Annotated in this window: 98 protein-coding genes and 1 pseudogene (1 of these 99 only partly in view); 46 read left to right on the forward strand and 53 right to left on the reverse strand. The window is 73.0% G+C overall.

Annotated features, from left to right (window positions below):
• Positions 1 to 119 precede the first annotated feature (119 nt).
• From ACGF3A_RS13550 to ald, 3 genes are read right to left on the reverse strand one after another with little or no spacing between them, the layout of a single operon-like run.
• On the reverse strand, positions 120 to 1,592 hold the full coding sequence (locus ACGF3A_RS13550; protein WP_393729148.1) for an amino acid permease: 1,473 nt from the start codon (positions 1,590 to 1,592) through the stop codon (positions 120 to 122).
• 19 nt (positions 1,593 to 1,611) lie between these two features.
• Positions 1,612 to 3,003, reverse strand: a complete 1,392-nt coding sequence (locus tag ACGF3A_RS13555) for an aspartate aminotransferase family protein (RefSeq protein WP_393730651.1) — start codon at positions 3,001 to 3,003, stop codon at positions 1,612 to 1,614.
• Between the two features lie 58 nt (positions 3,004 to 3,061).
• On the reverse strand, positions 3,062 to 4,177 hold the full coding sequence (ald, locus tag ACGF3A_RS13560; RefSeq protein WP_393729150.1) for an alanine dehydrogenase: 1,116 nt from the start codon (positions 4,175 to 4,177) through the stop codon (positions 3,062 to 3,064).
• 149 nt (positions 4,178 to 4,326) lie between these two features.
• Between ald and ACGF3A_RS13565 the strand changes: the two genes are divergently transcribed.
• Together ACGF3A_RS13565 and ACGF3A_RS13570 are read left to right on the forward strand one after the other, a co-directional pair.
• Positions 4,327 to 5,823, forward strand: a complete 1,497-nt coding sequence (locus ACGF3A_RS13565) for a PLP-dependent aminotransferase family protein (protein ID WP_393729152.1) — start codon at positions 4,327 to 4,329, stop codon at positions 5,821 to 5,823.
• Between the two features lie 72 nt (positions 5,824 to 5,895).
• Complete coding sequence (locus tag ACGF3A_RS13570; protein ID WP_393729154.1) at positions 5,896 to 6,816, forward strand: erythromycin esterase family protein; 921 nt, start codon at positions 5,896 to 5,898, stop codon at positions 6,814 to 6,816.
• Here the strand turns inward: ACGF3A_RS13570 and ACGF3A_RS13575 are convergent.
• The 3 genes from ACGF3A_RS13575 to ACGF3A_RS13585 are packed head-to-tail and all read right to left on the reverse strand — an operon-like array spanning position 6,761 to position 10,184.
• Positions 6,761 to 8,452: a cobalt chelatase gene (locus ACGF3A_RS13575; protein ID WP_393729156.1), complete on the reverse strand. Its 1,692-nt coding sequence runs from the start codon at positions 8,450 to 8,452 to the stop codon at positions 6,761 to 6,763. The genes ACGF3A_RS13570 and ACGF3A_RS13575 overlap by 56 nt on opposite strands.
• A 26-nt stretch (positions 8,453 to 8,478) precedes the next feature.
• Positions 8,479 to 9,414: an AAA family ATPase gene (locus tag ACGF3A_RS13580; protein ID WP_393729158.1), complete on the reverse strand. Its 936-nt coding sequence runs from the start codon at positions 9,412 to 9,414 to the stop codon at positions 8,479 to 8,481.
• Positions 9,411 to 10,184: an IclR family transcriptional regulator gene (locus ACGF3A_RS13585; RefSeq protein WP_393729160.1), complete on the reverse strand. Its 774-nt coding sequence runs from the start codon at positions 10,182 to 10,184 to the stop codon at positions 9,411 to 9,413. The genes ACGF3A_RS13580 and ACGF3A_RS13585 overlap by 4 nt, the downstream gene beginning before the upstream one ends.
• Before the next feature lie 180 nt (positions 10,185 to 10,364).
• Between ACGF3A_RS13585 and xsc the strand changes: the two genes are divergently transcribed.
• From xsc to ACGF3A_RS13600, 3 genes are all read left to right on the forward strand, one after another.
• Entirely contained in the window at positions 10,365 to 12,137 is a 1,773-nt protein-coding gene (xsc, locus tag ACGF3A_RS13590) for a sulfoacetaldehyde acetyltransferase (protein ID WP_393729162.1), read from the forward strand.
• Between the two features lie 444 nt (positions 12,138 to 12,581).
• A complete protein-coding gene (locus tag ACGF3A_RS13595; protein WP_393729164.1) occupies positions 12,582 to 13,628 on the forward strand; it encodes a phosphate acyltransferase in 1,047 nt (348 codons plus the stop codon).
• A complete protein-coding gene (locus ACGF3A_RS13600; RefSeq protein WP_393729166.1) occupies positions 13,625 to 14,317 on the forward strand; it encodes a phosphonatase-like hydrolase in 693 nt (230 codons plus the stop codon). Before ACGF3A_RS13595 ends, ACGF3A_RS13600 begins: the two co-directional genes overlap by 4 nt.
• On the opposite strand, the gene ACGF3A_RS13605 is transcribed toward ACGF3A_RS13600, so the two are convergent.
• The gene (locus tag ACGF3A_RS13605) at positions 14,314 to 14,712 is read right to left on the reverse strand and encodes a VOC family protein (protein WP_393729168.1); all 399 of its coding nucleotides are present in this window, start codon (positions 14,710 to 14,712) and stop codon (positions 14,314 to 14,316) included. The genes ACGF3A_RS13600 and ACGF3A_RS13605 overlap by 4 nt on opposite strands.
• A gap of 105 nt (positions 14,713 to 14,817) precedes the next feature.
• Between ACGF3A_RS13605 and ACGF3A_RS13610 the strand changes: the two genes are divergently transcribed.
• Both ACGF3A_RS13610 and ACGF3A_RS13615 read left to right on the forward strand, forming a co-directional pair.
• A complete protein-coding gene (locus ACGF3A_RS13610; RefSeq protein ID WP_393729170.1) occupies positions 14,818 to 15,810 on the forward strand; it encodes a helix-turn-helix transcriptional regulator in 993 nt (330 codons plus the stop codon).
• A gap of 122 nt (positions 15,811 to 15,932) precedes the next feature.
• Positions 15,933 to 17,534 carry a BCCT family transporter gene (locus tag ACGF3A_RS13615; protein ID WP_393729172.1) on the forward strand — a complete coding sequence of 534 codons (1,602 nt, stop codon included), beginning with the start codon at positions 15,933 to 15,935 and terminating at the stop codon, positions 17,532 to 17,534.
• 25 nt (positions 17,535 to 17,559) lie between these two features.
• Here ACGF3A_RS13615 and ACGF3A_RS13620 read toward each other — a convergent pair whose 3' ends face one another.
• From ACGF3A_RS13620 to ACGF3A_RS13640, 5 genes are all read right to left on the reverse strand, one after another.
• Entirely contained in the window at positions 17,560 to 18,681 is a 1,122-nt protein-coding gene (locus ACGF3A_RS13620) for an aromatic ring-hydroxylating dioxygenase subunit alpha (protein ID WP_393729174.1), read from the reverse strand.
• Positions 18,678 to 19,829, reverse strand: a complete 1,152-nt coding sequence (gene solA / locus ACGF3A_RS13625) for an N-methyl-L-tryptophan oxidase (protein ID WP_393729176.1) — start codon at positions 19,827 to 19,829, stop codon at positions 18,678 to 18,680. The genes ACGF3A_RS13620 and solA overlap by 4 nt, the downstream gene beginning before the upstream one ends.
• A gap of 14 nt (positions 19,830 to 19,843) precedes the next feature.
• On the reverse strand, positions 19,844 to 22,309 hold the full coding sequence (locus tag ACGF3A_RS13630; RefSeq protein WP_393729178.1) for an FAD-dependent oxidoreductase: 2,466 nt from the start codon (positions 22,307 to 22,309) through the stop codon (positions 19,844 to 19,846).
• Positions 22,306 to 23,391 (reverse strand): S-(hydroxymethyl)mycothiol dehydrogenase, encoded by a 1,086-nt coding sequence (locus ACGF3A_RS13635; protein WP_393729180.1) that lies wholly within the window; start codon positions 23,389 to 23,391, stop codon positions 22,306 to 22,308. The genes ACGF3A_RS13630 and ACGF3A_RS13635 overlap by 4 nt, the downstream gene beginning before the upstream one ends.
• A gap of 272 nt (positions 23,392 to 23,663) precedes the next feature.
• Positions 23,664 to 24,488 carry an IclR family transcriptional regulator gene (locus tag ACGF3A_RS13640; protein WP_393730653.1) on the reverse strand — a complete coding sequence of 275 codons (825 nt, stop codon included), beginning with the start codon at positions 24,486 to 24,488 and terminating at the stop codon, positions 23,664 to 23,666.
• Positions 24,489 to 24,701: 213 nt separating this feature from the next.
• Here ACGF3A_RS13640 and ACGF3A_RS13645 point away from each other — a divergent pair, with 213 nt between their 5' ends.
• The 6 genes from ACGF3A_RS13645 to ACGF3A_RS13670 all read left to right on the forward strand — a co-directional run bounded on the left by ACGF3A_RS13645 (position 24,702) and on the right by ACGF3A_RS13670 (position 30,606).
• Positions 24,702 to 25,040 (forward strand): bifunctional 3-phenylpropionate/cinnamic acid dioxygenase ferredoxin subunit, encoded by a 339-nt coding sequence (locus ACGF3A_RS13645; protein WP_393729182.1) that lies wholly within the window; start codon positions 24,702 to 24,704, stop codon positions 25,038 to 25,040.
• An 8-nt stretch (positions 25,041 to 25,048) separates the two neighbouring features.
• Positions 25,049 to 26,227, forward strand: a complete 1,179-nt coding sequence (locus ACGF3A_RS13650) for an NAD(P)/FAD-dependent oxidoreductase (RefSeq protein ID WP_393730655.1) — start codon at positions 25,049 to 25,051, stop codon at positions 26,225 to 26,227.
• A gap of 305 nt (positions 26,228 to 26,532) precedes the next feature.
• Entirely contained in the window at positions 26,533 to 27,384 is an 852-nt protein-coding gene (locus tag ACGF3A_RS13655) for an FAD binding domain-containing protein (protein WP_393729184.1), read from the forward strand.
• On the forward strand, positions 27,381 to 27,872 hold the full coding sequence (locus ACGF3A_RS13660) for a (2Fe-2S)-binding protein (protein WP_393729186.1): 492 nt from the start codon (positions 27,381 to 27,383) through the stop codon (positions 27,870 to 27,872). Before ACGF3A_RS13655 ends, ACGF3A_RS13660 begins: the two co-directional genes overlap by 4 nt.
• Entirely contained in the window at positions 27,862 to 30,327 is a 2,466-nt protein-coding gene (locus tag ACGF3A_RS13665; RefSeq protein WP_393729188.1) for a xanthine dehydrogenase family protein molybdopterin-binding subunit, read from the forward strand. Before ACGF3A_RS13660 ends, ACGF3A_RS13665 begins: the two co-directional genes overlap by 11 nt.
• A gap of 9 nt (positions 30,328 to 30,336) precedes the next feature.
• Positions 30,337 to 30,606, forward strand: coding sequence for a hypothetical protein (locus tag ACGF3A_RS13670; RefSeq protein WP_393729190.1), 270 nt, complete (start codon positions 30,337 to 30,339; stop codon positions 30,604 to 30,606).
• Here the strand turns inward: ACGF3A_RS13670 and ACGF3A_RS13675 are convergent.
• Positions 30,567 to 31,472: a hypothetical protein gene (locus ACGF3A_RS13675; protein WP_393729192.1), complete on the reverse strand. Its 906-nt coding sequence runs from the start codon at positions 31,470 to 31,472 to the stop codon at positions 30,567 to 30,569. The two genes, ACGF3A_RS13670 and ACGF3A_RS13675, sit on opposite strands and share 40 nt — an antisense overlap.
• Before the next feature lie 5 nt (positions 31,473 to 31,477).
• Positions 31,478 to 32,257 carry a MerR family transcriptional regulator gene (locus ACGF3A_RS13680; protein ID WP_393729194.1) on the reverse strand — a complete coding sequence of 260 codons (780 nt, stop codon included), beginning with the start codon at positions 32,255 to 32,257 and terminating at the stop codon, positions 31,478 to 31,480.
• An 81-nt stretch (positions 32,258 to 32,338) separates the two neighbouring features.
• Here ACGF3A_RS13680 and ACGF3A_RS13685 point away from each other — a divergent pair, with 81 nt between their 5' ends.
• Positions 32,339 to 34,066, forward strand: coding sequence for a pentapeptide repeat-containing protein (locus tag ACGF3A_RS13685; protein WP_393729196.1), 1,728 nt, complete (start codon positions 32,339 to 32,341; stop codon positions 34,064 to 34,066).
• 103 nt (positions 34,067 to 34,169) lie between these two features.
• Here the strand turns inward: ACGF3A_RS13685 and tnpA are convergent.
• Positions 34,170 to 34,580, reverse strand: a pseudogene (gene tnpA / locus ACGF3A_RS13690) (IS200/IS605 family transposase); the annotation flags it as partial.
• Between the two features lie 26 nt (positions 34,581 to 34,606).
• Here tnpA and ACGF3A_RS13695 point away from each other — a divergent pair.
• A complete protein-coding gene (locus tag ACGF3A_RS13695) occupies positions 34,607 to 35,824 on the forward strand; it encodes an RNA-guided endonuclease InsQ/TnpB family protein (protein WP_393730657.1) in 1,218 nt (405 codons plus the stop codon).
• 15 nt (positions 35,825 to 35,839) lie between these two features.
• Here the strand turns inward: ACGF3A_RS13695 and ACGF3A_RS13700 are convergent, their stop codons facing one another.
• The gene (locus ACGF3A_RS13700; RefSeq protein ID WP_393729198.1) at positions 35,840 to 36,481 is read right to left on the reverse strand and encodes a LysE family translocator; all 642 of its coding nucleotides are present in this window, start codon (positions 36,479 to 36,481) and stop codon (positions 35,840 to 35,842) included.
• Positions 36,482 to 36,778: 297 nt separating this feature from the next.
• Between ACGF3A_RS13700 and ACGF3A_RS13705 the strand changes: the two genes are divergently transcribed.
• The 3 genes from ACGF3A_RS13705 to ACGF3A_RS13715 are packed head-to-tail and all read left to right on the forward strand — an operon-like array spanning position 36,779 to position 40,916.
• Positions 36,779 to 37,795 carry a Dyp-type peroxidase gene (locus ACGF3A_RS13705; protein ID WP_393729199.1) on the forward strand — a complete coding sequence of 339 codons (1,017 nt, stop codon included), beginning with the start codon at positions 36,779 to 36,781 and terminating at the stop codon, positions 37,793 to 37,795.
• 20 nt (positions 37,796 to 37,815) lie between these two features.
• The gene (locus ACGF3A_RS13710; RefSeq protein WP_393730659.1) at positions 37,816 to 38,628 is read left to right on the forward strand and encodes a family 1 encapsulin nanocompartment shell protein; all 813 of its coding nucleotides are present in this window, start codon (positions 37,816 to 37,818) and stop codon (positions 38,626 to 38,628) included.
• Complete coding sequence (locus ACGF3A_RS13715; protein WP_393729201.1) at positions 38,625 to 40,916, forward strand: FdhF/YdeP family oxidoreductase; 2,292 nt, start codon at positions 38,625 to 38,627, stop codon at positions 40,914 to 40,916. The genes ACGF3A_RS13710 and ACGF3A_RS13715 overlap by 4 nt, the downstream gene beginning before the upstream one ends.
• Here the strand turns inward: ACGF3A_RS13715 and ACGF3A_RS13720 are convergent.
• Complete coding sequence (locus ACGF3A_RS13720; RefSeq protein WP_393729203.1) at positions 40,888 to 41,535, reverse strand: TetR/AcrR family transcriptional regulator; 648 nt, start codon at positions 41,533 to 41,535, stop codon at positions 40,888 to 40,890. The genes ACGF3A_RS13715 and ACGF3A_RS13720 overlap by 29 nt on opposite strands.
• Before the next feature lie 48 nt (positions 41,536 to 41,583).
• Between ACGF3A_RS13720 and ACGF3A_RS13725 the strand changes: the two genes are divergently transcribed.
• Both ACGF3A_RS13725 and ACGF3A_RS13730 read left to right on the forward strand, forming a co-directional pair.
• Positions 41,584 to 43,128: an FAD-dependent oxidoreductase gene (locus ACGF3A_RS13725; RefSeq protein ID WP_393729205.1), complete on the forward strand. Its 1,545-nt coding sequence runs from the start codon at positions 41,584 to 41,586 to the stop codon at positions 43,126 to 43,128.
• Positions 43,129 to 43,183: 55 nt separating this feature from the next.
• Complete coding sequence (locus ACGF3A_RS13730) at positions 43,184 to 44,167, forward strand: NAD(P)-dependent oxidoreductase (protein ID WP_393729207.1); 984 nt, start codon at positions 43,184 to 43,186, stop codon at positions 44,165 to 44,167.
• Positions 44,168 to 44,173: 6 nt separating this feature from the next.
• On the opposite strand, the gene ACGF3A_RS13735 is transcribed toward ACGF3A_RS13730, so the two are convergent.
• From ACGF3A_RS13735 to ACGF3A_RS13745, 3 genes are all read right to left on the reverse strand, one after another.
• Positions 44,174 to 44,491 carry a hypothetical protein gene (locus ACGF3A_RS13735; RefSeq protein WP_393729209.1) on the reverse strand — a complete coding sequence of 106 codons (318 nt, stop codon included), beginning with the start codon at positions 44,489 to 44,491 and terminating at the stop codon, positions 44,174 to 44,176.
• A gap of 20 nt (positions 44,492 to 44,511) precedes the next feature.
• Positions 44,512 to 45,573: a M64 family metallopeptidase gene (locus ACGF3A_RS13740; protein ID WP_393729211.1), complete on the reverse strand. Its 1,062-nt coding sequence runs from the start codon at positions 45,571 to 45,573 to the stop codon at positions 44,512 to 44,514.
• Between the two features lie 117 nt (positions 45,574 to 45,690).
• Positions 45,691 to 46,554, reverse strand: coding sequence for a PaaX family transcriptional regulator C-terminal domain-containing protein (locus tag ACGF3A_RS13745; RefSeq protein ID WP_393729213.1), 864 nt, complete (start codon positions 46,552 to 46,554; stop codon positions 45,691 to 45,693).
• Between the two features lie 116 nt (positions 46,555 to 46,670).
• On the opposite strand from ACGF3A_RS13745, the gene ACGF3A_RS13750 reads away from it, so the two are divergent.
• The 3 genes from ACGF3A_RS13750 to ACGF3A_RS13760 all read left to right on the forward strand — a co-directional run bounded on the left by ACGF3A_RS13750 (position 46,671) and on the right by ACGF3A_RS13760 (position 50,255).
• The gene (locus tag ACGF3A_RS13750; RefSeq protein ID WP_393729215.1) at positions 46,671 to 48,869 is read left to right on the forward strand and encodes a DUF6351 family protein; all 2,199 of its coding nucleotides are present in this window, start codon (positions 46,671 to 46,673) and stop codon (positions 48,867 to 48,869) included.
• A 91-nt stretch (positions 48,870 to 48,960) separates the two neighbouring features.
• Positions 48,961 to 49,677: a hypothetical protein gene (locus ACGF3A_RS13755; RefSeq protein WP_393729217.1), complete on the forward strand. Its 717-nt coding sequence runs from the start codon at positions 48,961 to 48,963 to the stop codon at positions 49,675 to 49,677.
• On the forward strand, positions 49,674 to 50,255 hold the full coding sequence (locus ACGF3A_RS13760; protein ID WP_393729219.1) for a hypothetical protein: 582 nt from the start codon (positions 49,674 to 49,676) through the stop codon (positions 50,253 to 50,255). Before ACGF3A_RS13755 ends, ACGF3A_RS13760 begins: the two co-directional genes overlap by 4 nt.
• On the opposite strand, the gene ACGF3A_RS13765 is transcribed toward ACGF3A_RS13760, so the two are convergent.
• On the reverse strand, positions 50,247 to 51,368 hold the full coding sequence (locus ACGF3A_RS13765; protein WP_393729221.1) for an alpha/beta hydrolase family protein: 1,122 nt from the start codon (positions 51,366 to 51,368) through the stop codon (positions 50,247 to 50,249). The genes ACGF3A_RS13760 and ACGF3A_RS13765 overlap by 9 nt on opposite strands.
• On the opposite strand from ACGF3A_RS13765, the gene ACGF3A_RS13770 reads away from it, so the two are divergent.
• Positions 51,350 to 52,474 (forward strand): winged helix-turn-helix domain-containing protein, encoded by a 1,125-nt coding sequence (locus ACGF3A_RS13770; RefSeq protein ID WP_393729223.1) that lies wholly within the window; start codon positions 51,350 to 51,352, stop codon positions 52,472 to 52,474. The genes ACGF3A_RS13765 and ACGF3A_RS13770 overlap by 19 nt on opposite strands.
• A gap of 135 nt (positions 52,475 to 52,609) precedes the next feature.
• Entirely contained in the window at positions 52,610 to 54,523 is a 1,914-nt protein-coding gene (locus tag ACGF3A_RS13775; protein ID WP_393729225.1) for a hypothetical protein, read from the forward strand.
• Between the two features lie 37 nt (positions 54,524 to 54,560).
• On the opposite strand, the gene ACGF3A_RS13780 is transcribed toward ACGF3A_RS13775, so the two are convergent.
• From ACGF3A_RS13780 to ACGF3A_RS13825, 10 genes are all read right to left on the reverse strand, one after another.
• Complete coding sequence (locus ACGF3A_RS13780) at positions 54,561 to 55,709, reverse strand: alcohol dehydrogenase catalytic domain-containing protein (protein ID WP_393729227.1); 1,149 nt, start codon at positions 55,707 to 55,709, stop codon at positions 54,561 to 54,563.
• Positions 55,706 to 56,005 (reverse strand): putative quinol monooxygenase, encoded by a 300-nt coding sequence (locus ACGF3A_RS13785; protein WP_393729229.1) that lies wholly within the window; start codon positions 56,003 to 56,005, stop codon positions 55,706 to 55,708. Before ACGF3A_RS13785 ends, ACGF3A_RS13780 begins: the two co-directional genes overlap by 4 nt.
• Before the next feature lie 7 nt (positions 56,006 to 56,012).
• Positions 56,013 to 56,642, reverse strand: coding sequence for a glycerol-3-phosphate responsive antiterminator (locus tag ACGF3A_RS13790; protein ID WP_393729230.1), 630 nt, complete (start codon positions 56,640 to 56,642; stop codon positions 56,013 to 56,015).
• Positions 56,643 to 56,660: 18 nt separating this feature from the next.
• Entirely contained in the window at positions 56,661 to 58,214 is a 1,554-nt protein-coding gene (locus ACGF3A_RS13795; protein ID WP_393729232.1) for an FAD-binding oxidoreductase, read from the reverse strand.
• On the reverse strand, positions 58,211 to 59,908 hold the full coding sequence (locus ACGF3A_RS13800) for an FAD-dependent oxidoreductase (RefSeq protein ID WP_393729234.1): 1,698 nt from the start codon (positions 59,906 to 59,908) through the stop codon (positions 58,211 to 58,213). The genes ACGF3A_RS13795 and ACGF3A_RS13800 overlap by 4 nt, the downstream gene beginning before the upstream one ends.
• 276 nt (positions 59,909 to 60,184) lie before the next feature.
• Positions 60,185 to 61,690 carry an FGGY family carbohydrate kinase gene (locus ACGF3A_RS13805; RefSeq protein ID WP_393729236.1) on the reverse strand — a complete coding sequence of 502 codons (1,506 nt, stop codon included), beginning with the start codon at positions 61,688 to 61,690 and terminating at the stop codon, positions 60,185 to 60,187.
• Positions 61,668 to 63,122, reverse strand: a complete 1,455-nt coding sequence (locus ACGF3A_RS13810) for an MFS transporter (protein WP_393729238.1) — start codon at positions 63,120 to 63,122, stop codon at positions 61,668 to 61,670. The genes ACGF3A_RS13805 and ACGF3A_RS13810 overlap by 23 nt, the downstream gene beginning before the upstream one ends.
• 207 nt (positions 63,123 to 63,329) lie before the next feature.
• The gene (locus tag ACGF3A_RS13815; protein WP_393729239.1) at positions 63,330 to 63,620 is read right to left on the reverse strand and encodes a hypothetical protein; all 291 of its coding nucleotides are present in this window, start codon (positions 63,618 to 63,620) and stop codon (positions 63,330 to 63,332) included.
• Positions 63,617 to 64,087, reverse strand: a complete 471-nt coding sequence (locus ACGF3A_RS13820; RefSeq protein ID WP_393729241.1) for a hypothetical protein — start codon at positions 64,085 to 64,087, stop codon at positions 63,617 to 63,619. Before ACGF3A_RS13820 ends, ACGF3A_RS13815 begins: the two co-directional genes overlap by 4 nt.
• A 106-nt stretch (positions 64,088 to 64,193) precedes the next feature.
• On the reverse strand, positions 64,194 to 65,504 hold the full coding sequence (locus tag ACGF3A_RS13825) for a M48 family metalloprotease (RefSeq protein ID WP_393729243.1): 1,311 nt from the start codon (positions 65,502 to 65,504) through the stop codon (positions 64,194 to 64,196).
• 321 nt (positions 65,505 to 65,825) lie between these two features.
• Between ACGF3A_RS13825 and ACGF3A_RS13830 the strand changes: the two genes are divergently transcribed.
• Both ACGF3A_RS13830 and ACGF3A_RS13835 read left to right on the forward strand, forming a co-directional pair.
• Positions 65,826 to 66,383: a sugar O-acetyltransferase gene (locus tag ACGF3A_RS13830; protein ID WP_393729245.1), complete on the forward strand. Its 558-nt coding sequence runs from the start codon at positions 65,826 to 65,828 to the stop codon at positions 66,381 to 66,383.
• A 371-nt stretch (positions 66,384 to 66,754) separates the two neighbouring features.
• Positions 66,755 to 67,378, forward strand: coding sequence for a hypothetical protein (locus tag ACGF3A_RS13835; protein WP_393729247.1), 624 nt, complete (start codon positions 66,755 to 66,757; stop codon positions 67,376 to 67,378).
• Between the two features lie 9 nt (positions 67,379 to 67,387).
• On the opposite strand, the gene ACGF3A_RS13840 is transcribed toward ACGF3A_RS13835, so the two are convergent.
• A complete protein-coding gene (locus ACGF3A_RS13840) occupies positions 67,388 to 67,993 on the reverse strand; it encodes a TetR/AcrR family transcriptional regulator (RefSeq protein ID WP_393729249.1) in 606 nt (201 codons plus the stop codon).
• Positions 67,994 to 68,101: 108 nt separating this feature from the next.
• On the opposite strand from ACGF3A_RS13840, the gene ACGF3A_RS13845 reads away from it, so the two are divergent.
• Together ACGF3A_RS13845 and ACGF3A_RS13850 are read left to right on the forward strand one after the other, a co-directional pair.
• Positions 68,102 to 69,199 (forward strand): saccharopine dehydrogenase NADP-binding domain-containing protein, encoded by a 1,098-nt coding sequence (locus ACGF3A_RS13845; protein WP_393729251.1) that lies wholly within the window; start codon positions 68,102 to 68,104, stop codon positions 69,197 to 69,199.
• Between the two features lie 5 nt (positions 69,200 to 69,204).
• The gene (locus tag ACGF3A_RS13850; RefSeq protein WP_393729252.1) at positions 69,205 to 70,131 is read left to right on the forward strand and encodes an NAD(P)H-binding protein; all 927 of its coding nucleotides are present in this window, start codon (positions 69,205 to 69,207) and stop codon (positions 70,129 to 70,131) included.
• Here the strand turns inward: ACGF3A_RS13850 and ACGF3A_RS13855 are convergent.
• Positions 70,094 to 71,398, reverse strand: a complete 1,305-nt coding sequence (locus tag ACGF3A_RS13855; protein WP_393729254.1) for a GDSL-type esterase/lipase family protein — start codon at positions 71,396 to 71,398, stop codon at positions 70,094 to 70,096. The genes ACGF3A_RS13850 and ACGF3A_RS13855 overlap by 38 nt on opposite strands.
• A gap of 173 nt (positions 71,399 to 71,571) precedes the next feature.
• Between ACGF3A_RS13855 and ACGF3A_RS13860 the strand changes: the two genes are divergently transcribed.
• Positions 71,572 to 72,066 (forward strand): DUF1772 domain-containing protein, encoded by a 495-nt coding sequence (locus tag ACGF3A_RS13860; RefSeq protein ID WP_393729256.1) that lies wholly within the window; start codon positions 71,572 to 71,574, stop codon positions 72,064 to 72,066.
• A gap of 28 nt (positions 72,067 to 72,094) precedes the next feature.
• Here the strand turns inward: ACGF3A_RS13860 and ACGF3A_RS13865 are convergent, their stop codons facing one another.
• From ACGF3A_RS13865 to ACGF3A_RS13895, 7 genes are all read right to left on the reverse strand, one after another.
• The gene (locus ACGF3A_RS13865; protein ID WP_393729258.1) at positions 72,095 to 73,873 is read right to left on the reverse strand and encodes an alpha-amylase family glycosyl hydrolase; all 1,779 of its coding nucleotides are present in this window, start codon (positions 73,871 to 73,873) and stop codon (positions 72,095 to 72,097) included.
• A 6-nt stretch (positions 73,874 to 73,879) separates the two neighbouring features.
• Positions 73,880 to 75,487 carry a hypothetical protein gene (locus tag ACGF3A_RS13870; RefSeq protein ID WP_393729261.1) on the reverse strand — a complete coding sequence of 536 codons (1,608 nt, stop codon included), beginning with the start codon at positions 75,485 to 75,487 and terminating at the stop codon, positions 73,880 to 73,882.
• Between the two features lie 172 nt (positions 75,488 to 75,659).
• Positions 75,660 to 76,532: an SAM-dependent methyltransferase gene (locus tag ACGF3A_RS13875; RefSeq protein WP_393729263.1), complete on the reverse strand. Its 873-nt coding sequence runs from the start codon at positions 76,530 to 76,532 to the stop codon at positions 75,660 to 75,662.
• 41 nt (positions 76,533 to 76,573) lie between these two features.
• Complete coding sequence (locus tag ACGF3A_RS13880; RefSeq protein ID WP_393729265.1) at positions 76,574 to 77,788, reverse strand: CaiB/BaiF CoA transferase family protein; 1,215 nt, start codon at positions 77,786 to 77,788, stop codon at positions 76,574 to 76,576.
• A complete protein-coding gene (locus tag ACGF3A_RS13885) occupies positions 77,788 to 77,970 on the reverse strand; it encodes an acyl-CoA dehydrogenase family protein (RefSeq protein WP_393730661.1) in 183 nt (60 codons plus the stop codon). The genes ACGF3A_RS13880 and ACGF3A_RS13885 overlap by 1 nt, the downstream gene beginning before the upstream one ends.
• A gap of 39 nt (positions 77,971 to 78,009) precedes the next feature.
• Positions 78,010 to 78,651 (reverse strand): histidine phosphatase family protein, encoded by a 642-nt coding sequence (locus ACGF3A_RS13890; RefSeq protein ID WP_393729266.1) that lies wholly within the window; start codon positions 78,649 to 78,651, stop codon positions 78,010 to 78,012.
• 49 nt (positions 78,652 to 78,700) lie between these two features.
• On the reverse strand, positions 78,701 to 78,952 hold the full coding sequence (locus ACGF3A_RS13895; protein WP_393729268.1) for a hypothetical protein: 252 nt from the start codon (positions 78,950 to 78,952) through the stop codon (positions 78,701 to 78,703).
• Positions 78,953 to 79,125: 173 nt separating this feature from the next.
• Here ACGF3A_RS13895 and ACGF3A_RS13900 point away from each other — a divergent pair, with 173 nt between their 5' ends.
• A complete protein-coding gene (locus ACGF3A_RS13900; protein ID WP_393729270.1) occupies positions 79,126 to 79,803 on the forward strand; it encodes a LuxR C-terminal-related transcriptional regulator in 678 nt (225 codons plus the stop codon).
• A 36-nt stretch (positions 79,804 to 79,839) separates the two neighbouring features.
• On the opposite strand, the gene ACGF3A_RS13905 is transcribed toward ACGF3A_RS13900, so the two are convergent.
• Genes ACGF3A_RS13905 through ACGF3A_RS13920 form a run of 4 tightly spaced genes read right to left on the reverse strand, consistent with a single transcriptional unit; the run spans position 79,840 to position 84,760 of the window.
• The gene (locus ACGF3A_RS13905; protein ID WP_393729272.1) at positions 79,840 to 80,607 is read right to left on the reverse strand and encodes an SDR family NAD(P)-dependent oxidoreductase; all 768 of its coding nucleotides are present in this window, start codon (positions 80,605 to 80,607) and stop codon (positions 79,840 to 79,842) included.
• 14 nt (positions 80,608 to 80,621) lie between these two features.
• On the reverse strand, positions 80,622 to 81,761 hold the full coding sequence (locus ACGF3A_RS13910) for a mandelate racemase/muconate lactonizing enzyme family protein (protein WP_393729274.1): 1,140 nt from the start codon (positions 81,759 to 81,761) through the stop codon (positions 80,622 to 80,624).
• A gap of 30 nt (positions 81,762 to 81,791) precedes the next feature.
• Positions 81,792 to 83,408, reverse strand: coding sequence for an amidohydrolase family protein (locus ACGF3A_RS13915; RefSeq protein WP_393729276.1), 1,617 nt, complete (start codon positions 83,406 to 83,408; stop codon positions 81,792 to 81,794).
• Entirely contained in the window at positions 83,408 to 84,760 is a 1,353-nt protein-coding gene (locus ACGF3A_RS13920; protein ID WP_393729278.1) for an MFS transporter, read from the reverse strand. The genes ACGF3A_RS13915 and ACGF3A_RS13920 overlap by 1 nt, the downstream gene beginning before the upstream one ends.
• A 121-nt stretch (positions 84,761 to 84,881) precedes the next feature.
• Here ACGF3A_RS13920 and ACGF3A_RS13925 point away from each other — a divergent pair, with 121 nt between their 5' ends.
• The 8 genes from ACGF3A_RS13925 (at position 84,882) to ACGF3A_RS13960 (ending at position 93,029) form a co-directional block, all read left to right on the forward strand.
• Entirely contained in the window at positions 84,882 to 85,526 is a 645-nt protein-coding gene (locus tag ACGF3A_RS13925) for a GntR family transcriptional regulator (RefSeq protein WP_393729280.1), read from the forward strand.
• Positions 85,527 to 85,965: 439 nt separating this feature from the next.
• The gene (locus ACGF3A_RS13930) at positions 85,966 to 87,156 is read left to right on the forward strand and encodes a galactosyltransferase-related protein (RefSeq protein WP_393729282.1); all 1,191 of its coding nucleotides are present in this window, start codon (positions 85,966 to 85,968) and stop codon (positions 87,154 to 87,156) included.
• Positions 87,157 to 87,173: 17 nt separating this feature from the next.
• The gene (locus ACGF3A_RS13935; protein ID WP_393729284.1) at positions 87,174 to 88,352 is read left to right on the forward strand and encodes a class II D-tagatose-bisphosphate aldolase non-catalytic subunit; all 1,179 of its coding nucleotides are present in this window, start codon (positions 87,174 to 87,176) and stop codon (positions 88,350 to 88,352) included.
• On the forward strand, positions 88,349 to 89,269 hold the full coding sequence (locus ACGF3A_RS13940) for a hypothetical protein (protein ID WP_393729286.1): 921 nt from the start codon (positions 88,349 to 88,351) through the stop codon (positions 89,267 to 89,269). The genes ACGF3A_RS13935 and ACGF3A_RS13940 overlap by 4 nt, the downstream gene beginning before the upstream one ends.
• 27 nt (positions 89,270 to 89,296) lie before the next feature.
• Entirely contained in the window at positions 89,297 to 89,779 is a 483-nt protein-coding gene (locus ACGF3A_RS13945) for a cupin domain-containing protein (RefSeq protein ID WP_393729288.1), read from the forward strand.
• Between the two features lie 16 nt (positions 89,780 to 89,795).
• Positions 89,796 to 90,923: a DegT/DnrJ/EryC1/StrS family aminotransferase gene (locus ACGF3A_RS13950; RefSeq protein ID WP_393729290.1), complete on the forward strand. Its 1,128-nt coding sequence runs from the start codon at positions 89,796 to 89,798 to the stop codon at positions 90,921 to 90,923.
• A complete protein-coding gene (gene eis / locus ACGF3A_RS13955) occupies positions 90,920 to 92,089 on the forward strand; it encodes an enhanced intracellular survival protein Eis (protein WP_393729292.1) in 1,170 nt (389 codons plus the stop codon). Before ACGF3A_RS13950 ends, eis begins: the two co-directional genes overlap by 4 nt.
• 244 nt (positions 92,090 to 92,333) lie before the next feature.
• Positions 92,334 to 93,029 (forward strand): DUF2064 domain-containing protein, encoded by a 696-nt coding sequence (locus ACGF3A_RS13960; protein ID WP_393729294.1) that lies wholly within the window; start codon positions 92,334 to 92,336, stop codon positions 93,027 to 93,029.
• Here the strand turns inward: ACGF3A_RS13960 and ACGF3A_RS13965 are convergent.
• A complete protein-coding gene (locus ACGF3A_RS13965; RefSeq protein ID WP_393730663.1) occupies positions 92,991 to 93,872 on the reverse strand; it encodes a glycosyltransferase family 2 protein in 882 nt (293 codons plus the stop codon). The two genes, ACGF3A_RS13960 and ACGF3A_RS13965, sit on opposite strands and share 39 nt — an antisense overlap.
• A gap of 77 nt (positions 93,873 to 93,949) precedes the next feature.
• On the opposite strand from ACGF3A_RS13965, the gene ACGF3A_RS13970 reads away from it, so the two are divergent.
• Complete coding sequence (locus ACGF3A_RS13970) at positions 93,950 to 94,351, forward strand: hypothetical protein (RefSeq protein ID WP_393729296.1); 402 nt, start codon at positions 93,950 to 93,952, stop codon at positions 94,349 to 94,351.
• Here ACGF3A_RS13970 and ACGF3A_RS13975 read toward each other — a convergent pair.
• The 4 genes from ACGF3A_RS13975 to ACGF3A_RS13990 all read right to left on the reverse strand — a co-directional run bounded on the left by ACGF3A_RS13975 (position 94,330) and on the right by ACGF3A_RS13990 (position 99,521).
• Positions 94,330 to 94,962, reverse strand: a complete 633-nt coding sequence (locus tag ACGF3A_RS13975; protein ID WP_393729298.1) for an antibiotic biosynthesis monooxygenase — start codon at positions 94,960 to 94,962, stop codon at positions 94,330 to 94,332. The genes ACGF3A_RS13970 and ACGF3A_RS13975 overlap by 22 nt on opposite strands.
• A gap of 62 nt (positions 94,963 to 95,024) precedes the next feature.
• A complete protein-coding gene (locus ACGF3A_RS13980; protein WP_393730666.1) occupies positions 95,025 to 96,083 on the reverse strand; it encodes a LacI family DNA-binding transcriptional regulator in 1,059 nt (352 codons plus the stop codon).
• A gap of 118 nt (positions 96,084 to 96,201) precedes the next feature.
• Positions 96,202 to 97,767 (reverse strand): family 20 glycosylhydrolase, encoded by a 1,566-nt coding sequence (locus tag ACGF3A_RS13985; protein WP_393729300.1) that lies wholly within the window; start codon positions 97,765 to 97,767, stop codon positions 96,202 to 96,204.
• Complete coding sequence (locus ACGF3A_RS13990; protein ID WP_393729302.1) at positions 97,764 to 99,521, reverse strand: family 20 glycosylhydrolase; 1,758 nt, start codon at positions 99,519 to 99,521, stop codon at positions 97,764 to 97,766. Before ACGF3A_RS13990 ends, ACGF3A_RS13985 begins: the two co-directional genes overlap by 4 nt.
• 161 nt (positions 99,522 to 99,682) lie before the next feature.
• Here ACGF3A_RS13990 and ACGF3A_RS13995 point away from each other — a divergent pair, with 161 nt between their 5' ends.
• From ACGF3A_RS13995 to ACGF3A_RS14020, 6 genes are all read left to right on the forward strand, one after another.
• A complete protein-coding gene (locus tag ACGF3A_RS13995) occupies positions 99,683 to 100,996 on the forward strand; it encodes an ABC transporter substrate-binding protein (protein ID WP_393729304.1) in 1,314 nt (437 codons plus the stop codon).
• A gap of 141 nt (positions 100,997 to 101,137) precedes the next feature.
• Positions 101,138 to 101,995: a carbohydrate ABC transporter permease gene (locus ACGF3A_RS14000; protein ID WP_393730668.1), complete on the forward strand. Its 858-nt coding sequence runs from the start codon at positions 101,138 to 101,140 to the stop codon at positions 101,993 to 101,995.
• A complete protein-coding gene (locus ACGF3A_RS14005; RefSeq protein WP_393729306.1) occupies positions 101,992 to 102,822 on the forward strand; it encodes a carbohydrate ABC transporter permease in 831 nt (276 codons plus the stop codon). The genes ACGF3A_RS14000 and ACGF3A_RS14005 overlap by 4 nt, the downstream gene beginning before the upstream one ends.
• 233 nt (positions 102,823 to 103,055) lie before the next feature.
• Positions 103,056 to 104,279, forward strand: a complete 1,224-nt coding sequence (locus ACGF3A_RS14010; RefSeq protein WP_393729308.1) for a glycosyl hydrolase — start codon at positions 103,056 to 103,058, stop codon at positions 104,277 to 104,279.
• The gene (locus ACGF3A_RS14015; protein ID WP_393729310.1) at positions 104,272 to 107,349 is read left to right on the forward strand and encodes an alpha-mannosidase; all 3,078 of its coding nucleotides are present in this window, start codon (positions 104,272 to 104,274) and stop codon (positions 107,347 to 107,349) included. Before ACGF3A_RS14010 ends, ACGF3A_RS14015 begins: the two co-directional genes overlap by 8 nt.
• Positions 107,350 to 107,467: 118 nt before the next feature.
• A complete protein-coding gene (locus tag ACGF3A_RS14020; protein WP_393729312.1) occupies positions 107,468 to 108,490 on the forward strand; it encodes a zinc-binding dehydrogenase in 1,023 nt (340 codons plus the stop codon).
• Between the two features lie 13 nt (positions 108,491 to 108,503).
• On the opposite strand, the gene ACGF3A_RS14025 is transcribed toward ACGF3A_RS14020, so the two are convergent.
• The 4 genes from ACGF3A_RS14025 to ACGF3A_RS14040 all read right to left on the reverse strand — a co-directional run.
• Entirely contained in the window at positions 108,504 to 109,031 is a 528-nt protein-coding gene (locus tag ACGF3A_RS14025) for a DinB family protein (RefSeq protein ID WP_393729314.1), read from the reverse strand.
• Between the two features lie 49 nt (positions 109,032 to 109,080).
• Complete coding sequence (locus ACGF3A_RS14030) at positions 109,081 to 110,217, reverse strand: FAD-dependent oxidoreductase (protein WP_393729315.1); 1,137 nt, start codon at positions 110,215 to 110,217, stop codon at positions 109,081 to 109,083.
• Positions 110,218 to 110,251: 34 nt separating this feature from the next.
• On the reverse strand, positions 110,252 to 111,445 hold the full coding sequence (locus ACGF3A_RS14035; protein ID WP_393729317.1) for an NAD(P)/FAD-dependent oxidoreductase: 1,194 nt from the start codon (positions 111,443 to 111,445) through the stop codon (positions 110,252 to 110,254).
• A gap of 92 nt (positions 111,446 to 111,537) precedes the next feature.
• Positions 111,538 to 112,068: the 3' portion of a hypothetical protein gene (locus tag ACGF3A_RS14040; RefSeq protein ID WP_393729319.1), read on the reverse strand. 255 nt of this gene lie beyond the right edge of the window; the window shows 531 of its 786 coding nt (coding positions 256-786); the start codon falls outside the window, past its right edge; the stop codon is at positions 111,538 to 111,540.

Here is a 112,068-nt window from a genome sequence, read left to right on the forward strand (position 1 = left end):
AACAACGGCGCGATCTTCTCCCACTGCGCGTCCGTCAGCTCATGTCGTCGCACCATGCCCGACGCCTGCCCCGCCCCGGGCATGGTCCACCCACCCCAGCAAGAGCCATCAGAAACGCCCTAGTCCTCAGGGCTCCGTTGGTCCTCAGGGCTCCGTCGTCTCCGTACCGCGTACGCCCCCAGGATCACGACCAGCGTGAGGGCGCTGGCCGCGAAGTCCATGCGGGTGTCCGGCAGGAAGGCCATCGCGAGGATGACGACGGCCATCGCGCCGACCGTGAACCAGCTCAGATACGGATAGCCCCACATCTTCAGCGTCAGCGCGCCCGGGTCCTCCCGTTCGAGACGGCGGCGCAGCCGCACCTGGGAGAGGGCGACCAGGAGATAGACGAAGAGCGCCACGGCCCCGTAGGAGTGGACGATGAAGGAGAAGACGGTGTCGGGGGAGACGTAGGCGAAGACGACCGAGACGTAGCCGAGGACCGTCGCCAGCAGGATCGCGCGGCGCGGGACCCCGTTGGCGCTGAGCTTGGTGAGGCCGCGCGGCGCGTCGCCGTTGCGGGTGAGCGCGAAGACGATGCGGGAGGCGCTGTAGAGCCCGGCGTTGAGCGCGGAGAGCACGGCGACGAGGATGATCACCCGCATCACGTCGTCGGCGTGCGCGATCCCGATGTGCTGGAGCGCGGCGACGTACGGGCCGTCGGCCATGCTCTTGGAGTTCCACGGCACGATCGCCACGATCAGGAAGATCGAGCCGACGTAGAAGAGCAGCACCCGCAGCACCACGGAGTGGGTGGCGCGGGCGACCGCGCGGCGCGGCTCGGTCGACTCGGCCGCCGCCAGCGCGGCGATCTCCGCGCCGGTGAAGAAGCCGACGGCGGGGATGACGGAGGTCAGGATCGGCCCGATGCCCATGGGCGCGAAGCCGCCGTGCCCCGTCAGGTTCCCCACGTCGGCGTGGGCGCCCGGCCACAGGCCGACGACGAAGACGAGCCCGAGGACGAGGAAGACGGTGATCGCCGCGATCTTCAGCGAGGCGAACCAGTACTCGAACTCGCCGAAGGACTTCACCGAGAAGAGATTGACCGCCGTCAGCAGCACCATCAGGCAGAGGCTGATGACCCACAGGTCGATGCCCGGCAGCCAGGCGTGGATGATCGTCGCCCCGGTCACGGCCTCCAGCGCGACCACGTTCACCCAGAAGTACCAGTAGAGCCAGCCGATGGTGAAGCCGCCCCAGGAACCGAGGGCGAGGCGGGCGTAGGAGTAGAAGGAGCCCACCGCCGGGCGGGCCACCGCCATCTCGCCGAGCATCCGCATCACGAGGATGGCGAGGCCGCCCGCCAGCAGGAACGAGACGATGGACGCGGGTCCCGTCTCGCTGATGACGACGCCACTGCCGACGAACAGCCCGGCGCCGATCACCCCGCCCAGCGCGATCAGCGTCATGTGGCGCTGCTTGAGGCCGATGTGCAGCCCTCCGCTCCCCCCGGTCCCGCCGGGCGGCGGTTCGGGCGGCGCGGCCTCGGCCTCGGCCTCGGTCTCGCGCGTGCTGGCCGGTGCGGTCTCGGCCGTTCTGTCGTCCTGTCGCACAGTGAGCCCCTTTCAGCTCTCAGCCGTGGACGCTGTGCGCCACGTCGTCCACCATCACCGCGACCCCGGACAGGAGTTCGTCCAGCACCTCGCGGTCGGCCACCAGCGGCGGCGAGATCATCAGCATCGTGGCGCCGCGGTCGTCCGGCCGCAGCACCACGCCGGTCTTGCGGAACGCCGCTGGCAGCACCTCGCGCAGCACCCGTGCCGACTGCTCCTCGGTGAGCTCCGCGCCGCTCTCGCGGTCGGCGGTGAACTCGACCGCGTAGAAGAAGCCCATGCCGCGCACCTCCTTCACCACGCGGCTGCGGGACTTGATGTCCTCCAGACCGGCGCGGAGCTCGGGGCCGAGCGTGCGGACGTTGTCGAGCACGTGCTCGTCGCGCATCGCCGTGATGTTGGCGACCGCCACGGCCGTGGAGACCGGGTGCCCGCCCCAGGTCGCGCCGTGGGTGAAGGTGCCGCCCAGCGGCGAGTCGTAGAGCGCCCGGACCAGCGGCTCACGGGCGATCATCCCGCCGAGCGGCGCGTAGCCGGAGGTCGCGCCCTTGGCGAAGGTGATCATGTCGGGCACCGCGCCGAAGGCGCCGCTGCCGAACCAGTGGCCCAGCCTGCCGAACGAGCAGATCACCTCGTCCGCGACGAGCAGCACCCCGTGCCGGTCGCAGATCTCGCGCAGCGCCCGCCAGTAACCGTCGGGCGGCACGAGCGCGCCGCGCCCGTTCTGCACCGGCTCGGCGAAGACGGCGGCGACGTTCTCCGGGCCCTCCTCGACGATGGCCCGCTCGATGGCGCGTACGCACTCCAGTTCGGCGGCGGGGCCCTGGTCGCCCGTCACGCCGAGCGTGTGCGGCACGTGCCGCACGCCCTCCAGCAGCGGCATGAACGGCTCGCGCATCTTCGGCAGCCCGGTGACGGACAGCGCGCCCATCGTGACGCCGTGGTAGGCCATGTGACGGCTGATGATCTTCGTTCGCCGCGGCTGTCCCTGGCTCCTGTGGTACTGCCGCGCGAACTTGATGGCCGTCTCGACGGCCTCCGAACCGGAGTTCACGAACCACGTCACGTCCAGGTCGCCGGGCGCCAGCTCGGCGATGAGGCTCGCGGCCTCCACGGACGGCGGGTGCGCGGCGCCCCAGTTGGTCGAGTACGCCATGGTCTCCATCTGCCGCGCGGCGGCGGAGACGATGTCGGAGCGGCTGTGCCCCATGTTCACGCAGAACAGCCCGGCGAGCCCGTCGAGGAACCGGCGCCCGCGCTCGTCGTAGAGGTGACAGCCCTCGCTCCGTACGAAGACGGGGAGTTCGTCGCTCCGCCAGGCGTCCCGCCGGGTGAAGTGCTGCCCCAGGTGCGCCTGTGCCTTCGCGCGCAGTCGGGAGCCGGAGCCGGTGTCGGTGGTCGTCTCGGTCATGGTCACGGTGTTCTCCTCCTCGGGGTGTGCGGTACGTGTGCGGTACGTACGGGCGGGCTCAGTGCAGGAGCGCTGCCGCGTCGGCGTGCTCGTAGCCGTGCGCCTCGGCGACGGGGCGGTACGTCACCCGGCCGTCCACGACGTTGACGCCCCGCATGACGGCGGGATCGGCGTGGCAGGCGGCGGCCAGTCCGTGGTTCGCGACCGCCAGCACGTACGGCAGCGTGACGTTGGTGAGCGCGTACGTGGAGGTGTTGGGGACGGCGCCCGGCATGTTGGCGACGCAGTAGAAGAGCGAGTCGTGCACGGGGTAGACGGGGTCGGCGTGGGTCGTGGGACGGGAGTCCTCGCAGCATCCGCCCTGGTCCACGGCGATGTCCACCAGCACCGAGCCGGGGCGCATGCCCGAAACCATCCGGTTCGTCACCAGCTTGGGCGCCCGCGCGCCCGGGACGAGCACGGCACCGATGACCAGATCGGACTCGGCGACGGCCCGTTCGAGTTCATACGCGTTTGACGCGACCGTAGTGATCCGGCCCTGGTACATCCGGTCCGCCGCGCGCAGCTTGTCCACGTTCAGGTCGAGCAGCGTGACGTCCGCCCACATGCCGGTCGCCACGGCCACCGCGTTCATCCCGGAGACGCCCGCGCCGATCACGGTGACCTTCGCGGGGCGCGTCCCGGAGACGCCGCCCATCAGCACGCCGCGCCCGCCCGCCGCGCGCATCAGGTGGTACGCGCCGACCTGCGGCGCCAGCCGCCCCGCCACCTCCGACATGGGGAAGAGCAGCGGCAGCGAGCCGTCGTCGGGCTGCACCGTCTCGTAGGCGACGCCCGTGATCCCCGAGGCGACCATGGCCTCGGTGCACTCGCGGGAGGCCGCGAGGTGCAGATACGTGAAGAGCGTCTGGCCCGCGCGCATCCGGTGGTACTCCTCGGCCACCGGCTCCTTGACCTTCAGGACCAGTTCGGCCTGGTCCCACACCTCGTCGGCGGAGCGCAGCACGGTCGCGCCCGCCGCCTTGTAATCGGTGTCCGCGATGGACGAGCCCGCGCCCGCGTCCTCCTCGACGCACACGGTGTGGCCCGCGCGGGTCAGCTCATGGACCCCGGAGGGCGTGATGGCCACCCGGTACTCGTGGTTCTTGACCTCGCGGGGGATGCCGATCCTCACAACGCACTCCGATCTGTCCGACCATCTGTCGGATCGTCTGTCCGACTTCTGTCCAGCGGCGCCGATGGGGTTTAGATTGCGGATTCAACTGGTCCGGCGGAAAGTGCCAGGACCGGCGACTCTGATGGGACCAGGCTGCGGGAGGCTGCATGCCACGCACGGTGATCGAGGTGGACCGGGAGTCGGAGGAACCGCTGTACCGGCAGCTGCGCAAGGCGATCGAGCACGGGATCGGCTCGGGCATGGTGGACGCCGAGGGCAGACTGCCCTCGTCCCGCGAACTCGCCCGTGAGCTGGGACTTTCCCGGAACACGGTGAACGCGGCCTACCAGGAGCTGGTCGCCGAGGGCTTCGTGGAGAGCCGCGCGAGGCAGGGCCTGTTCGTCAACCGGGAGATGCGCCCGTACTGCGCCGTCGAGCAGGTCCCGGAGGTGCGGGAGTACGACTGGTCGGCGCGGCTGCACGGGCTGCCGTCGCGCCGCGATCCGCTGCCGCACATCGAGAAGCAGACCGACTGGGTCGGGTATCCGTACCCGTTCCTCGCCGGACAGGTCGACTTCCGCGCCTTCCCGGCGCGCTCCTGGGCGCGGGCGCTCAACGACGCGCTGTACCACCCGCACGTCCAGTTCAGCCTCCAGGACAGCATCGCCGCCGACGACCCGCTGCTCGTCGAGACGCTCTGCACGCGGCTGCTGCCCGCGCGCGGCGTACGGGCCGAGCCCGACGAGGTGCTGGTCACCGTCGGTTCGCAGCAGGGCCTCGATCTGCTCAGCCGCGCCCTGCTGGGCCCCGGCTCGACCGTCGCCGTCGAGGATCCCGGCTATCTCGACGCGCGGCACATCTTCGCCCGCGCCGGGGCCGGACTGCGCCGGCTGCCCGTCAACGCCTCGGGTCTGCAGCCGCCCGCCACGCTTGAGGGCGTGGACCTGCTGCACGTCACGCCGAGCCACCATCACCCCACCAATGTCACGCTCGGTATCGGACGGCGGCGCGAACTGCTCTCGCTCGTACGGGAGTCGGGCACGGTGATCGTCGAGGACGACTACGACAGCGAGTTCCGCTACCAGGGCCGCCCCACGCCCGCGCTCAAGGGCCTGGACGAGACGGGCCAGGTCGTCTATCTCGGAACGTTCTCCAAGTTCCTCGCGCCGGGACTGCGCCTCGGTTATCTCGTCGCCTCGCGCGAACTGGTCCGCGAGCTGCGCGACATCCGCCGCTACTCGGTCCGGCACCCCTCGGGGCACACCCAGCGGGCCCTGGCGCTCTTCATCCGTTCCGGCGAGTACCACCGGGGCGTACGGCGCTACCGCACCCGGCTGATGCGCAAGTGGGAGGCGGCCTGCGCGGCCGTCAACACGCATCTGCCGTGGCACTCCTCGCCGCCGCCCGGCGGCGTCAGCCTCTGGATGACGGGCCCGCCGGGGCTCGACGGGCGGCGGCTCGCCGAACTGGCCCAGCGGCGCGGGGTGCTGATCGAACCCGGGGATCTCTATTTCCTGGGAGACGATCCGCCTCGGAACCACTTCCGCATCGGCCTCGCCGCACCCCAGCTCGCCGCGATCGATCCGGGCGTGCGGATCCTGGGCGAGCTGGTGGAGGAGGCGTCGGACGGGTCCGGGTTCGGGTCCGTGCCGGGTGGCGCTTGACTTCAAGGATTGTTGAAGTTCGAGGCTGGGGGTCAGGCGGTCGAAGGGACCGCACCGTACGGAGGAGACCCCATGAGCAGCAGTTCCGCGGCCGTCCGCTGGGTGAGCGACCACGCCAGCCCCCTCACGACCCTGGACTCCGCCGCACCGCTGGACGACCTGCGGGCGCTCGCCGAGAGCGTGCGCGACGCCGGGATCGTCGCGCTCGCCCACTCGATGCGCCACTCCCGTGAACTCTCCGCCGTCTCCCACCGCGTGCTGCGGCTGCTGGTCGAGGAGCACGGCTTCCGCTCCCTCGCGCTGGAGGGCGACGACCCGGCCGCCCGCGGCCTCTCCGCGTACATCGCCGAGGGAAAGGGAGACCCGCGCGAGATCCTCGCCGGATCACGCTCGTTCTGGCGTACGGGCGAACTCCTCGACGTCGTGGAGTGGATGCGCGCGTACAACGAACGGCACCCCGGGGACCCGGTCCGGTTCGCCGAGTACGCCAACCCCGAAGGCGGGTTCACCGGCATGGACCACATCGAACGCCACCTGGCCGAGACCACCCTGCGCTGGCACGAGCGCAGCGGCGACCGCATCGTCTACTGGGGCGGACTCGCGCACATGGCCGTCGGCGCGCCGGGCACCACGGCGGGCAGCCGCCTGCGCGAACGGCTGGGCGCGAAGTACGCCGCCGTCGGCCTCACCTTCCACCACGGCACCGCGCTCTACGACTTCCCCGCGCCGCCCGCCGACTTCGCCGAGTCGGTTCTCGGCGCGGCGGGCCACGACGCCTTCACGCTCGACCTGCGCGCCGGGGGCGATGCGGACCCGGCGGCCCGCGCATGGCTCGACGGGCCGGTCACGACCCGCCTGATCGGACCCGCCTACGACCCGGAGCACGACGCCGACTACTCGATGACGGCCGACTCCTTCACCGGCATGCTCGACGCCGTCATCCACGTCCGCGAGGTGACGGACGGAAGGCCGCTGGAGCCCGCCGCGCGGTGACGGCGAGCGGCGCCGCGAGGTCCAGGGCCGAGGTCCGCGACAGGTACGGGCTCAGGTCGCCGCCCACCGTCAGCCCGTACAGCTCGACCGCGCCCTCGGCCTCGATCCCGGCCGCGACCTCTTGGAGATGGCCGTCCAGCAGGCCACGCCCGTTGGCCTGCGCCGTGGCCCCGTCCATCGGGCCGCCGTCCGAGACGAGGCAGAGCAGCCTCCGCTCCTCAGGGCGTCGTGCGGCGCGGTGCGCGGCCCACTCCAGGGCCTCGCCGTCGACGCCCTCGCGGTACAGGTCGGGCTTGAGGAGCGCCGCGAGTGCGGTACGGGCGCGGCGGTACGGCACTTCGGCGTCCTTGACGACCAGGTGCAGCCGCTCGTTGAGCCTCCCCGGGCGCGGGGGCCGCCCCGCGCGCAGCCAGTCGCGGCGGGCCCGGCCGCCGTGCCAGGCGGCGGTGGTGAAGCCGAGGAGCTCGCAGGAGGCGCCCGCGAGTTCGAGGGCGCGGGCCCACACGTCGAGCAGCGCGGCGAGGCGCTCCCGGTGCGGCTTCATCGAGCCGGAGCAGTCGAGCAGGAACGTGACGTGCGCGTCCGTACGCGGCCCCGCGCGCTCGGTGCGGAAGACCCGCCGCTCGGCGGGGGAGACGACCAGCCGCGCGAGGGCGCGCCCGTCGATCAGCCCCTCCTCCTGGCCGCCGGTCCAGCCGTCGGGGCCCGGCGTGGCCAGCAGCGCGCGCAGCTCCCGCGCGAGCCGCGCCGTCTGCGGCCGCCCCTCCTCGATCCGCCGGTCGAGCCGAGCCCGGTACTCCCGGGCCAGCTCCGGGCGTACGAGCGTGAGGGCGGCGCGCTCCTGGTCGTAGGCCGTGGTGAAGACGCGGTAGCCGTCGCCGTCCGGGGAGGCGGGCGAGCCTGTCGACGGGGAGGGCGCGCCGCCCTCGTCCCCTTCGCCGTCCCCGCCCTCGTCCAGGAGCAGGGCGAAGCGGGAGTCCTCGTCGGGCGGTTCGCGTTCCGCCCGTTCCCCGCCGTCCTCCTCCAGCATCGCGGCGACCGTACGGGCGACGGTCAGCGCGTGCGGCGCGTACGCGGCCTGGTCGGCGCGGTGCCGTCGCAGCGCGGCGAGTTCATGGCCCAGCCGGGCGCCGAGCGCCGCGCGTGTCGCCTCGATCGGATCCTCGGCCTCCGGGAGCACCGAGCCGCCCAGCACCCGGGCGCGGCAGACCTCCAGCGTGGTGAAGAGCAGCAGGCCACGGGCGGTCTCGGTGAGCCCCGAGGCGAGGAATTCGCGGGCCCAGGCGGCGTGTCGGCGGCGGAGATTGGCCGCCACGCCCGGCAGCGTCGCGGGCACCCGCGACTCGGCGCGGTACTGCTCCAGCGCCCCGAACAGCAGCCGCTCCACCGCGCCCTCGGGTCGCAGCCGCGCGTGCAGCGCCGCGTCCGAGCCGGTGAGCCGCAGCGCCAGCCCGTCCGCCACGCCGCGCAGCGCCGCACGCTCGTCGTCGGGGGAGTGGCGCAGGTGCGGCGCCGACACGGGGACGGGCGTGCGGCCGTGGTGCAGCCGGTGCCCCCGGAAGACCAGTCCGGGCGTGTTGCTCAGTGCCCGTACGGCCGCCGCGCACAGCTCCTCGGCGTGGCGTTCGGCACTCACACCGGCGGCGCTCACACCGGCGGCACTCACACCGCGTCCAGCTCGCGGTCGAAGCAGCGCTGGAAGAGCTCGGCGACGAGCGGGCGTTCGTCCTCGTCGCACTTGTTGAGGAACGACAGCCGGAAGGCGAGCGCCACGTCGCCGAACAGCTCGGCGTTCTCCGCCCAGGTGATGACCGTACGCGGCGACATCAGCGTCGACAGGTCGCCCGCGCGGAAGCCGGAGCGCGTCAGCCCGGCGACCGCGACCATCGCCTCGGCGTGCGGCGCCGCCGGCACCCGGGCCCGGACGATCGCGGCCTCCTCCTCCGGCGGCATGTGGCCCAGCGTGGCGACGATGTTCCAGCGGTCCAGCTGCGCGTGGTTGAGCCGCTGCGCGCCCCGGTAGAGGCCGTACGGGTCGCCCAGCCCGACCGTGTTGGCGGTGGCGAAGAGACGGAAGGCGGGGTGCGGGTCGAGGACCCGGTTCTGGTCGAGGAGCGTGAACCTGCCGTCCCGCTCCAGCAGCCGCTGCAGCACGAACATCACGTCCGGCCGCCCCGCGTCGTACTCGTCCAGCACCAGCGCCACGGGCCGCTGCAGCGCCCAGGGCACGATGCCCTCCTGGAACGCGGTGACCTGCTTGCCGTCCCGCAGCGTGACCGTGTCCTTGCCGACCAGGTCGAGTCGGCTCAGATGCCCGTCCAGATTGACGCGCACGCAGGGCCAGTTGAGGCGCGCCGCGACCTGCTCGACGTGGCTGGACTTGCCCGTGCCGTGCGGGCCCTGGAGCAGCACGCGCCGGTTGTGCGCGAAGCCCGCGAGCAGCGCGAGGGTCACGTCCGGGTCGAAGCGGTACGCCTCGTCGCGCTCGGGCACGTGCGCCGAGGGCTCGCTGAACGCGGGCACCTTCAGGTCCGTACGGAGGCCGAAGACGTCACGGGCCGAGACATGCACGTCGGGGCCGGGTATCTCCTCGCTCACTCCTGGCCCCCCTCGCGCTCGACGCGGGCGATGGCCTCGGCCGCGCGCTGGAGCGTGGGCAGCAGGTGCAGCGCCTTGTCGGCGGTGAGCCGCATGACAGGTGCCTGGACGGCGACGCACTGGTTCGAACGCCCCGACGGGGTCGGCACCAGCACCGCCACGCAGACGAGTCCGGGCAGGAACTCCTCGTCGTCCACGGCGAAGCCGTCCCGCCGCACGCGCGCGAACTCCTCGTCCAGCGGCCCGAGGTCGGTCACCGTCTTCGGCGTGTACTGCTTCAGCGGCGCGTGCGCGAGGAGCTTGCGGCGCTGGGACGGGCTCATCTGGGAGAGGATCATCTTGCCGCTGGCCGAGCAGTGCGCGGGCACGCGCGAGCCGGGGCGGAGGTAGAAGCGCAGCGGCTCGGGGGTCTCGACGCGGTCCAGGTAGACGACCTCGTTGCCGGAGAGCGCGGTGATGTTGCAGCTCTCCCCGATCTCCTCGACCAGGCCGCGCAGCACCGCGTGCCGGGCGCCGTGGTGCGTGGCGTTGAGCAGCAGGTTCTCGGCAAGCCTGCGCAGCCGGGCGCCCGTCCCGTAGTGCCGCCCGTCGCTCTGCCGTACGAGCAGGCCCGCGCCCTCCAGCTGCTGGAGCATCCGGTGGAGCGTCGGCTTGGGCATGCCGGTCCCGTCCACCAGGTCCTGGAGCGTGACCAGTTGGTCCTTCGCGGCGATCAGCTCCAGCAGGGCGAACAGCCGCATCGTGGGCGTGTCGCCGTTGAGCGTGTCCATGATCCCTCCGTCTGTTCGTGTTCCGGAAAACAAGCTAGCAGGTACCGATTTACGGAACACATGGTTGACGGCCGCGAGAGCGCACTCCTATGGTCCGGATCAGATCCTGATTTCAGGAACTCCACGTACCGATTCTTCGCCATACCTTTCGCCCTCCGTGGCGGCCGAAGGAGCTGGAGCATGAGCGAGCCGCAGAAGATGACCCCCTCCGAAGCCTTCGTCGAGACTCTGGTCGCCAATGGCGTGACCGACATCTTCGGCATCATGGGCTCGGCGTTCATGGACGCGATGGACATCTTCGCGCCCGCCGGTATACGTCTCGTCCCCGTCGTCCACGAGCAGGGCGCCGCGCACATGGCCGACGGCTACGCCCGCGTCAGCGGCCGGCACGGTGTCGTCATCGGCCAGAACGGCCCCGGCATCAGCAACTGTGTGACCGCCGTCGCCGCCGCGTTCTGGGCGCACAGCCCCGTCGTGATGATCACCCCCGAGGCGGGCACGATGGGCATCGGCCTGGGCGGCTTCCAGGAGGCCAACCAGCTCCCGATGTTCCAGGAGTTCACCAAGTACCAGGCCCACGTCAACAACCCCCGGCGGATGGCCGAGCTGACCGCGCGCGCCTTCGACCGCGCGATGTCCGAGATCGGCCCGACCCAGCTCAACATCCCCCGCGACCACTTCTACGGCGAGATCGAGGCCGAGATCCCGCAGCCCATGCGCGTGGACCGGGGCGCGGGCGGCGAGCGCAGCCTGAACGAGGCCGCCGAACTCCTCGCCTCCGCCGAGTTCCCCGTCATCATCTCCGGCGGCGGCGTCGTCATGGCCGACGGAGTCGAGCAGTGCAAGGCCCTCGCCGAGCGGCTCGGCGCCCCCGTCGTCAACAGCTACCAGCACAACGACTCGTTCCCCGCCAGCCACCCGCAGTGGTGCGGCCCGCTCGGGTACCAGGGCTCGAAGGCCGCGATGAAGCTCATCTCCAAGGCTGATGTGGTCGTCGCCCTCGGCACCCGGCTCGGGCCCTTCGGCACGCTCCCGCAGCACGGCATGGACTACTGGCCCAAGGACGCGAAGATCATCCAGATCGACGCCGACCACAAGATGCTCGGCCTGGTCAAGAAGATCACCGTCGGCATCTGCGCCGACGCGGCCGACGCGGCCGAGGCACTGACCCGGCGCCTGGAGGGCAAGACCCTCGCCTGCGACGCCACGCGCGAGCGCCGCGCCGGGGAGACCGCGGCGGAGAAGGAGGCCTGGGAGGCCGAGCTCTCCGAGTGGACCCACGAGAAGGACCCCTACAGCCTCGACATGATCGCCGAGCAGGGCGAGGAGGAGGGCAACTGGCTCCACCCCCGGCAGGTCCTGCGCGAGCTGGAGAAGGCCATGCCGGAACGGGTCATGGTCTCCACGGACATCGGCAACATCAACTCCGTCGCGCACAGCTACCTCCGCTTCGAGGAGCCGCGCTCGTTCTTCGCCCCCATGAGCTTCGGCAACTGCGGCTACGCGCTGCCCACCATCATCGGCGCGAAGGCGGCGGCCATGGACCGCCCCGCGATCGCGTACGCCGGTGACGGCGCCTGGGGCATGTCCATGGGCGAGGTCATGACGGCCGTACGCCACGACATCCCCGTCACCGCCGTCGTCTTCCACAACCGGCAGTGGGGCGCCGAGAAGAAGAACCAGGTCGACTTCTACGATCGCCGATTCGTCGCCGGAGAACTGGAGAGCGAGAGCTTCGCGGGCATCGGGCGCGCGATGGGCGCCGAGGGGATCGTCGTCGACAAGCTGGAGGATGTCGGGCCGACGCTTGAGCGTGCCGTCGATCTCCAGATGCGGGAGGGGAAGACGACGGTCGTCGAGATCATGTGCACGCGTGAGCTGGGTGATCCCTTCCGCCGTGACGCCCTCCAGAAGCCGGTCCGCTTCCTGGAGAAGTACCAGGACTACGTGTAAGAGCCGCACCTTTGGCAGGCACCTTGTGCCCCGTGCCCCGGCGCTGCTGTGCCGGGCACGGGGTGCCCCGCCCGGTCACGACACGTCGGGGCTTGCCCCCTCTCCCTCAGGGGCGCGGGCCTGTGTTTGATGTGCGGCTCCGCCGCGGGGCGCTCCGGGCCCAAGACTTTCGGGCTTGCCCACTCAGGGGCGCGGGGAACTGCGCGCCAAGCCACGACGCGGGCGCGGCCCGCGAAGTACAGCCCGGGGCTCCCCGGGCGCGGCTCTTGCACGCGGGGCACCCGGCGCAGGGGGCTGCGCTTGCCAACCCTGCGCCTTGCGCAGACTTCCCAAGCTCAGCGGAGGGAGAAGCGCAGAACTCCCAAGCTCAGCGGGAGGGAGAAGCAGGGGGCGGGCGGGAGGAGAGACCCGCACTCAGAGATCGGCCAATACAACGGAGTGCCCATGCTCGTAGAACCGCACGCCCCACTTCCCGTACCCGGTGAAGCCGGGCCCGCCGTGCAGGCGTTGACGGAGAAGTGGGCGGCACGGCTCAGAGACGGGGCGCGGCGGCCCCGTGTGGCCCTGGTCGAGGCGCTGGACCCCCGCGTCCTGTGGGCCGCGGCCCGGCTCGCGGAGGGGCGGGCCGTGACCCCGGTGCTGGTCTCCACGGAGCCCGGGGCCGTACGGGAGCGGGCCGCGGACCTCGGGCTGAAGCTCCCCGAGGACCCCGAGCGGCTCGACTTCCTCGACCCCTCGGCGTACGCGGACACGCTACAGCCGCTGCTGGACGGACGGCCGGGCGGCGAGGACCCCCTCTTCCTCGCCGCCACGGCACTCCGTACCGGCGACGTGGACGTGTGCGTCGCGGGCAGCGACCGGCCCACCGCCGACGTGCTCCGCGCCGGGCTCCGCGTCGTCGGCCTCGCGCCCGGCATCCGTACGCTCTCCAGCAGCTTCCTCATCGTCCGGCCCGACGGCGGTGTCCTCTCCTACGGGGACTGTGCCGTCGTCGTCGACCCGGAGGCCGCGCAGCTCGCCGACATCGCCCGTGCGACGGCCGCTGGCCACCGCGCGCTCACCGGCGACGAACCGCGCGCGGCCCTGCTCTCGTTCAGCACGCAGGGCAGCGCCGACCACCCGCGCGTCGAACGGATACGGGAGGCGCTCGCGCTGCTCCGCGAGGGGGACCCGGGGTTCGCGGTGGACGGCGAGATCCAGTACGACGCGGCGGCCGACCCCGACGTCGGCCGCGCGAAGGCACCCGGCTCACCGGTCGCCGGAAAGGCCAACACCTTCGTCTTCCCCTCCCTGGAGGCGGGCAACATCGGGTACAAGGTCGCCCAGCGCGTGGGCGGCTGCGCCGCGATCGGCCCGCTGCTCCAGGGGCTCGCCGCGCCCCTGCACGACCTGTCGCGGGGCTGCACCGGATCCGACATCGCGGCCCTCGCCCTCGCCGGGGGAGTGCAGGCACTCGACCGCCACGACCGCCACGACCAGGAGTCGCCATGACCGCCCTCAGCCTCGCCGTGCTCGACCTCGCCGGGACGACCGTGACCGACGCGGGGATCGTCGAGGACGCCTTCACCCACGCACTCGTCCGCGAGGGCGTCGAGGAGGGGAGCGCCCGGCACGCCCGCATGATGGGCCATGTCCGCGCCACCATGGGCGAGTCGAAGATCTCCGTGTTCCGGCATCTCTTCGACGGGGACGAGGACACCGCCCGGCGGGCGAACGCCGCGTTCGAGGAGGGGTACGGGCAGATGGTCGCCGCCGGGCGCTGCGCCCCGCTGCCCGGGGCCCGCGAGGCGATCGAGACGCTGCGCGCGCGGGGCTGCGCGGTCGTCCTCAACACCGGCTTCTCGCCCCGCACCCGCGACGACCTGCTCTCCTCCCTCGGCTGGACGGGGCTGGCCGACGCGGTGCTCTCGCCCGCCGACGCCGGGCGCGGCAGGCCGTACCCCGACATGGTGCTGACGGCCCTGCTGCGTACGGGCGCTCCCGCGGTGGACGCGGTGGCCGTCGTCGGCGACACCCCGCACGACATGCGCGCGGGCCGCGCGGCGGGCGCCGGGCTGGTGGCCGGGGTGCTGACGGGCGGCCAGAGCCCGGAGACCCTGCGGGAGGCGGGCGCCGACCGGGTGCTCGGCTCGGTGGCCGAGCTGCCCGCGCTGATCGACCGGGCTGATCGACCGGACTAACGGTCCTGCCGCGCCAGCGCCTCCGCGCTGACCGGAGTGAAGAGGTTCACCAGGTTCCCGTCCGGGTCGCGGAGGAGCAGGGAACGGTTGCCCCACGGCATGGTCGTCGGCGGCTGGACGAACTCGTGGCCGAGGGAGCCCAGCCGCTGGTGCTCCGCGTCGACGTCGGCGACGCGGAACTCGGTGATCACGGAGCGGTTGGCGGCCGGTTCGGCGGAGCCCGGTGCGAACAGGGGTACGGTGCGCTCGCTCGCGAGCGCCAGGGTGCACACCTCGGTCCTGAGCTCGGCGAACTCCGGGGTCGCCCAGGTCGCGGCGGCGCCGGTGACCTGTTCGTAGAAGGCGACGAGGCGGCTGACGTCGCCGGTGATCACGCGGATCGAGACGAAGTTCATGAGGGGTCTTCCTGTCGTTCGAGGTGCCCTGTCGGGCGGTACGCCGACCACGCTAGGAGCGATACCGGGCAGAATCCGCCCGGTATTCGCGGCAGACTCGTATCCGTGACCACATCGACCGCCCGGGTGCTCGCGCTGCTGGAGATCCTCCAGGGCGGCGGCACCCGCACCGTGCCCGCCCTCGCCGCCCGTCTCGACGTCGACGAGCGCACCGTCCGCCGGTACGCGGGACACCTCCTGGACCTCGGCGTGCCCGTCGAGTCGGTACGCGGTCGCCACGGGGGCTACCGGCTCGCTCCCGGATACCGGATGCCGCCGCTGATGCTCACCGACGAGGAGGCGCTGGCGGTTCTGCTCGGGCTCCTGGCCGCGCAGGAAGCCGGGCTGGTCACCGCCTCGGCCGCGGCGGGCGAGAGCGCGGCGGCGAAGATCCGGCGGGTCCTGCCCAAGGCCCTGGGCCGCAGGCTGGAGGCGCTGCGGGAGACCGCCGCCTCCACCGCGCGGCCGCCCGCCGCTGCGGCGCCGGACACCGAGGTGCTGCTGGGGCTCGCCGAGGCCGCGCTCCACCAGCGCCCCGTGGCCCTCACGTACACCGGCCGCGCGGGCCGCCGCAGTGAACGCACCGTGCTGCCCTACGGACTGGTGGCCCACTCCGGGCGCTGGTATCTGACCGGCGTGGACCCGGACGCGGGGGACGCGGAGGTGCGTACCTTCCGGCTGGACCGGATCGCCGCCATGGACGTGCGGCCCGGCTCGTTCGCCGTCCCCGCCGGGTTCGACCCGGTGGCCACGGTGCTGGACAGCCTCGCCCGGGCGCCGTGGAAGCACGAGGTGTCGCTGCGCGTCCGGGCCGCCGTCCCGCACGTACGCCGCCACCTCCCGGCCTCGATCGCCACGCTCGCCGAGGAGCCCGGGGGATGGGTGCGCGTGCGGATCCGGGCCGAGCGGCTGGAGTGGATCCCTCCCCTTCTGGCCGCCGTGGACAGCCCGTTCGTCATCGAGGAGCCCGCCGGGCTGCGCACGCTGGTGCGCGATCTGGCCCGCCGCCTCGACGAGTGCGCCTCGGCCGGACCGGATTCCGCGTTCCCTGATTCCTGAGCGTTTTCCACCCCGGCGTGCCTCGGGGGCGCTGGTATCTTCGGCGGCGATTCGCGCGAGGGATTTATCCCGAGAAATACGGCGACCGAACGTGCCCCGTGCACAGAGGTGGAGTACATCCGATGCGGCTTCGGCTCAAGATGAATCCGGTCGTGTTCGTGGCGTCGACCCTGCTCATTCTCGTCTTTCTGGTCGCCGGGGTCACAGCGACGGACGCACTGCACGGATTCTTCGAAGCGGCGCAGGAGGGAATCGCCGAGTCCCTGGACTGGTACTACCTGCTCGTGGTCGGCGGTTGTCTGGTGTTCGTCGTCTGGCTCGGCGCGAGCCGGTTCGGCCGGATCCGCCTCGGCCCGCCCGACAGCAGGCCGGATTACCGCTACCTCACGTGGTTCGCGATGCTCTTCACCGCGGGCATGGGGATCGGATTGGTGTTCTGGTCCGTCGCCGAGCCCCTGTCGCACCTCGCCGATCCGCCGATGGCGGAGCCGGGCGGCGCCGCCGCGCGCAGGGAGGCGATGAGGTTCACGTTCTTCCACTGGGGCCTGCACGCCTGGGCGATCTACATCGTGGTGGGCCTCTCCCTCGGCTACTTCGCCTACCGGCACGGGCTCCCGCTGCTGATCCGCAGCGCGCTGTACCCCCTGCTCGGCAAGCGCATCCACGGCCGTATCGGCGACGCCGTCGACACCTTCGCGGTCTTCGGGACGATGTTCGGCGTCGCCACCTCGCTGGGGTTCGGGGTCCTCCAGATCAACGCGGGGATGGCGAGCCTGGACCTTGTTCAGCAATCGACCACCGTGCAACTGGTGCTCATCGTGGTGATCACCATCGCGGCGACCTTCTCGGTGCTGAGCGGACTCGACAAGGGAATTCTCCGCCTTTCGCTCGTCAACGTGTGCGTCGGCGTCGCCCTCATGGCATTCGTGCTGTTCGCGGGGGCCACCACCGATGTGCTGTCGAGTTTCGTCCAGCAGGTCGGCGACTACGTCCAGACGCTGCCGGGGACGACTCTGTGGGCGGACGCCGATGAGCGCACGGGATGGCAGGCGCGGTGGACCATCTTCTACTGGGGATGGTGGATCAGCTGGGCGCCGTTCGTGGGAATGTTCATCGCCCGTATCTCGCGCGGCCGTACCATCCGCGAATTCGTCTTCGGCGTTCTTCTCGTGCCCGCCTCTCTCACCTTCCTTTGGCTCGCGGTCTACGGGAACACCGCCTTCTCGCTCGACGCGCAGAGCGGCGGCGCGCTCTCCGCCAAGGTGGCCGACGACCCCGCGACCGCGCTCTTCGGCCTGCTCGGCGAACTGCCGCTCTCCCAGGCCACGACCGTGTTCGCGATCCTGGTCGTGGCCGTGTACTTCGTGACGTCGTCGGATTCGGCGGCGTTCGTCATCGACCTGCTGACCTCCGGCGGCGCCTCGGACACGCCGAAGATCCAGCGCGTGTACTGGTCCTTCGTGGAGGGGGCCGTCGCCGCCGTGCTGCTGCTCGCGGGGTCCGGCGGGCTCCTGGCCCTCCAGACCGCCGCGATCACGACGGCGCTGCCGTTCAGCGTGGTGATGCTCGTGATGTGCTACGGGCTGGTCCGCGCCCTGTACGCGGACGACCGCCGGATGCCGCTCGACAGGATCACGCTCGCCGACCCGCAGCACGAGCGCGTCCCCGCGAGTGAGGGCCAGCGACGGAACCCGGTCCGGGACCATGTGCAGGGCGCGCCCTGAGCCCTCGGGGAGCCCTCAGGAACCCTCAGGCGTCGTCCACCCGCTCCCGCACCCACTCGTGGAACTCCCCGATGTGGTGCTCGCTGGGGACGAGGACGCCGCCGTCGCGGTACGCACGCGAGGACATCGCGGGCTGGGTGCGCTCGCAGGCGGCGAAGTCCTGGAGGTTGACCCGGTGGAACAGCTCCACCGAGTGCGAGACGTCGGCGCCCGCCTCGACGACCTCGGGGGCGTAGAGCCAGTCGCACTCCACGACCGTACGGTCGGCCGCGAGCGGGAACATGCGGTGGACGATGACGTGGTCGGGGACCAGGTTCACGAAGACCTGGGGCCTGATGGTGATCGCGTAGTAGCGGCGGTCGTGGGAGTCGGGGACGCCCGGCAGCCGGTCGAACCCCGCGCTGCCGTCGACCGTGAACCCCTGCGCCTCCTCCGCGAACTCCGGGCCGTGCCCCACGTAGAACTGCGCGGCGAAGCCGTCGGCGAACTCCGGGAGGACCTCGGTGAGTTCGGGGTGGATGGTGGCGCAGTGGTAGCACTCCATGAAGTTCTCGATGATGAGCTTCCAGTTCGCCGCCACGTCGTAGGTGTGCCGGGTGCCCAGCGCCAGGGCCTCGATGCCGTAGTGGCCGATGACGTCCGTGCCGCCGAGCCGTTCGGCGACGTCGCCCATCACCGTCTCCTCGAAGGAGGGCGGCTCGGGGGCGAGGCAGACCCAGGCGTAGCCGAGCCATTCGCGCAGGTGGACGCCGTGCAGCCCGTACTGGGTGCGGTCGACGTCCGTCATCCGCGTCAGGTTCGGCGCCGCGGTGAGCTTGCCGTCCAGGTCGTACGTCCAGGCGTGGTACGGGCATTGGAGGGCGCGCCGCACCGCGCCGGACTCCTCGGTGCACAGCTGCGCGCCGCGGTGGCGGCACACGTTGAGGAACGCGCGCAGCTCACCCTTCCGGTTACGGGTGATCAGCACGCTCTCCGCCCCGACGCGCACCGTGCGGTAGGCACCCGGGCGGTCGAGGTCGGCGGAGCGTACGGCGCAGTACCACTGGGACTCGAAGAGGTGCCGCTGCTCGCGCCCGAAGAGTTCGGGGTCGGTGTAGTAGCGGCCGGGGAGGGTGGCGAGCAGACTCGGGGCTGCCGTCGTCGTCATGGATGCGCTCCGCGGAGGGGATCGAAGAGGCCGATGGGGTGCTCGGTGGCGCCGTTCAGCGCGAGGTCGGCGCAGATCTCGCCGACCACGGGGACGAATTTGAAGCCGTGCCCGGAGAAGCCGCAGGCCACCGTCACGGAGTCGGGGTGCTCGGGATGCCGGGCGATCACGAAGTGCTCGTCGGGCGAGTTGGTGTACATGCAGGCCACCGCCTTGTGCGGACGGCCGGGCAGGTCGGGGATCCGCGTGGCCATGTGCGCGGCCATGGCGGCGACCTCCTCGTCGCGCACGGTCCGGTCGAGGGTGTCGGGGGTGCACACCGTCCCTCTGCGGAAGAAGGCCACCTTGGCGCCGCCGTCCGGGCCCTCCAGCGCGGGGAAGCCGTAGACCTGTGTGGCGTTCTCGTCCTCCCAGATGTAGACGGGATGCCGGTCGGGCGTGAAGGGGCCCGTTCCGCCGCGCGGATGGAACCAGTGCTGGACCTGCCGCTCGACCGTGAACTCCACGCCCAGGTCGGCGAGGAGCGACGGCGCCCACGCGCCCGGGCAGACGACGAGATGGCTCGCCGTGTAGACGTCCTCGGAGGTGTGCACCCGTACGCCCGCGCCGCCCGGCAGCACCTCCCACCGGGTCACCGGCTCCTCGAAGTGCAGGTCGGCGCCCGCTTGCATGGCCAGCTGGAGGTGGGCCGCGACGGTCGTCTCGGGGCGGACGAGCCCGGCCCGCGCCTCGTAGAGCGCGACCTCGTCGTCCCGGGGTGTGAGGGTGGGGAAGCGGCGCCGGATCTCCTTGGCGTCCAGCATCTCGTGCGGCAGGTCCCACTGCTGGGCCGAGCGCAGGCTGCCCGCGACCGTACGGGATCCGGGGGCGCCCAGCATGACGCCGCCGCAGAGGGTGCTGAGGGTGCGCCCGGTGTCCTGTTCGAGCTTCGCGAAGAGCTCGTACGAGCGCAGCAGCAGCGGGACGTAGGCCGGATCCTCGAAGTAGGACTGGCGGATGATCCGGGAACCGCCGTGGCTGGATCCCCGGTTGTGGGCGGGGCCGTGCTTCTCGATGCCGAGCACGCGGGTGCCGCGCGCGGCGAGGTGGGCGGCGGTCGCGCTGCCCATCCCGCCGAGCCCGACGACGATGACGTCGAATGAGGGCATGGGTGTCTCCCGTCTCAGCGGCGGATCTTCGCCATCTCCGGGTCGAACAGGGGCTCTTCCCGCACCGTCGCCGGGACCTTCTCGCCGAAGTAGTCGACGGAGACGGCCGTGCCGGGACCGGCGTGGGCCGGAAGCCACGCGTACGCCACACAGCGGCCCACCGCGTAGCCGTACGCCGCGCTCGTGACGTAACCGGAGGCGAAGCCGTCCACGTACACGGGCTCGCCGCCCATCACCATCGACGCGGGGTCGTCCAGGGTGAGGCAGGTCAGACGGCGTGTCGTCTCCCCACGCGCGGCCAGCGCGTCGCGGCCCACGAAGTCGCCCTTCTTCATCCGGACCGCGAAGCCGACCCCCGCCTCGTACGGATCGTGCTCGGCGCTCATGTCGGCGCCCCAGGCGCGGTAGCCCTTCTCCAGGCGGAGGCTGTTGAAGGCGCTGCGCCCCGCGGCGACCACGCCCAGCTCCCGCCCGGCCTCCCACAGCGTGTCCCAGAGCCGCAGCCCCAGGTCGGCGGTGGTGTAGAGCTCCCAGCCCAGCTCTCCGACGTAACTGACGCGGAGCGCGGTGACCGGCACGCAGCCGACGTACGTCTCACGGGCCTTGAAGAAGCCGAAGGCCTCGTGCGAGAAGTCGGCCGGGGTGAGCGGCTGGACCAGGTCACGGGCGAGCGGGCCCCAGACCCCGACGCAGCAGGTGCCGGAGGTGATGTCGCGCAGCTGGACGCCGTCGGGCGCGTGCTCGGTCAGCCAGTCCAGGTCGGCGGGCGTGTTGGCCCCGATCTGCCAGCGCTCGGGGCCGAGCCGGGCCGCCGTCAGATCGCTGCGCACGCCCCCGTTCCCGTCGAGCAGCAGGGTGTACGTGACGGAGCCCGGGCGCTTGTCGAGCTGGTTGGTGGTCATCCGCTGGAGGAACGCGAGCGAACCGGGGCCCGTGACCTCCAGCCGGCGCAGCGGCGTCATGTCGAACATGGCGACCCGCTCGCGTGTCGCGCGCGCCTCGGCCGCCGCGATCGGCGACCAGTGCCGCGCCGACCAGGCGTCCCGCTCGGGCAGGTCGAGGCCCTCCGCGAGCGGCGCGTTCGCCTCGTACCAGTGCGGGCGCTCCCAGCCGCCGGACTCCAGGAAGTACGCGCCGAGTTCGCGCTGGCGCTGGTGGAAGGGGCTGACCCGGAGCGGCCGGGGCCGCTCGGGCGGCTGGAGGGGATGGATGACGTCGTAGACCTCCACGAAGGCCTGCTCGCCGCGCTCCCGTACGTACGCGGGGGAGCGCTGGCCCCCCTCGAAGCGCCGCACGTCGCAGTCGTGCGTGTCCACGGACGGGCGTCCGTCCGTCATCCACTCGGCGACGGCGCGCGCCGCGCCCGCCGAGTGCGTGACCCAGACGGCCTCGGCGAACCAGAAGCCGCGCAGCGCGCCCGACTCGCCGAGCAGCGGCATGCCGTCGGGCGTGAAGGAGAAGACGCCGTTGAAGCCGTCGGCGACCGTGGTGTGCCCCAGGTCGGGCAGCAGCGCGGCGCACTCCTCCCAGCTCGGCGCGAAGTCCTCGGTGGTGAAGGGCAGCGAGGAGGGCATGACCGGCGCCTCGTCGTACGGCAGGACGCCGAACGGGTCGACCGGCAGCGGCCGGTGCGCGTAGGTGCCGATGCCGAGGCAGGGGCCGCCGTCCGCGTCCAGGTGCTCGCGGAAGTACAGGTCCTGGTCCTGGTGGCGCAGGATCGGGCGTACGGCCTCCGGGTCCGCCGCGCTCGGAGGGGACGTCAGCCCGGGGAGCGGCGCCGTGCGCGCGTACTGGTGCGCGAGCGGCAGCAGCGGGACCTCCGCACCGGCCATCGCGCCGATCACGGGACCCCAGAACCCGGCGGCCGAGACGACGTGCGCGGCCGGGAAGGTGCCCCGGTCGGTGACGACGCCGGTGACCCGGCCGTCCGCGCGCTCCACGCCCGTCACCGTGTGCCGCTCCAGGAAGCGCGCGCCGCGCGCACGGGCGCGGGCGATCTGCGCCTGGCAGGCGAGCGTGGCACGGGCCAGCCCGTCGCCGGGCGTGTGGAAGCCGCCCAGCACCCGTTCCTGGTCGAGCATCGGCCACAGCTCCGCGCAGCGCGCGGGCCCGACCAGCTCGCCCTGGACGCCCCAGGAGGCGGCGAGCCCGGCCTTGCGGTGCAGGTCGGACCAGCGCTCCTCGGTCGTGGCCAGCTCCAGCCCGCCGACGGGCAGGAAGCAGGACCGCCCGTCCACCTGGAGCGAGCCGAACTTCTCGACCGTGTACGTCGCGTACGCGGTCAGGGTGCGGGACGGGCTCGTACGGAACACCAGCCCCGGCGCGTGCGAGGTGGATCCGCCGGGCTCCGCGAGGGGCCCCTGCTCCAGCACGGTCACGTCGCTCCAGCCGCGCGCCGTCAGCTCGTCGGCGAGCGAACACCCGACGATCCCGGCACCGACGATGACGACGGGCACGCTCTTGTCGTTCTCCGAGCTCACAAGACCACCACCGATCGCAGGACCTTGCCCCGCACCATCCGGTCGAAGGCGAGCTCCACCTCGTCGAGCGCGACGGTCTCGGTGACGAACGCGCCGAGGTCGAGCTTGCCGCTGAGGTAGAGGTCGATGAGGACGGGGAAGTCGCGGCTGGGCAGACAGTCCCCGTACCAGGACGACTTGAGGGCGCCGCCGCGCCCGAAGACGTCGATGAGCGGGAGGCCGAGCCGTGCCTCCTGGCCCGGCACGCCGACCTGGACGAGCGTGCCCGCCAGGTCCCGCATGTAGAAGCCCTGCTGATAGGTGTCGGCGCGGCCGACCGCGTCGATGACGACGTCGGCCCCATGTCCGCCGGTGAGGCCGCGGACGGCCTCGACGGCGTCCGTGCCGCGGGAGTTGACGCTGTGGGTGGCGCCGAACTGTGTCGCCGTGTCGAGCTTGCTGTCGTCCACGTCGACGGCGATCACCCGGCGGGCCCCGGCGAGCGAGGCCCCGGCGATCGCCGCGTTGCCCACGCCGCCGCAGCCGATGACGGCGACGGTGTCGCCGCGCGTGACGCCGCCGGTGTGCACGGCCGCGCCGTAACCCGCCATGATCCCGCAGCCGATGAGTCCCGCGGCCTCGGGCCGGGCCGCGGGGTCCACCTTCACGGCCTGGCCCGCGGCGACCAGCGTCTTCTCGGCGAAGGCGCCGATGCCGAGCGCGGGGGTGAGCGGTGTGCTGTCGGCCAGCGTCATGGGCTGGGCGGCGTTCTCGGAGTCGAAGCAGTACCACGGGCGGCCCCGGCGGCAGGCGCGGCAGCGGCCGCAGGGCGCGCGCCAGGCCAGCACGACGTAGTCGCCGGGCAGCGGGTCGGTGACGCCGGGGCCGACGGCCTCGACGATCCCGGCCGCCTCGTGGCCGAGCAGGAACGGGAAGTCGTCGCCGACGGCGCCTTCCCGGTAGTGCAGGTCGGTGTGGCAGACGCCGCACGCCTGCACGGTGACGAGAACTTCTCCCGGGCCGGGGTCCGGCACCAGGACGGTCTGCACCTCCGCCGGTGCGTCCTTCTTCATCGCGATGACAGCGCGGACCTCGTGTGGCATTCCCAGACCTCGCAGCTTGTTGCGTAGTGCACGACTGGTTGCGCTATGAGAGACATAGTGAGAACGCGGAAGTCCGCCGTCAAGAGATGTGGATCAGTGGTTCCTGACGGATCGTCAGGTCTCAGCGCACGGCCGTACAGGTGCCCGAAAGGCGCTCTGAGCAAGGGAGTTGCAAAGTTCTGGCCCCGGGGCCAGTGATCCCCGGGGCCGGTGCGCGGAGCCGCGCGGGTGCTGAAAGCCCGCCGTGTGCGGCGTCTCGGTCGGTACGTCGGTCAGTACGCGTAGCCCATGCGCCGGGAGAGATCCTGCGCCGCGGTCATCGTCCGCTTGGCGACCTCGTGGAGCTGCTCCTCCTCAAGGCGGTACGAGGGTCCCGAGACGCTGATCGCCCCGATGACCTTGCCGTCGTGCGCCCGTACGGGGGCCGAGACGGCGTGCAGGCCGATCTCCAGCTCGTCCCGCGCGACCGCGAAGCCGTTCTTCAGCACGCTCTTCAGCTCGGTCCGCAGCTCCGCCGGCGACGTGATCGTGTGCTCCGTCAGCCGGGGCAGCTTGCGCGAGAGAGCGCTCTCCTGCACGGACTTGGGCTGGTGCGCGAGCAGCGTCTTCCCGCTGGACGTCGCGTGCAGCGGCGTGCGCCGCCCCAGCCAGTTCTGCGCGGTCACCGACGACGAGCCGCGCGCCTGCATGATGTTGACCGCGGCGTCGTCGTCGAGCACCGCGATGTTGGCCGTCTCGCCCGCGTCCTCCGCCAGCTCGCGGCAGACGGGCGCGCCCTCCTGCGAGATGTCGAGCCGCGAGGCGGCGGCGCCCGCCAGGCGGAGCACGCCGGGGCCGAGGTAGTACTTCCCCCGGTCCTGCTCCTGCGAGACCAGTCCTCTCGCCTCCAGCACGCCGAGCAGCCGGAACGCCGTCGACTTGTGGACGCCCAGCTCCTCCGCGATCTCCGTGACCCCGGCCTCGCCGTGCCGCGCCAGGATCTCCAGCACGCTCACCGCCCGGTCCACGGACTGGACCGAACCCGCCGCGCCCCTCGCCTGCTTGCCCGAACCCTGCCCCGAGCCCTGTCCCGATTCCGGTCCTGTTGCCGCTCCCATGTCCTCCGTCTTGTCCGTCATCTGCTCAACGTCACCGCCTGGTGGCCTGATTGTGGTTCCCGGTGTCTGGTTCCCGGTGTCTGGTACCCGGCTCGCATCCGAGCTGAGGCGAGCGCTTGACGTGAGACCTCCTCGCTTGGATTCTGTTGCGCATCACGCGTCATCGTGCGCGATACGAAACTCGCATAGTAGCGAAGAGTGTGAGGGGGGCCAGTGCTACCCGTCTGCCGCCTTGAAGACCTGCCCGAGGGCGAGTCACTCCGTATCGACCTAGAACCTCCCATCGCCGTCTTTCACTCGGACGGTGAGCTGTACGCCATCGACGACACATGCACCCACCAGGACGCTTCGCTCTCCGAGGGGTGGCTCGAAGGCTGTCTGATCGAATGCCCGCTGCACGCGGCTTCATTCGACCTGCGCACCGGCAAGCCCGCGTGTCTCCCGGCCCGCCGCGCGGTCCGTACCCACCCTGTCAGCGTGCACGACGGCACGGTGTGGGTGCACGTGGCCGCCGAGGAGACCGAGCAGGCAGGACGGGGGACCGCGGCATGAGCGGCACGATGAGAACAGTGACCGTGGTCGGCGCGTCGCTCGCGGGACTCTACGCCGCGCTCGCGCTCCGCGCCGAGGGGTACGACGGACGGCTGGTGATCGTCGGCGACGAGCACCACCGGCCCTACGACCGGCCGCCGCTCTCCAAGGAGTTCCTGACCGGCGCGGTGACCGCCGACCGGCTCGCGCTCGCCGACGCCGAGGAGATCGCCGACCTCGACGCCGAGTGGCTGCTCGGCACCCGCGCCGCCGCGCTCGACACGGCGGGCCGCTCCGTCGTGCTGGCGAGCGGACGGCGCCTGACCACGGACGGCGTCGTCCTCGCCACCGGCGCCACGCCGCGCCGCCTGGCCGGACAGCGCACGGAGACACCGCTCTCCGGCGTCCACACGCTGCGCACGCTCGACGACGCGGCGGCCCTGCGCGAGGGGCTCAGCAGAGGCCAGGTCCGCGTCGTGGTGATCGGCGCGGGGTTCATCGGCGCCGAGGTCGCCTCGTCCTGCGCGACGATGGGCCACCGGGTCACCGTCGTCGAGGCCGCGCCGCAGCCGCTGCTGCCGCAGCTCGGGCAGGAGATGGCGGAGGCGTGCGCCACGCTCCACACCGACCACGGCGTCACGCTGCTCACCGGCACGGGCGTGTCGGGTCTGCACGCCGACACGCGCGGGAACGTCGCCTGGGTCGAGTTGGCCGACGGCCGCTACCTCCCGGCCGACGTCGTCGTGGTGGGCGTCGGCGTACGCCCGCGCACGGACTGGCTGGAGGGTTCGGGGCTCGCCCTGGACGACGGCGTCGTCTGCGACAGGGGCGGCGCCACCTCCGTACCGGGCGTGGTGGCGGCCGGGGACGTGGCGCGGACCGACGGGGTCAGGTCCGAGCACTGGACCAGCGCCACGCGGCAACCCGAGGTCGCCGTGCGCAATCTGCTCGCGGGGACCACGGTCGAGACGCACTCGGGGCTGCCGTACTTCTGGTCCGACCAGTACGGCGTCCGCCTCCAGTTCGCGGGTCGCCGCGCGCCGGGCGACACGGTGCGGCTCGCCGAGGGCTCCCCGGAGGACCGCAGCTTCCTCGCCGTCTACGAGCGCGACGGGACCCCCACGGCGGCCCTCGCCATGAACCGGCCGCGGCCGTTCATGCGGCTGCGCAAGGAGCTGTCGAGAACAGGTGGCCTCGCGGCGGTCTGACGGCGCCTGACCCTCGTTCCAGGGCTGGGCAGGGGCTGCCCCGTGCCGTGCCTTGCAGGCTGCGGGTTGTGGGTGGTTGCGCGCGCAGTTCCCCGCGCCCCTAGAGGTACGCGGCGCTCCTCGGAGCGCCCCGTCAGGGGCGCGGGGAACTGCGCGACAAGCCACGAAGCAGCGGCACTCTGCAACGCACGGTACGGGGCAGCCCCTGCCCAGCAGTCCCGACAGGGGGGGCACCCGGCAGGGGGCGGCACGCCGAGACGCCGTGCGCCCTTGCCGCGTTGCCCCGGCGCAATCACGCTGTCACCGTGAAGCCACCCGCATTCGACTACCGGGCCCCCCGCACCGTGGACGAGACGGTGCGACTGCTGAGCGGAGCGAACGGCACGACGACGCTGCTGGCCGGGGGCCAGAGCCTGCTGCCGCTCCTCAACCGCCGCCGCGTCCGCCCCGTCACCCTCGTGGACCTCGGCGGCGTCGCCGACCTCGACGCCGTCACCCTGGAGCAGAGCGCGGTGCGGATCGGCGCACTCGCCTGGCTGCGCGCGCTGGAGACGCACACCGCGCTCCGCGACACGCTGCCCGTGCTCCGTGAGACCGTACGGCTGGTCGCGTACCCGCAGATCAGAACCCGCGCCACGCTGGGCGGCTCGCTCTGCCACGCCGACCCCGCCGCCGAACTCCCCGCCCTCGCCCTCGCGCTCGGCGCCCGCCTCCTGCTCCGCTCGGCCGCCGGACAACGCACCCTGGACGCCGAGGAGTTCTACCGCCCCGGCGGCGGTACGGCCCTGCGCCCCGGAGAGCTGCTGACCGAGGTCGAGCTGCCGCTGCACGAGGGGCACCGCTTCCGCTTCGCCGAGGTCCCCCGCCTCGGCCAGGGCGGCTTCCCGCTCGTCGGGGCGTGCGCGGGCGTGTCGCTCGACGCGGACGGCACCGTGGTCTCGGCGCGCCTCTCCGCCGCGGGCGCCGCCGACCGCCCGCTCCGTCTCCACGAGGCCGAACACGCCCTGACGGGACGGCCGTTGACGGAGCTGGGGACCACGCTCGACGCCGCCGCGCACGAGGCCGACCCGCCGTCCGACACGTACGGCAGCGCCGACTACCGCCGTGCCCTCCTCCGCACGACACTCCGACGGGCCCTGGAAGGGGTGAGGCCATGACCGGCGCACCCGAACGGACGGTCTCCCTCACCGTCAACGGCACCGAGCGCGCGGCCCGCACCGAGGTGCGGACGCTGCTCAGCGACTTCCTCCGGCACACGCTCGGCCTCACCGGCACCCACGTCGGCTGCGAGGAGGGCGTCTGCGGCTCCTGCACCGTCCTGCTGGACGGCGAGCCCGTACGGGCGTGTCTCATGCTCGCGGTCCAGGCTGAAGGGCGGCGTGTCGAGACCGTCGAAGGACTCGCGGTGAACGGCGAACTCAGCACGCTCCAGCGCGCGTTCATGACCGAGCAGGGTCTCCAGTGCGGCTTCTGCACCCCCGGCATCCTCATGAGCCTCACCGCGGCCGAGCGCGACGGGACCCCCGAGGACGAGACCGCGGACCAGGTCCTCGCGGGCCACCGCTGCCGGTGCACCGGCTACACCGGCATCCGCGCGGCGCTCGCCCGCAGCCGCGAGCACGCGGGAGGTTCCGATGGGAACTGACCGGAACCCCGGAGCCAGGACGGCCCCCGACACCGACACCGACGCCACCGCCACCGCCACCGCCGACACCGACGCCGCGCGCCCCGGTCTCATCGGCCGCGCCCTGCCCCGCGTCCACGACGCGCGCATGCTGCGCGGCCACGGGCGGTACGCCGACGACCTCGGTGGCGGCACCGCGCTGCACGCCGCCGTCGTCCGCAGCCCCGTCCCGCACGGCAGGGTCACCCGCTTCGACGGGCGCGCGGCGCGCGAAGAGGGCGGCGCCACGCTGGTGATCGGCCCCGACGAGATCGCGCGGCACGCCGACCCGCTCCCCACCGTCTGGCGCCTGCCGGGCCAGCACCAGCGGGACATCGAGGTCGCCACGCGCACCGTGCGGTACGTCGGGCAGCCCCTCGGCCTCGTCGTCGCCGCGAGCCGCGCCGCCGCCGAGGACGCGGCCGAGCGTGTCGAGCTGAGCATCGACCCGCTGCCCCCGGTCGTCGGCGTCGACGCCGCGCTCGCGCCCGGCGCGCCGCTCCTGTACCCGGAGGCGGGCACCAATGTCGCCGGGGAGGTCCGCTTCGGCGACCCGGCGGAGGAGATCGAGCGGGCCATGGCCGCCGCGCCGCACGTCGTCACCCGCGAACTCGCCGTCCAGCGCGTCAACGCCGCGTCCATGGAGCCGCGCGGCCTCCTCGCCGAGTGGATCCCGCACACCGAGCGGCTCACCGTGTGGAGCAGCACCCAGGTCCCGCACCCCGTGCGGTACGGGCTGGCGGCGGCGCTGCGGCTGCGGATGGACCAGATCCAGGTCCTCGTCCCCGACCTCGGCGGCGCCTTCGGCAGCAAGACCACGCTGTACGTCGACGAGGCGCTGGTCTGTCTCGCCGCCAAGCTCCTCGGCCGGCGTGTCGCCTGGACCGAGGACCGTACGGAGGCGCTGACCGCCACGTACCAGGGCCGGGGCCAGACCGCCACGGCGCGGCTCGCGCTCGACCTCGACGGGCGGTTCCTCGCGCTCGGCGCCTGGGTGCGCGGCGACCTCGGCGCGTTCTCCACGCAGGGCGGCTCGGGCCCGTTCCAGATCACGGGGCAGTCCCTGGAGGGCCCCTACCGGCTGCCCCTCGCGGGCGCCACCGTCACCTGCGTGCACACCAACGCGACCCCCACGGGCGCCTACCGGGGCTACGGGATGCAGGAGTCCTGCTGGATCCGCGAGCGCCTCATCGCCGAGGCGGCACGCGAACTCGGCCTGGACGCGGACGAGTTGAGGCTGCGCAACCTGATCGCCGCCGAGGAGATGCCGTACACGGTCCGTACGCACATGACGTACGACACCGGCGACTACCCGGCGACCTACCGCGCCGCGGCCTCGGCGGCGGCCGCCGCGCCCCGGGAGCGCGAGGGCCGCGTCCGGCGTGGCGTCGCGACCGTGCCCAGCGTGGAGATCACCGGCTACGGACCCACCAAGCTGCTGGAGCTGACCGGGCTGGAGGCCAGCGGCTGGGAGAGCGGCCGGATCCGCGTCAACCAGGACGGCACGGTCACCGTCTTCGCCGGGGCCGTCTCCATGGGCCAGGGCATCGAGACCACGCTCGCCCAGATCGTCGCGGACCGCCTCGGCGTGCCGATGGACCTGGTCGCCGTCCGGCTGGGCGACACGGAGACCACCCCGCACTCGGAGTACAGCTCCCAGGCCAGCCGCTCCCTCGTGCTCTCCGGGAGCGCCCTGCTGCGCGCGGGGGAGAGGCTGCGGGGGCGGATGGACGCGCTGGCGGCGGCGTTCCTGGAGACCACCCCGGAGGACGTACGCCTCGAAGGGCTCACGTTCCGCGCGGCCAAGACCGACCGCACCGCCACCTGGCGCGAGATCGCCCAGCGCGGCTGGCTCGGCTGGGGGCGCCCGGAGCACGACCGCATCCAGCTGGAGGAGACGGTCGACTTCGACCCGCCCGACGTGACCTTCGCGCACGCCGCGCACGCCGCGGCCGTCGCCGTCGACCTGGACACGGGCGCGGTCACCGTCGAGGGCTACTGGGCGGTCCACGACAGCGGAGTGCTGGTCAACCCGCTGATCGCCGAGGGCCAGACGGCGGGCGCCGTGGCCCAGGGGCTGGGCCTGGCGCTGCTGGAGGAGGCCGCCTACGACCCGGTGACGGCGCGGCCCCTGGCCACCTCCTTCCGGGAGTACGTCCTTCCGGCGCCGCCCGACGTCCCCGACATCCGGGTCAGCCACACCGAGACGCCGACCCCGCACAACCCCGGCGGCTTCAAGGGGCTCGGCGAGGGCGGCACGCTCCCGCCCGCCGCCGCCGTGGCCAACGCGGTCGCGGACGCCGTCCCGGAGATCGCCGCCCGCCTGGACCGCACCCCGCTGACGCCGTACCGGGTGTGGACGCTGCTGCGGGACGCGGGACTGGCGGACGCGGGACTGGCGGACGAGGGGCGGCAAGAGGCGGGCGAACGGTCGTAATGTAGGGATATGTCTGAAGCGAGAGCGCCCCGCCGCTACGAGGTCCGGCTCTACCCCCGGCTCACCGACGAGGACGGCCATCCGGACCCCGGCGAGCCGGTGCGCACCGGCACCGTCGAGGCGACGGGCCGGACCGGCGAGTCGGGCTACCCCCGCTACGAGGGCGACGGCTTCGTGGCCGACATCGACCCGTCCACGGCCACCGTGGAGGCGGTGACCGTGGACGGCGAGGAGCTGGACTACGGCTGGACGGTGGGCGCGGCCGTCCAGCCCTGGTGACCACGGGCCGCCGGTACGGCCTCCGACGTGTCCGCTCCGGAGGCCGGCTCGGCCAGCGCGGCCAGCAGCGCCTCCGGCTCGTCCGCGAAGAACCGCAGGGAACGGATCCCGACGCGCCGGCCCAGCGGGCGTGTCGCGGTCATCGGCTCCGCCAGCTCGATCCGTACGTTCGTCTGCGAGGCCACCGCGACGGCCATCTCCTCGCCCTCGACCTTCACCGTGCCGCTCTCGCTGTAGCGCCGCACCCGGTGGACGGCGGCGACGCGCTCGCGCGGGACGCGCAGGTCGAAGAACGCGCCGTAGCGGACACGCAGTTCGCCGCCGGTGACGACGTGCGGGCGCGTCACGCAGGACGCGAGAATCGCCAGGACCGCCACCACCGAGTACGCGTCGATCACCAGGACCACGGTCCGGATCCACGCCGGGACGCCGGTCTCGCGCAACAGGACCTCGATGCCCACGAGTTCGACGACCATCGCGAAGAGGAACAGCAGCAGCGTCGAGGTCTGCGCGCGGGAGTACGAGAACGCGCGCGCCCCCTGGGGCACCCCGTGGCGGCGGCGCGCCACCCACAGCACGAGGCTGACCATGCCCTTGGTGTCGAAGCCCACGACACGCCGGACCCGTACGGGGACGAGCCGCTCGTACGCACCGCGACACGCCGCCTTCCGTCCCGCGCCGCCCCTGCGCTCCGCCCGGTACAGCCGCCACGCCGTCGCGCCCTCCAGCACCACGACCGCCAGCACGGCCACCTCGACGGCGGTGAGCAGCGGTCCCGGCAGCGACACGCCGGACACCAGCAGGACCATGACCACCAACTCGGCCGGAACCGCCGCGAACAGCGCGGCGCGCGCGACCCTCAGCATCCCGCTCACCCCTTCCCCTCCGGGTTCCCCTCCGTGGCGTTCCTGACGAGCGTGGTCATCAGGAGCCGGAACATCTCGGCCTGCGCGGGCGACAGCTCGTCCTCCATCGACGCGATCAGCTCGTCCAGGACGACGCCGTCCATGTGCTCCGCGGCCGCCGCGGTCATCGTGTCCGGCATGAGCGCCGCGAAGTCCGCGGCGAGCGCGGCGACGCGCGGCTCGCCGGGGTCGGCGTCGGCCAGCGCGTCCATCCGCGCGTAGAGCTCCTGGGCCCGCGCCAGGCTCTCCGGCTCGGTGAGCGGCCGGAACATCTCCGTCAGCGCCGCGCGGTCCCCGGGCGCCACGCCCGTGTCCATCATCACCAGCATCTCCCGGTCGAGCGCCGCGAACTTCGATCCCCCGGCGGGCAGTTCACGCAGCACCTCGGCCATCTCCGGGGACACCGTCGAGTCCGGGTGCAGGTCCGTCTCGGTGAGCAGCGCGGCGAGCCGGGCGCGGCGCGCCGCGAGCGCCTCCTGCTGCCGCGCCAGGTCCGCGTCCAGCTCCAGCAGCACCTCGCGCAGCTCCCGCCCCTTGTCGTCGGCGAGCACGTCACGGATCTCGTCCAGCGAGAGCCCCAGCTCCGCCAGCCGCCGCACGCGCGCCAGCACGACCGCGTCCCGCAGCCGGTACTCGCGGTAGCCGTTGGGCAGCCGTACGGGCTCGGGCAGCAGGCCCTGGTGGTGATAGTGGCGCACGGTCCGGGTCGAGACCCCGACCAGCGCGGCAAGCTCGCCGATTCGCATGCGTTCATTGGAAACGTTGCCGCTACGTCAAGGTCAAGCGTGCCCTTCCCTCCGGGGCACGGGGCTGGTGTGATCACCGGTATGGACGAGGGGATGGGGGCGACGCCGTGGGAGCGGTGCCGCTCCGCGGGGGAGTGCCGGGGTGTCGTGATCGCCGACGGGAGCTGCCTCGCGCACCTGCACGAGAGCGTCCGCGGCCCGTACCTCGACGGCATGTCGCCGGGCGCCGACGTCGACCTGCGGGGCACGCGCCTGGGCGCCTGGCTGCTGGGGCGGGTGCTCGACGCGGTGCGGGACGAGGCGGGGACGGCGCGGTTCGGGGCGGCGGCGTTCGACGACGCCTCGTTCGCCGCCGACGCAGAGTTCCGCGCCGCGGTCTTCGAGGACCACGCGCGCTTCGTCCGGGCCACGTTCCACGGCTTCGCGGACTTCAGCCGTACGGAGTTCGGCGCGTACGCCTCGTTCGTGGGGACGGTCTTCCGCGAGGACGCCTCCTTCGACGGCGCGCGGTTCGGGGACTGGGCGGGCTTCGCGGAGGCGGAGTTCGCGGACGGCGCGTGGTTCGAGGACGTGGCCTTCGAGGGCGACTGCTCCTTCCGGCGCGCGGCGGTACGGGGCGACGCCCGTTTCGACCGGGCCGGCTTCGCCGGGGAGACCGGCTTCGACGACGCGGTCCTCGCCCGGCGCGCCCTCTTCCGCGGGGCGGCGTTCCGGGGGCGGCTCTCGCTGGGGCCGCTCGTGTGCGGGGAGTCGCTGGTCCTCGACTCGGCCACCGTCGCGGGGCCGACCACCTTCGAGGTGAGTGCCCGGCGTGTCTCGGCCGCCCGTACCCGCTTCGAGGAACCGGTCACGCTCGACGCCCGCCACGCCACCCTCGACCTCAGCGGCGCCCTCCTCCTGCACCCCTGCACCGTCTCCACCGCCGTGTCGAACGAGCGGACGCGGCGCGCCGAGGAGGAGTTGCTGGCGGACGCCGCCACGCCCGACGGGCTCATCTCCGTCAGCTCCCTCCGGGGCGTCGACGCCTCGATGGTGCTGCTCGCCGGGGTGGACCTCACCACCTGCGCGTTCTCCGGCACCCACCATCTCGACCAGCTCCGCCTGGAGGGGAAGTGGCGGCTCGGCACCACGCCGCGCGGGCTGCGCTGGAGCCGCGGCGTGCCCCGTTGGTGCGCCCAGCGGCAGGTGATCGAGGAGGAGCGGCAGTGGCGCACGCACCCCTGGCGCGCCACCCGCACCCGGCACGACTGGGGCCCGCCCCCGTCAGACCCCGGCACCGTGCCCAGCCTCTCCGCGCTCATGACCACGTACCGCCAGCTCCGCAAGGCCCGCGAGGACGCCAAGGACGAGCCGGGCGCGGCCGACTTCTACTACGGCGAGATGGAGATGCGCCGCTACGCCAGGCCCTGGCGGAACGCGGAGCGGTGGCTCCTCCAGGCGTACTGGGCCCTGTCCGGCTACGGGCTGCGTGCCTCGCGCGCCCTCGGCTGGCTCGCGGGCGCGATGCTCGTGACGGTGCTGCTGATGATGGCCGTCGGCCTGCCCGACACGCCGGGCCGCCCCTACCCGGCCTCGTCCGGCGTGGTCGGCACGCAGGCGCCCACCCTGCACCGCCCGTTCGCCGACCGCTTCACGGCGGCGCGCGCGGAGCGGGCCGCCGACGTCGTGCTCAACTCCGTCGTGTTCCGCGCCAGCGGCCAGCAACTCACCCTGCCGGGGCGGTACGTGGAGAAGACGGCCCGCTTCGCCGAGCCCACCCTCATCGGCCTCGCGGCGCTCGCGATCCGGGGGCGGCTGAAGCGGGGCTGACCCGGGACGGCGGGGAGCCGCTACCGGGGGCTCATCGCAGTGCATCGGGTTTTGGCCCGGTGGTGTAGCGATTTTCAGAAGTGTTCTGACGCGCAGGCCAGAGCGGACGGTTCTGCTGCTGGATGTACTGGCGGACGGTCGACAGCGGAGCCCCGCCCATCGACCCTGCGAAGCAGGAACCGGGCCAGAGTCGCTGTGCCCGCCAGTAGTGCCGGATCAGTTCGGGGTACTCCTGGCGGAGCCTGCGGAAGGAGACGCCCTTCAAGCTGTTGACCAGCTTTGACAGGGCGGCCTTCGGTGGGAAGTTCGCGAGCGGGCGGACGTGGTTGTTCTCGCCGTTGAACTCGGCCAGCTCACACGCGATGTCCGCGCAGGCCGCCCGCATGACCTCTTCCATCCGCTTGAGGTGCGCGTCGGTGAAGACCCTGTGCCGGTACTTCGTCACGAAAACCAAGTGTGCGGGGAGCCCGAAAGTACAGTGCCTACCCGTACGAATGTTCTGTATGTCGGCCATGAACCCTCTGTCGTACGGTGATCGGCATGCAGCTTCGGTACTCCTTCCGCCTCTACCCGAACGGGCCCCAGCGTTCGGCGCTGGCCCGCGCGTTCGGGTGTGCGCGGGTGGTCTACAACGACGCCCTTCGGGCCCGTGAGACCGCCCGCGCCGGCGGTGAGGCGTTCCCGAGGACGGGTCACCTGTCGAAGCTGCTGATCACCGAGGCGAAGAAGACCGAGGAACGAGCCTGGCTCGGCGAGGTATCGGCCGTGGTCCTGCAGCAGTCCCTGAGGGACCTGGATGCCGCCTACAGGAACTTCTTCGACGGGCTCAAGGGCAGGCGCTCGCGCATGGGAGCACCCCGGTTCAAGAGCCGCAAGGACAACCGGCAGGCTGTCCGGTTCACCGCGAACGCCCGCTGGAAGTTCACGACGGGCGGAGACCTTTCGTTGCCGAAGATCGGTGACGTACGGGTGAAGTGGTCACGCGGCCTGCCCTCCATCCCGTCCACGGTGACCGTGATCAAGGACGCCGCCGGGCGGTACTTCGCCTCGTTCGTGGTCGAGACCAAGACCGAGATGCTTCCCAGGAGGGACACCGCGGTCGGCATCGACCTGGGCCTGTCGCACTTTGCGGTCCTCTCGGACGGCACGAAGGTCGACAGCCCCCGCTTCCTGCGCCGGGCCGAGAAGAAGCTGAAGAAGGCACAGCAGAACCTGAGCCGGAAGGCGAAGGGCAGCAACAACCGGACCAAGGCCCGCATCGAGGTCGCCCGCGCCCACGGCGCGGTGGCCGACGCACGGCGCGAGTTTCACCACCAGCTCTCCACACGGATCATTCGCGATAACCAAGCGGTTGCCGTTGAGGACCTGGCGGTCAAGGGACTCGCCCGCACGCGCCTGGCCAAGTCCGTGCATGACGCCGGATGGTCGGCGCTCGTCGCGATGCTGGAATACAAGGCCGCCAAGCACGGCCGGACGTTCCTCCGCATCGGCCGGTTCGAGCCGACCTCCCAGGTCTGTTCGGCGTGCGGCGTCAAGGACGGGCCCAAGCCCCTCAGCATCCGCGTGTGGGCGTGCGGAGCGTGCGGGAGCGTCCTCGATCGGGACATCAACGCGGCGGTCAACGTCGCCAAGGCCGCCGGACTGGCGGTATCAGCCTGCGGAGCGCGGGTAAGACCGGGACTCCTCCCGGCGCAGCGCAGAGAAACAGGAACCCACCGAGACGGTCACACGACCGTGGTAGGAATCCCCGCCCTTTAGAGCGGGGAGCGGAAGTCAATCCTTGCGGCCCGTCGCCGCGACCGTCACGCCGAGGCCGATCATGGCCAGGCCGCCCGCGCCGCCGACCAGGGACAGACGGCGCGGCGAGCGCGCGAACCAGCCGCGGGCCGTGGCGGCGGCGAGGCCCCAGACGCTGTCCGACGCGATCGCGATGGCGTTGAAGACCAGGCCGAGCAGCAGCATCTGCAGCACGACGTGGCCCTGCTCGCGGTCCACGAACTGGGGGAGCACGGCGGCGAAGAAGACGATGGTCTTGGGGTTGGCCACGCCCACGGCGAAGCCCTCCCAGAGCGTGCGCAGCCCGCCGTGGTCCGCGCCCTCCTCGTCCTCGAACGCGGCACGCAGCGAGCCGCGCCTCCGTATGGTCCTGACGCCCAGGTAGACGAGGTAGGCGGCGCCCGCGAGCTTCAGGGCCGTGAAGACGAGGACGGAGCGCTCGACCACGGAGCCGACGCCGAGGGCGACGGCGACCACGAGGACGTACGCGCCGAGCGTGTTCCCCGCGACCGTGGTGAGCGCGGCGCGGCGGCCCTGGGCGAGCGCGCGTCCGACGACGAACAGGACGCTGGGCCCGGGCACGATGATGAGCAGGAAGGACATCGCCGCGAAGGCGAGCAGACGATCGGTCGACACCATGCGGCCATCGTCCTCGCGCGCGACACCGGAATCCAGGGGTTTTCCGGAGCACCTCCGAGCGTTCACGCACAAGGAATTCCCGCCGGAATCGTCCGCGCATTTCCGATTCTTCCCCGTGGCGCGCGAAATGCGATTTACCGGGCACTGGGAATTCCTTTGCCGAGGTTTCATGTTCCGCACCGATCCGCGCGCCGACACCTGTACGGCCCAGGCATTCGTGAGTCCGGTGGCCGGATCAGGGCAGGCTGGTAGCGTTTACGTTCGCCGCGCGCGCATCCGAACGGAAGGCAGGTTCCCGTGCCAGAACCGCAGCCCCTGACCGTCCCCCCGGCCAAGGCCGCGGTGTTTCTCGTGGTCACCGTCGCGCCGGGCGGCGAGGACACGGTCCGCGATCTGCTCCAGGATGTGTCGGGCCTGCGGCGCTCGGTCGGATTCCGCGCGCCGGACGCCGGTCTGGAGTGCGTGGTCGGCATCGGCTCGATGGCCTGGGACCGGCTCTTCGGCGGCCCGCGCCCCCGGGAGCTGCACCCCTTCGTCGAGCTGAACGGCGAGCGCCACCGGGCCCCCGCCACCCCCGGCGACCTGCTCTTCCATCTGCGCGCCCGGCACATGGACGTCTGCTTCGAGCTGGCCCGCCTGCTCGTCGGACGGCTGGAGGGCGCGGCCACCGTCGTCGACGAGGTGCACGGCTTCAAGTATTTCGACGAGCGCGATCTCCTCGGCTTCGTCGACGGCTCCGAGAACCCCGAGGGCCGGGTCGCCGAGGAATTCGTCCGCGTCGGCGACGAGGACCCCGACTTCCGCGGCGGAAGCTATGTCATCGTCCAGAAGTACGTGCACGACATGGCCGCCTGGGCCGCGCTCTCCTCGGAGGAGCAGGAAAACGTCATCGGCCGCACCAAGGCGGAGAACATCGAGCTTTCCGACGACGTCAAGCCCGCGGATTCCCACGTCGCCCTGAACACCATCACCGACGAGGAGGGGAACGAGCGGAAGATCGTACGCGAGAACATGCCGTTCGGCAGCGTCGGCCAGGGAGAATTCGGCACGTATTTCATCGGCTATGCCCGCACGCCCGACGTCACCGAGACCATGCTCCGCAACATGTTCCTCGGCGACCCGCCGGGCACCCACGACCGGATTCTCGACTTCTCGACAGCGGTCACCGGCTGTCTGTTCCACGTCCCGACCGTCGACTTCCTCGACGACCCGCCGCCCCCGCCCTCGCACTCGCCCCGGAGCGGGGACGCCACCGCGGACGGCGCGGGATCCGGCGACGGTTCCCTGGGCATCGGCAGCCTGAAAGGAGCCTGACCATGACCACGCCCACCGGCATGTCCAACCTGCACCGCGAGCTCGCCCCGATCACGCCCCAGGCGTGGGCGGAGATCGAGGAGGAGGCCCGCCGCACCTTCCGCCGCAACCTCGCGGGACGGCGCGCCGTGGACGTCACGGGCCCGGACGGCCCCGGGCTCGCGGCCGTGGGCACGGGCCACCTCGCGCGGATCGACGCGCCCGCCGAGGGCGTCACCGCGCGGCTGCGCCAAGCCCAGCCCCTGGTCGAGCTCAACGTGCCGTTCAAGGTGAGCCGGGACGCGGTGGACGACGTCGACCGGGGCGCGCAGGACTCGGACTGGCAGCCCGTCAAGGACGCGGCGCGCACCATGGCCTTCGCCGAGGACCGCGCCCTCTTCGACGGCTACGCGGCGGCGGGCATCGACGGCCTGCGCAGCCGTACGTCCAACCCGGTGCTCGGACTCCCGGCACAGGCCCGCGAGTTCCCCGACGCGGTCAGCAAGGCCCTCACCACGCTGCGCCTCGCCGGGGTCGGCGGCCCGTACGCGCTGCTGCTCGGCGCCGAGGCGTACACGGCGGTCAGTGAGACCTCCGACCACGGCTACCCGATCGCAGCCCACCTCGACCGGCTGCTCGACGGCGAGGTCGTCTGGGCGCCCGCGCTCGACGGCGCGTTCCTGCTGTCCACGCGCGGCGGTGACTTCGAGCTGCGCCTCGGCGAGGACCTCGCCATCGGCTACACGGCGCACGACGCGAGCGACATCGAGCTGTACTTCCGGCAGACCCTCACCTTCCTCACCTACTCCGACGAGGCCGTCGTCGCCCTCGACTCCCCGGCGCGCGCGTCATGACCGAGGGGGAGCGGGGCGCCGACGAGGAATCCGCCCCGGCGTTCCGCCCGTACCACCACCCCGCCGCGGGCTGGGGAGCGGCCAAGAGCGTGTCCCGGTTCCTGCTGCGGGAACGGGAGTTCGTCGACGGGCCCCGGGCCGTCCAGCGCATGAACCACGAGGACAAGGGCTTCGACTGCCCCGGATGCGCCTGGCCGGACGACCTGAAGGGGCTCCGCCTCGACATCTGCGAGAACGGCATCAAGCACGTCACGTGGGAGATGACCCGCAAGCGCGTGGGGCCCGGCTTCTTCGCGGCCCATACGGTCGCCGAGCTCGCGGAGTGGAGCGACGCGGAGCTGGAGGACCAGGGCCGCCTCACCCACCCGATGCGCTACGAAGCGGCCACCGACACCTACGTCCCCGTCTCCTGGCGCGAGGCCTTCGCCCTGGTCGGCGAGAAACTGCGCGGCCTCGACCACCCCGGGCAGGCCGCTTTCTACACCTCGGGACGGCTCGGGAACGAGGCCACGTTCCTCTACCAGCTCATGGCCCGCGAGCTGGGCACGAACAATCTGCCCGACTGCTCCAACATGTGCCACGAGGCCAGCGGCCGCGCCCTCACGGCGTCCCTCGGCACCGGCAAGGGCACCGCCGACCTGAAGGACTGGGAGACCACCGACGCGCTCTTCATCCTCGGCGTCAACGCGGCCTCCAACGCGCCCCGGATGCTCACCGCGCTGGCCGAGGCCCACCAGCGCGGCGCGTCGATCGTGCACATCAACCCGCTCGTCGAGGCCGCCGCGACGCGCACGATCATCCCGCACGACTTCGTGAACATGGCCCTGTTCCGCTCCACGCCCACGAGCACGCTCAACGTGCAGCCGCGCATCGGCGGCGACATGGCGCTCGTCCGCGGCATGGCCAAGGCGGTCCTGGCCCGCGCCGAGGACGATCCCAAGGCGCTGGACCGGGAGTTCGTCGAGCGGTACACCACGGGCTTCGAGAAGTACCGGGAGCTGTGCGAGGCCACGTCCTGGGACGAGATCGAGCGGCAGAGCGGCGTGAGCCGCGCGGCGATCGAGAAGACGGCGCGCGTCTACCGTGAGGCCGACCGCTCCATCTTCAGCTGGTGCCTGGGCATCACCCAGCACGAGCACGGCGTCGACACCGTCCGCGAGATCGTCAACCTCCTGCTGCTGCGCGGCAATCTGGGCCGCGAGGGCGCGGGCCCCTCCCCGGTGCGCGGCCACAGCAACGTGCAGGGCAACCGCACCTGCGGCATCGACCACCGCCCCTCGGACGCCTTCCTCGACCGGCTGGCCGAGGCGTGCGGCATCGAACCGCCCCGGGAGCACGGCCTCGACACGGTCGGCACCATCCAGGCCATGCACAGCGGCGAGGTGAAGGTCTTCGTCGGCATGGGCGGCAACTTCGCGCTGGCCGCGCCCGACACCCCGTACACCGCCGAAGCGCTGCGGAAGTGCGAACTCACCGTCCAGGTCAGCACCAAGCTCAACCGCAGCCATCTCGTCCACGGGCGCGACGCGCTCATCCTGCCCTGCCTCGGCCGCACCGAGAAGGACGTCCAGCGCGGCGGCGAACAGGCCACCTCGGTCGAGGACTCGATGAGCATGGTCCACCTCTCGCGCGGCATGAAGCGCCCCGCCTCGCACCAGCTCCTCTCCGAACCGGCGATCGTCGCGGGCATGGCCCGCGCGGCCCTGCCCGACAGCGCCACGCCCTGGGAGTCGTACGTCGAGGACTACGACCGCGTCCGCGACACCATGTCCCGGGCCCTCGAAGGCTTCGAGGACTTCAACCGCCGCGTCCGGCTGCCCCTCGGCTTCCGGCTCCGCCAGCCCGCCCGCGAGCTGGTGTTCCTCACGCCGTCGGGCCGCGCGGAGTTCTCCGCCGCGGAACTCCCCGACGTCGTACCGGCCGAGGGCACCCTGAAGCTGGGCACGATGCGCTCGCACGACCAGTGGAACACCACGATCTACTCCGACGACGACCGCTACCGCGGCATCAGCAACCTGCGCACGCTGATCTTCATGAACGAGGACGACATGCGCGAGCGCGGCCTCGCCCTCTTCGACGAGGTCGACATCACCAGCATCGCCAGGGACGGCAGCACGCGAAGTCTCGCCGGGTACAAGGCCGTTCCGTACGACATCCCGCGGGGTTGCGCGGCGGGGTACATGCCGGAGATGAACGTGCTGTGCGCCATCGGCGACTACAGCACGCAGAGCGACCAGCCGCTGATGAAGAACGTGACGGTCACCGTGCGCCCTTCGACGGCGGGCTGACCGCCCGTTCCAGCGCGTCGAACGCGCCGTCGAGCCGGGCCCGGTGCTCATCGGCCAGGCCGGCGGGGCTGGCGCCCGCGAGCATACGGGCCACCGTGCCCGTGAAGACGGCGCGGTACGCGGCGACGGCCAGCGCGGCGGTCAGGCGCGGATCGGGCTCGCCCGCTTCCCGCAGGGCCTCGGCGAGCGCGGTCTCGATCTCCTCGACGCCCTCGCGCGCCCGCGCCCGCAGCGCGGCGGAGTCGAGGACGACGCGCGCGAAGCGCGGGCCCGAGTCGTGCAGGGCGCCCAGCGGATGCCCCTCGTCCGCGAGTCGGAGCAGCATACGGCGCAGCGCGGCGAGCGGCGTCTCGCCGGGGGAGCGGTCGCGCACTGCGCCGGTGAACAGCTCGACGGCCTCGGGGATGCGGTCGAGGAAGAGGTCCTCCTTGCGGGCGAAGTGGTTGAAGACCGTCATCGCCGAGACGTCCGCCGCCCGCGCGACCTCGCTCACCGTCACCGCGTCGAAGCCGCGCTCGGCGAAGAGCCCCGTCGCCACGTCGGAGATCCGCTGCCGGGTCTCCCGCTTCTTGCGGGCGCGCAGCGACTCCCGCGGTGCCGCCTGCCTTTGCTCAGCCATGACTCGAAGTATACCCACTCAAATAATTGAGTCACTAAAGTCAAACGCATGACACCACCGCGAGAAGACCTGGACCACGACGTCGTCGTCGCCGGAGGCGGCCCCGTCGGCCTGATGCTGGCCTGCGAACTCCGGCTGGGCGGCGCCCGCGTCGTCGTCCTGGAGCGCCGGACGGACATCGACCCGACCCTCAAGGCCGGAGGCATCAACCAGACGACCGCCGAGGCCCTCTACCGACGGGGCCTGCTGCCGAGGGCGGCCGAGGCGCAGGAGCGCCGGCTGGCGGAGTACGGCAAGGTCCTCGCGGCGCACGGAGGGGGCAAGCTCACCGTGCCGCCCAAGTTCGCCGGGCACTTCGCCGGGATCCCGCTCCGAGGTGACCTGATGGACACCACGGACCCGGACTTCGACGGTGCCGGACCCGCCGGGGAGGTCGGCGCCGTGCTCCAGCAGGACGTCGAGCGCATCCTCGGCGAGCACGCGGAGGAGCTGGGCGTGGACGTGCGCAGGGGCGTCGAGCTGACCGGCTTCGAGGCAGAGGCCGACGGGGTCGGGGTGCGCACCTCCGCCGGGAGTCTGCGCGCGGGCTGGCTCGTGGGCTGCGACGGCGGCCGCAGCCTCGTCCGCAAGCACGCCGGGTTCGCCTTCCCCGGCACCGACCCCGAGATCACCGGCCGTCAGGCGGTGGTCGAGATGACGGGAACGGAGGGCCTGCGGTACGGCTGGAACCGTACGGAGCACGGCACGTACGCCTTCGGGCCGATGCCCGGCCGCTTCCTCACCGTCGAGTTCGACGGGCCGCCCGCCGACCGGGAGGCGCCCGTCACGCGCGAGGAGCTGGAGAAGAGCCTGCGCCGGGTCTCCGGCGCCGACGTCCGTATCCAGGAGGTGCACAGCGCCACCCGCTTCACCGACAACGCGCGCCAGGCGGACCGCTACCGCGCGGGCCGCGTGCTGCTCGCGGGCGACGCCGCGCACGTCCACTCCCCGTTCGGCGGCCAGGGCCTCAACCTCGGCGTCGGCGACGCGATGAACCTCGGCTGGAAGCTCGCCGCCGTCGTACGCGGCGAAGCGCCCGACACGCTGCTCGACACCTACACCGCCGAGCGGCACCCCCTCGGCGACTGGGTGCTGCGCTGGACCCGCGCGCAGGTCGCGCTCATGCGCACGGACTCGCACGCGAGCGCGCTGCGCGACGTCGTCGCGGAGCTGATGGAGACGGTCACGGCGACGACGTTCCTGGTCAAGAAGATCTCCGGGGTCTGGCACCGCTACGAACTCCCCGGCCCCGAGCACCCCCTGACCGGCCGCTCGGCCCCCGACCTGGCTCTCGCCGACGGCTCCCGCCTCGCCGACCATCTGCACGGCGGGCACGGCCTGCTGCTCGACCTGGCGGGGGACGCCGCGGTGACGGACGTGGCGCACGGCTACGCGGGCCGCGTCGACACGCTCACCGTCCCGGGCGCGACCCCGGAGGAGACGGCCGCCCTGCTCGTACGGCCCGACGGCGTCGTGGCGTGGGCGACGGACGAGCCCGCCGACGCCGAGGGACTGGAGGAGGCCCTGTCCACCTGGTTCGGAGCCGCCGCATAGGCTCGCCCGGGCAACGGGACGAGCACGAGCACGACGAGCGAGGCGGTACGGACACATGGGTACGGAGGCGAACGGGAGCGCGGCCGACGGGACACCGGACCCCCGCCGACTGGCGCGGGTGCTGGCCGAGGACGGCGTACGGCTCGTCGTGGACCCGGCGCTCTCCGACGCGCTGGTCCGCGAACTGGCCGCCGTCACGGGCCTGACGCCCACCCGCGACCCGGCGAGCGGCCCCGGCCCCGCCGTCCACGTCGGTCCCACTCTCCCCGCCGCACTGCGCGAGGGCGACGCGCTGCTGTGGGCGCACAGCACCAACGCGGGCGTGGACGCGCTGCTCCGCCCCGGCTGGCCCCCGCACGCGCTGCTCACCCGCACGGTCGGCAGGATGGGCGAACGTATCGCGCAGTACGTCCTGGCCTGGGTGCTCGCCGACTGCCAGCGGATCCCCGACGTGCTCGCCGACCACCGGGCCCGCACCTGGGAGCGACGCCAGGGCGAACTCCTGGACGGCACCCACGCCGTCGTCTTCGGCACCGGCGCCATCGGCTCCGCCGTCGCCGCCGCGCTCCAGCGGCTCGGCGTCCGTACGACCGGCGTCGCCCGCACCCCGCGCGACACCCCCGGCTTCGACCTCGTCATCGCCCTCGCCGACGCCCCGGCCGCCCTCCCCGGGGCGCGCTGGGTCGTCAACGCGCTGCCCCTCACCCCGGACACACGCGCCCTCTTCGCGGCCCCGCTGCTCACGGCCATGGACGGCGCGACGTTCGTCAACGTCGGCCGCGGCGAATCCGTCGACCTCGACGCTCTCCGCACCGCCCTCACCACGGGCCACGTCGCCCGAGCCGTTCTCGACGTCCTCCCCACCGAACCCGCACCCCCGCACGCCCCCGCCTGGGACCTGCCCCGCACCGTCATCACGTCCCACTCCGCGGGCGTCACGACGGACACGGACATCGCCACCGACTTCCGCGCAGCCTGGCAGCAAACCACGGAGGGCCGCCTGCCGAACCTCGCGGTACGGGTGGGCGCGGGCTACTGAGCCGTCCTACTGAAGTGCCTTGCGGACGACCGTCAGCAGCCCGCGCGTGCCCTGCGAGGTGAGGGTGGAGCGGTCGGAGTGGGCGGAGAGGAGGGAGCGGGTGCTGAGGAAGGAGGCTACGGAGGCGTAGGAGAGGGACGAGCCGATGGAGGCGGCCGAGAGGGCGCTCCCGATCGAGCCGACCGAGAGCACCGAGCCCACGGAGCCGACCGAGAGCACCGAGCCGACCGAGCCGATGGACAGCACCGAGTCCTTGGACCACAGGGAGAGCACGGAGCCGTGCTTCTTCTTCCGGTTCCGGCAGAACGCGCGAGTGGAGGCCATGGACCGATGGTGCCGTACGGCTACGGCTGCGTGTAGCGTTCGAAGCCGTCGATGAGGCCCTCGCGGCTGGGGTTGTTGAACTCCCGTACCGAGAAGTCCCGCATCAGGGAGGTCTCCGTCGGCCGGTAGAGCCCCTTCTCGTAGTAGCCCGCGCCCTCGAACGCGCCCGTCTGGCCGCCCGCCGGGTCGTCCTTGCCCAGCCAGTCGTGCCACTTGGCGCCGTTCTGCTTCATCTCGTCGGCGGTGTACGTGCTGATGTTGACGTCCTCGGGCTCGGGGCCGGTGTACTCGCCGCTCTGCCCGTAGTCGTACTCGTCCGCGAGGCGGCCGATCGAGTGGGCCATCTCGTGGACGGCGATGAGACCGGAGTCGGCGTTGTCGGAGGAGAGGGTCGAGACGCCGTCGAAGGGGTAGTCGGTGAGGCGGTTGTAGCCCGCGCCGCCGTACTTCTCGGAGTTGGAGACGACCACGACGATGTCGGCGGCGGGCGCCTTCGCGGCGTACGAGTTGACCTTGTTCAGGTCGGCGCAGAGCAGCCGCTCCATGCCGTCGCACCAGAAGTACGAGCCGAGCGCGGTGTCCTTGACGACGTCCTGGCCCGGGTCGCCGGAGACGCCCGAGTCGTTGGAGACGGCGTCGACGGTCCAGACGTTCATCTTGTCCGTGTGGCTCTTGTACGGCTCGACGGCGGTGACGTCGCCCCACTTGGCCTCGGCGTCCTTGTGGAAGTCCTCCTGCTGGTCGGCCGTGTAGCCGTCGCCGACGAAGACCAGGTCGAGGCGCTCCTCGGTGGAGCCCGTGCGGTGGAGGGCCTCGACCGCCCCGTCGGCCTTCGCCTCGGCGGCGGAGAGGGGACGCTGCTGGTCGGTGATCCGCTTCGGGGCCCGCGCGGGGACGTCCGGGCGGTAGCCGCCGGGGCCGGAGGGGGCGAAGTGCTCGACGTCGTGCGTACGGGCCGACTGGTTCGCTGTTCCGTCGGTCGGAGCCGCGTTTCCGCTCGGGGCCAGGGAGAGCAGCGCGGCGGCTGCGGCGAGTGCGGAAACTGTGGCTGTCGCGGCGAACTTGCGTCTGTGGGGGGACATGCGTTCAACGTAAGGAGGCGGGGTGTGTGCGGCAAGAGGTGCGCAGGAGTGTGCAGGAGTGTGCGGGAGCCTGCCGCTGTCAGGTTCCCCGACGTGCCTCGACGTGCCGTACGCGCCCTACGTCCGTTCCGTCAGCTCGTCCCAGCGGCGCTGCGCCGCCGGGCGCCACTCGACATGGCGGCGGTGGAAGAGCGCTGCGGCCTCGGCGCCGCTCCAGCGGGCGGGGAGCAGTTCGCGCGGCAGCATCGGGTCGAGGAACGGGAAGCGGCGCCACTCGTGGACGAGGCGGGTCAGCGCGTGCAGCACCGCGTCGCCGCCCGAGGGGCGCAGCCCGGTGAACTCGGCGGTGAACTCCTCGTAGCGCCCGGCCAGTTCGCCGAGGTCCCAGGCGCGGGAGACCATCGACTCCTGGCTGCCCGCCGCGCCGTACGCGGCGGTGAACGACATGGCGTCCTCCGCGAGGCCCAGCTCCTTGAGGACGTCCAGCGCCTCCGTCTCGCGGCCGGTGTGCGGGGTGATCCAGACGCCCGGCGTGGGCGAGCCGAAACCGGCCCAGCTCAGCCGGGTCCGCAGCTTGTGCCGCAGCTCGCGGCGGGACTCCGGGACCGAGGTGAGCAGCACCAGCCACGTGCCGTCCCACGCTTCCTCGGCGCTGCCGAAGCCGTAGATCCGCTCGGCGCCCTCGGTCAGCAGCCGCCGTCCCGTCGGCGTGAGGATCCAGCGGACCCTGCGGCCCACCCGTTCGGAGATCAGCCAGCCCTCGGCGGCGACGCGGGCGAGGGCCTGGCGGGCCGACTTCTCCTCGACGTCGAAGGTGGCCAGCGCGTCGACGAGGACGGAGGTCCACACGGGCCGCTCCCGGGGGAGCACGAACTCGCCGAGCAGTGTGGTCAGGAGCGAGCGCGCGCTCGCGTGGCTCACCTCGCGCCGTCTGCTGACCACCGGCCGCGCCCCCGCCCCCGCCGCCGCCGATCCCGTCATCGTCCCTCGCTTTCCCTTCGGCCCTCCGGTCAGGGTAGCCCTGGCCAATAGTTGACGCTATCTTGTCGCGTCGTTAAGTAAGTGTGGAGCTTGGACGAAGCTAAGGACACACCTCCATGAAGAGATCCCGGGCCGCGCGCCGGTCCCGAAGGCTCAGGCCGCGCGCGGTGCTGCTGCCGCTGCTCGTCGCGCTGACGGGCGCGCTCCTCGCGCCTCCCGCCCTCGCGGAAGAGCCCGACCGTACGGCCCCCACCGAACGGAAGCTCACGGTCACCGCGCTCTCCAGCCGCCCCGACGCGGTGACCGGATCCGACGCGCTGCTCCGCGTCTCCCTCCCGGGAGGCACGCGGCCCGACTCCGTCAGGATCGCCCTCAACGGCGCCGATGTCACCAAGTCGTTCTCGCCGGACGACGGCGGACTCACCGGGCTGGTCGAGGGCTTGCGCCCGCGCGCCAACACCGTCACCGCGACCGCGCCGGGGCGGCGCCCCGCACGCCTCGCGCTCACCAACCACCCCGCCGAGGGCCCCGTGTTCTCCGGTCCGCACCAGAAGCCGTACGTGTGCGAGACGGACTCCTTCAAGCTGCCGGTGATCGGTGGCACGCTCGGGAAACCACTCGACGACGACTGCACCGTCCGCACCCGCGTCGACTACTTCTACCGGACCACCGACGGCGCCTTCCGGCCGCTGCCCGGCGGCGCCAAGGCCACCGGGCATCCGGCCGACCTCGCCACCACCACGACGTCGACGGGGAAGAGGGTGCCCTACGTCGTCCGGATGGAGACCGGCACCCGCAACCGTGCCGTCTACCAGACGACGCTGCTGCACGACCCCGTGAATGAGCCCGCGCCCGGCCCCCGCGCGCGGCCCGAGGGCTGGAACGGGCGGGCGCTCTTCACGCTCGGCGGCGGCTGCACCGGCGGCTGGTACCGGCAGGGGAACACGACGGGCGGCGTCACCGACGACGCGATGCTGCGCGAGGGGTACGCCGTGATGTCGTCCTCGCTCAACGTCTTCGGCCAGAACTGCTCCGACCTGACGGCCGCCGAGACGGCCTCGATGGTCAAGGAGCGGTTCACCGAGACGTACGGGCCCGTCGCGCACACCATCGGCTTCGGCTGCTCCGGCGGCTCGTACCAGGCGTACCAGATCGCCGACAACTACCCGGGCATCTTCGACGGCATCATCCCCGGCTGCTCCTTCCCCGACGTCGGCTTCGCGATGACCCAGCGCGTCACCGACACCAAGCTCCTCACGGACTATCTCGATGCCTACGGCAAGGGCTGGAGCGAGGAGCAGAAGCGCGCCGTCACCGGCTTCGGCCGCTACGTCACCGCCACCGCCACCAAGGGCGACGCGGCCCGTATCGACCCCACGGCCAACTGCGGCGTGCTGCCCGAGAAGCTGCGCTACGACCCGGAGACCAACCCGCGCGGCGCCCGCTGCGACCTCTACGACCACGCGAAGAACGTCTACGGCACCGACCCGGGTACGGGCTTCGCGCGCCGCCCGCTCGACAACGTCGGCATCCAGTACGGCCTGAAGGCCCTCAAGGACGGCACCCTCACCAAGGAGCAGTTCCTCGACCTGAACGAGAAGGTCGGCGGCTTCGACAAGGACGCCCGGCACAGCGCCGGGCGCACCGAGGCCGACCCGAAGGCGCTCCGCACCGCCTACCGCACCGGGCGGCTCACCAACGGGGGCGGCGGCCTGAAGGACGTACCGATCCTCGAATACCGCGCCTACCAGGACGACACCCCCAAGGGCGACACACATCTGCGCTACTACTCGCTCTCGATGCGCGAGCGCCTGAAGAAGGCCAACGGGACCGCCGCGAACATGGTCAGCGTCCTGGAGGACTCGCGGTACGGCGGCTTCAGCACCGAGAGCCCGCTGCTGCGGAAGTCGATCACGATGATGGACCGCTGGCTGACCGCGCTGGACGCCGACACCTCGGACGCGCCCCGCATCGAGAAGATCGTCCGCGCCAAGCCCGGCGGGCTGCGCGAGGGCTGCAACACGCGGGACGCCGAGCCCCGCTTCCTGGCCCAGAAACTCGACCGGAACCCGGACAGCACCTGCGAGAAGCTCTACCCCTCGCACTCCTTCCCGCGCGAGGTCGCGGGTGAGGGCATCGCCACCGACGTGATCAAGTGCCGCACGGAACGGCCCCGGCGCGAGTCGTACGGCGACGTGCGCTGGACCGACGCCGAGTGGAAGCGGCTGCGCGCCGTCTTCGACCGCGGCGTCTGCGACTACGGCAAGAAGGGCGTGGGGCAGCAGGGGCTCAAGGGCACCTGGCTGCGCTTCTGACGCGATCCTGAGTGGCGGGCGTCACGGACAGACCCGCCCACTCAGGGATAAGTTCTCCGTACACGGAAAAGGGAACGACCGGAGTCTGCGCGTGCGAGCGACAACTTTCGGGCTGACGCTGCGCGCGCTGGCCTGCGCCCTGATGGCATGGCTGGTGTGGCTGTGCTTCCACCTGAGCACCCGCGACGCGGTCGACGTCGACTGGACCTGTGATGCCACGGGCTGCTCCAGCAACGACTTCGCGAGCGTCGCGCCGGTCCTGGGCGTGCTGACGGGGGTGGCGCTCGCCGTGATGGCCTCCCGGTTCCTGCACCGCGCGGCACCCGGCAGCGCCGTCGCGTTCTCCGCGCTCGCCGCCGCCAGCGGCTGGCACGCGGCGCTCGACGCGGGCCGGGTCGCCGAGGGCACGTACACCGACTGGCATCTGCTCGTCCCCGTCGCCCGGCTCTCCGTCTCCACCTGGCTCACGGTCCTCGCCGCCGTGGCGGGAGCCGGGGCGCTGGGCGCCGCCTGGGGCGCGGCGGTCAGCCTGCGCCGTACGGCGATGCTCGCGCGGCTCCGCGCCGGCCGCGCCACGGCGGAGGCCGAACTCCAGGGCTGGCGCTCCACCGGCCGCAGGCGGGGAGCGGTCACGGTCGTCTTCCGGGACGCCCGCGGCGTACGCCACGAGGTGCCCACCGTCACTGAACGCCTCGCCCTCGGCCGCCCCGTGCTCGCCGTCTACGACGAGGCGCGGCCCGGCGACCCCGCCACGACCCGCGTCGCCATCCCCCGCAAACGGCTGGCCCCCGCGGGGCGGTTCGCATGAGGCTCACCGTCCCCGCCGTGCTCTCGGGCTGTCTGCTCGGCGCGACGCTCGCCCTCCTCGTCCACGGGTTCACCCACGAGGTGCTCTGGATGCGGATCGTCGGACTCGGGACGACCGCGCTGCAGCTCCTCCTGCTCTCCTGGACCGCCGAGCTCTCCGCCAAGGGCCACGCGTCCCCGCTCCGCCCGAACGGGCCCCGCGCCTACGCGCCCGCGCGCGTCCGCTCGGCCCGCGCGGTGAACGACCCGCGTGGGGTCCACAAGGGCATGTTCGTCTTCGAACTGACCGTCCATCCCGAGGACAGGGCGCCGTTCGGCGTGCGGATCCTCCACCCGCTCGACCTCCAGGGGCTGCTGCGGCGCCGCACCGCCGTCGTCGAGTACGACCCGCGCCAGCCCTGGCGCGTGGTGCTGCCCGCCGACCCGCCGTGGGAGTGGGCGGCCCGCGCCGAGGCCCTCGCGTCGAACCCCGTGGAGACCGCGCCGCCCCCTGTCGCGGCGCGGATCCCGCCCGGGTTCCCGGTGCTCGTGACCGGCCTGTGGACCGGCGTCGCGTTCACCTGGCTGCTGTCACGCTGAGCCCCGGCCGCCTCCGCCCAGGTGCCGGTCGAAGAACGCCCGTACGGTGCCGCGCACCAGCGGGACCGAGCGCTCGGGGGCGATCCTCCCCACGAGCGCGTTCCGCCCTTCTGCGGTCATCAGCCCCGCCCCCTCCAGATGGGGCGCCATCGCGGCGAGGTCGGTGAAGACCCAGTGCGCCGCGCCGTCGATCTCCACGCGGCGCGTTCGGCCGCCGGGGTGGTCCAGCATCGCGCCCCACGACCGGTCGAACCGCGCGTCCCGGAAGCCGTCGGTGCCCACCAGGAGCAGCGGCCTGTCCACCCCCTCCCGCGCGACCGGCAGCAGCTCGCCCGAGGGCAGGTCGAGGTAGCCCTCCAGGTCGACGGCGGCGCCGATCCGGTCGTCCTCGTCCATCGCCTGCGCCACGGCCGTACCGCCCGCCGAGTGCCCGTAGACGCCCACGCGCCGCAGGTCCAGGGCGAGTCCGAGCGCTTCCGCCTGTGCGGGGAGCGCGTCGAGCACGTACCGGAGATCGGCGATCCGGGTCTCCGTCATCGTGCGGAAGAGCGGGGTGTCCGCCGCCGGGTCGCCGCGCAGCACCGTCGTCCGTACCCGCCCGCCGGGGAACTCGACCTCGCTCGTCTCGCCCGGGTGGTCCACGCTCACCACCACATAGCCGTGGCTCGCCAGGTCCTGCGCGAGGGACGTCCCCAGGGTGCGCGGGTCGCCGCCGCCCGGACTGTGCAGCAGCACCGGGCGGGGAGGGGTGGCGGGGAGGGGCGGCGCGTCCTGGTAGGCGTGGCTGCGCGTCGCCGCCCAGTCCACGCCGCTCGCCGGGAGCTGGGGGTGCAGGAACGTGGCGTCGAGCCGCCCGAACCACGCGGCCGCGCCCGGCGTCATCTGCGGCGCCCGTGCCCGGTCGTGCGTGGTGCGGTGCGCCGGATGGAAGACGCTGACCATCAGCTCCCGGCGGCCCAGCTCCGGGTCCCACGGGTCGTTCCGGCCTTCGTCGGTCAGGTGGAGGACGGTCACGCCCACGCGGTGCGGCCCGGTCGGCGCGGGCAGCCGCGGCGTGAGCGGTGGCCCGGAGAGCTCCTGACCGGCCTGGTTGAATGGAGAAGTCGTCGGCATGGCAGGAATCCTGGCGCTGGACCGGGCGTACGGGCGAAGGTTCAGGCCCAGCCCGAAAGGCTGGCGGACACGAGGGCGCGAACGGGCACGAGAACGGGGACGAGGACGAGGGGGCCGGGCCGGTGATCCGTATCCGCTGCACCGCCGCCGATCTCGCCCGCGTCTGCTTCGCGCCCCGCCCCGCGCCGCTCCTGGAGCTGAACACCGCCCTCGCCATGATGCTGCGCCGCGACGACGACCTGCTCCTCGGCCGCTGGCGACGCCGACTCCTCCGCGCGCTGCCCGCAGCGGCCGAGCCCCTCGCGGACCTCGTGCCCGGCGGGACGCCGCCCCTCTTCCTCGACGTCTTCGCCGACAGCGTCACGGAGGGGCAGCAGGCCGTACGGAGCACGCCGCCGGATCTCGTCCGCGCCGAACTCGCCCGCGTCTACGCCCGCCACCCGGCCCCGCCCCCACGCTGGATCCACGCCCTGCACAGGGGAGAGGCGGAGGCGTGGCAGCGGCTGCTGCGCGCCCAGCGCGCGGCGTTCGAGGCGGCGGTACGGCCCGTATGGGACCAGGTCCAGGACCTGCACCGGGCGGAGTTCACCCGGCACGCGCTGACGGTGGCCGAACGGGGCATCGGCGCGGCCCTCACGGACGCCGTGCCCGGCTCGCGGTTCCGCGACGGCGTCTGGGAGTGCCCGGGCCCCCACGAGGCGGACCTCGCGCTGGACGGCCGAACCCTCGTCCTGCGCCCCACCTTCCACTGGACGGCCCACCCCCTGCTCGCCGCCCCGCCCCCGCCGGGCGACGAGGTGACGGTCACCTACCCGGCGGGGCCCGGACTCCCCCTCCCGCGCGCGGCCGACGGGGACGGCGGACTGTCGGACGTACTGGGACGTACGCGCGCCGAGGCCCTGCGCCTGCTGGAGGACGAGCACACGACGAGCCAGCTCGCACGCCGTCTCCGCGTCAGCAACGCGACCGCGTCCGCACACGCGGCAGCACTCCGGGGCGCGGGCCTGATCACGACGACCCGGGCAGGCCGCGCGGTCCTGCACCGACGCGCACCCCTGGGCGACCTGCTGGCCCGCCGCCGCGACGGCGACCCGTCCCGCGCCTGAGCCGCAGCTCCGCACGGGCCGCAGGCCTGGGCCTCCGGGGGCGGGGCAGGGAGAGGGTTGTGATCGAATGGGCTTGGGCTTGGGCTTCGGCTTCGGTCTTGTCTCCAGTCACCGTGCCGCTCGGGGGTGTTCCGCATGGTGTTCGTCCATCACTCGCTGCTGACTGCCACCTTTCTGGTCCCCGACCCCGCGCTCCTGCCCGGGTTGAGGGAGCGGCTGCCGCGCGAGACGCTGCAGCTCCTGCGCGTCGCCAGGTCCCTCCCCACCGCGTTGCTGGACCAGGTGCTCGCCTCCGGCGAGCGGCGCCTGCTGGAGGCGCTGGCGGCCGGTGACAACCGCCGCGCGTGGTTCGATTCCGGCCAGACTCCGGCCCTGCCCGGGACGACTCCGCGCAAGGACGCGCTCGTGCGCCTGGCGGCGCTGGGTGAGCCGGCCCTCGCCAAGTCCCTCTTCGACGGCGGGCCGCGGCAATTGCGCCGCGCCGTTCTCGCCGCCGCGGCGGACCGTCCCGACGATCCGGGGTGGCGCGGCCCGGGCGGTCTGGTCGAGACGCTGCTGTCCGCGCGCGACATCGACACGTTCGGCTTCGCCCTCTGCGCTCCGTTCCCTGATGTCGTGCGGTGGGCACGTCGGCACCTCGGCGAGCTGTTCCGGCCGTACGACCAGGTCTTCGTCTGCCGGAGAGCGGTGGAGGCCGGTGGCGTGGACGCGCTGCGCGGAATCTTGGCGGAGGGCTCACCGGCGCCGGTGGCCGCCGAGGTGCTGCGGCAGTCGCTGCGGGCGCGGGACCCGATCGACGCCTTCCCGTACGACGCCCGGGTCGTCGCGTTCGTGGACGGGGTCCGTCAGGAGCAGCTCCTCTTCCCCTCCGACCTCGCTCCGGATCCCGCGTCCCGCCCCGGCCCGGACGAGGGCCCGGACGACGCCCTGGACGACGCCCCGGACGCGAGCCCCGAGGCGAACGCGGACCCCGCCCGCGTCGCGGAGTTGCTCGCTCTCGACGAGCCTGAGACCAACGCCCGGATCTTCCTGCACGCCCGGCCGTCCGACGAGCAGCGCGCCGCCATCCTCGAAGGGCGCCCCTTCGGCCCCGACGCCCCGCCCGGCACCCGCCTCCCCCTCGCCGACGAGCTGGTCGCCGCGGTGTGCCGAGACTCCGGGGCCGGGGGATGGCTGTGGTCGTCCTACGCCTCGGGGCACCCCCGGCTGGCCCGCGCGCTGCTCGGCAAGCACAAGCTGCTGACACCGGCCAGGCGACTGGCGCTCGTCGTGGCCCTGTGGGAGCGCAGCGGGCCCGACGCCGTCCAGGCGCTGCTGGACGAGACGCGATTCCCGGGGCGCAAGCCCAAGAAGCATCCGCTGACGTACGAGACGCACCAGGTCGTGCAGCACGCGCTGCGCGCCCCCGACGGGCTGGACCTGCTGCGCGGGGAGTTGGCGTACGCCAGGAGCCCCGGGGGTCGGCTGGACCATCTGCTGCGCCTGCGCACCCCGGGGCAGTGCATGACCGCGGCGAAGGCCCTCGTCAGGGAGATGGACGACCGGCCGCCCTGGCCCGAGCTGGTCGCGGCGCACCGCCGCGCACCGTTGCGCGACCACTTGCTGGCGGTGCTCGCCGAACGCCCGGACGTCCCGGGGGAGCTGCGCGGGGACTGCGCCGCCGCGCTCGTGCGTGTCCGGCACCCCGAGCACGCCCGGTGCCGCTCGTCCGAGCCCGTCACCGCGCTCGACCTGCTGCGGCGCCATCCGCACCCGGACGAGAACTGGCTGCGTCTGGCGTACCGCTTCGGGCAGCTGACGCCCACGGACACGCTGCGCGAGGCACGGCCCGTCCGCTTCGTGGTCCAGCACCTCCAGGGGCCCGTGCCGACCCGGCTCAACCAGCCGCTGGCCCGCCCCTTCCGGTGCGCGCAGGCGCGGGCGCGGCGCATGGCACGCGCGCGGCTCGGCACCGACCTGGACGCCTGGGCCAGGGCGGCCCGCCTGCTGCCCGAGTACGAGGGCTCGTTCCCCGAACTGCTGGCCACGGCCGAGGCGGGCCACGACTGAACCGACGGCCGACTGCCGACCGACCGGCGACGCGCCGTCAGGCGCTGAGCAGGCCCGAGGTGTCGAGGACCTGGCGGATCGCCGTGCCGTCGGCCAGGTCCTCCAGGGCGCCGTTGACGTCGGGCGTGGTGAGCTTGCGGGTGCCCGTGTGCATCTCCTCGACCGGCATCAGGCCCGCGCGCCACAGCGCCAGGTAGCGGGGGATGTCGCGGCGCGGCACGGAGTCGCCCATGTACGAGCCGATCAGCGACTTGCCCTCGCCCGCGAAGGCCAGGGCCGGGACCGCGTCCAGGACGCGGTCGGGGGCCGGGAGGCCGACCGAGACGACCGAGCCGCCCCGGCCCACGGCACGCAGGCAGGCGGCCATCACGCCGCCGCTGCCCACGGCCTCGAACGCGAAGTCCGCGCCGCCGCCCGTCAGCTCGGCGACCGCCTCCTCCGCCTCGTCCGGCGCGAAGGCGTGGCTCGCGCCGAGGCGCAGGGCGAGTTCGCGCTTGGCGGCGACGGGGTCCACGGCGATCAGCGGGGAGGCGCCCGCGGCCCGCGCGCCCAGCACGGCGGAGAGGCCCACGCCGCCGAGGCCGTAGACGACCGCCGACTGGCCGGGGCGCAGGGACGCCGTGTTGATGACGGCGCCCGCGCCCGTCAGGACCGCGCAGCCGAACATCGACGCCACCGAGAACGGCACGTCGTCCGGGATCGGGACCACGGACTCCTGCGCGACCACGGCGTACTCGGAGAAGGCCGAGACGCCCAGCTGGTGATGGACGGTGGCGCCGGCGGCATCCCGGAGGAGGGAGGGCCCGTGCAGCAGTCCGCCGGAGCCGTTGGCCGCCGCTGCCGCCGCGCAGAGCGCCGGGCGGCCCTCCGCGCAGCGCGCGCAGTGGCCGCAGCTCGGGACGAAGACGAGCGCGACGTGGTCGCCGGGGGAGACCCGGTCCACGCCGGGGCCCGTGCCCTCGACGACGCCGACGGCCTCGTGGCCCAGGGCCATCGGGAGCGGGCGTACGCGGTCGCCGTTGACGACCGACAGGTCGGAGTGGCAGAGGCTGGCGGCGGCGATCCGGACGAGGACCTCGCCCGCGCGGGGCCCGCCCAGCTCCAGCTCCTCGACCTGGACCGGGCGGGACTCGCCGTACGGGCGTGCCGTGCTGACCTCGCGCAGGACGACGGCTGCGGTCTTCACGCGCGGGCCTCCCTCGGGGTCAGGCGCAGCACCTCGCGGTGCTCCAGCAGCGGGACGACCCGGCCCAGGACGAGGTCCCGGAAGTGGTCGGTGGCGCAGTGCGCGTCGAAGCCCGACTCCGCCTCGTACTCCTCGTAGAGGACGACGGTGCGCGGGTCCTCGGTGCTCCGGTGCACGCGGTACTGGAGGTTGTCCGGCTCCTGCCGGGACGCCTCGGCCATGGTGTCGAGCAGGGCCAGCACCTCGTCCTCCTTGCCGGGGAGGGTGCGGTAGCGGGCGACGACCACGTACGTCATGGATGGCTCAGCTTTCTTCAGAAGGGGGAAGCGCGTCCCGGGTGAGGTGCCACAGGCGGGGGTCGGAGCTGGCGGCGGCGACGGCGCCCAGGCCCAGCGCCGACGTCACGTCCTCGGGGGTCTGGACGAACCCGGCCGCCACGTACGGCGTCATCGCGCGCAGCGACTCGGGGGTCATCCGTTCGACGATCGGCGCGGGCATGACCTCCACGAGGTCGGGCAGCCCGCGCGCGACCGCGTCCAGACTGCGCTGGAGGTTGGAGCGGTCCGTCACGAACACCTTCATCATCGTGAGGAGTCCGAGCGGGCGGCCCTTCTCGATGAGGGAGAGGCGGGTGGAGACGACGCCCGCCGCGCCCATGTTCTTCAGGAACTCCAGCGCGCCCCGGTCCTGCGCGAGACCGGGGGCGCTGTCGACGTTGACGAAGACCGTCTTGCCCGCCCGGCCCAGCGCCGGGACCACCTGCGGCAGCTTGCCGACCGGCACCGAGGCGAGGATGCACACGGAGGCCGGGGCGGTGAGGAAGTCCCTCAGATGCTGGGAGCCCACGACCGACGCCACGACCGGTACCTTCGCGAACGCGGCGGAGAGTCTGCGGTCGAGCGTGGCGGCGCTGGGCCGGTGCTGCGGGTTCATGGCCTGCCTAGGGTTTCGTCAGCTCAGCGGGGCGGTCCCGAAACGGCTGGGGAGGCCCAGCTTGCCAGGGTTGAGGATCCCGTTCGGATCCAGTGCCCCCTTCACGGCGGTGAACGTCGCGAACGCCGCGCCGAGCGAGTCGGGGACGTACGGGCCGCGCAGCAGCCCGCAGCCGTGGTGGTGGCTGAGCGCCGCGCCGTGCCGGATCAGCACGCCGTTGGCCGCGTCCCACACCGCGCGGTACCACTCGCGGCGCTTGTCCGGCTCGACGTCGCCGCGCAGCGAGAAGTAGACGCAGGCGCCGTCGGTGTAGGCGTGCGACTGGTGCGCGGAGGCCGCCAGGGTGCCGGGCACGGACTGGATGGCGTCGACGACCTCGTCGTAGATGACCGGCAGGTCCTTCCAGGACGCCGCCATCTCCAGGGTGTCGGCGACGAAGCCGGGCCCCGGCGTGAAGCCGTCCGAGGACTTGCCGACCAGCATCCGGTCGTGCAGCCACTTCTCGAACGCCGCCTCGCTGTCCTGCTCGGGCCCGTACTCCTCGCAGACCTCGCGGCTGACGGCCATCACCGAGTCGACGAGCGCCGGGTCGCCCTCGTCGGCGATCAGCAGCAGATTGGTGTCCGGGCGGTCGAACTGGACGCCGCTCTCCAGCGTGTCGTACAGCCGCAGCACGGCCGGGGTCGCGCCGCGCTGCAGGATCCGGCGGCATGCCTCCAGGCCCTGCGCGAAGGTGTCGAAGCCGAAGGCCAGCGCCTTGGCGTACTCGGCCAGCGGGTGCACCCGCAGCCGCACCGAGACGATCACGCCGAGCGTGCCCTCGGAGCCGACGAACAGCTGGCGCAGGTCGGGGCCGACGGCGGCGCGCGTGTAGTCGCCGTACGTGGCGCGGGTGCCGTCGGCGTGCACGACGTCGACGCCGACGACCATGTCCTCGATCTTGCCGTACCGGGTGGAGAGCTGGCCCGCGCCCCGGCAGGCGACCCAGCCGCCGACGGTGGAGATCGCGAACGCGGAGGGCCAGTGGCCCGTCGTCACGCCGTACGTCTCCTGCAGCTCCTTCTCGAAGAGGTCGCCGAACATGCCCGCCTCGACGTCCACGACGTTCGACTCGGCGTCGAAGGAGAGGATCTTGTCCAGCCCGCACAGGTCGAGGACCACGCCGCCGAAGACGGGCAGCGCGCCGCCGGTCACGTTGGAGCGCCCGGCGGAGGCGGTGACGGGGATCCCGGCCTCGTTGCAGATCCGCAGGACGGCCGCGACCTGGTCGGCGTCGGCGGCCTCCACGACCACCGCGTCCGGGGTCGCCGGGCGGCCCTCGGTCTCGCCGATCATCGAGCCCGCCCACCAGTCGCGGGTCCGGGCGACGACCTCGGCGCGCTCCACGTGCACGGCCTTCGCGGCCTCGCGGAGCTGTCCGACGACGGCCTCGGGGACCTCGACGGTGCTGGTCTGGAGCGCGGCCTCGCCGTCGCCGACCGGGGTGCGCTGCGCCCAGCCGGAGGGGCTGGGGGCTCCGATGGTGTAGCGGCCCTTGTTGAAGGGGTTGGTGATGGTCTGGCGGCTGATCATGCTGCGGCTCCTTCGGTCGCTGCGGCGGTGCCCTCGAAGAGGACGGTCTTCTCGTGGCGTATGGAGGCGAGGTAGTCGGAGACCTGGCGGTCCACCTGCTCGTCGGTGAGGCCCAGTTCCTGCCCCAGCAGCGCGCCGACCTCGGGCGCCGCGGCGGCCGAGGCGTCCCGCGCGAAGAGCCGGGAGCGGGTACGGCGCGCGAGCACGTCGTCGACGGAGCGGGCGAGTTCGGCGCGCGCCGCGTAGACGACCTCGGCGCGGGTGTACGGCAGCCCGGCGACGACCGGATCGGCCAGCGTCGGGTCCTCGGCGATGAGGTCGTGCACGAAGCGGGCCTCGGTGCCGTACCGCTCGCCCAGGTGCGCGGCGAGGCCGCCGGAGGCGGCGACGGCCTCCGCGTCGTACCCGGCGCCGCCGAGCAGCGGCAGGTTCACGGTGCGGGACTTGGTGCCCTTGCGGCCGAGGACGCCCACGACCTTGTCGATGACCAGCTCGCCCATGTGACGGCTCGTGGTCAGCTTGCCGCCGGTCACGGTCACCATGCCGGTCGGGCCGACGGTGATGTGGTGGTCGCGGCTCATGTTGAGCGTCGCGCCCTCCTTGCCGCCGACGAGCGGGCGCAGCCCGCCGATGGAGCCGATCACGTCGTCCGGGGTGAGGTCCGCGTCGAACGCGGTCTTCGCGCCCTCCAGCAGGAACTCCATCTCCTCGCGCGTGCAGTTCACGTCGTCGGTGGAGCCCTGGTAGTCGTTGTCGGTGGTGCCCAGCACCACGGTGTCGCCCCAGCGGGTGCAGGTCGCGCGGCGCGCGCGGCCGGGGATCGGCACGGTCACGGTGCAGTCGATACGGACCTTGTGCCACGGCACCACGATGTGCACGCCCTTGGCGGGGCGGACCTGGGACTGGTGGCCCTTGTCGGCCATCGAGTCGACCTGGTCGCTCCACACGCCGGTCGCGTTGACGACGGCGTGCGCGCGGATCTCGACCTCGTCGCCGTCGATCACCGCCTTCGCGCCGCAGGCCCGGCCGCCGCTGGTCAGCAGCGCGTCGACCTTGGCGCCGTTGAGGACCGTGGCGCCCAGCGCGGCGGCCGTACGGGCGATCGTGAGGGTGAGCCGGGCGTCGTCGGCCCGGCCGTCGAAGTACATCAGCCCGCCCTTGAGGTTCTCCGCGCGCAGCGTCGGCGCGTGCGAGAGCACCTCGGGGACGGTGAGGCGCTGGTGGAGCTTGCCGATGCGCCAGCCGCCCACCAGGTCGTACGTCCACAGGAGGCCCTCGAAGCCCTTGGCGAGCCGGGGGTCGAAGATGCCGTCCTGGGCGAGTATCGGGAAGAGGAACGGCAGCCGGTGCACCAGGTGCGGGGCGTTCTTGCGGAAGCGGTGCCGCTCCAGGAGCGAGTGCCGGACGAGGTTGACGTTGCCCTGCTCGATGTAGCGCAGGCCGCCGTGCACCATCTTCGAGGACTTCGAGGAGGTGCCGGACGCGAAGTCGTCCTTCTCGACGAGCGCGGTGCGCAGGCCTCTGGAGACCGCGTCCAGTGCGGCGTACACCCCCGTGATGCCGCCGCCGACGACGAGTACGTCGTACTGCTCGTCGGCCAATTGCCGCTTGGTCCCTGCGCGGTCGAGCAGCAGCGCGGTTCGGCGCGTCGCCCGTGCGGAGCGGCCCGGTTTGCGGGCCGGCATGGTGATCACGAGATCAACTCCTGGTAGTGCGTGTGCCTGTTGAGCGGTTGGTGCTGGGGAGGGGGTGCCCCTTGGTGTGCGTTGCAGACTGCGGGTGCGTCGTGGCTGGTCGCGCAGTTCCCCGCGCCCCTGAAGCGCCCCTCCGGGGCTGCTTCAGGGGCCCGGCGCCCGCTGCGCGGCGCCCGCTTGAGGAGAGGGCACGCCCGCCTCTCCCTTCTGTGCTTGGGAGGTCTGCGCGAAGGCGCAGGGCTGGCAAGCGCAGCCCCCCGTGCCGGGTGCGCATGGTCATGGCCTCTGCGTGAGGTCGCGCCATTCGGTGCGTTGCTCCTCCCTTACGGAGGAGTCCAGCTCCGGTTCGAACACGGTGCCCGGTGGGCGGGCCTCGACCGCCTCTTCGAGCGAGGTCCAGAGTCCGGTCGAGGCCCCCGCCAGGTACGCGCTGCCGCGCAGACTGGCCGTTGCCGAGTCGGCGACGCGTTCCAGGGGCATGCCCACGAGGTCGGCCTGGATCTGCATGAGGGGGTCGCTCTTCGAGACCCCGCCGCCGACGCGGAGCTGGGTGAAGGGCGCGCCCATCGTCGTCGCGACGCCGTCGACCAGGTCGCAGACCGAGTGCGCGATCCCCTCCAGCACGGCACGGGCGAGGTCCGCGCGCGTCGTGGCGAGGCTGAGCCCCGTCAGGGCCCCGGTCGCCTCGGGCCGCCACACCGGGACCCGTACGCCCGCGAGCGTGGGCACGAAGCGGGGGCCGCCGGAGCGGTAGCCGCCCGGCGCCGCCAGTTCGCCGATCTCCTGGGGCGAGGCGAAGAGGCCCATGTCCTCGCAGAGCCAGCGCAGTGCGGAGCCCGTCGTCGAGGCGTACGCCTCCAGGCTGTACTGGGTGGTGCCGCCCTGCCGCCAGCCCGGCTGGGCCAGCACGCCGTCGACGCCGGCCTGGGGCATCGCGGGGTCGAGCCCCGTGGAGACGTCCACGAAGGCGCCCGTCCCGTAGACGCACATGCCGCGCCCCGCGTCGAGCCCGCCCAGCGCGAGCAGTGCCGCGTGCTGGTCGCCCATGGAGGCGGCGAGGGGGACGGAGACGCCGAGCGTGTCGGCGTCGGTGCGGCCGAAGCCCGCGCCGTCCGCGTCGTCGGCGCGCAGGTCGGGGAGGAGGTCGACGGGGAAGCCCTGGTGCGCGATCCACTCCTCGAACCAGGCGTGCTCGCGCAGCAGGTAGCCGCCGGTGGACGCCGCGTTCGAGGCGGTGGTGGCGTGCGTGGCGCCGCCGGTGAGCTGCCAGATCAGCCAGGTGTCGACGGTGCCGTAGAGCAGCCGTCCCTCCCGGTGGGCCGCCGCGACCTCGGGCCGTTCGGCGATCTGCCGCGCCGCCCACAGGAACGGGGCGCGGGAGCCGACGGGCCGCCCCGTACGGGCGAGCAGGACGGAGTCCCACGCGTCCTCGTACGCGAGCAGGTCGCGGGCGTAGCGGCGGTCCTGCCAGACGACGGCGGGCAGCAGCGGCAGCCCGGTGACGCGGTCCCACAGGATCGCGGTCGCCCGCTGGGTGGTCAGCGCCACCGAGGTGATCTCGGTGCCGTCCGCCGAGGCGAGGGCCTGGCGGGCGACGTCCAGCGTCGCCGTCCAGATCTCCATGGCGTCCTGCTCGACGGAGAGCGGGTCGGGGTGGGTGACCTTGATCGGCCGGTAGAAGACCTCGCCGGCGGACCCGTCGTCGTGGACGATCCCGGCCCGGGTCCCGGTGGTGCCCTCGTCGATGGCCAGGACGCCCCTACGGGGTGACGGCTGTGTCACGGCTGCCCCTTTCCTGCTGCCCCTGCTGTGCCTGCTGCGGGCCGTGGGCCTCGTCGTCAGGGGAGGCATCGGCCTTGGTCGGGTCCCACTTGATCGCGAGGCAGGTGACCATGCCGAGCAGCGGCACGACGGAGAGGACCAGGAAGGTGTGGCCGAGGCCCAGGCCCTCCTTGATCTGCGGGAAGGCGTAGAGCCCGATCACGCTGCCGAAGCTGCCGATCATGCCGGTGACGCCGGTGCCCAGGGCCCGTACGTCGCTGCTGTACGAGAGCGCGGCGATCGACTTGCCGTTGGCGCCCGGGCCCGCCGAGTGGCAGAGGATGAAGAGCACCGGGAGACAGAAGGCGATCACCAGCGGGGCCTTGCCGAAGGTGAGGCCCATCACGACCAGGGCGACGAAGACGCCGCCGAAGCCGTAGGCGGAGCTCATCCGGAGGCCCATGCGGCGCCCGAAGTACGCCGAGGCGAGGCCGCCGACGATGCCGACGGCGTTGAAGACCATCGAGCCGATCGTCGCCTTCTCGAAGCTCTCGCCGAAGATCGTCAGGCTGATCACGGGGAGGTACCAGCCGACCGCGAAGTACTGCATGCCCTGGCCCAGCGAGATCGCCGAGGAGAGCAGCGTGCGCGGCAGGTACTCGCCCTTGAAGAGCAGCCCGGCGTGGCGCATGCCGATGGCGGGCTTGGCGGCGACGGCCTTGGCCTCGGCGCCGGTGGTGTCGGCGGTGGCCTCGATGCCGTAGATCCTGCGGAGGTTCTTCACCGCCTCCTCCAGGCGGCCCTTGCTGGCGAGCCAGGTCGGGCTCTCGACGAGGTAGAGCCACTGGAGGACGAGGAGCACGGCAGCGATCACCCCGGCGGAGCCGAGGGAGTAGCGCCAGATGTCCTGGCCGACGTCGAGGTTGTAGAAGCCGAGCGCGAGCAGCAGGTTGCCGGTGGTCGCGCAGTACCAGACGGCCTGCCACAGGTTGAGCCGTCCGCTGCTGGCCTTGGGGGTGTACTCGGCGAGCAGGGCCATCGCGACGGCGAAGTCGATGCCGTAGGCGACGCCGACGAGGACGCGGCCGAACCATACGGTCGTGAAGTCCCCGGCGAAGGCCGCGAGGAGGGCGCCCGCCACCGCGAAGACCTTCGCGAGCAGCAGCGGGGGCACTCGGCCTATCCGGGTGGCGAGCCAGCCGCCGACGGGGTTGAAGATGATCGCGAGGAAGGGAGCGGTCGCGGTCAGTACCGAGATCTCGGTGCTGCTCAGCTCCATCTGGTCGGTCATCGGGCCGAGCCCGGCGCTCAGCGCGGCGTTCGCGTACGCGTCGAGGAAGAGGCCGCCGAACGCGAGGTACCAGGTGAGCCGGGCGCGCCCGGTGACGGTGCGCAGCCCATCGATGAGCGCAACGATGTCGGCGACGCCTTTGACGCTCGGACGTTGTGCCATAAATCCGCCTTTGAGGAGGACCTGTCCGGTGGCACGACGTGAAAAAAGCAGACACAGCAGAGCCACCGACAGGTGGTCTGTGTCTGTGCCTGCCTTGAGCTACGACAACTTCCGTAGCGAGAAGTACGAGCAGAAGTTAAGGACGCGCGAACGGCGGCGTCAAGAGTTTCCGGAAGATTTCCTTCACGTGACCGTTCCCGTGACCGGCTACGTGACCCGGGCCGTCACGGTGAAGCGGGCGCCCTGTCCACGCGCGTCCGGGCCCGCGTCGTACGGGTCGATCCGGCCCAGGAACCGGGTCTCGCCCAGCGTGGCGACCGCGTCGAAATCGGCCAGCTCGCGGTCGTCCGGGTCGGACATCACGACCCGCGAGACGGTCGCCACGTGGTTGCCCGCCGCGTCCCACAGCTCGAAGCAGAAGGTGGGCGGGACGAAGCTGCGCACGCCGTTGTCGACGACGCGGACCGGCGTTTCGACGGCACGCGGCCCGGTGGTCATACGCCGCTCGCCTCCCAGCGTCCGGCAGGGCAGCTCTCGCTGGCCAGCGCCGCCTTGCGCCGTACGTCGCAGCCGCACATCCCGCACACGGTCCTGCCGTCCCCGCCCCCCATCAGACGGTAGAGGGCCCTGTCGGGCGGGGCCTTCAGCTGGTCGCAGCCCCGGCAGGCCGCGAGGCGCCCCTGGTACGTCTCCTGCGGCACCCGGCCGAAGCCGGACGCGGCCCAGCGGGCGAGCGCGGCGCCCGCGCGGCCGAGCAGCTCGGCGTTGCCGGGCGTGCCCTCGTCGGCGTGCTCGTACGGGCCGAGCAGCAGGTCCAGCATGCCCGGGTCGTCCCGGCACAGCTCCAGGTGGTGCGGGAACATCGGGTCGCGGGCGATCTCGGCGAGCACGGCGTCGGTGACGCGCGAGACCGGGACGCCCAGCTCCTCGGCGAGCGTACGGCGGTCGTACGGAGTGTCGGTCACGGCGTTCTCCCTGGTGGCTGGGCGTACGGGTGTACGGGCGTACGGGCGGCCGCCGCGGGGGCGTGGGTGGATGAGGACCCGCGACGGCCGCCCCTCGGTCAGCGGGTCACGCCGCGCAGGCCGGCTTGCCGCTCAGTGCGACGGCCGCGTGGTACGTCGCGACGCGGCAGGCGCCCGGCGGGTGCCCGCAGCCCGCGGTGCCGCCCGGCGGGTGCGGGTCGTCGGGCACGCCGAAGAAGTTGGCCATCTGCGCGATGGCCGCGTCCGTCGTCTGGATGTACGCGTCCCCGAACCACACCTTCCGCATGATGTTGCGTACGCCCCGGTAGTCCGCCTGGCCCTCGCAGGACAGGCCGCCGGGGAACGTCGGCGTACCGCCGTAGTGGTGCGCCAGCTCGTGCGCGAGCACCAGCGCGATGCCCTCCAGCTCCAGGTCCTGGTCGCGGACCAGGCCGCCCTTGAGGGCCACGTGCCGCACCCCGTTCTCGACCCAGGCGTACGCGTTGACCTCGTCGCTGGCCCAGTCGAGGTGGTACGTCACGTCCGGGTAGAAGACCTTGTGCTGCTGGATCAGCGCCTCGCTCCACTCGCGCGCCAGGGGGTGGTTGAACGCCCGCTTGGGCGAGCGCCGCTTGGCCTCGGCCTCCTCGGGCGAGAGGAAGCCGCACGCGTCCTCCGGCACGCTGACCATGGTGGCCTCGGCGGGTACGAAGGTGTGCCGGGTCAGGTCCAGGTCGGAGGCGTCGTAGTTCGAGGTCCGGATCGCCGGGGCGTCCCCGGTGGCGGTGACGGCGGCCGGGAGGTCCGGCACCTGGAGGCAGGCCCTGCCGAAGCGCTCGACGTACTCCTGCGAGCCCACGACCGGCATGTCCTCGTGCTGCTTGACGCTGAACCCGGCCACGTCGGAGCGGCGGGCCACGATCTGCACGACGTAGTCGGCGCTCACCACGCCGTTGGTGTTGAGGAGATGCCTGTCGAGGTCGTCGCCCGGCGGCTCCTTGCTGGCGGCGGCGACGTGGTGGAAGCCCGCCAGGTAGTCGCCGATGTGCACGGCCCGTACGCTCACCGCGTGCCCGGAGGGGGAGACCAGCACGTCGTCGGGGGTCAGCCGGTCGGCGCGCTTGAGCGTGTGCTCGTCACCGGCGAGCAGGAAGAGGTGGTCGCTGGTGACCGCGAGCGCCGTCTCCCCGTACAGCACCAGGACGGTGAACTTCTGGCGCGAGGCGCCGGTCGTGCCGCCGCTGAACACGACGGGCTGCGGCGCCCAGTCGAGGCCCGTGCCGGAGGCCATCACCTGGTCGCCCACGGCGTAGGTCTCGATCGCCTTGAACCCCCCGCTCCCGTCCTCGACCAGCGTGCCGAAGGCGAGGCAGGAGCACGAGCAGTAACACGGTCCGATGCTGTCCCGGGTGAGCACCGGGTGATTGACGGGCCAGCCTTCGAGTGTGCAGATCTCGTTGATTTCCGAATCCGCACCACTGCAGTGAGCCGATTCGCACTGTCGTACCATTTCCCGCCCCCTTCTTTCCGTGATGGCATTCATTAACGTGCGGAACCGGTGCTACCGGAAGGCGCCGGAAGGGAAAACATATGCCTCAGCAGGTCCTTTTCTTTTCTCGTTGAGCGGGAATGTGAGAGGTGATGTCCGCGCACGGGAACGTCCCCCGCGCCAGGGGCCGGACGGCCCTGGCATAAGGTCGTCCACGACAGTGAAGTCCAGGGGACGGAGGGGCGGTTCGTGGGAGAGAACAAGGAGCGGATGCTGGCGGGGGACTGGTATCTCCCCGACGACGAAGAGCTCGGTGCCGAGTCGGTCCGCGGCAGGGAACTGTGCGAGCGGTACAACGCGACGGGCGTGCGGCAGGCCGCCGAGCGCGAGAAGGTTCTGGGCGAGCTGATCGGCTCGCTCGGCGAAGGGGTCCGCGTCCGCGCGCCGTTCCAGTGCGACTTCGGCACGTACATCACCCTCGGCGACGGCGTCTTCGTCAACTTCGGCGGCGTCTTCCTCGACACCGCGCCGATCACCGTCGGCGCCCACACCCAGATCGGCCCGAACGTCCAACTCCTCACGCCCACCCACGAGCTGGACCACGACCGGCGCCGCGAGGGCTGGGAGAAGGGCGAGCCGGTCACCATCGGCTCCAACGTCTGGCTGGGCGGCGGAGTCATCGTCTGCCCCGGCGTGACGATCGGCGACGACACGGTCGTCGGCGCGGGCTCCGTCGTCACCAAGGACCTCCCCGCCGGAGTCCTCGCGGTCGGAAATCCGGCACGCGTCATCCGCGAACTCGGATGAGAAGGATCCTGTTCAACCAAATGGCTTGAAAACGGCTTACCGGCCCCCGCGGACCCGCACATCATGCGGAACGAATTCGTGGGGCCGGTTAATCCGTGCGCCGTGCATCATGGCATCGGGGAAGTCATGAATGTGGCTGCAAATCCCACCGATATCGTGTGGGACATCGCCTGTGCGTGTCCGCCCCGCTGCGAGCACCGTTCCCCGGAATCCGGGCGGCGCCGTTCGCGACAGCCCGGGAAGGGCGATCTGCTCCGCGTCGCCGACGCGCCGCTGCCCCTGCGGCCCCATTGAGGAAACCCCGCCTGGTCGGGCACGTTCACCTGGACGCCGGGGACGCCCCGGCGGCCATCCACCACGCGGGAGAGACCATGCCCTTCGCCTTCGGAATATTCGACGTGTTCACGTACGCGATACCCGGAGCGCTCCAGCTCTCGCTGACCGCCTACGTCCTCGCGCGGCTCGACGTGGCCGACCCCGCCGAGCTGGTCTCGGGCCCGGCCGCGCTCGTGGTCGTCGGCGCGGTCGGGGCGAGTTACGCGCTCGGGCACCTCACGCACCCGCTGAGCGCGGTCATGGAGAAGACCTTCCCCCGGTGGCACGGAGGAGGGCAGGCGGCCCGGGAGGAGTTCATGGCCAGGGTGCCGGAGGCGCGGGAACGCCCTTTCGTCCGTGCGGACATGCCGCTGCTTCTGGCCGCGGCCGAGCAGCACGACAAGGAGACGGCCGGTGAGGTCCTCCGGCTGCGGGGCCTGTCGCTGATGCTGCGCAACGTGGCGCTGACGCTGCTCCTGGTGCTGCTGACGGCCCTGGTGGAGGTGGTGGCCACCGACCGGCCCGTGCTCGCCGGTGTCTGCGCGGCGCTGTCGGTCGCCGGTGCCGTGGGGGCGGTCCGGGAAGGGCGCAGGGCGCAGCACTGGGCGCGGCTCAAGACCTTGGAGCTGTGCTTCTGGATCACCGGCATCGACGAGCGATTCACCCCCGCCCCCTCCTGAGTCGGCGGCTCATCCCGTCGCCGGCCGCTCCGTCGCCGTCGCCCCCAGCAGCCGCCCGGCCTCCGCCGCGAGCGAGGGCAGGGTGCGTACGGGGTCGGGGGAGCGGGCCAGGAGCATGCCCGCCTCGCAGAGGGCGCCGAAGACGAGGCGGCAGCGGGCCTCCAGGTCTCCGTCGGCCATGCGCCCGTCCGCGTGCGCGGCGTGCATCGCGTCGGACAGCACCCGCAGGATGTGCGCGTACTCGATCTCGCGGACGGTCTCCCAGCCCAGCGCCGCCGGGCCGTCGAGCAGGACGACGCGGCGGAAGGTCGGGTCGAGGCAGTGCTCCAGGAAGGCGCGGGCGCCCCGCTCCAGCGCCGTCCAGGTGTCGGGCGCCCCGGCCGCGACGCCCTCCAGCCGGGCGGTGATCTCCTCCTGCTCGCGGACGAACACCGCGCGGAAGAGGTCGGCCTTGCCCCGGAAGTGGTGGTAGGCGGCGCCCTTGGTGACCCCGGCGGCGGAGGCGACGGCGTCGATGGAGGTGGCCCCGTAGCCGTCGCGCCCGAACAGTTCGCGCGCGGCGGTCAGCAGGGCCGTCGTGGTCGCGCCCGACCGCTCTGCCTGCGTACGGGCCATGGTGATCCTGCACCTCTCCTTGATACGGGCGGCCTCTTGACGGGCATACCCGGGGTACGTAACTTCGGCCCCGACCTTGCATACTCGGAGTACGGAAGAGAGCGAACCATGACCGCACCGGCCATCGCAATCTACGGGGCCTACGGACACACGGGACGCCTGGTCGCCGACGAACTCCTGGCCCGGGGCCGGGACATGATCCTCGCGGGCCGCGACCCCGACGCGCTCGCGTCCTTAGCCGCCGAACTGGAGGCCAGGGAGGCCAGGGGCGGCGCGAGCGTCCGCACGCACACCGCCGCCGTCGACGACCCCGGGGCGCTCCGGCGGCTCGCGGACAGCGCCGCCGTCCTCGTGCACTGCGCGGGCCCCTTCTCCCGCACCGGCGCGCCCGTCGCCGCCGCTGCCGCCGAGGCGGGCTGCCACTACGTCGACCACGCCCTCGAACCCCACCACGTCAAGCACGTCTTCGACACCCTCCAGGCCACCGCCGAGCGCACCGGGACACTCCTCGTCCCCGGCGTCAGCTTCTACGGCGGGCTCGGCGACCTCCTCGCCTCCGCCGTCGCCGACGGCCTCCCGGAGGTGGACCGGATCGTCCTCGCCTACGGCGTGCTCGGCTGGCGGCTCACCACCGGCGCCAAGAACACCGCCGCGCAGCTCTTCGCCGAGACCGAGCGCCTCACGTACGCCGACGGCGCGCTCAGCGTGGGCTATGTCGAGCCGCGCAACGCGGTGTTCGCGTTCCCGCCGCCGCTCGGCCCGCGCTCGACGCTCACCCCGTTCCCCTCCTTCGAGCCGCTGACCGTGCCCCGGCACGTGCCGACGCGGAACGTGGACATGATGCTGACCTCGTCCACCTTCGAGGAGCCGGAGGTCTTCGAGAGCGAGGACCTCGACGACGGGAACCGCGCCGCCAGCGACTTCATGATCGCCGCGCAGGCCATCTACGAGGGCGGCAACCGTGCCGGCGATCTGCGGGGGCACGACCTGTGGCGCGTCGCCGCGGTCGCCTCCGTCGAGGCCGCCGTCCGGATCGCCGACGGCGCCGGGCCGGTCAAGACCGGGGTCCTGGCGCCCGCCGAGGCGTTCCCCGCACGGGAGTTCCTCCGCGCGCTGGAGGCCCAGGGGCTCTTCGACGCGCACCTCCCCGAGCCGTCCGACCAGTCCGACCAGTCCGACCCGTCCGACCCGTCCGAAGGGAGCTGACCGCCATGACCGCAGCAGCGGAGACAGGGCCGGTCCTCGTCACCGGGGCCGGAGGCGGACAGCAGGGCTCCACGGGGCGGCACGTCGTACGCCTGCTTCGCGAGCGCGGCCACGACGTACGCGCCTTCGTGCACACCGACGACGCGCGGGCCGACGGCCTGCGCGCGCTCGGCGCCGAGGTCGTGGCGGGGGACCTCCGCGAGATCACCGACGTCCTCCCCGCGCTGCGCGGCGTGCGCCGCGCCTACTTCACCTACCCCGTGACCGACGGACTCCTCGAAGCCACCGGTACGTTCGCCGCCGCGGCGCGCCAGGAGGGACTGGAACGGGTCGTCGAGGTCTCCCAGCTCGCCGCCGACCCGCACGCGGGAACGCCGCGCATGCGGCTGCACTGGGTCTCCGAGCAGGTCTTCGACTGGGCCGGGATCGGCGCCGTCCATCTGCGCGCCGGGGTCTTCTTCGAGAACCTCGACTTCCTCGTACGGGCCGCGGAGCACGGCGAACTCGCGATGCCCCTCGGCGCCCCCGACACCGTCCTGCCGCTCGTCGCGGGCACGGACGTGGCCCGGGTCGGCGCGGGGATGCTGGCCGACCCGCTGCCCGAACTGCCCGCGGACGACCCCGTCGTGCTGCTGTGCGGCCAGGTCATGACGATCGGCGAGGCCACGCGGACCTTCGCCGAGGGGCGGGGCGCGGCGCTGACGTACACCGACGTCCCGCCCGACGACTGGCGCAAGCGCGCCCTCGACCTCTACGGGGGCGACCTCCACACCGTCGAGCACCTCAGCAAGCTGTGGGACCTCTTCCGCGCGATCGGCGCCCACCACGAGCTGTACGAGGTGACCGGCTCGATCGAGCGCTACGGCGGCGAACCGCCCCGCACCCTGCGGGACTTCACCGGGACGGCCGGGGGGAGCCCGTCAGGGAGGTGAGGTCCACGGCCTCGGCCATCGCGCGCAGGCCCGCGTCGTTGGGGTGGACGGTGTCCCCGCCGTCGTAGGAGGGGCGCAGCCGGTGCGGGTTCCCGGGGTCGCGCACGGCCGCGTCGAAGTCCACGACGGCGACGCCGCGCCCGTCCTGGGCCCGTATCCAGCGGTTGACCTCGGTGCGGATGCCCTCGGCGCGGGCGTCGAGCTTGCCGTTCGGCGTGATCGTCGCGAGATGGACGTCGAGCCCCGCCGCGCGGCCCCGGCTCGCGAGCCGCGCGAACCCGGCGACGAGCTGATCGGCGGTCAGCTCCTCGCCGGGGTGGGTGCCCGCGTTGCTCCCCAGGTCGTTGTTGCCGAACGAGACGATGACGTCGCTCGCGCCCGTCCGCGTCAGCGCGTCGCGCGTGAAGCGGGACTCGGCGCTCCGCCCCAGATTGCTGTTCCCGTCGCCGATCGGGCCCGCGTCGGTGAGCAGCCGGTTGCCGCCGATGCCCGTGTTGACGACGGACAGGCGGCGGGACGGCGGGAGTTCGGCGCGCATCCGGCGGGCGAGCAGATCCGGCCAGCGGCGGTTGCCGTCGTCGGCGGTCACGCCGCCCTCGGTGAGCGAGTCGCCGAAGGCGACCACGGTGCCCGCGGCGCGGCCGGTGAGCACGTCGGCGCCCTCCAGGAAGAACCACGAGGTCGTCCGCTCCCCGAACGCCTCCCCGCCGTCCTCGCCCGTGTGGTCCCCGGGCCCCGACACATAGCTGGTCTGCTTCGCCCACGGGTGCCAGGTCGCCGGGCCCGTGGCGGTCGGCAGATGGACGCTGACGAGGAGGTCGGCGTCGGCCCGTACGTCCAGCCGTACCGGATCACTGACGGCCTCGGCGCCCACGGGCACGGTCGTGCCGCGCTCCCCGCCGAACGTCACCCCGCGCCGGGTCCCGGGCTCGGCCGCCGCGCCCCCGGCCCGCCGTGCGACGCTCACGGAGCCGAGGTCCAGCGGGCGTTCGCCGTACACGTTGGAGAATCTCAGCCGCACCTGCGAACCGCCCGCCGACAGGTGCGTCACCATCCGCAGCGTGCGGTCCTCGAAGCCCTCGGCCGATCTCCCGCTCGTCCCCGGCGGCGTCATCCCCGTCCCCCAGGCCCCGGCCCAGCGCGCACGGTCGGCCGGACCGGCGTGCGCCTGCTGCGCGGCGAGCGGGGCGAGCAGGAGGAGGGGGAGGAGCAGGAGGACGATCCGGAGAGCGCGGGACGGTATGTATGGCACACGCAGGGCAGTCATCAACATGACTCCTGTTCGTATGAGTGAACGCGCCTGACCGTAGAAGGCTGCCCCGCCCACCGAGACGCTCACACATGCCGCTGAGCCCATGAGCCATGGGCCCGCGCCTCCGGCGCCCGTTGAATACGAGGTGTACCTGGCGGAGAACGGAAGAGGACAGAGGAGTGGTCCGTATGCTGCGGGCACTGCAGAGCGTTTCGCTGATGGCCGCCACGCTCACCACGGGGCTGAGCGCGGGGCTGTACTACGGGTTCACGTTCGCGGTGATGCCGGGACTCCGGCGGGCGTCGGACCGTACGTTCGTGGAGACCATGCAGAAGATCAACGACGCCATCCTCAACGGCTGGTTCATGCTGCTCTTCATGGGCTCCCTGCTCTTCATCCTCGCCGCCGGGGGCCTCCACCTCGCCGGCGACCGGCACGTGGCGGTGCCGTGGATCGTGGCGGGTCTGGTGCTCTACGTGGCGGTCCTGGCGATCACCATCGCGGGCAACGTCCCCCTCAACGACGCCCTCGTCGCGGGAGGCCTCCCCGACGACGCCTCCCGCCTCGCCGAACTGCGCGCGGACTTCGAGGACACCTGGAACCGCTGGAACGGCCTCCGTACGGCCGCCAACACCGCCGCCTTCGCCTCCCTGGCCTGGGCCCTGGTCCGGCACTCGGCCTGAGCGCGGCGCGGACGGACCGGGCGCGGGCTCAGTCCTGGGAGAGGATCACCGCCGTATACGGGCCCAGGGCGAGCGAGGCGGAGCAGGGGAGGCCGTCGCGGGGGACGGGGGTGGCCTGGGCGTCGTGGGCCGGGTGGCTGGCGAACGAGGGGTCGTAGCCCTCCCAGTCGCTGTTGAGGCGCACGCGCCACAGGCCGTCGCGCGGCAGCCCGAGGGAGTAGTGCGCGTACCCCCGGTTCGCGAAGTTCGCGACGACCACGGTGTCGTCCCGGCGGCCGCCGTTCCGCCAGCGGTGGTAGGCGAGGACCTTGTCGGTGTCGTTCACGTGGAAGACCGAGACGTGGTCGCCCCGCAGGCCCGCCGTCGTCCCGTGCCGGTCGCGGCGCAGGGCGATGAGGTCGCGGTAGAGGTCGACGATGCCGCGGAAGCGGCTCGCGCGTGTCCAGTCGAGCGGGTCCCGGTCGTCGAACCAGCGGTCCTCCAGGAACTCCTGGCCCTGGAAGAGCATCGGGACGCCCGGCACGGTCATGACGAGTGCCGCGCCCAGCGTCGAGCGTTTCTTCGCGAACCAGCTGTCCGCGCTGCCGGGCCAGATCTCCTCCGGGACGCGGGCACGCCCGTTGGCGACCTCGTCGTGGGACTCGGTGTAGACGACGCGGCGCGGCGCGTCCGCCGCGAGGCGGTGCTCGACCGCGGCGCGCACGGCCCGCATGTCGCGGTCGCGGTCCTCCGCCACGGTCACCGCGCGCCGCACCGGGTGCACGAAGGCCGCGTCCCACTGCGCGTCGAACCCAGCGCCTCCGTCGCCCGTCGGTGCGGTGAGGCGCGGATCGCCGCGCAGGTCCTCGGCGATGCTGATCTTCCAGGGCTGACGGCGGTCGATCTCGTCGTTGATCCAGCGCATCAGGCTCCAGCCGTCGGGCAGCGGCGTGCCGTCGGCGTCCCGGATGTACGCGGTGGCGTCCCAGCGGAGGCCGTCGAGGCGGTACTCCTCCAGCCAGTGCAGCGCGTTGTCCCGGAGGTACGCGCGCACCTCGGGGCGGCCGTAGTCGGGGCGGGTGTCGCCCCAGGGCGTACGGGCACGCGCGTCGTCGTAGAAGTAGACACCGCCCCCGTGCCCGCCCTCGTGCCAGCCGTCGTAGCGCCACAGGATCAGGTCGTGGGGGCCGAGGTGGTTGTAGACGACGTCGAGGAGGACGGCGATGCCGTGCCGGTGGGCCTCGCGGACCAGCTCCTTGAGCGCGACCGGCCCGCCGAGATCGGTCTCGACGGCGAACGGCGCCGAGGGGTTGTACCCCCACGAGAAGCCGCCGGGGAACTCGGCGGCGGGCATCAGTTCGATCGCGTTCACGCCGAGCCCCGCCAGGTGGGGGAGCCGGGGGATCACATCGGCGAACCGCCCGGGGCCGCCGCCGGGTTCGTCGTTGAAGGTGCCCACGTGCATCTCGTAGATCACCAGCTCGTCCCAGCCCGGCGTGCGGTAGTTCTCCGTCCCGGACCAGTCGAACTCCCGCTCGGGGACGAGGGATTCGCCCACCGAGCCGGTCATCGCCGCGGCGTAGGGGTCGGCCCGCCACAGCTCCTCACCCGTGGCGGACGTGATCACGTACTTGTACGCGTCGCCCGGCTTGACCCCCGGCACCTCGGCCGCCCACCGGCCCTCCTCCTCGGCCGCCAGCGGGACGCCGGGCAGTTGCCAGGCGCTGAACGAGCCGGTGACGGCGACGGCGCGGGCGTGGGGCGCCCAGACGCGGAAGGCGACGCCGCCGTCGTAGGGGACGGGGCCCATGCCCGCCCGCCGGGACACAGCCGCTCACCGCCCGAACAGCAGCGTGCGGTGCACCAGGTCCAGCGCCTCGTCGGCCCAGCCGATGGTGCGCAGGCCCGCGGTGACGTTCCCCGGCGGGCGGTTGATGAGGGTGTCGCGGCGGATCAGCCGCGCGAAGTCGACCTCGACCGGGTCGGGCCGTACCTCCTGGCCGAACGGCGTGCGGAACTCGACCCCGGCCAGCCGCATCACCTTGATCAGCTCCTGCGCGAGGATCCCGTAGCCCACGGTCGTGGGGTGCACCCCGTCCAGCGAGAACAGGCCGCCGCCGGCCCGGCGGTCGCCGTCGCTCGTCAGGAAGTGCGAGGTGAAGGCGGGCGTGAGCGCGGCCACCGCGGGCGGCAGCTCGTACGGCGTCCACCAGTCGGGCCGGGCCTCCTCGTCCTCGGCGTAGCGGCGGGAGGCGAGCCGGTCCAGCAGCCCCGCCGTGTCCAGCAGGTACCAGTCGCGGCCGGATTGCCGGGCCGCGCGGACGACGTCGGCGATCGCGTCGTTGTACTGGTCGATGGCCGTGTCGATCGACCGCGCCTGGTCGCCCGTGAGATGCGGGTCGCGGCGCACGTCGAAGTCGGAGTCGCTGATCCAGGGGCGGGTGTAGTACGGGAAGTAGCGCGAGCCGTCGGCCATCTTGTGCCGCACGCCGCGCGCCACGGGCGCGATCGTCACATGCGGCACCGCGCACCACACGACGTGCCGGGCGCGGATGTCGCCCACCCGCGCGGCCACCTGGGCCAGTTCGGCGGTGAAGTGCTCGGGCCGCCACACCGTGTACGCGTTCTTGCGGCGCGGGTCGTCGTAGCCGTCGCCGCTCCACACCAGGCGGAGCTTGACGACGGACGACAGCGCGTTGTTGGCGCCGAGGAAGACGATCAGCGTCTCGATGCCGTGGTCCGGATCGGGATCCTCCGGGCCGAGACCGGGAGCCCCGTCGCGGCTCCCGGTCTCGCGTCCCAGCGCCGCGGCGGCGCCGAGCTGGGTGAGCGCGCCCGCGGCTGCGGGGCGGGTCGGCAGGGCGCGGAGCGCCGCCCGCTCGCCCGCGTCGCTCACCATCTGCCGCACCAGGTCGTCATGGGGCGCGGCGATCTTCTTGCGGCACACGTCGGCGGACTTCACCAGCGCGTCGCCCAGGTCCCAGCCGAACACGGCGAGGTTGTGGTGGATCGCGGTGGTGCCGGACACGGCGGTGCCGGGGCCGCGTTCCCAGTAGTCCTCGACCCTGTCCATGAACCGGCGGGCGCGGAAGAGCGCGGGCGCCGTCTCCCACCAGTCGACCTTCTTGCCGTAGCGCTCCTCCAGGTCGCGCAGCAGCAGCTCCAGATTGAGCGGCAGCCCGCCGAAGCCGTCGTACCTGGGGAAGCGGAAGCTCTCCGCCCACCCCAGCTCATGGGCGATGACCGCCGGGTACGACAGATCCGTGTGGAAGACGGCGCAGCTCTGGAACCCCTCGGTGAGCGAGTCCCCGACGGCGACGAGCCGGTGCCGGGGCGCGCCCCGCCACGAGGTCGTGACGGGGACGCCCAGCGTCGGGTCGGTGTACGGAGCCCGCGGGCCGCTGCCGCTCGTGCCGCTCGTGCCGCTCGCGACTGTGCTCATGTGGCACGCCCCCCGGATTCCGGAACGTCCTGTAGAGAGGACGTAGCAGAGTCCGGGCACGTACGGCAGTCTCGCGGGCACTATCTACGCGCGATCTACGCGGGATCTACGCCGCATCGGACAGCCGGGCGGGCGGCTACGAGGACAGCCGCGCGGGAGGCTACGAGGACAGCTACGCGGGCGGCTCCGGCTTGCGGAGCTTCAACAGGTGGTACTCCAGGTGTCCCTGGCAGAACGCGCGGAACGGCGCCATCAGCGCACCGGCCCGCTCGGTGGTCTCGGCCCCGAACCTCTTCTCGATCTCCCCGCGCCGGTCCTCGAACAGGACGCCCATCAACTCGTCGGACAGCCGCATGTTGGAGGTGATGTCCAGGACCTCCACGGTGCGGAACCCGGCGTCCTGGACCTCGCCGAGCACCTCGGGGAGCCTGCGCGGCACACCGGAGCTCCAGAGCTGGGTGAAGGCCGAGACCTGCTCCTCCGGGGGTGTACCGATGATCGTGAACTCGGTGCACAGGAGCTGCCCGCCCGGCCGCAGCACGCGGTATGCCTCGCCGAGCGCCGCCGCGCGGTCCCCCATGTGGACGAGGCAGTCGATCGCCCAGGCCGCGTCGAACGCGGCGTCGGAGAAGTCCATCGCCATCGCGTTGCCGTACTGGAAGGTGACGCGGTCCGTGACACCGGCGTCCGACGCCCGCGCGCGGCACTTGTCGACCTGGGTCCCGCTGACGGTGATGCCGGTGACCCGGCCGCCGCTGCGCGCGGCGAGCTTCACGGCCGGGCCGCCGGTGCCGCAGCCGATGTCGAGCAGGTGCCCGTCGGCGGGCAGCTTCGTGGCGCCGATGAGGTAGTCGGTCTGCCGGTCCTGCGCGAGGTCGGCCAGGTCGGTCAGCAGGGACAGCGGGCGGTGGTCGCCGGGTGGCACATACCATCCGACGTGCAGGGCCGAGGACCCGAGGGTCATCTCCAGCAGCTCGCCCATCTCGTCGTACATCGCGCCGATCTCTTCGGGCGAGGGCGCGGACGTGCGGTCGGTCGGGGCCATGGCTGTCCCTTCGTCGCGGGCGTCACGGGGCGTCACCGACTCTAGGTTCCCGGCGGGCCCTCCCGCACCACCCCCGAGGCGAGCGCCCCCTCGATCCAGCCGTCGTCGTACCCGGCGGCGGCGAGGACCGCGCGGGTGTCGGCCCCCGCCGGGCGGGGCGCCGAACGGGCCGCGCCGGGGGTGCGGGTGAGGGCGACGGGCGTGCCGAGGCCCCGGTAGCCGTCCTGTTCGACGACGAGCCCCCGGTGCCGTACCTGCGGGGCCGTCAGCACCTCGGAGACGTCGTGGACGGGGGAGGCGGGGATGCCCTCGGCGACGAGGCGCGCGGTGAGGTCGGCGCGTTTCCACCCCGCCACGCGCGGCGCCAGCTCCGCGCGCAGCGCCTCCTGGTGGCGTACGCGGTCGGGGTTGGTGGCGAAGCGCGGCTCCCCGGCGAGCGACGGGACCTCCAGGACGCGGGTGAACGCGGCGAACTGGCGGTCGTTGCCGACCCCGATGAAGAGCGGCCCGTCGGCCGCCTCGAAGGAGTCGTACGGCGCGATCGTCGGATGCGCCGACCCGGCGGGCCGCGCGACGCGCCCGTCCGCGAGATAGGACGCCGAGTGCGGGTGCAGCAGGCTGACGACCGTGTCGAGCAGGGTGCAGTCCACGAGCTGGCCGAGCCCCGAGGCGTTCCGCTCGTGCAGCGCGAGCAGCACCCCGGAGAACGCGAGGATGCCGGTGACCAGGTCCACCACGGGCACCCCGACGCGCAGCGGATCGCCGCCCGCCTCGCCGTTGACACTCATCAGCCCGCCGTACGCCTGCAGCACCGCGTCGTACCCCGGCTGCCCGCCCATCGGCCCGTCGGTGCCGAAGCCGGTGACGCGGCAGTGGACCAGCGCGGGGAAGCGGGCGCGTAGTTCGCCGTCCGGGTAGCCCCACCTGGCGAGGGTACCCGCCTTGAAGTTCTCCACGAGCACGTCCGTGTCCCGCAGCAGCGTCCCGAGGACCTCTCGGCCCTCGTCCGTCGCGAGGTCGAGAACGATGTTCCTCTTGTTGCGGTTGAGGTTCTGGAAGTACGCGCTCGTACGGGCCTCGCCCTCGCCCTCGCCCGTGAACGGCGGGCCCCAGTCGCGCGTCTCGTCCCCGCCCGGGGGCTCGACCTTGATCACCTCGGCGCCGTGGTCCGCGAGTATCTGCGTGCAGTACGGGCCCGCGAGCACCCGGGAGAGGTCGAGGACGCGCAGGCCGCTGAGCGCGCTCGGGCCGCTCATCAGGAGGACCTCGGGAGGCCGAGGACGTGCGTGGACACGTAGTCGAGGATCATCTCCTGGCTGATCGGGGCCAGCCGCAGCAGCCTCGACTCCCGGAAGTAGCGCTCCACGTGGTACTCCTTCGCGTATCCCATTCCGCCATGCGTCTGTACGGCGTTTGTACGGCACTTGGGACAGCAGATGGAGGTCGACGAGCTCGGGAATGTTCCCGAGAAATGACGTCAGCCGGCCTGGGCGGAGTCGAGATGGCGGGTGTCACCGAGGCTGACCACTTGGCGGTTGTGGAAGAAGTCGTCTTCGCGCAGCGTGGTGATGCTGCCGGAGGGGGCCCGGAAATTGGCATAGCCAGCCGACTCGATCGGCATCTTGATCCAGGACGCCAGGACGAAGGTCAGGGAGCCGCCGTGCGTCACGATGATCTGGTGTGCGCAAGGGTTCTGCAGGATCTCGTCCATGGCCGCGTAGATGCGCTGCGCCCACGCAGCCTTCGTCTCGGAACCCTCCACGCCCTCGTCGTGCTCCATTCGCTCCCCAACAGCCGGCGGGGGGACGAAGCGCCGGTCCAGCCACTCCTGCGGTTTTCCCCCCGCCTCGCCGTAGGACTTCTCCCGCAGCCTGCGATCCAGGATCGGCTTCACGCCGAACAGTTCGGATACCTCCTCGGCCGTCCGCAGGGTGCGCAGCAGATCCGAGGAGAACAGCTCCACCTCGGCGCCGTCCGGGATCTGGGCCCGCAGCGCCCGGGCGATGGAGACCGCCGCACGGACGCCGGCGGGCGTCAGCTGCGAGTCATGCCATCCGCCGACGACTCCCTCGACGTGATGCGTCGCCTCGGGATGGGTGACGACGTAAAGAGTGCGCATGAGCGCGTGCCCTCCTGTAGGTAGCGTCCTGCCTGATTGAAGCCCGCAACTATGGAAGAGACAGTTCAGCACCATCAAGCGGGTTCTTCGGCTCGGGCTCGGGTGCCGGTTTCGATGCTCGTGCCGTTGAAGGTGAGTCGGTCGACGATGGCGACGGCCTCCTCTCGTGGCGGGCCACCTCGACGTTCCTGTCGTAAACCACCAGGTGAGAGGCGTGCAGGACGACTCGCACCCGCTTGCCGATCAGACGGGTCGGGACCGAGTAGCGGTTGGTGCGGACGGCGGTTGCACGCTCGTCCACCTCACGAGCTTCCGCGACGTCGCGGCCCAAGCGAGCGGTACGGCTCGGACCTCAACTGAGCGCGCCGGTCACCGCGTTCCCTTCCTTCCCAGGCGCCTCGCTCTGAGGGATCATCAGATGTGGACTGGACCACTCCCGGGAGCGACTCCGAGCGGCAGGGGACGGGTGATTCCGTGACCGACACGACGACCGGCTGGGCCCGCACGACCGACAGGGCCGACGCGCCGCGCTTGCGCGTCGCCGTGCACATCGAGACCGAACTGCTGCGGCTGGGGGTGGAAGCGATGCTGCCGCGCCTCGGATCCGTCGCCGAGTCCGCGTCGTACACCGACCCCGCCGCGCTGCGGGAGGCCCTGGCGGACGGCCGTTTCCAGATCCTCGTCCTCTCCGGCGCACCCGGCACGGCTCCGGACCCCGCCGCGCTGCGCCGCGCCGGGGTCCGGACGCTCGTCCTCCTCGACTCCGCCGACGTCCCGGCGGACGTCCCGGTGGACGGCCCCGGCGCCGGGCCCTCCCTCGTCCCCGCCGCCGACGGCTACCTGCTCCGCGAGGACCTGACGGCACGGGCGCTGGACCGCGCCCTGTGCCAGCTCGCCGCGGGCGAGATGCCGATGCCGCTCCACCTCGGACGGCGGCTCCTCAGCCACGCCCAGGCCGTCCGCCTCACCGCGCGCGAGAAGGAGGTGCTCACGCACCTCGTCGCCGGACTCAGCAACAAACAGATAGCGCGCGGCCTCCGCATTTCCGAGCACGGCGTGAAACGCCTGGTGAGCAGCGTCCTCCTCAAACTCGGCGCCGCCAACCGCACGGCCGCCGTCGTCACCGCGATCAAACTCGGCCTGATCGAATGACCCGCCCGGACCTTGCCCGCCCGGCGGCGCCCGGGCTCAGATGCTGACCGAGGACTTCGCCAGCACCCCGCCGTCGCAGCCGAGGAGCGAGCCCGTGGTGTAGGAGGCCCCGTCGGACAGCAGCCACAGGACGGAGGCGGCGATCTCCTCGGGCCGCGCCATCCGGCCGAGCGGCACCTCGCGCGCCACCTGCTCGCGCGCCCGCTCGACCTCCTCCGGCGGTACGCCCGCCCACATCAGCGGCGTCTCGGTCGGTCCGGGCACGATCGCGTTCACCCGGATCCCGTGGCACGCGTAGTCGACGGCGAGGGTGCGCGTCATCGAGCTGACCGCGCCCTTGGACGCGCCGTACGCCGTGGCCCCGCCCGCGGCGAACCCCACCTGTGCGGCGGGGGAGCCGCACAGCACGACGCTCCCGCCTCCGCCCCGCATCATCGCCCGCAGCGCCTGCCGGACGACGAGGAAGGTGCCCGTCGTGTTGACCTCCAGCACGCGCCGCCACCGCTCCGGGTCCATCTCGTGCGCCGGGCCCCCGAGGTCGATGCCCGCGGCGGTGAACGTGCCGCGCAGCGGTCCTGGACCGTGCGCGACGGCGGCGAACGTGCGCTCCACAGCCTCGGCGTCGGTGACGTCCAGGACATGGGCCGCGCCGTCCCCGCCGACCGCCCGTACGGCGTCGAGCGTCGCGGCGACGGCGTCCCCGTCGGCGTCGGCCGCGTGGACGAACCAGCCGTCCCGCGCCGCGGCGCGCGCGGTGGCGGCCCCGATCCCGGAACCGGCGCCGGTGACGAAGAGCGAGGTCATGGCTTCCTCCGGTCTCACGCGGCGGCGAAGAGGTGCTCGGCGTCGGCGTACCGGGCGAGCTTGTCCGGGTCCACCTCGATCCCGAGGCCGGGCTTCTCCGGAATGATGAGCATGCCGTCCTCGTCGAGCCGCCACGGACACGCCGTGAGGTCGTCGACGTAGGGCGAGCCGGTGACGTACTCGACCAGGTCGGTGTCGGGCAGCGCCGAGGCGAGCTGGAGGTCGGCGGCGAGCCCGACCGCCGTGTTCCAGCCGTGCGGCACGAGCTTGACGCCGTGGTCGTGCGCGGCCCAGCCGATGCGGCGCAGCTCGCTGATGCCGCCCACCTTGGTGACGTCGGGCTGGACGATGTCGAGCGCGCCCCGCTCGATCCAGGGGTGGAACGCCTGCCGTCGGGTGAGGACCTCGCCGCCGGAGATCGCGACGGGCGCGAGCCTGCGGAGCTGCGCGTAGTCCTCCAGCGCGTCCGGCGGCAGCGGCTCCTCGAACCAGTCGACGCCGTACGTGTCGAGCATCCGCGCGGTGCGCAGCGCCCACTTGTACCCCTGGCTCCACGCGCTGTCACTGGCGCCCGCGTCGACCATCAGCGCCGCCCCGGGCCCGACGGCCTCGCGCGCGGCGGCGACGATGCGCTCGTCGAGAGCGGAGTCGTGGCGGCCGAACGGACCCCAGCCGATCTTGAACGCCGTCCAGCCCGCCTCGCGCAGCGCGAGCAGGTGGTCCCGCAGCGGCTCGGGCCGGTCCATCAGCAGGGAGGCGTACGGCCGGACCCGGTCGCGGTACCGGCCGCCGAGGAGGCGCCCGACCGGCTGCCCGGTGACCTTGCCGAGGATGTCCCACAGCGCGGTGTCGACGCCGCTGATCGCGTGGGTGACCGAACCGCCGCGCCCGAGCCAGAAGGTGGCGCGGTGCAGCCGCTCGCCGGTGCGTTCCGGTTCGAGCGCGTTGGCCCCTATCAGCAGCGGGCGCAGCACCTCCAGCGCGCCGCGCACCAGGTTCTCGCTGGTGAAGACGGAGCCGATGCCTGTCGTCCCGTCCTCGGTGTGGACGGCGACGAGGGTGTGCACGACGTCGTCCTGCGCCAGCTCCTCCTGCCAGCCGCCCTCGGGCGTCGCGCCGCGCAGTCCGGTGGCCCTGACGTCAACGATCTTCATGGTGTCCTTTCACGGAAGGGGTGTGGGGGTTCAGCGCCCGGTCAGGAAGCTGCCGGGGCGCGTGCCGAGGTGACGGCCGTCGTGGACGACGAGTTCGCCGTTGACCAGTACGTGCGGCACGCCCGCCGCGTACGTGCCGGTGAACGCGAACGTGTCCTGGGCCGCGAGGACGTCCAGGTCGAGCACGGCCAGATCGGCGTGGTGCCCGGCCTCGACACGGCCGCGTCCCGTGAGCCGGAAGCGGTCGGCGACCATGGAGGTCATCTTCCGCACCGCCTCCTCCAGCCGGAGGGTCCCGGCGCGCAGCACGTGGTGCGCGAGATAGTGGACGTGCCCGGTGAAGAAGAGCGGATGGCGGGTCCGTGCCGCGAGCGGGCCCTCCGTACGGCTGGTGAAGCCGTCCACGCCGAGGCAGAACAACGGATGGGCCACTGCCTCCGCGACGTGTTCGGGCGTGAACAGCCGCCCCATGAGCTGTACGGCGCCCATGTCGGGCCCGGCGGCCCGCAGCACGTCGAAGAACGCGTCCCAGCAGTCCTGGCCGCGCCGCGCGGCGATCTCGGGGAACGGCAGGCCCTCCAGCTCGGGCGTCGCCGGGCTCGTCGCGAGGACGACCCGGTCCCACTGGCCCCTGTGCACGAACCGCCAGTAGCGGTCGCAGTCCCGGCGCAGCCGCCCCCGCACCCCGGGGTCGTCGAGCAGGCGTGCCGCCTCCGCCGGGCCGTCGGCCAGCAGCCAGCCGGGCAGCAGCCCGGTGGCGAGCCCGATGCCGTGCGGGTACGGCGTCATGTCGGCGAGCACGTCGAGCCCCGCGTCCCGCTCGGCGGCGAGCCGGTCGACCGCGTCGTGCCAGGCGCCGTCGGGCGCGCCGGTGCCGTGGCGGACGTTGAGGTGGGAGAGCTGGGCGCGTAGTCCGCTGTGGCGGGCGACGGTGACGAACTCCTCCACGGCGTCGAGCAGACGGGCGTCCCGGTTGCGGATGTGGCTGGCGTAGAGCCCGTCGTACCGCGCCAGGACGGCCGCGACGTCGGCGAGTTCCGCGGTGGACGCGTCCCGTCCGGAGCCGTACTCCAGGCCGCTGGACATGCCGAGCGCGCCCGCGTCCATGGCCTCTTCGAGCAGGAACGCCATCCGCGCGATCCCGTCGGGGCCCGGGTCGGAGCCACGCACTCCGGCGGCGTCGCGCAGGGCCGTGTGCCCCACGAGCCAGGCGAGGTTCTGCGCCGTGCCCCCGTCCCGCCGGTGCACGGCGTCCAGCAGCTCGGGGAACGTCCGCCAGTCGACCGGGCCCTCGTACCCGTACGCGCGCAGGGCGCGACGGGCCTCGTCGGCGCCCGTACCGGTCCTGGCCAGCGGCCCGTAGGTCACCCCGCAGTTTCCGACGACCTCGGTGGTGACGCCCTGCCGGACGGTGCTCTGCGCGTCCCGGTTGCCCAGCACGGACCAGTCGCTGTGACTGTGCGGGTCGATGAAGCCGGGCACGACGGTCAGTCCGGTCACGTCGATGCGCCGGGCCGCGTCACCTTCGAGGGCCGGACCGACGGCGAGCACACGCCCCTCCCGTACGGCGACATCCGCACGGCGTGCGGGCGCGCCCGTACCGTCGACGACCTGGCCGCCGGAGAGCAGGAGTTCGGTGGTGGACATCAGCGCAGCTCCTCCTTGTGGCGGTCGCGCACCCGGCTGAGGAAGGCGAGCGAGACCAGCGCGCCGACGATCAGATAGAACGCGGGGGCGACCTCGATGCCGGTGGCGGTCGCGAGGTACGTGTTCACGAGGGGTGCCGTTCCGCCGAAGACGGCGGCGCCGATGTTGTACGAGCTGGAGAACGCGGTCGAGCGGACCCTGGTCGGGAACAGCTCCACGAACAGCGCGGCCATCGGCCCGGACACGGCGGCGAACAGGACGACGAAGACGATCTGCCCGACCAGCGCCCCGGCGAAGGTGCCGCCCGTGGCGAGCAGGAACACCGGATACGTGGCCAGTACGTAGAGCGCCAGGGCGCCGCCCATCAGCCGCTTGCGCCCGATCCGGTCGGACAGCGCGCCCGCCGCGACGATGAGCGGCACCTCGATCAGCAGCGCGACGGCGTTCGTCGTCAGCGCGTCCGCGAGGGAGAGGGCGCCGACGGCGTCGAGAAAGGCGGGGAAGCTGGTCGCGGTGTACCCGTAGAGGGTCACCCCGAACACGATCCCCAGCACCAGCACCCAACCCCGCCGCGTCTCGGCCCCTTCCCCCTCGGGGCTGTCACCGGAACGGACACCGGCCTCGCCGCCGGAAGCGGGGCTCTCTTCCGCCTGGGCCTCGCGCAGCGCGCGGTAGGCCGGGGACTCGTCGAGCTTGAGGCGGACGAAGAGGCCGACCGCCGCGACGACCCCGCCCAGCAGGAACGGGACGCGCCAGCCCCAACTGTCCACGGTCTCCTGGGACATGAGCCGTACGACGACCATGGCCACGCCCGTGCCCAGCAGGAAGCCCGCGACGGTCGACGCCTGCACCACGCCGGAGTAGAGCCCGCGGCGGCCCGTGCGGGCGTACTCGATCAGGAACGTCGCCCCGCCCGTCCACTCCGCGCCCGCCGCCAGGCCCTGGAGCATGCGCAGCGCCACGAGCAGCGCGGGGGCGAGCACCCCGGCCGTGGCGTGGGTGGGCAGCAGCCCGATGAGTACGCTCGCGGCGCCGACGATCACCATCGTGACCGCGAGCATGCTCCGGCGCCCGGCGCGGTCGCCCAGCCGCCCGAGGACGATCGCGCCCAGCGGACGGCACACGAACCCGACCGCGTACGACGCGAACGTCACCAGCAGCGAGACGGTCGGATCGTCCGAGGGGAAGAACAGCCGCCCGATCACCGCCGCCATCGACGCGTAGATCGCGAAGTCGTACCACTCCAGCACCGTCCCCAGCACCGCGGCCGTCGTGACCTTGCCGGGCACGCCACGGCTGCCCTCCACGCGCCCTGTCGGCGCCGCCGCGCCCACCGGTTTCGTCAGCTCCATCGCTCCGCCTCTCTGCGGACCCCGTGGTCCAGGGCGCCGAACGTAGACGAGGAAATGGCAGATGGTCAACCATCGACCATCTGCTACCGTGGCCACCGGCCGAACGAAGGAGTCCCGCACGATGGCGGCACCGCCCACGTCACCGCCCGAATCCCGGCGCGACTGGATCCTGCGCAACCTGCGCGAGCGCATCGCCCACGGCGAACTGGCCGCGGGCGAACGGCTGGTCGAGCGGGACATCTCGGTGCACTACGGCATCAGCAGGGGCCCCGTCCGCGAGGCGATCATGGTCCTGGAGCAGGAAGGGCTGGTCGTCACCCACTCCTACCGGGGCGCCGTCGTCGCCGAGATCACCCAGAAGGAGATCGAGGAGATCCTCGTCCCGATCCGCCTGGTGATCGAGAAGGCGGCGTTCCGCGACGCGGCCGAGGCGGGCGACGAGGAACTGTTCGAGGCCCTCGACGCGCTCGTACGGCAGATGGAGTCCGCCGCGGCCGAGCCCCTGGACGCCAAGGCGCTCGCCGACCTCGACGTCGCGTTCCACGAGGCCGTGATCGCCGCCGCCGGGCAGACCCAGTCGCTGCGCATCTGGCGCACCATTCAGCCTCGGGTCCGGGCCTACTTCCTCCGGGACGCGCCCCACCATGAGAGTCCCGGCGCCGTCGTCGATCAGCACCGTGCCTTGCTCGACGCTCTCCGCTCCGGCGACGCCGCCCGTGCCGGGGGCGAGATCGCCGAGCACATCGGCATCTACCTCGGCCGCTGACGCGGCGGTCGCCCTCAGCTGAGGGCTGGGCAGGGGCTGCCCCACCTGTCCGCCGCAGGCTGCGGGCCGTGGCTGGTCGCTCGCGCAGTTCCCCGCGCCCCTAGATGGGCAAGCCCAGGAGTCTTGAACCGGTCGCGCCCACGCGGCGGAGCCGCAAATCGACACAGCCCCGCGCCCCTGACGGGGCGCTCCGAGGAGTGCCGCGTACCTCTAGGGGCGCGGGGAACTGCGCGACAGGCCACGACGCAGCCGCACTCTGCAACGCACGGCATGGGGCAGCCCCTGCCCAGTAGCCACAGCAGGGGGCGACCAGGATGCGGCGGACACGCCCTAGCCGATCGGCCTCCTCCACGTGGGCGGTCGACCGGGGCTGTCGGGGGCTCTGGCCTCAGCCGAGCATGAGACGTCATCCACCGGCGGCGAGGGCGAGGGGACGCGGATGAGTTGGAGGCACCTGGAACCGGCCACCCTGGCGGACGCCGCGGTGAGCAGTCTCGTGATCGCCTCCGACCCCTTCGCCCAGTCCGCGGCGCCCGGCTACTGGGTCTGGTCGCGCGACGCGCACCGCGCCGTCGCCGACGCGCTCGCCGTACTGCCGGACGCGCGTGCCCGTACGCTCGCCGCCGCCGTCTCCAAGGACCCCGCCGACGCCGAGGCGTGCCGGGAGCTGACCCGGGCGCTCGTGCCGCAGCTCGGGGAGGGCGATCCGCCGCTCGCCGCGCTGGTCTGGCAGGCCGAGACCACCTCGCGGCTGCGCATGCGGCACGGCGAGCCGCGCCCCGCCGGGCTCGGCGCGCCACGCGCCCGCGACATCCTCCGTACGGCCGGGGGAGCGGCCAGGCCCGCGGGGCAGGTGGAGGCGGCGTTCGTCATCCCCTTCCGCGAGCGCGGCGGGGAGGGGCACAGGACCCGCAATCTTGCCGCCGTGCTGCACGCGCTCGCCGACCAGAGCGTGCCGCGCGACAGCTACCGCGTCGTCGTCGTGGAGTCCGACTCCGAGCCCCGCTGGGAGAGCGTCTACGGCCCGCACTGCGACGCGTACCTCTTCGCCGAGAACCACGGCCCGTTCAACTACTCCTGGGCGGTCAACGCGGGCGTCGTGCACGGCGCCAGGCCCGCCGAGCTGCTGTGCGTGCTGGAGGCCGACATCCTCGTCGACCGCCGGTTCGTCGAGCGCGCCCTCGCCCGCTTCCGCGTGCCCGGCGCCATGGCGCACTGGCCGTTCGAGGACATCCTCTACCTCGACGAGGGCTCCGCCCACCAGGCCGTCACCGAGCGCTGCCTGGAGGGCCGGGCCGCACCCTCCTACGAGGAGCTGCGCGGCGTGCACCTGCGGCGGATGCCCGGCGCCTGCATCTGGCTGCGCGACAGCCTCTTCGCGCGCGTCGGCGGCTACGACGAGCGGTTCACCGCCGGATGGGGCGGCGCGGACAACGACTTCACCTGGCGCACCGACCTCTACGGCTGCCTCGACCGGCACAGCGACCCCACCGTGCACCTCTACCACCCCCGCGCGGGCGACTGGTACGAGGACAGCCTCGGCGCCTACGACTCCTTCCCCTGGTGCACCTGGCCCCCGGACTCCGAGATCGGCGACCTGGACAAGTTCCGCGCACGGACGTCCCGTTGAGGAAGGCCCGGCAGCCCATGGAACGCAGGGAACCCGTACGTCCCGTGCCCGGCGCCGGCGCCGTCCTCGGCGTCGGGGCCGTCTCCCGCAACACCGTCGAGGCCGCGCTCACGGTCGCCCACCGCGCCCGCACCCCGCTGATGCTCATCCCGAGCCGCCGCCAGGTCGACGCGGCGGCCTTCGGGGGCGGCTATCTCGGCTGGACCACGCGCGAGTTCGCCGACCGCGTCCGGGAGCGCGACGCCGACGGGCTGACGCTGCTCTGCCGCGACCACGGCGGGCCCTGGATGCACACCGCCGAGCACGGCCTCGCCGACCCCGCCGCGGCCCTCGACTCCTGCGCCCGCTCCTTCGCGGAGGACCTGGCCTCCGGCTTCGGGCTGCTGCACATCGACACCTCGCAGGGCCCGCAGGGCCCCCCGGGCAACGGCACAGGCACCGGGCCCGTGCCGTTCGACGCCGCCGCCTCCCGCCTCGTCGAGCTGTACGCCCGCTGCCACGCCGAGGCGCGGCGGCTCGGCGTCACCGTGGCGTACGAGATCGGCTTCGAGCCCCAGGGCGTCAGCACCAACGACCCCGACACCTTCAAGGCCGCGCTCCGCCACGTCCTGGAGGGCATCGACGGCACCGGCGCGCCCCGCCCCCGCTACGTCGTCGCGCAGACCGGCACCAAGGTCGCCGAGCTGCGCAACGTCGGCCGCTTCCACGACCCGCACGCCCGCGCCGAGACCCTGCGCCAGGTCTCCACCCTCGCCGCCACCTGCCACCAGGAGGGCCTGCTCCTCAAGGCCCACAACTGCGACTACCTCACCCCCGAGGAGACGCGGCTGCTGCTCGCCGCCGGGGTCGACGCGTTCAACGTCGCGCCCGAGTTCGGCGTCGCCGAGACCCGCGCCCTGCTGCGCATCCTGGACGAGATGGAGCTGCCCCGGGCCAAGGAGACCTTCCTCGCGCGCGCCCACGACAGCGGCGAGTGGCGCAAGTGGATGCTCGACCCGACCACCGCGACCGACGCCGAACGCGCCGTGATCGCCGGGCACTACGTCTTCCGCACCGACGAGGGACGCCACGTCCGCGACGAGGCCGCGCACGCCCTGCGCGCCCGCGGCAGACCCGCGCTCGACGCGCTGCTCCAGGACGCCGTCGCCGAGCGCGTCGAACGCTGCCTGCGCGCGGTCCGGGCGGCGCACCGGTGACGCCCGCCCCCACGCTGAGCGAAGAGGCCGTGCGCGAGGCCGTCGACCGGGTGCGCAGGGTTCCCGACGCGCACCGCCGGTTCGGCAAGGACGCCGCCTTCGCGTACGAGCAGTGGGCCATCGACGGGCCCCTCCTGGAGACGCTGCTCGACGCCGGGCTCCCGCACCGCCGGGCGGGCGGCGCCCGTACGTACGAGCGCACCGACCTGCACAATCTCAGCCTCTACCTGCGGCTGCCCTCCCCGTACTTCACCGCGCTCAGCCGCACCGCGCACGCCCTCGACGAGCGGGCGGCGCGCGGCGGCGACCACCACCGCGAGATCACCGTCGCCGCCGAGTGCCCCGGGCCGCCGCACCCCGGCCGGGACTGCGCGTTCGCGCCCGACCCCGGATTCGCCACGGCCGTCGTGCCGGGCAGCCTGCGCGAGACCCGGCCCGGGGTGTTCGACGCGCACGTACGGATGCCGTCCGACACCACCCTCTTCGGCGCCGAGCAGGCCGCGCTGCTCGCGCTCGTCGCCGACTGGGAGCTGTACGTGCTGCCCGAAGGGCTCGCCCAGGACGAGGGGTTCACCCGCGAGACGGGGCTGTGCAACTGCGTCATCCCCACCGCCGTGCTGCTGCGCGAGGCCGAGGCGCGCGGCCTCACCGCGCGGCACGGCGGCGGGATGCTGATCACGCCGCCGTTCACGACCCTCCACCACTGGGCCGAGCTGCCCGTGGACGGCGCGTGGGTCCCCGCCGACCCCGTGCTGCTGCGTGCCTTCGCGCGCTGGGGCATGGCCGACCCCGCCGCCTGGCCCCCGCACCGCTCGGTCAACGGCTGCGTCCGCCGCACCCGTACGTGGCCGGACATGGTCTTCCCCGTCGTCCTCCACGAGGGGGAGACGGCACCGACGCAGATCAGGGCGCGCTGACCCGACGATCCGAAGGGACCGCACACCATGGACACCAGGGACTCGATCCGCGAGCCCGCCCACGACACCGGAGCGCACGAGGCGCGCGAGCCCCGCCACGTGGCGCCCGGCGTGCGGGTCGTCGAGTTCGCCGACACGAAGAAGGTCGTCAAGCTCTGGGGCCAGGAGCGCTGGCTGCACGAGAAGGACGGCCCGTACGGCTTCAAGTTCATCCGCATCGCCGCGGGCCACCGCACCAGCCTCCAGTACCACGAGCACAAGAGGGAGAGCTACTTCATCCTGGAGGGCGAGGCCGTCATGCACTACCGTGAGCGGCGGGACGGCGCGAACCTGCGGATGCCCATGCCCGCCGGGACCCTCGCACACGTCGACCCGGGCGCCGTCCACCGCGTCGAGGCCGTCACCGACATCGTGCTGGTCGAGGTCTCGACGTACGACGACGGCTCGGACAACGTCCGCCTGGAGGACGACTACGGGCGCGGCGACGGCCGCATCGCCCGCGAGCACTGAGGGCGAGGGCCGCGCGATGGGTGACTTCACCGTTCCCAAGTACCGCTACCCCGCCCAGTTCGAGGGCCGGGAGCGGGAGCTGCTGAAGCGGATCGAGGAGGTGCTGCTGCGCGGCGGCTACGTGCTGGGCGAGGAGGTCGCCGAGTTCGAGACCCGCCTCGCCGCCTACCTCGGCACCGGCCACGCCATCGGCGTCAACTCCGGTACGGACGCGCTGATCCTCACCCTCGACGCGCTCGGCGTCGGCCCCGGCGACGAGGTCGTCACCGTCGCCAACACCTTCCACGCCACCGCGCAGGCCGTCGCCCGCCGCGGCGCCGTCCCCGTCTACGTGGACTGCCGCGACGACGACTTCCTGATGGACCTCGACCAGCTCCCGGCGGCGTTCACGGAGCGCACCCGCGCCGTGATCCTTGTCCATATGTTCGGCAGGGCCGCCGACGTGCCCCGCGCCCGGGAGATCTGCCGGGACGCCGGGGTCCCGCTCGTCGAGGACTGCGCGCAGGCGATCGGCGCGCGCAGCGCGGGCGTACGGGTCGGGACCGTGTCGGCGGCGGGCTGCTGGAGCTTCGCCCCGTCCAAGAACCTCGCCGCCGCCGGGGACGCGGGCGCCGTCAGTACGGGCGACGAGGAGCTGGCCGAACGGCTGCGGCTGCTGCGCCACTTCGGTCAGCCCGCGCAGAACCAGCACGAGATCCTCGGCTACAACTCCCGCCTCGACACCCTCCAGGCCCTGGTCCTCCTCCACAAGCTCGACCGCCTCGACGCGTGGAACGCCGCCCGCGCCGAGGTCGCCGCCGCCTACCACGCGCGGCTGGCGCACCTCCCGCTCCGCTTCCAGGCCCCGGGCGCCGCCCCGGACGAGCACGTGTACCACCTCTTCCAGGTCCGCGCCGCCTCCGAGTCCGTACGGGACGGGCTCCTGGCCCACCTCGTGGCGAGCGGCGTCGACGCGGTCGTCCGGTACCCGGTCCCCCTCCACCGGCAGCCCGCGCTCTCCTCCGGGGGCCGGGGGAACCGATCGGGCGGCTTCCCCGTCGCAGAGGAACTGGCACGGCAGACGCTCTGCCTCCCCGTACGACCCGACCTCGACGAGGCCGAGCTCGGGCACGTGTGCGAGGCGGTCGAGCGGTACTTCCGATGACGACGACAGTGCCGGTCACGGTGCGGGAGGCCGCCGACGACGCCGAGTTCGGCCGCTATCTGGCGCTCGCCCCGCACGCGTTCGGCAAGGTGCCCTACGACCACGGCACCTTGCGCGCACACGGCCACGCCGCCGTCGCCGCCAGGGGGAACGAGGTGCTGGGCGGCGGGCTCTTCCTGCCCTTCGCCCAGCACTTCGGCGGACGGCCTGTGCCGTCCGGGGGAGTGGCCTGGCTCGCCGTGGCCCCCTGGGAGCGCGGCGCCGGACTCGCCCGCCGCCTCACCGCGTACGGCACCGAGCGGCTGCGGGACGCCCACGGCGCCGCCGTCGCCTGCGCCTGGACCCCCGCCGTCGGGCTGTACCGCCGCTGGGGCTGGGAGGCCGTCTCCGTCGCCGCGAGCCACACCCTCAGCCCCGCCGGACTCCCGCCCCCGGAGCCCGGGTTCACGGCCGTACGGCCCGACCCGGAGGAGTGCGCGGCGCTGCGGCGGCGCCTCGCGCCCGCGTGGAACGGCCCGCTCGACCGTCCCCACTGGTGGCAGGGCTGGCGCGCCCGCGTACTGACCGACCCCCTCACCGTGGGCGTCACGCGCGAGGGGACCCTGACGGGATACGCGACGGTCACCGTCGAGCCGTACGAGCCGTGGGGCGTCGCCGCCGTCGTGCACGACCTCTGGCACGACGGGCCCGACGCCCTCCCCGCGCTGCTCGACGCCGTCACGGCCCGCTCGCCACAGGTCCGCGAGATCAGGCTGCGCCGCGCGGTCCTGCCGAGCCCCGGCCCGCTGCTGTGGTCTCTGGGGCAGTACACGGTGCGGGAGGAGGGCTGGTACCCCTGGATGCTCACGCTCCTCGACGTGCCGCGCGCCCTGGAGGCCCGCGGCTGGTCGCCGGTCCCGCGCGGCACGGTCGGGCTCGACGTCACCTCGCCGGACGGCCGGAACACGCCGTACACCCTCACCTTCGAGGAGGGCCGCACGCGAGTGCGGCGCGGCGGCGACGGCACGGTGCGCTGCACGGCGGGGGCCCTGGCCGCCTGGTACGCGGGCGCGCTGACCGTACGCCAGGCCTACGCGTACGGCACGGCGGCCGGAGACCCGCACGCCGCCGACCTGCTGGACGCGCTCACGACGGGGCAGGGGCCATGGCTCCCGGAGACCTTCTGATCCCCCTCCGGCGACCCTCGACGATCGGCTACCCCTGTCGGGCGCCCGACCGGTCCTTACTCGGGTCGGAGGCGGCGGGGAGGATCGCGGGACGGCGCGGCGGCCCGGGCAGCCGTCCGGGGCGGAGCGCTGCCGGTCGCCTCCTGCCTGTTCGGGTGCTCGCCCCCAGGGAGGCGCACCACGGGGCGCTCCTCCATCCCCCTCCCGTTCGGGAACCATGCTCCGGCGCCACCGAGGAGGCGACATGCCGGGACCCACCAACCTGCTCGTCCTCGCCAAGGAACCCCGCCCCGGCTTCGCCAAGACCAGGCTCAGCCCGGCGTTCACGCCGGACGGTGCCGCCGCGCTGGCCGCCGCCGCGCTCGCCGACACGCTCGACGCCGTGCTCGCCGCCCCCGCGCGCCGCCGCGTCCTCGTGCTCGACGGCGAGCCCGGACCATGGCTGCCGCGCGGACTGCCGTACGGGGCGCCGCCGCTGGAGATCGTGCCGCAGGTCGAGGGCGGCCTCGACGAGCGGATCGCCGCGGCCTTCGCGGCCTGCGAGGGGCCGACCCTCTTCGTCGGCATGGACACCCCGCAGCTCACCCCGGCGCACCTCGCCGACGCCACGGGGCCCGAGGCCTGGCGCGACTTCGACGCGCTGTTCGGCCCCGCGGCCGACGGCGGCTTCTGGCTGCTGGGACTCGCCCGCCCCGACCCGTCGCTGCTGCGCGGCGTCCCCATGTCCACCGCGCATACGGGCGCCGCGCAGCGCGAGAGGCTGACCGGCGCGGGGCTCGCCGTACGGGACCTGCCGGTGCTGCGGGACGTCGACACGCCCGAGGACGCCTGGGCCGTCGCCGCCGACGCGCCCGGGACGCGGTTCGCCGCCGAACTCGCCCGGCGGCGCGCCGGGCAGGCGTCACACGACGGGGGGCCGTCCCGCGCGCGTCAGCCGTAGCACCGTCCGCCACCGCATCGGCCGCCGCTCGCCCCAGCCCCCGCGCAGCCCCTCACGGAAGCCGCCCAGCCAGGTCCGGAGCGCGGCGAGCCCCCGGATCCGGGACGGCGTCAGCAGCACCCACGCCGCCAGGTACGGCGGCACGAGCGGCCAGGGCAGATTGCGCAGCGCGACCCACACCCGGTTGCGGGCCACCAGCCGGTAGTAGACCGCGTGCCGTGCGGGGTCGGTCGCGGGGTGGTGCACGACGTGGTCCGGCGCGTAGTGGCCCGTATGACCCAGGTCCCACAACTTCCAGCTCAGGTCCACGCCTTCGTGGTACAGGAAGAAGTGCCCCGGCCAGCCCCCGGCGGCCTCGAACGCGTCGCGCCGCACCGTGACCACGCCCTCCGCCATGATCGTCACGGTCCCCGCGCGCTCCGGGTCGCCCGCGCGCAGCCGGGGCACCCAGCGGCGCATCGTCACGCCGGTGTCCGGGTCGGCGATGCGTGGCTGGATGTACGCGCGCCGCGTGTCCTTCGCCATCTCGGCGGCCAGCGAGGCGAGCAGCCCGGGGTCGGGCAGCACGGCGTCGTTGTCCATGAAGAAGAGCAGCTCGGGCCCCGACTTCAGGGCCTGGGCCCCGGCGTTGCGGCCCTCGGGGATGCCCACGTTCTCCGGCAGCGTGACGCTCCGGACCCCGTCCGGCACCTGCGCGGGCACCACGCCGTTGCCGACCACGACGACCTCCAGCTCGACCCCCTCCTGCGCGAGCAGCGAGTCCAGCGCCCGGGGGAAGTCCTCGGGCCGGTCGTTCATCGTCAGCAGGATCGCGCCGTAGCGCGGCGGGGAGGAAGTGCGCATCGCCATGGGGCGCGAGCGTAGTGGGCAAGTACGGTGAAGGTCGCTCGAACCGGAACGCGTCCCGGGAGGCCGACGTCATGCCCACCGCCAGGTTCTTCTTCGACGCCGGGTCAGGCGGCGTCCTGTGGGCCGCCACGCCCGAGGACCGGGAGGAATGGGGATACCCGGTCGATCTGGACCGCCTGCCGATCAGCGACGACCTCCGCGACGGCCTCGACAGGCTGACGGCCCGTTACGACACATCCCTGAACTGGGACTACCCGCCGCACCCGGGCCCGTGGCGCGAAGCGGAATGCCGGCACTTCAACGACGCGGTACGCCGGGCGCTGGGCCGCCTGCGCGCCGAACTCGGCCCGGCGTGGCGGATCCACGACGAGTCTGCCGCACTCCACGAAGACCCGGACCTCGACCGCTACCTGACCGACCCCACCGGATTCACCCGCACCCCTCGCGGGGGCTATCGGACGCGGGTGAGCTGAAGTGCCGGGCGGAACCGTTGGAAGGCGGTGCTGAGCAGGCCGGGCCAGGCGTGCGCCCGCTGCCACTGCTCGTTCGCCTCAAGCCGGGCTGGACGGTGCTCGATGGCTTCGCGGTGAGCTTCGGCGGTGGCCCACAGCGCGTAGGCGAACACCCGGGTGCCGTCGGTGCTCACATAGAAGTGGGCGGAGAGCAGCCCGTCGGCGGGTGGTGTGTCGGCGCTGCTGTGGAACATCGCGTCCACCAGCCGGTTCGCCCGCGCGGTGTCGGGGCCGTCGAAGACGCGGGTGACCAGCACCACGCATCCGGCCCCGGCTGCCGGCCCGTGGAGGGGCGTGCTCCGGCGCAGTCTGGCCGCGACCACTCCGGTCCGCTCGATGCCGGGGACGGCCGCATCGACCTCCTCCTTCCAGGCCAGGTCCTGTGCCGGGACCTTGTCCAGGTCGCTGACCTGGGAGAAGTGCAGCAGCGTGGTGGCGTCGTCGGCGGCCAGCACGGTGTACGACCGCAGGCCGGGGCCCGGCCAGGGCCTGGCGCGCCATGCGTCGGCGATTGCCTCAGCAGTGGCCTGCTGCCGTCCCGGTGTCCCCACCTGCCAGGTGCCGAACGCCATCTTCCCGCCTTCACACGCAGCTCGCGTCGGCCGCAGGACCTACGACTGGCTGAGCACGCCGCCTATGCGGTCTCCGGCGATGCCGATGCCGATGCCGATGCCGGTGGCGGCGGTGCTGTGCTCTCTCTTGGGGTGAGGGTCGGGAGGGGGACGCGGACCTGGCGGAGGGGGCCGCCGGTGAGGACGTCCAGGAGCTGTTCGGCGGCGCGGCGGCCGAACTCCTCCGTGTCGCGGGAGAGCGACGTGAGCTGCGGGTGGAGCGTGCGGCACAGCACGGAGTCCTCCCACGAGACGATCGAGAGCTCGCGCGGCACCGCGAGCCCCCGCTCGGCGGCGACGCTCACCGCGGCGACGGCCATCACCTCGTTGTCGCAGATCAGTGCCGTGGGCGGGGCGGGCAGCGCGAGGAGGCGGCGGGCGGCCTCGGCGCCCTGCGCGTCGGTGTAGTCGGTGGTGACGGACCGCGCGTCGGCGAGGCCGATCCGCGCGGCCTCCGCGCGCAGCGAGGCGATGCGCCGCTCGGTGTGCGCGAAGCCCGCCACGCCCGCGATGTGGGCGACACGCCGGTGCCCCAGGCCGTAGAGGTGGCGCACGATCGTGGCCATGGCGCCTGCGTCGTCGGCCCACACGTTGGAGAGCCGCGGGGTCTCGGACCCCTGCGCCTCCTCGTCCGCCATTCCGCCCACCACCACGGCGGGCAGCCCGAGCGAGGTGAGGAGCGCCGGGCGGGGGTCCTCGGTGCGGGGGTCGACGACCACCACGCCGTCCACCCGGCCCTCGGCCCACCACCGGCGGTACAGCTCGCACTCGGCGTCCAGGCTGTCGGCCATCTGGAAGAGCAGCGCGTGGTCGCGCGGGGCCAGCGCGCGCTGGATGCCGGACATGAGCTGGAGGAAGAAGGACTCCACGCCCAGGCTCCCCGCGGAGCGGGCCAGCACCATGCCGAGCACGCCCGCGTTCTCGCCCGACAGCGCGCGTGCCGCCGAGTGGGGCCGCCAGCCGAGGCGTTCGGCGACGCGCACCACGCGGTCGCGGGTGCCGGGGGAGACCCCGGCGCGGTTGTTCAGCGCGAAGGACACCGCGCTCGCGGACACCCCCGCCTCGCGGGCGATGTCCTTCATCGTCGGCCGCTTCGGAGGCTGTTCCCCGACCCTGTCCCCGACCCTGTCTGCCACCGGTCTCTCCTCGCTCCCCTCGTACGTCGCGTACGTGCTGTACGTCCGCGCGTGAACGACCTTGTCACGTACGCCCGTTGGCCGCCCCGCCAGGTGCGAGCAGCGCGTAACGGCGTTCGAAGGCGGCGTGGTCCGGCTCCGGGCCGGGTGCCGACCACAGCCGTTCCGCGAAGGCGCGCAGCCACGGCGCCGTGTCGTCCGCGATCTCGTCCTCGGTCGCGAGGTCCGGCGTGTCGCACCAGATCGAGAGGTGCGAGCCCAGCAGCCGGCCGGGCCGGTCGTCGCGCTCGTCCGGGGTCAGCTCGGCGTCCTCGCCGGGCGCGTCCATCACGGTGCGCGGCGTCCACGCCTCGTACAGGCCGGGCGCCGACTTCTTGCCGCGCGGCGGACGGTCCTCGCCGAGGACGTAGTAGAGGTGGTCGCCGTGGCCGTTGACGACGTCGTACCCGGCGCGCAGACAGTCGGCCGCCGAGGGCTGTTCGTGGTTCCAGCGGATCCAGGTGTCGAGCTGGACGTCGCCGTCGAGGCGCACGGCGCCGCCCGTCGGCAGGATCTCGTCGTTCCACACCCGCGCCCGTTTGCCGTGCTCGCGCAGCACGCCCGCCAGCTCGTTGACGTACGCGGCGAAGCCGTCGTGCAGCGTCTCCCCGCCCCGCTCGCGCGCGAAGCGGACGAGCTGCGGGGCCCGTTCGGGCGTGACGCGGTGGCCGGGCTCCCAGAAGTAGCCGAAGTACTCGTCGCCGCCGAGGTGGAAGAGCTCCCCGGGCATCAGCTCCGCGTACTCGTGCAGCAGGTCGTGGACGAGCGCGCGGGCGGCCGGGAGCGAGTAGTCGAGGTTCTCGCCGCGCACGCTCCCGTCGGCGAGCCGCAGCCGGTGTTCCGGGTGCCGGTCGAGGACGGAGCGCAGGTGGCCCGGCGTGTCGAACTCGGGGACCAGCGCGATGTGGTGCCGCGCCGCGAGCTCGGCGAGGCCGCACAGCTCGGCCCGGGTGTACGCCTCCTCCGCGACGATCTCCGGATGGGTCTCGCTCTCCACGCGGAACGCGAGCGAGTCGGAGAGGTGCAGATGCAGCTCGTTGAGCTTGAGCGCGGACAGCCTCTCGACGAGCCGTTCCAGCCAGTGCACGCTGAACCGCTTGCGCCCGACGTCGACCATCAGCCCCCGCACCGCGTACGAGGGCCAGTCGGTGACCTCGTACGCGCCGAACCGCCCGGTGGTCGCCAGGGCCTGGAGCAGCGTGCGTCCCGCCTGGTGCACGGCGCGCTCGGTGTGCCCGGCGAGCACGGCGACCGGCTCGGCGAACTCCAGGCGGTACGCCTCCTGTTCGCCGCTCGGCGCCCCCGCCACCCCGTCGAGGCGGAGCAGCACGTCGCCGGGCCGCGCCTCCGCACGGGACCCGAGCGGCACGACGGGCGGCGGGCCGGGCAGGTGCCCCACGCGCTCCAGGTCCCGGGCGAGGGTGCGCGCGGTCCCCTCCAGCCGCGCGAAGTCCCGCCCGAGGACGCCCACCCGCGTCCCGCCGCGCGGCGCCCACCCCTCCCCGCTCCGGACCTGGACGTCCCGCACGGCGGGCACGAAGGGCGGCTCCGCGAAGGGCGGCTCGACGAAGGGCGGTGTCATCGGGCTCATGGCTCTCCTCGCACCGGAACGTCGTCCGGGGTGGGCGGCGGCGTGTCGTCCCCGGGCGGCGGCCCGGCCGGACGCGCGCGGCGGCCCGTGCCGCCGCGCTGCCAGGGGCGGGGACCGTCCAGGGGGCGGTGGTTGACGCCGAAGGCGTCGAGCAGCGCGGCGTACGGGGCGACACGCCCGGCGAAGGGCAGCGCGGCCCGCTGCTCCGCGCTCGACCACCCGGCCTCGGCGAGCGCTCCGAGGCGCGGGAACGCCATGTACTCGACCGCCTCCGGCGTCGGCAGGTACTCGGACCAGAGCTGCGCCTGGACCCCCAGGACCCGCCCCGCGCCCGGGGCTTCCAGCGTGCCGTCGGGGATGCCGACGGCGAGCGGGTCGAACGCGGCCGCCTTCTCCAGCGGCAGATGCCCGTCCTGGGCGAGCGGCTCCTCGGGACCGTCCGACTGGTAGTGGTCGAGGTAGGTGAACCCGGCGGGGCACTGCACCACGTCGTGCCCGGCGGCGAGCGCCGCGCCCGCCACCCCGGGCCTGATCCAGTCCCGCCACGCCATCACGATCGCGTCCCGCGGCGCGTCATGCGGCGTGTCACCGGCACCGGCACCTGGACCGGCACTGGCACCGGCACCGGCCTCCAGCATCTCGTCCCACCCCGCGACACGCCGTCCCGCCGCGCGTACGTGCTCCGCGAGGCGGGCGTGGAACCAGCTCTGGACGGCGTCCGGCGACGGGAGCCCCAGCGCGCGGGCCCGGGCGTGCACGGCGGGGTCGGCGCGCCACTCCGTACGGGGGCACTCGTCGCCCCCGAGATGGATCACGGGCCCGTCGAAGGCGTCGAGCACCGCGTCCAGGACGTCGCGCGCGAAGCCCAGGGCCTCCTCGGTCGGGGCCAGGACGTGCGGGGAGACGCCCCAGCCGCACGCCACGCCGTGCGGTCCGGTGACGCCCAGCGAGGGGTACGCGGCGAGCGCGGCCTGCACATGGCCCGGCATGCCGGCCTCGGGCACGAGCGTGATGTGCCGCGCAGCGGCGTACGCGGCGATGTCCGCGAGGTCGGCCCGGGACCAGCTTCCGCCGTGCGGCGTGGCGTCGAAGCCGAGGGGGCGCGTGGCGTGCCCGGTCAGCGTGCCCTCGCGCCACCCGCCGACCTCGGTGAGCCGGGGTCGGCCTGGCACGGGGAGCCGCCAGCCCTGGTCGTCGGTGAGGTGGAGGTGGACCGTGTTGAGCCGGTGCAGCGCGGCCAGGTCGATCATGCGCAGCACGAACGGCTTCGGCGGGAAGTGCCGGGCCACGTCCAGCAGCACGCCCCGCCAGGGGAAGCGCGGCGCGTCGTCGATCAGACAGTGCGGCAGTCCGGGCGCGGCGTGCAGCAGTTGGCGGAGCGTCTGGATGCCGCGCGCCAGGCCCTCGCGCGTGCCGGACGTGAGGGCGACGCGCGCGGCGCCGATCTCCAGCCGGTACGCCTCGGGCCCGTCGTGGGCCGTCGGGCCGAAGCGCAGCAGCACCTCCGGCGCGTCGGCGGGTGCCCCGTCAGCCCCGTCAGCCCCGTCGGTGCCGATCCCGCACGCGTCGAGCGCGGCCCGCAGCAGCGCGGCCTCGGGCTCGGCGCCACGGTCGATGCCGAGGCGCACGCGGGGCACACCGCCGGGCCGCCGGAGGCGGAGCGTCCCCGGACTCCGCCGCGCCGACAGGGGATACGGGACGAGGGGGAGCGGGCCGCCGGGAGGGCCCGGCGGGTCATCGGGAAGAGCGGTCACAGCGGCACACCTCCACGTACGGCGACCGATCCAAGCACAGCTAACGCGGTTTAGCTAGAGACAGCTAAACCGCGTTAGTAATCGCCTCGAACTCTATTGACACGGCTCTCGCTTGGATGCACAGTGCGATTCGTCGTGACCCGAGCGAAGGAGCCGGCCCCATGCCCGTACCCATGTCAGGAACGTTCCGGAGAAGGCCGGTTCCCCTCGCGGTGACAGCGCTCGGGGCCGCTCTCTCGCTGACCGTCCTCACCGGCTGCGGGGGCGGCGGGGGCGGTGGATCGGCCGACGCGAGCGGCAAGGTGGAGGGCTCCATCACCTTCCAGACGTGGAACCTGCGCGCCGAGTACAAGGACTTCTTCAACGACCTGATCGACCGGTTCGAGAAGAAGCACCCGGACGCGAAGGTGCGCTGGATCGACAAGCCCGCCGAGGGGTACGCGGAGACGCTCAGCGCCGACGCCGCGTCCGAGAAGCTGCCCGACGTCGTGAACGTCTCGCCCGACCTCGCCTACCCGCTCGCCAAGGCCGGGGTCCTCATGAACCTCAGCGAGGACGAGACGGCTGCCAAGGCGGAGAAGAAGTACATGCCGGAGGCATGGAAGGGCAATGAAATGCCGGGGCTCGACGGCGTCTTCGCGTATCCCTGGTACCTGAACACGGGCCCGATGTTCTACAACAAGCGGCTCTTCAAGGAAGCGGGCCTGAATCCGGAGAAGCCCCCGGAGAACTACGCGCAGCTCTTCTCCGACGGGGAGAAGCTGGCCAAGAAGAAGGTCCCCGCGCTCGCCGCGACGCCCACCATCGAGGACTTCGGCCGCTACGGCGTACCCCTCATGAACAAGGAGGGCACGAAGTTCACGTACAACTCGCCCAAGGGCGTCGAGTTCATGGAGAAGTACAAGCGGCTCTACGACAAGGGCGGGCTCGACAGCCAGGTCATGTCCTCCAGCCCGGAGAAGGCGGGCCAGAAGTTCGAGCAGGAGAAGGTCGCCATGAACCCGGGCGGCGCGCTCGACCTGAAGAACTTCAAGGACAACCAGCCCGACCTGTACAAGAACATAGGCATCACCGAGGCGCCCAACAACAACGGGCACCCCAACATGTCCGTGATGAGCCTCGGCGTCGCCCAGCAGAGCGAGCACAAGGCAGCGGCCGTCGCCTTCGCGCAGTTCGTCACCGACCAGCGGAACCAGGAGGCGTTCGCCCGTAAGGTCGCCGTCTTCCCCAGCACCAAGGGCTCGCTGGACAAGCCGTACTGGACCAAGGAGGGCAGCAGTCCCGAGGACCGGGTCCGCGTCTCCTCGGCGAAGCTCGTCAAGGACGCGGTGAACTACACCCCGGCCGTGATGACCGACCCCATGAAGACCGTCCTCCAGAAGGAGGTCTCCAAGGTCTTCCTCGGCAAGAAGAGCCCCAAGAAGGCCCTCGACGACGCGGTCGCCGAGTCCGACAAGCTGCTCAAGCAGCTCTGAGGCGGGGCACACGGCCGTATGAAGACCGCAGTCACCACGGCGGCGGACGGCGCCGCGGACCGGGCGGACCGGGCGGAGCACGGGCGGGGCCCGGCCCCCGCCGGGTCCCGCCGGTCCGGCGGACGCCGCGTCCGTACGCACATGGCGCACAGCCCCTGGGCGTTCCTGCTCCCCGGCATCGCCGTCACCCTCGCCTTCAACCTCTACCCCTTCTTCGCGACCGTCTGGAAGTCGTTCACCGACGCCAGGACGCTGACCCCCGGCACCTTCGTCGGCCTGGAGAACTTCCAGGAGATGCTGAACGACGAGCAGTTCTGGATCGGCCTGCGCAACAGCACGCTGTACGTGGTCGCCGTCGTGCCCTGCATGGTGCTCCTGCCGCTGCTGCTCGCGCTGCTCGTGCACAAGCAGATCCCCGGCATCGCCTTCTTCCGCTCGGCCTTCTACACGCCCGTGGTCGCCTCGGTCGTGGTCGTCGGGCTGATCTGGGTGTGGATGCTGGACGAACGCGGGCTGGTCAACGCCGTGTTCAAGACGATCGGCATCGGGCCCGTGAAGTTCCTCAGCGACCAGTGGCTGATCCTGCTCAGCGCCATGATCGTGACGGTCTGGAAGGGCCTCGGCTACTACATGATCATTTTCATGGCCGCGCTGGGCAACGTCCCCCGCGAGCTGTACGAGGCCGCGAACGTGGACGGCGCGGGCCCCGTCCGCCGCTTCTGGTCGGTCACCGTGCCCGGCGTCCGCAACACGATGGTGCTGGTCGCCGCGCTCTCCTCGGTCGCCGCCTTCCGCGTCTTCTCCGAGGTCTACCTGATGGCGGGCCAGGACGGTGGCCCCGCGGGCGAGGACACCACGCTCGTGATGCTCGTCCAGCGCGTCGGCACCGGGCTCTCCGGGCGCGTCGGCTACGCGTCGGCGATCTCCCTCGTGCTCTTCGTGATCACGCTGGTGCTGCTCCTCGCCGTCTTCGCGGCCGAACGGAGGGACAAGAAATGAGGAACCGCAAGCGCGCCGGGCTCGCCGTCCGCTATCTGCTGCTGATCCTCGTCTTCCTGATCTGCGTCGGCCCGTTCCTCTGGCAGCTCTCCACCTCGCTCAAGGGCGCCACGGAGAACGTCTACAGCGACCCGCCCAAGCTGCTGCCCGAGCACCCGACGTTCGAGAACTACAAGAAGGTCGGCGAGATCATCCCCGTCTGGGACTACGCCTTCAACTCGCTGAAGGTCGCCGTCGCGAACGTCCTCGCCAACGTCGTCGGCGCCTCCATGGCCGGATACGCGCTCGCCCGGCTGAAGTTCCGCGGCCGTAAGTACGCCGCGCTGGTCTTCCTGATGGCGATGCTGGTGCCCGGCGAGTCGATCATGATCGCGCAGCTGACGACGATGCGGGCGCTGGACCTCCAGAACACGTTGACCGCGGTCGTGCTGCCGGGGTCCGTCGCCGCGCTCAACGTTCTGCTGATGCGCAACGCGTTCCGGAACATTCCGGAGGAGATCGAGGAGGCCGCCGTCGTCGACGGCGCCAACGTCTGGCAGCGGTATTTCCGGATCGGGCTGCCCGCCGTGAAGGGGACCCTGGCCGTTGTCGCCATCTTCGCCTTCATGGGGGCCTGGGACGACTTCCTCTGGCCGCTCATCGTCCTGACGGACGACGCGAACTACACCCTCACCATCGGGCTGAACTTCCTGCACGGCACGTTCGCGAACAACCAGCGGTTGATCGCGGCCGGGACGATCATCGCCGTCGTGCCGTTGATTGTGATGTTCGCCTGTCTGCAGAGGTATTTCTTCCGGGGGGTCGGAGAAGGCGCCGTCAAGGGATGAGCCGACCGGCGGTCGGACTGCTCAGGGGCTGCCCCGTGCGGTGCGTCGCAGACTGCGGCTGCGCCGTGGCTCGTCGCGCAGTTCCCCGCGCCCCTGAGGGGGCAAGCCCTGCTTCGCCGTGCTGCGCTTGGGAGGTCTGCGCAAGGCGCAGGGCTGGCAAGCGCAGCCCCCCATGCCGGGTACGCCCTGCTCCGGCGCACAAGCAATCGCACCGACGACAAGAAAGACCGCGCATGCGTTTCGGCGTCAACTACACGCCCACCCACGGCTGGTTCCACCACTGGCTCGACTTCGATCTCGGAGAGGTCGAGGCCGACCTCGACTCGGTCGCGGAGCTCGGGCTCGACCATGTGCGGGTCTTCCCGCTGTGGCCCGTCTTCCAGCCCAACCGCACCCTCATCCGCGAGCGCGCCGTCGAGCAGCTCGTCGCGCTGGTGGACGCGGCGGGCGAACGCGGCCTCGACGTCAACGTCGACGGGCTCCAGGGCCATCTGTCGAGCTTCGACTTCCTGCCCTCCTGGACCACCACCTGGCACCGCCGCAACCTCTTCACCGACCCGGAGGTGATCGAGGGGCAGGCCGCCTATCTGCGGACGCTCGCCGCCGCGCTCAAGGACCGGCCGAACTTCCTCGGGATGACCCTCGGGAACGAGATCAACCAGTTCTCGTACGCCCCGCACCCCGACCCCGACCCGGCGACCGAGGACCAGATCGACGCCTGGCTGCGCCGGATGCTCGACGCCTGCGAGGAGGGCGCCCCGGGGCGGATGCATCTGCACGCCGAGTACGACGCCGCCTGGTACCAGGACGGGCACCCCTTCACCCCCGCGCAGGCCGCGACGCTCGGTGCGGCGACCGCCGTGCACTCCTGGGTGTTCAACGGCACCGCGCAGCGCCACGGCCCGACCGGCACCGCCACCGAGCAGCACGCCGCCTACATGATCGAGCTGTCCAAGGCGTGGGCCACCGACCCGGCGCGGCCCGTCTGGCTGCAGGAGGTCGGCGCGCCCGCGCCGCACATCCCGGCGGCGGACGCCGCCGCGTTCACCGAGGCGACCGTCGTCGCGGCGCTCGACTGCCCCGAGCTGTGGGGCGTCACCTGGTGGTGCTCGCACGACGTGGACCGCGCCCTGGCCGACTTCCCCGCGCTCGAATACGACCTGGGGCTGCTCACCACGGCCCGCGAGCCCAAGCCCGCGGCGAAGGCACTGGCCCGGCTCGCCGCCGCGTGGCGCGACAAGGAGCACCGGCCCGCGCCCCGTACGACGGCCGTGGTCGTCGACGGGTCCGGGGCCGACTGCGCGCCCGGCGGCTCCGTCTTCGAGGCGTGGGCCGCGCTCGCCGCCGACGGCGTACGCCCCACCACCGTCCTCGCCTCCCGGGCCGAGGACCATGAACACTTGGCCGCCCGCGGCATCACCGAGACCGTCCACCCCAGCGAGGTGCCCCATGCATGACGACCGCAAGCTCGTGGAGGACCGCCTCAAGCGCGTCCTGGACGAGCGGATCCGCCCCGCCCTCTACCCCGAGTCCATGCCGCTGGCCGTCGAGGTCTGGCACGCGCCCGGCGAGCCCGTGCCCGTCGAGGAGGGCCTGGCGGCGCCGTACGGGTCCGCGTCCGTCGGCGACCGGTGGGGCGCCCCGTGGGGCACGAGCTGGTTCCGGGTCACGGGGACCGTGCCGGAGGCGTGGGCGGGGAAGACCGTCGAGGCGCTGCTCGACCTCGGCTTCGACGAGAACATGCCGGGCTTCCAGTGCGAGGGCCTCGTCTACCGCCCCGACGGCTCCCCGGTGAAGGGCCTCAACCCGCGCAACCAGTGGGTACGGATCGGCGCCCCCGCCCAGGGCTGCGAAGAGGTCACCCTGCACATCGAGGCCGCGTCCAACCCCGTCATCCTCGACTACCACCCCTTCCTCCCGACCCAGTTGGGTGACAAGGAGACCGCGGGGAGCGAGCCCCAGTACCGGCTGGAGCGGATGGACCTCGCCGTCCTCGACACCGAGGTGTGGGAGCTGGTCCAGGACCTGGAGGTCCTCGGCGAGCTGATGCCGGAGCTGCCCGTCGAGGGCGCCCGCCGCTGGGAGATCCTCCGCGCCGTCGGCGCGGCCCTGGACGCGCTCGACCTCCAGGACATCGGCGGCACGGCCGCCGCGGCCCGCGCCCTGCTGGCCCCGGCGCTCGCCGTCCCGGCCGAGCCGAACGCGCACCGCCTCTCCGCCGTCGGCCACGCGCACATCGACTCGGCGTGGCTGTGGCCGCTGCGCGAGACCGTACGGAAGGTCGCCCGTACGACCGCGAACATGACGGCGCTGCTCGACGACGAGCCCGAGTTCGTCTACGCCATGTCGCAGGCCCAGCAGTACGCCTGGATCAAGGAGCACAGGCCCGAGGTCTACGCGAAGGTCCAGAAGGCGGTGGCCGAGGGCCGGTTCGTCCCGGCGGGCGGCATGTGGGTCGAGTCCGACACGAACATGCCCGGATCCGAGGCCATGGCGCGGCAGTTCGTGCACGGCAAGCGGTTCTTCCTCGACGAGTTCGGCGTCGAGAACGACGAGGCGTGGCTGCCCGACACCTTCGGCTTCGCCGCCGGGCTCCCGCAGATCATCAGGGCCGCCGGGACCCGCTGGCTGCTCACCCAGAAGATCTCCTGGTCCACCACCAACTCCTTCCCGCACCACACCTTCTGGTGGGAGGGCGTCGACGGCACGCGGATCTTCACCCACTTCCCGCCCGTCGACACCTACAACTGCTCCATGCTCGGCCGCGAGATCGCCCACGCGGCCCGCAACTTCAAGGAGAAGGGCCGCGCCACCCGCTCGCTGGCGCCCACCGGCTTCGGCGACGGCGGGGGCGGCACCACTCGCGAGATGCTCGCCAAGGCCCGCCGGATGCGCGACCTCGCGGGCGCGGCCACGGTCACCTGGGAGAAGCCCGCCGACTTCTTCGCCGCGGCCGAGGAGGAGTACCCGAACGCCCCGGTGTGGGCGGGCGAGCTCTACCTGGAGCTGCACCGCGCGACCCTCACCAGCCAGGCGAAGACGAAGCAGGGCAACCGCCGCTCCGAGCACCTGCTGTACGAGGCGGAGCTGTGGGCGGCGACGGCGGCCGTACGGGCCGGGTTCCCGTACCCGTACGAGCGCCTCGACCGGCTCTGGAAGACGGTCCTGCTCCACCAGTTCCACGACATCCTGCCCGGCTCCTCGATCGCCTGGGTGCACCGCGAGGCCGAGCGGACGTACGCGGAGGTCGCCGCCGAGCTGGAGGAGATCATCGGCGGCGCGCAGCGCGCGCTCGCGGGGGAGGGGCAGGACGAGCTCGTCTTCAACTCCGCGCCCCACGCCCGCGCCGGAGCCCCCGCGCTGGGCGCCGCGGCCCCGTCCGCCGCCGGTACCGCGCCCGTCACCGTCACCGCGCGCGAGGACGGCGGGCACGAGCTGGCGAACGGCCTGCTGCGGGTCGTGATCGACGCCCGGGGCCTGGTCGTCTCCGCGTACGACCTCGTCGCGGACCGCGAGACCCTCGCCCCCGGGCAGGCCGCGAACCTCCTCCAGATCCACCCCGACTTCCCCAACCAGTGGGACGCCTGGGACGTCGACGCCTTCTACCGGAACGTCGTCACCGACCTCACCGAGGCCGACGAGATCGCGCTCGCCGGGGAGACGGGCGAGCGCGTGACCGTCCGCGTGACGCGCTCCTTCGGCTCCTCGCGCGCCGTCCAGTCGCTCACCCTGGAACGCGGCGCGCGGCGGCTCGACATGGAGACGGAGGTCGACTGGCACGAGACCGAACGCTTCCTCAAGGCCGCGTTCCCGCTCGACCTGCACACCGAGCGGTACGCCGCCGAGACCCAGTTCGGCCACCTCCACCGGCCCACGCACACCAACACGAGCTGGGAGGCCGCCAAGTTCGAGGCGTGCGCGCACCGCTTCGTGCACCTCGCCGAGCCCGGCTGGGGCGTCGCCGTCGTCAACGACTCGACGTACGGCCACGACGTCACCCGCGACGCGGCCCCCGGCGCGACCACGACCACCGTCCGGCTCTCCCTGCTGCGCGCCCCGCGCTTCCCCGACCCGGAGACCGACCAGGGCGTCCACCGCTTCCGGTACGCGCTGGTCCCCGGCGCCGGGATCGGCGACGCGGTCCGCGAGGGCATCCGCGTCAACCTGCCGGAACGGCGCGTACGGGGCGGCGGCGCGGACGTCGCCCCACTCGTCGCGGTGGGCGGCGAGGGCGACGGCGAGGGTGACGGCGACGCGGTCACCGTCACCGCCGTCAAGCTCGCCGACGACGGCAGCGGCGACGTGATCGTCCGGCTCCACGAGGCGCACGGCGGCCGGACGTCGGCCACCCTCACGCCCGGCTTCCCCGTCGCCTCCGTGACCCCGGTGGACCTGCTCGAACGTCCGCTGGCGGAGGGCGCCCCGGAGGGCACGGAGATCACGGCCGGGCCCGACGGGCGGGTCCGCCTCGGGCTGCGCCCGTTCCGCCTGGTCACGCTGCGGTTGCGCCGGGCGGACCAGGGCTGACCGGACGCGCGTGCCCGTATGCCCGTATGCCATGATCACAGGTCGAACGGGCATACGGGCCCGGGCACACGGAGCAGGGGAAGGGCGACCGATGCAGGGGAACTGGCCAGGCGGGACCATGCGTGCGGCCCGTATCACCGGCGTCGGACGGACAGAGCTCGCCAGTCTCCCCGTCCCCGCGCCCGAGCCGGGCACGCTGCTCGTCCGCGTCCGGCACGCCGGGATCTGCGGCACCGACCTGGAGATCCTGCACGGCACCTCGGCGTTCCTGAAGGACGGCAGCCTCACGCTGCCGCACGTCTTCGGGCACGAGTGGTACGGCGAGGTCGTCGCGCACGCCGACGCGGACTCGGCGGCGGCCGTCCCCGTCGGCACCCTGGTCGTCGGCCGCACGATGGTGCCCTGCCACCGCTGCGCCCGCTGCCACGCCGGGCGCCCCCAGATGTGCATGGCCCTGCGCGAGACCGGGCTCTACGGACTCCAGGGCGGCGCCGCCGACTACGCACGGATGCCCGTGGACGCCGTCACGCCGCTGCCCGAGGGGCTGCCGCGGTACGCGGGGGCGCTCATCGAGCCCGCCGTCTCGGTCGTCGAGGCGTTCGAGCGCGCCGCGCTGCGCGTGGACGACCGCGTCGCGGTGATCGGCACCGGCACCATGGGCCTGCTCGCCGTGCAGTACGCGCGCCGGTACGCCGCCGAGGTACACGCCGTCGGCATCGACCCGGACGGGCTCGCGCTCGCCTCCCGCTGCGGCGCCCACGCCACGTACCGACCAGACGAGGCCCCCACGGACGGCTACTCGCTGATCGTCGAAGCCTCGGGCGCCGCCCCGGCGTTCACCTCGGCGCTGCGCCTGGCGGAGCGCGGCGCGCGGATCGCCATGGTCGGCGTGGCGCAGGAGCCGGTCTCCTTCATGCCGGGCGACCTCTCGCTCCAGGGCGTGGACATCCTCGGCATCCAGCACGGCATCAGCCACTACGACCGCACCGTCGCCCTCTTCCGCGACAACGTGCTGGACGCCGAGCCGCTGATCGCCCGCACGTTCCCCGCCGAGCGGGTCGCGGACGCCTTCGCGCTGCTGGAGGAGGGCCGCAGCGGCCCGCCGAAGATCCTCCTCGACTTCACGGACGGCGGGGCCTGACCCTGGCCCCCGTTCAGTCGCCCGTCGCGCCGTCCGTCCGCTCCCGCAGGAAGTCCGCGTGGCCGTTGTGGCGGGCGTACTCCTGGATCATCATCACGTAGACCCAGCGCAGGCTGAGGCGGATGTCGTGGGCCGAGGTGAAGTCCGCGTCGAGCGGCTGCGCCGCGGCCGCCGCGTCGCAGGCGCCGGTCTCCGCGCGGTACCGCGCGAAGTCCCGTTCCGCGTGCGCCGCGTCGACCCCCTCGATGCCCTCGTCGCCGTCCCCCGGAGCCGTGAAGACCTCGCCGACGTCCTCACCGGCGAGGCTCCGGCGGAACCAGAAGCGCTCCACCTCCGCCATGTGCCGGACCAGGCCGAGCAGGGTGAGGTTCGAGGGCTCCACGGCCGTCCGCGCCAGCTGGGCCCCGTCCAGCCCCGCGCACTTCGCCAGCAGCGTCTCCCGGTGCCAGGTCAGCCAGCCCTCCAGCAACTGCCTCTCGGAGAGCGTGCCCAGCTCCGCCAGGCCCACCGTGCGCTCGACTTTCGGTGCTGTCCATGTCATGCGCCCACGATGGCCGCCCCGGCACCGGAGCACCAACCGACTTTTCCGCTCAGCGCAGCGCCAGCCGTACCGCCTCCAGCGCGCTGCTGAACGACACCTCGCTCAGCACCCCCGGCGCCGCCACCTGGTCCCCGGCGAGATACACGTCGCCGCCCCGGTCCACGGCGGGGCGGTCGCGCCACGAGGTGCCCACGACGTCGATCGCGCCCGTACGGTGCGCCGCCATCGCCCTGCTGCTGTGCACCGTACGGTCCCGCCAGCCCGGGTAGCCCAGATCCAGCAGGCGGGAGCCGCGCTCCAGCGCGTCGTCCCGGGACTCCTCGGGCGTGACGGGGAACTGGGCCTGGATCAGCGAGATCCCGTCCGGCGCCAGCGAGCGGTCCTGCGCCGTGAACCGCTCGACCCAGCCGGGCCCGTCGAGGTCCGAGACGGCGAACGCGTCGCCCCCGCGCCGCTCCAGGGCGAGGTCCAGCAGCGCCGTACGGCCGCTCGGCCAGCTCAGGGACTCGTCCTTGAGCAGCCGCCGCGCCGCGTCCAGCGTCGTCGCGACGACCACGGGCCCGCCGTCCGGCAGATCGCCGAGCGCGTCGATCCGCGCGCCGGTCTCGATCCGTACGCCCGCGCCGCGCGCCCGTCCGGCCATCCGCGCGATCAACTCGCCCCAGCCGCCGCGCGGATAGTGCGCCTCGGGCGGCAGCTTCGCGGAGCGCCGGAACCGCTCCTGGGTGAACGCGGCGGAGAGCGCGCCCGGGTCGTGGTGGTACGTGGAGACGGCCGCGAAGCGCGCCGCGGCCCGCGCGCTCTCCTCGCCGACCTCGCGCGCCGCCCAGTCCAGGAACGGTTCGTCCACCGGCGCCGACCGGCGCCGCGCCAGCCGCAGCAGGCCCAGCGGGGGAGTGCGGCGCAGGGCGTCGCCGAGGCGGTAGCGCATCCGCAGCCCCTCGTGCGGCGGGAGCTGCGCCATCGGGCGCAGCAGCCCGCGCCGCTTCAGCCAGGGCCAGTGCGCGCCGCCGTTGTAGAGGGCGTGCGGGCCGTCGTTGGTGCGGTACGGGCCGTCGGACGTACGGGCGCGGCCGCCGAGGTCGCGGTGCGCCTCGTAGAGGGTGACCTCGGCTCCGGCCTCGGCGGCGGCGAGGGCGGCGGTCAGCCCGGCGAACCCGCCGCCGACGACGGTGAGATGCGTCATGCTCAGCTCCAGGGAAGGGGGACGGAAAGGGCGTTCAGGAACCGGGGCGGGCGTCCGCCGGAGCGGCCGTCCCCGGCGCGGTCCTGCCACTCGCCCGTGACTTCGCCCAGCGGTACGAGCCGGGCCTGCGGCGCTCGCCGCGCAGCGAGAAGAGCGGATAGCGGTTGACCCACTCGTTGAACCGGGCCGCCGCACGGCCGGTGACGACCGGGCCGTACGGGGAGTCGTCCGCGCGGACCAGCTGGATCACCCCGTCGGTGCGGCCCAGCCCCACGCACTGGCCCAGGAAGCGGAAGCGGAACGGCGTGGGCTCCGCGCCGCGCGCCGCCTCCTCCATCGCGCCCGCCGCGTGCGCGCCGGCCGGCATCGCCGTCGCGCACGCCATCCGCAGCTCCCCGACGCCGGGCACCTCGACCCGCGCCGCGTCGCCCACCACGTACACGTCCGGGTGGGAGACCGAGCGCAGCGCCGCGTCGACCAGCGCACGGCCCCGCCCGTCCACCGCGAGCCCGGCGTCGGCGGCCAGCGTCGGCACCGCGAACGAGGCCGTCCACAGCACCGCACCGGCCGCGATCTCCCCGGCGTCCGTGGAGAGCCCGCCCGCGTGCACGGCCGTCACGCGCGTCCCCGCGCGCACCCGCGCGCCGAGCCGCTCCAGCGTCGCCGTGACGTGCGCCCGCCCCTTCGCCGACAGTCCGGGCGCGGGCTCGCCGCCGGTCACCAGCGTGACCGGGGAGGCGCCGCCCCCGGCCTCGGCGAGTTCGGCGGCGACCTCGACGCCCGTCAGCCCGCCCCCGACGACGGCCACGCCGCGCCCGTCGAGCAGCCGCCCGTTCAGCTCGGCGGCGTGCTCCAGCGTGTACGCGTGCTCGTTCGCGCCCGGCACGCGGGAGGTGTCGGTACGGCTGCCGAGCGCGTAGACGAGGCTGTCGTACGTGAACTCGCGCCCGTCGTGCGTGCCGACGGTGCGCCGGCCGGGGGCGAGCGCGGTCACCCGTGCGGTGACGGTGGTGATGGGCCGCCCGGCGACCAGTTCGGCCAGCGGCACCGAGGTCGCCGGGGTTCCGGGGCGGCCGGTGAGCCCGGCGACCCGCTCGTGCAGCCTGATCCGCTCGGTGAACGTGCCCGTGGCGTCGATCAGGGTCACCCGGTGGCTGCGGCTGACCCGCAGCGCGGCCGTGAGCCCCGCGTAGCCGCCGCCGATCACGACCACATGCCGCGTCGTCATGTTCTCGCTCTCCCGTCACTCCGGCCCCGTCGGGGCGCCTCGCCGGTACGACGGACGAGGGCGGCGCGTTCGTGACACGCGGCGGGAACGGGCTACCAGGTCACGGCCGCCCAGACCCCGGCGGCCAGCACGGCGAGGCCGTACGCCGCCACCGCCGCCGCCACGGTCCGGCGGCATGTCCCCGCGTCCCACCGGGTGCGGGAGAGGACCCAGGCGAGGAGGGGGAGGACGAGGACCGCGTGGAGGCTCACCCCGTGCAGGGGCTTGAGCGGGGCCGTCGAGGCGTAGGCGTCGAGCTGGTGGCCTGTGCGCGTGAGGTACACGCCGCGCGCGATCATCGCGGCGCCCGAGACCAGCGCGACGAGCAGGATCGCGAACCCGGCGCGGACCGCCAGCGGCATCCCGGCCGGGCCGTACGGCTCGCGGAGGAAGGAGAGCACCGCGAACGCCGTCAGCAGGACGACGAGCAGTCCGCCGCCCACCGCGAGCGTCATGGAGACGGCCGAGTCGAAGCCGGTCTCCATGTTGAGGTGCGAGGGCACCCCGCGCCACGCCTGGAGCGTGATGCCGCCGACCTCCAGCACGCAGTCGGCGGCGAAGAGCCCCAGCAGCGCCGCCCGGAC

Origin of the sequence: Streptomyces sp. NPDC048172 (assembly GCF_043202595.1) — a bacterium.
In the GTDB taxonomy this organism is placed as follows: domain Bacteria; phylum Actinomycetota; class Actinomycetes; order Streptomycetales; family Streptomycetaceae; genus Streptomyces.

What these genes read in the sequence shown, in the direction of transcription:
- ACGF3A_RS13555 (WP_393730651.1), bottom strand. Translation starts at nt 3,003, where the DNA reads ATGACCGAGACGACCACCGACACCGGCTCCGGCTCCCGACTGCGCGCG.
- ACGF3A_RS13565 (WP_393729152.1), top strand. Translation starts at nt 4,327, where the DNA reads ATGCCACGCACGGTGATCGAGGTGGACCGGGAGTCGGAGGAACCGCTG.
- ACGF3A_RS13570 (WP_393729154.1), top strand. Translation starts at nt 5,896, where the DNA reads ATGAGCAGCAGTTCCGCGGCCGTCCGCTGGGTGAGCGACCACGCCAGC.
- ACGF3A_RS13585 (WP_393729160.1), bottom strand. Translation starts at nt 10,184, where the DNA reads ATGGACACGCTCAACGGCGACACGCCCACGATGCGGCTGTTCGCCCTG.
- xsc (WP_393729162.1), top strand. Translation starts at nt 10,365, where the DNA reads ATGAGCGAGCCGCAGAAGATGACCCCCTCCGAAGCCTTCGTCGAGACT.
- ACGF3A_RS13595 (WP_393729164.1), top strand. Translation starts at nt 12,582, where the DNA reads ATGCTCGTAGAACCGCACGCCCCACTTCCCGTACCCGGTGAAGCCGGG.
- ACGF3A_RS13600 (WP_393729166.1), top strand. Translation starts at nt 13,625, where the DNA reads ATGACCGCCCTCAGCCTCGCCGTGCTCGACCTCGCCGGGACGACCGTG.
- ACGF3A_RS13605 (WP_393729168.1), bottom strand. Translation starts at nt 14,712, where the DNA reads ATGAACTTCGTCTCGATCCGCGTGATCACCGGCGACGTCAGCCGCCTC.
- ACGF3A_RS13615 (WP_393729172.1), top strand. Translation starts at nt 15,933, where the DNA reads ATGCGGCTTCGGCTCAAGATGAATCCGGTCGTGTTCGTGGCGTCGACC.
- ACGF3A_RS13620 (WP_393729174.1), bottom strand. Translation starts at nt 18,681, where the DNA reads ATGACGACGACGGCAGCCCCGAGTCTGCTCGCCACCCTCCCCGGCCGC.
- solA (WP_393729176.1), bottom strand. Translation starts at nt 19,829, where the DNA reads ATGCCCTCATTCGACGTCATCGTCGTCGGGCTCGGCGGGATGGGCAGC.
- ACGF3A_RS13635 (WP_393729180.1), bottom strand. Translation starts at nt 23,391, where the DNA reads ATGCCACACGAGGTCCGCGCTGTCATCGCGATGAAGAAGGACGCACCG.
- ACGF3A_RS13640 (WP_393730653.1), bottom strand. Translation starts at nt 24,488, where the DNA reads ATGGGAGCGGCAACAGGACCGGAATCGGGACAGGGCTCGGGGCAGGGT.
- ACGF3A_RS13650 (WP_393730655.1), top strand. Translation starts at nt 25,049, where the DNA reads ATGAGAACAGTGACCGTGGTCGGCGCGTCGCTCGCGGGACTCTACGCC.
- ACGF3A_RS13660 (WP_393729186.1), top strand. Translation starts at nt 27,381, where the DNA reads ATGACCGGCGCACCCGAACGGACGGTCTCCCTCACCGTCAACGGCACC.
- ACGF3A_RS13665 (WP_393729188.1), top strand. Translation starts at nt 27,862, where the DNA reads ATGGGAACTGACCGGAACCCCGGAGCCAGGACGGCCCCCGACACCGAC.
- ACGF3A_RS13670 (WP_393729190.1), top strand. Translation starts at nt 30,337, where the DNA reads ATGTCTGAAGCGAGAGCGCCCCGCCGCTACGAGGTCCGGCTCTACCCC.
- ACGF3A_RS13675 (WP_393729192.1), bottom strand. Translation starts at nt 31,472, where the DNA reads ATGCTGAGGGTCGCGCGCGCCGCGCTGTTCGCGGCGGTTCCGGCCGAG.
- ACGF3A_RS13680 (WP_393729194.1), bottom strand. Translation starts at nt 32,257, where the DNA reads ATGCGAATCGGCGAGCTTGCCGCGCTGGTCGGGGTCTCGACCCGGACC.
- ACGF3A_RS13685 (WP_393729196.1), top strand. Translation starts at nt 32,339, where the DNA reads ATGGACGAGGGGATGGGGGCGACGCCGTGGGAGCGGTGCCGCTCCGCG.
- ACGF3A_RS13695 (WP_393730657.1), top strand. Translation starts at nt 34,607, where the DNA reads ATGCAGCTTCGGTACTCCTTCCGCCTCTACCCGAACGGGCCCCAGCGT.
- ACGF3A_RS13700 (WP_393729198.1), bottom strand. Translation starts at nt 36,481, where the DNA reads ATGGTGTCGACCGATCGTCTGCTCGCCTTCGCGGCGATGTCCTTCCTG.
- ACGF3A_RS13710 (WP_393730659.1), top strand. Translation starts at nt 37,816, where the DNA reads ATGTCCAACCTGCACCGCGAGCTCGCCCCGATCACGCCCCAGGCGTGG.
- ACGF3A_RS13715 (WP_393729201.1), top strand. Translation starts at nt 38,625, where the DNA reads ATGACCGAGGGGGAGCGGGGCGCCGACGAGGAATCCGCCCCGGCGTTC.
- ACGF3A_RS13720 (WP_393729203.1), bottom strand. Translation starts at nt 41,535, where the DNA reads ATGGCTGAGCAAAGGCAGGCGGCACCGCGGGAGTCGCTGCGCGCCCGC.
- ACGF3A_RS13725 (WP_393729205.1), top strand. Translation starts at nt 41,584, where the DNA reads ATGACACCACCGCGAGAAGACCTGGACCACGACGTCGTCGTCGCCGGA.
- ACGF3A_RS13730 (WP_393729207.1), top strand. Translation starts at nt 43,184, where the DNA reads ATGGGTACGGAGGCGAACGGGAGCGCGGCCGACGGGACACCGGACCCC.
- ACGF3A_RS13735 (WP_393729209.1), bottom strand. Translation starts at nt 44,491, where the DNA reads ATGGCCTCCACTCGCGCGTTCTGCCGGAACCGGAAGAAGAAGCACGGC.
- ACGF3A_RS13740 (WP_393729211.1), bottom strand. Translation starts at nt 45,573, where the DNA reads ATGTCCCCCCACAGACGCAAGTTCGCCGCGACAGCCACAGTTTCCGCA.
- ACGF3A_RS13745 (WP_393729213.1), bottom strand. Translation starts at nt 46,554, where the DNA reads ATGACGGGATCGGCGGCGGCGGGGGCGGGGGCGCGGCCGGTGGTCAGC.
- ACGF3A_RS13750 (WP_393729215.1), top strand. Translation starts at nt 46,671, where the DNA reads ATGAAGAGATCCCGGGCCGCGCGCCGGTCCCGAAGGCTCAGGCCGCGC.
- ACGF3A_RS13760 (WP_393729219.1), top strand. Translation starts at nt 49,674, where the DNA reads ATGAGGCTCACCGTCCCCGCCGTGCTCTCGGGCTGTCTGCTCGGCGCG.
- ACGF3A_RS13770 (WP_393729223.1), top strand. Translation starts at nt 51,350, where the DNA reads ATGGAGAAGTCGTCGGCATGGCAGGAATCCTGGCGCTGGACCGGGCGT.
- ACGF3A_RS13765 (WP_393729221.1), bottom strand. Translation starts at nt 51,368, where the DNA reads ATGCCGACGACTTCTCCATTCAACCAGGCCGGTCAGGAGCTCTCCGGG.
- ACGF3A_RS13775 (WP_393729225.1), top strand. Translation starts at nt 52,610, where the DNA reads ATGGTGTTCGTCCATCACTCGCTGCTGACTGCCACCTTTCTGGTCCCC.
- ACGF3A_RS13785 (WP_393729229.1), bottom strand. Translation starts at nt 56,005, where the DNA reads ATGACGTACGTGGTCGTCGCCCGCTACCGCACCCTCCCCGGCAAGGAG.
- ACGF3A_RS13790 (WP_393729230.1), bottom strand. Translation starts at nt 56,642, where the DNA reads ATGAACCCGCAGCACCGGCCCAGCGCCGCCACGCTCGACCGCAGACTC.
- ACGF3A_RS13795 (WP_393729232.1), bottom strand. Translation starts at nt 58,214, where the DNA reads ATGATCAGCCGCCAGACCATCACCAACCCCTTCAACAAGGGCCGCTAC.
- ACGF3A_RS13810 (WP_393729238.1), bottom strand. Translation starts at nt 63,122, where the DNA reads ATGGCACAACGTCCGAGCGTCAAAGGCGTCGCCGACATCGTTGCGCTC.
- ACGF3A_RS13815 (WP_393729239.1), bottom strand. Translation starts at nt 63,620, where the DNA reads ATGACCACCGGGCCGCGTGCCGTCGAAACGCCGGTCCGCGTCGTCGAC.
- ACGF3A_RS13835 (WP_393729247.1), top strand. Translation starts at nt 66,755, where the DNA reads ATGCCCTTCGCCTTCGGAATATTCGACGTGTTCACGTACGCGATACCC.
- ACGF3A_RS13840 (WP_393729249.1), bottom strand. Translation starts at nt 67,993, where the DNA reads ATGGCCCGTACGCAGGCAGAGCGGTCGGGCGCGACCACGACGGCCCTG.
- ACGF3A_RS13845 (WP_393729251.1), top strand. Translation starts at nt 68,102, where the DNA reads ATGACCGCACCGGCCATCGCAATCTACGGGGCCTACGGACACACGGGA.
- ACGF3A_RS13850 (WP_393729252.1), top strand. Translation starts at nt 69,205, where the DNA reads ATGACCGCAGCAGCGGAGACAGGGCCGGTCCTCGTCACCGGGGCCGGA.
- ACGF3A_RS13855 (WP_393729254.1), bottom strand. Translation starts at nt 71,398, where the DNA reads ATGACTGCCCTGCGTGTGCCATACATACCGTCCCGCGCTCTCCGGATC.
- ACGF3A_RS13860 (WP_393729256.1), top strand. Translation starts at nt 71,572, where the DNA reads ATGCTGCGGGCACTGCAGAGCGTTTCGCTGATGGCCGCCACGCTCACC.
- ACGF3A_RS13870 (WP_393729261.1), bottom strand. Translation starts at nt 75,487, where the DNA reads ATGAGCACAGTCGCGAGCGGCACGAGCGGCACGAGCGGCAGCGGCCCG.
- ACGF3A_RS13875 (WP_393729263.1), bottom strand. Translation starts at nt 76,532, where the DNA reads ATGGCCCCGACCGACCGCACGTCCGCGCCCTCGCCCGAAGAGATCGGC.
- ACGF3A_RS13880 (WP_393729265.1), bottom strand. Translation starts at nt 77,788, where the DNA reads ATGAGCGGCCCGAGCGCGCTCAGCGGCCTGCGCGTCCTCGACCTCTCC.
- ACGF3A_RS13890 (WP_393729266.1), bottom strand. Translation starts at nt 78,651, where the DNA reads ATGCGCACTCTTTACGTCGTCACCCATCCCGAGGCGACGCATCACGTC.
- ACGF3A_RS13905 (WP_393729272.1), bottom strand. Translation starts at nt 80,607, where the DNA reads ATGACCTCGCTCTTCGTCACCGGCGCCGGTTCCGGGATCGGGGCCGCC.
- ACGF3A_RS13910 (WP_393729274.1), bottom strand. Translation starts at nt 81,761, where the DNA reads ATGAAGATCGTTGACGTCAGGGCCACCGGACTGCGCGGCGCGACGCCC.
- ACGF3A_RS13915 (WP_393729276.1), bottom strand. Translation starts at nt 83,408, where the DNA reads ATGTCCACCACCGAACTCCTGCTCTCCGGCGGCCAGGTCGTCGACGGT.
- ACGF3A_RS13920 (WP_393729278.1), bottom strand. Translation starts at nt 84,760, where the DNA reads ATGGAGCTGACGAAACCGGTGGGCGCGGCGGCGCCGACAGGGCGCGTG.
- ACGF3A_RS13925 (WP_393729280.1), top strand. Translation starts at nt 84,882, where the DNA reads ATGGCGGCACCGCCCACGTCACCGCCCGAATCCCGGCGCGACTGGATC.
- ACGF3A_RS13930 (WP_393729282.1), top strand. Translation starts at nt 85,966, where the DNA reads ATGAGTTGGAGGCACCTGGAACCGGCCACCCTGGCGGACGCCGCGGTG.
- ACGF3A_RS13935 (WP_393729284.1), top strand. Translation starts at nt 87,174, where the DNA reads ATGGAACGCAGGGAACCCGTACGTCCCGTGCCCGGCGCCGGCGCCGTC.
- ACGF3A_RS13945 (WP_393729288.1), top strand. Translation starts at nt 89,297, where the DNA reads ATGGACACCAGGGACTCGATCCGCGAGCCCGCCCACGACACCGGAGCG.
- ACGF3A_RS13950 (WP_393729290.1), top strand. Translation starts at nt 89,796, where the DNA reads ATGGGTGACTTCACCGTTCCCAAGTACCGCTACCCCGCCCAGTTCGAG.
- eis (WP_393729292.1), top strand. Translation starts at nt 90,920, where the DNA reads ATGACGACGACAGTGCCGGTCACGGTGCGGGAGGCCGCCGACGACGCC.
- ACGF3A_RS13960 (WP_393729294.1), top strand. Translation starts at nt 92,334, where the DNA reads ATGCCGGGACCCACCAACCTGCTCGTCCTCGCCAAGGAACCCCGCCCC.
- ACGF3A_RS13965 (WP_393730663.1), bottom strand. Translation starts at nt 93,872, where the DNA reads ATGCGCACTTCCTCCCCGCCGCGCTACGGCGCGATCCTGCTGACGATG.
- ACGF3A_RS13970 (WP_393729296.1), top strand. Translation starts at nt 93,950, where the DNA reads ATGCCCACCGCCAGGTTCTTCTTCGACGCCGGGTCAGGCGGCGTCCTG.
- ACGF3A_RS13975 (WP_393729298.1), bottom strand. Translation starts at nt 94,962, where the DNA reads ATGGCGTTCGGCACCTGGCAGGTGGGGACACCGGGACGGCAGCAGGCC.
- ACGF3A_RS13980 (WP_393730666.1), bottom strand. Translation starts at nt 96,083, where the DNA reads ATGAAGGACATCGCCCGCGAGGCGGGGGTGTCCGCGAGCGCGGTGTCC.
- ACGF3A_RS13985 (WP_393729300.1), bottom strand. Translation starts at nt 97,767, where the DNA reads ATGAGCCCGATGACACCGCCCTTCGTCGAGCCGCCCTTCGCGGAGCCG.
- ACGF3A_RS13995 (WP_393729304.1), top strand. Translation starts at nt 99,683, where the DNA reads ATGCCCGTACCCATGTCAGGAACGTTCCGGAGAAGGCCGGTTCCCCTC.
- ACGF3A_RS14000 (WP_393730668.1), top strand. Translation starts at nt 101,138, where the DNA reads ATGGCGCACAGCCCCTGGGCGTTCCTGCTCCCCGGCATCGCCGTCACC.
- ACGF3A_RS14005 (WP_393729306.1), top strand. Translation starts at nt 101,992, where the DNA reads ATGAGGAACCGCAAGCGCGCCGGGCTCGCCGTCCGCTATCTGCTGCTG.
- ACGF3A_RS14010 (WP_393729308.1), top strand. Translation starts at nt 103,056, where the DNA reads ATGCGTTTCGGCGTCAACTACACGCCCACCCACGGCTGGTTCCACCAC.
- ACGF3A_RS14015 (WP_393729310.1), top strand. Translation starts at nt 104,272, where the DNA reads ATGCATGACGACCGCAAGCTCGTGGAGGACCGCCTCAAGCGCGTCCTG.
- ACGF3A_RS14020 (WP_393729312.1), top strand. Translation starts at nt 107,468, where the DNA reads ATGCGTGCGGCCCGTATCACCGGCGTCGGACGGACAGAGCTCGCCAGT.
- ACGF3A_RS14025 (WP_393729314.1), bottom strand. Translation starts at nt 109,031, where the DNA reads ATGACATGGACAGCACCGAAAGTCGAGCGCACGGTGGGCCTGGCGGAG.
- ACGF3A_RS14030 (WP_393729315.1), bottom strand. Translation starts at nt 110,217, where the DNA reads ATGACGCATCTCACCGTCGTCGGCGGCGGGTTCGCCGGGCTGACCGCC.
- ACGF3A_RS14035 (WP_393729317.1), bottom strand. Translation starts at nt 111,445, where the DNA reads ATGACGACGCGGCATGTGGTCGTGATCGGCGGCGGCTACGCGGGGCTC.